Source organism: Paenibacillus sambharensis (assembly GCF_003233845.1).
In the GTDB taxonomy this organism is placed as follows: Bacteria; Bacillota; Bacilli; order Paenibacillales; family Paenibacillaceae; genus Paenibacillus_I; species Paenibacillus_I sambharensis.
On record NZ_QKRB01000038.1, the window covers coordinates 1 to 115,343 of the forward strand.

Genomic DNA, 115,343 nt, shown 5'->3' on the forward strand with positions numbered 1-115,343 from the left:
TAAGACCCCTTGAAGACGACGAGGTTGATAGGTTCGGGGTGGAAGCGCAGCAATGCGTGCAGCTGACGAATACTAATCGGTCGAGGGCTTATCCTATTAAGAACAAACAAACCAGCTAAGGTTCTATAACTTCATTCGCATCCGGTTTTCAGGGTGTAACCCCCTGTAGTAAGTTTCGATGGTAACAAGCATCGAAAGCGTTTGGTGATGATGGCGGAGGGGATCCACGCGTTCCCATCTCGAACACGACCGTTAAGCCCTCCAGCGCCGATGGTACTTGGACCGCAGGGTCCTGGGAGAGTAGGACGTTGCCAAGCTAATAAAGCCCGTTAAGCATATTGCTTAACGGGCTTTTTGCATGCCATAACGCTGTATTCCCTTAATTGGTGCAAACTCCATAGGGCAAGCTGCCAATACGAAGACCATACTAAGCAGACCAAGGTACAAGGGAGGTCATCCATATGGTCACGCGAACAAAATTATGGCCATTGTTGGTCGTCATGCTATGCGTAACGCTGACAGCTTGCGGTCAGGGGGAAGCTGGGACAGAATCCAGAGGTGAGCAATACTCAGGTCAAGCAACCACACAATTAGAGGAAAGCGGTTATCGGAATCCAGTCATAACCGCCCAGCCCAGGCAATTGGGAAAGATCAATTCAGAGCCGAGAATATGGTCACTGAACCAAGGAGCAGAGCATAATCAAGGGACCGTATATCGTCAGCAGAATACTCGGCCGACAAAGACACCGCCAGATACAGAAGCAGTACAGCAAGGAGACAAGCCCCTGCCTCGTACAGATATTAAAGGTATCTACGTATCCCATTCTATAGCAGGCAGTCCACGACATCTGAACCGGCTCGTCCAACTGGTTGACAACACCGATCTGAATGCAATGGTAATCGATGTGAAGGATGATTATGGGCGTATGACTTATGATTCCTCTATAGAGACCGTAGATGCAGTAGGAGCCGATAAGCAGGCTTCCGTTAAAGATATCCGTGAACTGATTCATTCATTGAAGGAAAAGGATATTTATTTAATCGGACGGATTGTAACCTTTAAGGATCCCCTGCTGGCAGAGAAGCGGAAAGATTGGGCTATACATCGTAAAGACGGAACTGTATGGCGTGACCGGAAAGGCATTTCATGGGTGGATCCACACAGGCTTGAAGTGCAGGACTACAACATAGCTATTGCTCAAGAAGCGGCAGAGCTGGGTTTTGATGAAATCCAGTTTGATTATGTGCGTTTCCCGGATAACGGGGCGGAGATGGATAAGGTAGTGCGGTATGCGAATGTTAACCAGCAGAGTAAATCCGCTGCAATCCAATCATTTTTGCATGATGCAACACAGGCGCTGCATGCTGCCGGATCAGTCATATCGGCGGATGTGTTTGGATTGGTTACTTCCTCGAAGGATGATATGGGGATTGGACAGACCTGGAGAGGGGTAGCAAGTGAGGTGGACGTCATCTCGCCCATGACCTATCCTTCTCATTACTCAGCTGGTATATATGGCTCAGCTCATCCTGATCTGGAGCCGGGGAAAATACTCCGCTATGCGATGAGGGATGCACGCCGGCGAAATGAGGTTTTGACCAAGGAAGGTGTGCAAGCGGCGCATATAAGACCCTGGTTGCAGTCTTTCACGGCGAAGTGGGTACATCCGCATCAGAAGTATGGTCCCGACGAAATCAGGGAGCAAATCCGTGCAGCACGGGCCGAGAGGGTCAATCAGTATCTGCTGTGGAGTGCAAGCTGCAGGTATCCTTATCGGCAGGAATCCACTAATTGAGTCCAGCAGTTAACATTCTTGACAGTGCAAAACCCCTCTGATAATATTGCAATAATATACGCGAGAGGAACGTAAAACCGTGACGGATTTTGCCGCTGTTTTGCTTCGCAATAAGATAAGGGAGGAACAAACCTGTGTGGGAAAATAAATTCGCCAAGGAAGGTCTGACGTTTGACGATGTGCTGCTCGTCCCGCGGAAGTCGGAAACATTGCCTCGTGAGGTCGATGTATCGGTGCAGCTCAGCCCGTCGGTCAAACTCAACATTCCGCTCATTAGTGCGGGGATGGATACGGTAACCGAAGCCGCCCTGGCGATTGCCATTGCGCGCGAAGGCGGTATTGGAATCATTCATAAGAATATGTCCGTTGCTCAGCAAGCGGAGGAAGTGGATCGAGTAAAGCGCTCGGAGAGCGGCGTTATTACGAATCCATTCTCGCTAACGCCTGAGCATCATGTTTATGATGCGGAAGAATTGATGGGCAAATACCGGATCTCCGGTGTACCGATTGTTAATGATGAACAGAAGCTGGTCGGCATCCTGACTAACCGCGACCTTCGTTTTGTTCATGATTATTCCATGAAGATCAAAGAAGTGATGACCCATGAGGATCTCGTGACGGCTCCGGTCGGAACGACGCTGGCGGAAGCGGAAGTGCTGCTTCAAAAGCACAAGATTGAGAAGCTGCCGCTCGTCGATGAGTCGAACACGCTTAAGGGTCTGATCACCATTAAGGATATTGAGAAGGCCATTCAGTTCCCGTCTGCTGCCAAGGACAAGCATGGCAGATTGCTGTGCGGTGCGGCAATCGGCATCTCCAAGGATACATTCGAGCGTGCTGAAGCACTGATCAACGCTCATGTGGATGTCCTGGTTGTCGACTCTGCCCATGGCCATCATATCAACATTATCGAGACGGTGCGCAAGCTGCGTGAGAAGTATCCGGAAATCACCATTATCGCTGGTAACGTAGCAACTGGTGAAGCAACACGTGATTTGATAGAAGCTGGCGCATCTGTAGTCAAGGTTGGTATCGGTCCTGGCTCCATTTGTACCACTCGTGTTATCGCTGGTATTGGCGTACCACAAATTACAGCGATTTATGATTGTGCATCGGTTGCCCGTGAATACAATATACCTATTATCGCAGACGGCGGTATCAAGTATTCCGGCGATATTACCAAAGCGATCGCTTCAGGTGCGAGCTGCATTATGATCGGCAGCCTGTTCGCGGGAACGGAAGAGAGCCCGGGCGAGCAGGAGATTTATCAAGGACGCCGCTTCAAGGTCTACCGCGGTATGGGCTCGCTTGGCGCGATGAAGGAAGGCAGTAAAGACCGCTACTTCCAGGAGAATGAGAACAAGCTGGTTCCCGAAGGTATTGAAGGACGCGTTCCTTATAAAGGCCCGCTTGCTGACACGGTTCATCAGCTGATCGGCGGCCTGCGTTCCGGTATGGGCTATTGCGGGACGAAGAATATCGAAGAGCTTCGTAACGACACCTATTTTGTCCGCATTACAGGCGCCGGCCTGCGTGAGAGCCATCCGCATGATGTGCAGATCACGAAGGAAGCACCGAACTATTCCTTATAGTAACTCATCAGATGTAAGACACGTACATCCCGGTCAGGCAGGGAGCAGGTGCGGTTACGTACCGCTGCTCTCTGTCTGTCTTTTTTCATTTCATCATTCTCTTATAATTATAGCGATTATGACAGGAAGAGAAGGTTTTGCTAGTAGTAGTGCTGTGTTACAATGAAGATCGGACTAACTATGATAAAAGGGGAGAACGGGAAGTTGAAACCGAACCGCAGGCCAGTTAAGTGGAAGAAGGCCGTTTCCAGTTTTTTAGCTGTATGGATGATCGCACTGACACTCGGAGGCACAGCAGCACTGGCGGAAGGAGAGCAGGCACAGAAGGATACCACGTCACAAGCTGCATCTGCCGCTAATCTTGGTCTTAATGTTAAGGCCGCGATATTAATAGAAGCTTCTACAGGCCAGGTCCTCACAGAAGTAAAAGCGGATCAGCCTCTCCCCCCTGCCAGCATGACGAAGATGATGGTCGAGTATATCGTGCTCGACAGGATTAACAATAATAAGCTCACTTGGGATACGGAAGTAGCGACCAGCAAGGAAGCGGCTTCAACGCCGCCGGATGGCTCTCAGATCTATCTGGCTGAGGGTGACAAGCATACTGTTAAAGACCTGTACATCGCCATGGCGGTTGGTTCTGCGAATGATGCGACGATCGCCCTTGCTTCCTATATTGGAGGTTCTGAGCAGGGCTTTGTGGAGATTATGAATGAGACAGCCAAGGATTTGGGTCTGGAAACCGCACACTTCACAGGCGCCACGGGCCTGAACGAGGATACGGTTATCTCTGCTCGGGATATGGCCAAGCTGGCCCAAGTTATTGTGCAGAAGTATCCTGAGTTTCTCGACTACTCCAGCATGCCTCGTTATAAGTTCCGCGAGCGGGACACGAACGAAATGGTGAACTGGAACTGGATGCTTGGTTCCAATGCTTCGGTCACGAATTTCAGGAAGTATGCTTATGAAGGCGTAGATGGAATGAAGACCGGCTATATCAGCGCAGCAGGCTACTGCTTTACCGGAACGGCCAAACGCGGAGATCTGCGGCTGATCAGTGTCGTTATGAATACACCGAGCAAGGAAGCCCGATTCTTTGAAACCGCTAAGCTCTTTGATTATGGATTCAACAATTTCGAGAAGAAAACAATAATCGCTCCAAAGTCCGTAGTAGAATCTGTCGAGACGGTCAAAATAAAGAAAGGCAAGGACACCGAAGTTGCAGCCGTAACGGAAACGGATGTAACCCTTATGGTCAGCAAGGGCTCGGAACCGAAGGTAGAACTGGTTAAAACAGATATTCTGCCTGAGAGCGAGCTGGTTGCACCGATCGAGGCGGGCCAGAAGGTCGGAACGCTGACCTATGAGGTGACTGACAGCAATGGACAGAAGGTTGAGAAGCAGGTTAACCTTGTTGCAAGTGAAGAAGTGGAGAAGGCCAGCTGGTGGCGTCTGTTCTTCCGCGCGATTAAGGATTTCTTCGTAGGCTTGTTTAACGGTATAATGGGCTTGTTTTAAGCCGTAACGGAATAATTTTCCGCCTGGATGCTTGTCGCATGAAGCTGCTTCATGTAAAATATTTGGTTAGAACAATTCGGATCCTTTCGAACAAAATAGGAGGCTTTAACGGATATGGAAACGGGAACTTCGCGGGTTAAACGTGGCATGGCAGAAATGCAAAAAGGCGGCGTCATCATGGACGTCATGAATGCCGAGCAGGCAAAAATCGCAGAGGAAGCGGGCGCAACAGCTGTAATGGCTCTTGAGCGTGTCCCTTCTGATATTCGTGCAGCTGGCGGCGTAGCCCGTATGGCTGATCCGACGATTGTAGAAGAGGTTATGAAAGTCGTCTCCATTCCGGTTATGGCAAAAGCCCGGATCGGTCATTATGTAGAAGCGAGAGTGCTTGAATCTCTAGGCGTTGACTACATTGATGAGAGTGAAGTGCTCACGCCGGCAGATGAAGTATTCCATATTGATAAGCATGAGTTCACTGTGCCATTCGTCTGCGGCGCGAAGGACCTTGGCGAGGCTCTCCGCCGGATCCAGGAAGGCGCTTCGATGCTTCGCACGAAGGGCGAGCCGGGAACAGGCAACATCGTGGAGGCTGTGCGCCATCTGCGTCTGATCATGGGCCAGATCCGCAAGATTCAAGGCTTGTCGAAGGACGAGCTATACAATGAAGCGAAGCTGCTGGGCGTGCCTTACGAGCTTCTGCTGGACGTTCATGAGAAGGGCAAGCTGCCAGTCGTTAACTTCGCGGCGGGCGGTGTAGCTACTCCTTCTGATGCGGCTCTGATGATGCATCTTGGTGCAGACGGCGTATTTGTCGGCTCCGGTATCTTCAAATCGGACAGTCCGGAGAAGTTTGCCCGTGCGATCGTGGAAGCAACAACGCATTACCAGGATTACAAGCTGATTGCGGAAGTATCGAAGAACATTGGTACTCCAATGAAAGGTATTGAGATTTCCAAGCTTGTGGGCTCCGACCGGATGCAGGACCGCAGCTTGTAAGGCTATAGAGAAGGAAGGCGTGACCAGCATGAAAATTGGCGTGCTTGCGCTGCAGGGCGCGGTAGCAGAACATCTGCGCAGTTTAGAGCTAGCCGGTGCAGAAACGGTAGCTGTAAAGCGGGTAGAGCAGCTCGAAGAGCTTGATGGACTTGTGATACCCGGTGGTGAAAGTACAACAATCGGTAAGCTGATGCGCAAATACGGCTTCATGGAAGCTGTAAAAGAGTTCTCCGATCAGGGCAAGCCGCTGTTTGGGACTTGTGCCGGGCTGATTGTGCTGGCTGACCGTATTGATGGACAGGACGAGGCACATTTGAGCCTGATGAACATGACGGTAAGCCGGAACGCCTTCGGAAGGCAGCGGGAAAGCTTTGAAGCAGACCTGGATGTAAAAGGGATGAGCGAGCCCTTGCGGGCGGTTTTTATCCGTGCCCCGCTTATCAAAGAGGTGCGTGACGGGGTAGAGGTGCTCTCCGAGTACAAAGGGGAGATCGTAACAGCACGGCAGGGCCACCTGCTTGCCTGCTCCTTCCATCCGGAGCTGACGGATGATTACTCGCTGCATGCTTACTTCCTGGAGATGGTCCGGGAAGCGGCGGCAGCAAAGGCTTCATTTTAACAACACCCTGCAGAGAGGGGGCTATCAACATGCTGGATATCAAATTGCTGCGCAATGATTATGATAAGGTGAAGCAGGCTCTGGCAAACCGCGGCAAGTCGGAGGAGCTGATTGCGGAATTTCCGGTACTGGACGCGAGGCGCCGGGAGCTGCTGCAGGAGACCGAGCAGCTGAAGAACCGCCGCAACACGGTTTCGCAGGAGGTTGCGAAGCTTAAGAAGAGCGGCGGGGATGCGGAAGCGTTGATCGTAGAGATGCGTGAAGTCGGTGACCGGATTAAGGAATTGGATGATCAGGGCAGAGAACTTGAAGCAAAACTCGACGAACTGATGCTGGCCATTCCGAATGTGCCGCATGAGAGCGTCCCGCTCGGGGCCACAGAGGAGGATAACGTAGAGCTGCGCCGTGTTGGCGAGCCGCGTGCCTTTGATTTTGAACCCAAAGCGCATTGGGATATTGCCGATGGTCTCGGTATACTGGATTTTGAATCGGCTGCTAAGGTTACAGGCTCCCGGTTTGTATTCTACCGCGGTCTAGGTGCCCGTCTTGAGCGTGCGCTGATTAACTTCATGATGGACCTGCATAGTGACGAGCACGGCTATACAGAGCTGCTGCCGCCGCAGATCGTCAACCGGGACAGCCTGGTTGGTACAGGACAGCTTCCGAAGTTTGAAGAGGATCTCTTCAAGCTGGAAGGAACCGACTATTATCTGATTCCGACAGCTGAGGTGCCGGTTACGAATATTCACCGGGACGAGATTCTTAGTGATGAGGACCTGCCCAAGTACTACACGGCGTTCTCCGCATGCTTCCGTTCCGAAGCGGGTGCAGCCGGCCGTGATACACGCGGCCTGATCCGCCAGCATCAATTCAACAAGGTTGAGCTGGTCAAATACGTGAAGCCCGAAGAGTCCTATAATGAGCTGGAAAGCTTGACAGCTAATGCGGAGAAGGTACTGCAGCTGCTTGACCTGCCATACCGCGTTCTGGCCTTGTGCACAGGCGATATGGGCTTTGGCTCGGCGAAGACGTACGATCTGGAGGTATGGCTGCCGAGCGGAGGTACCTACCGTGAGATCTCCTCCTGTACGAACTTCGAGGACTTTCAGGCAAGACGGGCTAATATCCGGTTCCGGAGAGATCCGAAGAGCAAGCCGGAATTTGTGCATACGCTGAACGGGTCTGGTCTTGCGCTCGGACGTACCGTTGCTGCGATCATTGAGAATTGCCAGCAGGAAGACGGATCCATACGGATTCCAGATGCGCTGGTCCCTTATATGGGCGGCAAGACGGTCATATCTAAGCTCTAAGTCAATATTTAAACTGCTGTAAGGCAAATATTACTTGTGCCACAGGCTAATTTAAGGTTGCGAATCTTTTTAGGCCTGTGGTACAATATCTTTTGTCACCATTCATGGAGAGATACCGAAGTGGTCATAACGGGGCGGTCTTGAAAACCGTTAGGGTGCAAGCCCACGTGGGTTCGAATCCCACTCTCTCCGCCATACATAATCCATTAACGTCTGATCGAACCCAGTGGTCATTCAGCTCGAATGAGCTTGAAGCCAGGGAGAGATCGGGCGTTTTTTACTATCTCCAAAGCCGCATAAATCGCCTTCGTTCTCCGCATGTTATGAATGGATGGAGGTGCTTAACTAATGGCTAACAAAGATGAGCTGAGGATCAGTCAAGGACGTTTAGAAGACGCCTGGCGGCGCACGCTCCCGATTGTGATGAACAAGACGGACCAGTCCCAGGTTATGTCTGACGGAGCAGATGATAAGGCACTTAGGATTCATATCAAGACGGCTGGTCACCAGATGTATGCCTTTGATTTCAAGGTAACCTATGAAGACAGCCGTGAAATTCGTGTAGAGCTTGTGGATGTGGAACGTGACGGCAAGACCATTGATGAGCGTCCGGATACCGTGCAGCAGTTAATTGAGGATTACACTAGACACCTGCATGAATGCGCTCAGCAGCTCCATGATTTAACCAAGGCCTAGGACTGCTTAACAGTTGCCATACACGAAAGCAATATGCTTGCATGAAAGGTGGCGTAATTCATGAGCAAGGCCAAAAAAGGACTTGATAAGAATTTAAGCAATGTGGTAGAGGACTTAAATGTAACAGCTGTGAATGCCCATAATGCCCAGCAGCTTCAGCAGGATGTGAATGACCGACGTCATCAGGATGCCCTGAATCATGATGATCCAACTGACCTTAACTCGGCAGACCTTACTAACAAGAGGGGGTAACCAGCGATGAGCAAACCTGATACTTATCCCGTAGCAGCGGCCCAGCGGTCGGAAGAACGCCGCTATAAGAATAAGAATAAAGGTGGTCAGATGGAGCCTATGTCCGGTTCCAAACGGGTGAAGCAGGAGAATCATTCGCGCCATAATAACGGTGAAGGTTAATTACCGCGAAAATCCGGTCCTGACAAAAATATAACGCAAACTTTAGCGAAACTTTACTACCCGTTCCCTCCCTCATGAGTTAAAATAGAGTATGTTGTTTGTGTGACATTCATATGGGAGGGAATAAAGTTTTGAAGATGAAACAATGGATGAAGAGTTTACTGTTGATGGGTACCGTTCTGGTCATTCTGGCAGGCTGCAGCAAGCCAGAGGCGCCGAAGGAAGCGATACAGTCTTCGATGACAAAAGCAATGGACATGAATTCGTACACGTTTGCGGCTTCTATGGGAATTAATGAACTGGAGCTTCCAGAATCGATTACCGGTGCGCAGGATCAAGCGATTCTTGATATGATCAAGAATGCATCCCTTAACGTTACAGGAGTTTACCAAGCTGATCCTATGCAGATGGAGTTTACAATGGATGTAGAGCTTAAAGGCGACATGTCCATGAAGATTTCCGTTCCGGTTGTTATGACACAAGATAAGATTTGGGTTAAGATTCCGAATATCCCTGGCTTCCCTCTTGGAGAGCTTGCAGGTCAGTTCGTGGAAATGGACATGAAAGAACTTGCGGCTGAGTCCGGTGTTGAAATGCCAACTATGGATATTGACAAGCAGCGTAAGATGGGCCAGGACATGGCTAATGTATTCTTCAAGCACTTTGAGGAAGACAAGTATTTCACTGAGCTGAAGAAAGAAGACGTTGCAGGCCTTCCAGAAGATATTAAGGCCGATCAAATCGTGAAGTTCTATGTTACCCAAGAGACTTTCGAGCCTATGGTAATGACGGTTGTTGACAAAGTAGCTCCTGAAATCATCGAGCTGCTGCTGAACAATGAAGAATATCGCAACATGCTGCAGGTGACGAAGGAAGATCTGGAAGCTGCGAATCAAGAGCTGAAAGAAGGCGACCGCAGTGAGCTGCGTGAAGCGCTTGATGAGTTCAAGAAGGACGTTACCGTTAATGAAATCAGCTTGACCACTGTACTTGAGAAAGAACTGCCGGTTTACCAAACTGCTAACCTGAACTTCGGTGTTACGCAAGAGGGTGAATCCATGAAGATCGGCATGAACATGAATGTACGTTATGATAACATTAACGAGAAGGTTGAGTTCAAGATCGGTATCCCTACTGATGCCCTCACAGTTGATGAAGTAGAAGAAATGTTCATGACAAGCTACTAAGCAATAGCACTTATACGAATAAAGCAGCCCCTGACAGGGCTGCTTTTTATTTTGGTGTAATGGGTGAGCAGGATTGACGAATAATAAGGGTAGACCCGGCTACTATAGGCTCTCTGGTTATTGTACCGTTCTCGATGGTCTGAATGAGGGTGGTGGTCAGCTGCTGAAGCATAGCAGGGAAATCAACCTTGATCGTTGTCAAGGCCGGCTGATGCATGCTGCTGAGTGCATGATCGTCGAATCCGATAATAGACAGATCACCTGGAACCTGTAAGCCGCGTTCTTTCATGGCTCGAATAGCGCCGAAAGCGATACTGTCATTAGCTGCAACGATAGCCGTTGGAAGCTCACTCTGCTCCAGGAGTCTTGTCATGGCTTGATACCCACTCTCCTTGTGGAAGTCCCCAGGTATTGCCCACTGTTCTCTGACAGCCAGTCCACGCTGCTTCATGGCATGCTGGAACCCCTCATACTTGGTTCTGCCCGATAGCCGCTTCATATCGCCGTTCAGGATGCCTATAGAGGTATGGTGGAGGTCCGCCAAATAGTTAACGGCGAGCTCCATGCCCGTCTGATTATCGTAATTAGCGGTGATGCGGTTGGGTTCATCATGACCAGGGAGTTCTTGGTCCACTACGGCTGCAACGAACCCTTCAGCAATCAAATCTTCAATGAGTGGTTCATGGTTGGCCGCACCAATGAAGACACCGCCATCAATTCTCCGCTGATAGAAGATTTCTTTTACACTTCTGCATGTATCAGAATCGGAGGGATTCCGGATAATGTTCGTTAATACGTAATAGCCAAGGGCTGAGGCATGCTCGATAACGTTGACGATGAGCATATTCGTCAGCATGTCGCTGGAGACATGACCGGCATCGATCAGGAAGAGGCCAATCGTCCGGGTCTTCTTGCCTGCAAGCACTTGGGCGGACAGGTTGGGATAGTAGTTATACGCCTCAATAACCCGCATGACCTTCTCACGGGTTGCCGGAGGTACATTCGTATAATTATTGATTACACGGCTTACAGTGCTTCGTGAGACGCCTGCCAGGCGGGCAATTTCAATACTGTTAATTTCCGTTTTCTTCAAGAGCTTCCTACCCCTCATTTCCCCAGAAATGTACCCAATAACCTGATACTATCAAAAGGTCTGATCGACCGTCAATGCGTACGGAATATGGGGTGGATTCTAGCTAAGTATAATAATAACCGTGATGGTCAGGATAAAGGATGCAATGATAAGCCAGCTGACTGGTCTTGCAAAATTAATGGTCCAGCCCACTCCAACACGCTTCTCCACAATGAGGGCTGGATCAGCCGGGTTGTAATAGAGCATGCCGCCCTTCCAGTGATGGTCTTGTCCATCTGCTCCTTCCTTGCCTCGTTTGCGCTGAATTCGAAACCCAGCTGCTCCTATTACAGCTACCGTGAGCAGCGGGAATAACACGGCCAGGCTTCCGGCAAGCTTCATGTTGCCGCCGTACAGCGTCATAGCCTGGAGCAATGCAAAGTAGACAACTAGTAGAAAACCGAGCGAGATCATGAGAAGGGACATGCTGCGCCGATAGCGGATCTCCTGTTTCCTTGATTCTGCAGGAGCAGAAGGGTCCAGCTTTTGCCGTAATGAGCGAATTGTATAATTAAGGAAAATAAAGACCCCGATAACAGCGAGCTGTACATAATTAAGAAGGAGAACACGGTGTACTGTTTTCTCGGCCGAATGCAGGACTTCACCTTCTATGCTGTACCGCATGCCAATCTCATCCGGGATACGGTCGTATAAAGCCAGGGCAGCCCCTGCACCCAGCAGCGTAACGAGCAGATGCGGAAGAAACCAATAGTTAGAGTATACGATCGAAGAGCTGCGGAACTTAAGGTCGGCGGCTGCCTTTTTCGGCATGGGTGGTGTAGTGCTCCAGCCTTGCTGGCGCTTATAATCAGATACCTGACCGTGAAAGACAATGAAGATGATGCTTGCAATCAGAATATAGCCAATGACGCTTGTGACAATTAACAGCTCACTTATTCCGTTATCAACAGGCAGCTCTTCAAGCAGGCCTGCCAGGGATAGAGCAATAATAAGAATGGCCCATAGGATACCAGCGACGATGACTGACCATATGTAACGGAGCCTAAATCCGTGCATCGCTTGATGATCAGCGTGTTTATCAGGAATGGATATCCCAAATATAATGTTCCTTGGCGAGAAGAAGGGCAGTGTAACGAAGACGATTATCATGATGGCATACAATAGGCTGAAGCTAATCCAGGATCCGGCTGCGGTCATGGTGTGGTTCCCCCTTTGTTGTGGTGGATACTTGAGTATGCAGCCCGGCACGCAGCTATAAAAGCGTCCTCATTCATTCCGCGGCAGATCGCCTCGGCAGCCAAGGGCCGGACCTCAGCCATAAGCTTGTGCTTGAAGGGAGTGTCAGCTTGCGGCATGCTGTGGGGCTGTATCAAAGCCCCCTTCTGCCTGTGAATCTGCAGGAAGCCCTCTTGTTTAAGATGCGTGTATGCCTTGTTGACAGTGTGAAGGTTAATGCCGAGATCCGCGGCTAGACTGCGAACGGAAGGCAGCTGTTCTCCAGGGTTCAACAGCCCAGTGGCAATTCCTTCAATAATCTGATTGACCAGCTGCCTATAGATGGGGATATCCGATTCCAGATCAAGCTGTATAATCAAGTGCTCACCACCTTTAACTATAATATGTATATGTTATATATGTAGCATAACAGTAGGGTGAACGTATGTAAAGTTTCCAAAAAGGTCAATAATAAAAAAAGCGGCCCCTAAGGGCCGCCTGGTCTAGCTATTAGTTGATGAAGTCTGCGTTGTCAAGGAAACGGATAACCATGGTAGCTGCTTCAGCACGGGAAGCTTGAGCCTTACCATTGATCTTCGTAGAAGTTTGACCTAATACGATACCGGACTTAACAGCGGCAGCTACTTCTTCTTTAGCCCAGCCCAGAGTAGCAGCATCTGTGTAACCAGCCAGAGCAGCGTTTACTTCTGCTGTGGACAGGTTAGCACCTTTGCCTGCATATTCCAGAGCGCGAACTACAATCGCAGCAACTTCCTGGCGAGTGATGTTAGCGTTAGGCTTGAATGTGCCATTCGTGTAACCATTGATCAGACCAGCTTCCGCAGCTGCAGCTACAGTACCAGCGTACCAGCTGTTGCTGGAGACGTCGGAGAAGCTGTAAGTGGAGCTTGTTACAGAAGTGTCAAGACCAAGGGAGCGTGCAACCATTGCTGCGAACTCAGCACGAGTAACATTACGCTTAGGCTGGAACAGATTCTTGCCAGTACCTTCAACAACCAGCTTGCTTGCAAGCTTCTCTACGTCTGCTTTAGCCCAGTGGTTCGTCAGATCCGTGAAGGATTTAGGACCTACTTGGATAACAGTGTAGATGGAATTGCTCTTACGCTTCAGCGTTGCAGTTGTTTTACCGTCAGCTGTTGCGAAAGTAGCAGGTACGAAGCTTACGCCTGCACCTTCTTTGTAAACAACACCAGTAACAGTGTTCAGGTTCGTTACTGTTTCGTTAAGTGGAAGACCACGTTCAACGAAAACTGGGAAGTTGTTGATTGCTACTTCCTTCGTGCCGCTCACAGCTTTCACAGTGAAGTCAACGATAGGAGCAACAACTTTACCGCCAGCAGCGTAAACTGCAGTCGTTACACCAGCAGCAGCTGCGCCTTCCAGCTCAGCGATGCTAACTACGATCTCAAGATCAGCAACGTTAACGCCCAGTTGTTGAGCGAGCTTTGCGATTTCAAGAGCAGCGATTGGCAGCTTGTAGGAAACGCCGCTTTCCGTAACGATCGTAATCGACTCGCCTTCAGACAGAGCAGAAGCCGGGATGATTACTTCTTTACCGGAAATCTTGATTGTTACGTTCTTGTTCGCTTTCAGAGCGTCAGCAAGAGCTTGAGCATTTACGCGACCGTTAAGATCAGGAGTCAGTTCGCCGTTGTTAGCGACTGGTCCTACGAACGGAGGAATGTAACCACCGCCACCAGATACTGGGCCAGAGTAGGCGCTGATCGGACCAGACGCATTGTAAGTAGCATACGTCACACCACCTACGGTGGAGTAAGTAGCATAACTAACCGACAGCGGGAAAGTGTACGTGGAACCCGTGACCGTAGTAGCATTGAAATTGACTTCGTAATAGTAATACGAGTCACCATCAACCGGCTTATACGTTGAGTATGTAGCGTAGGTTGTAGTGATCGGGCTACTCCAGTCATTGGAGTTATACACTTGTAAAGCGATACCACGATTAGTAAGAATACCTTTTTCCTTCAGGAGATCGTAGGTTGCTTCGTCAATGTATACACGTCCAGTAACAGTGTTATCCGAATTGTGCTGAAGATTGCTGAAGCCATTAGCATAAGCAAGAGCAGGAAGCAAAAGCGAGAACGTAAGCAGGAATGCAAGCAGACCAGCTGTTTTTTGTTTGAACATTGGTTTCAATTGTTTCACCTCATAAGTTTTATTAAGCTTATTCAACTTGTTTTCACCTCCTTTCAAGTAAACATGACTTTAGTCGGAAATTATCAGCGTACGCTCCATTATATTACACGCACAAATAATTTAAAAGGTAGATTAGAGGTTAATAGCATGGTAAATCTTCGCTGAAATCCTTAGGGTTGAAGTTCTCGAATCAGTTGCTCCTCATTAGGATCTACGACGATTAGACGCTGGTATTGTTCTTCGTCCCACCGGCCCAATGCTTGCAGTGTGGCAATATAAAACCGAAGGTTTATTCTCCAATGATCGACTGCCGGATTGATATTAGGATCCTCAGGCCGCTCTGAATCCCGGTGAATTTCGAACATCGACAGCGCCTTCTCGTATTCGCCACGGTGATAATAGATCTGGCCGATTGCCTGAGCCATTCCGATTGTCGTGCTAAAGCTGCGGCCTTGCAGCTGCCCCTCAGGGAGGTTCTCCAGCTCCTTTTGCCGCTCCAGAACTTCATTGTAGATTTCTAACGCACGATTCCATTTCGCTTCCGAAGCTGCTGGGGCGGTCTGCCGCTCCAGCTTCCCGATTTCGACATATTCTATAATCGCAAGCTCATAACTCTTGATATCCCATTGGAACTTCGCGAGATTGTCCTCTAGATAGGACGGCACCCGGGCGAGTTCGCCGCGGTCCTTCATGTTTCTATATTCTGCTAATATTATTAGACGGTTGTAAGGGTCATAAAGTTGCGCTCGCTCGAGCGACTTTTTTGCATCTTCCAGAAACTTGGGGTCTCCAGTGCTGTGATACACCTGAGACATGAGCTCTGCACGGGTCAAGTTAAAGGCCGGGTTCTTCGGTGAGAGCTCGTTGATATTGTCCAGATAAGGGCTTATCTCCTCAAATGTAGCCTGTTTTTCCCTTAATAAATAGGCCATATGCTCAAAATTTCGATTCGCTTCATATTCCCGCTGAGCAGAGAAGATGGCCGCAATAGCTCCTATGCATAATAAAGCCGGATAAACGTACCGGCTGGCCTCCTGCTTCTTGTGCAGCCAGCTGGCTTTGAAGCTGTGCTCATAAGGAGCCACCATGGCACCCAGTGACAAAAATACGATCGCAGCGATATACATGTAGTTCATATCAAAGTCAATAACGCTGTGAGTAAGCAGTGATGCAGCAATAACATAAAAATACAGCTGACGTTCCTTATTCTCCGGCTGTCTCTGCAGCCTGATAAACCAGTATAGCGTAATGGAGAAGATCGCGAGAAGAACGATTAGTCCGAACCAGCCTATTTCAACCAAGGTTTGAAACAGGTAGCTGTGCGCCTGTTCACTGCTGTAAGGATTGTTCTGGTACATCTGATAGAGAGCTTTCCAGGCACCGCCCCCCGCGCCAATGACCGGGTAATCCTGTGAAATCTCTAGGGCATCGGAGTAAAAGGTTTGCCGCTCCAGCACACTGTGCTGCTGAAAGTTTATGCTTGCCAGCCGCTCAGAGATGCTGTCCGGTAGTATGCCCTTAAATCCGTTAGTCGCCAGAAGCAGCACAAAGCCCAGGATCCCTGCACCAAGAATGGCTGCCGGTACAAAGATGGCTGAGCCTTTACGGCCCTGCAAACGCTGCGTTTTGCCGGTTATCCAGGAACTCAGCTTGCTCTGCAAGAGAACACTCAGGACAGCAGTAACAACAGATGCGCCGATTAACAGGAGCCAGCTTTCAAGCGGCAGTCCGTTCCATGCGGATATAACAGTAGCCGGCTTGCTTGCATTGGGCTGAACCATCTGAGCGATCTGTTCAGTATTCTGAGTGATTTTACCCAGAATAGCGATAGATAAAACACCTGAAATTGCCAGATGCCCCAGCAACAAAAGCTGCCTGGCCATCGTCAAAAATGGAAGGATCAGCAGTACTGCGATCGGCAGCATAACAATGCCGCCGCGCGAGTAGGTCAATATAAAAGAAATAATAATGGGTACAAGCATAAGAGCGTGGAGCCCCTGCCAGTGCCATGTTCTCGAGCGAATCACAAAGTAGGCACAGCCAAGCAGCGCAGCGATCAGGAAGCCCACATAACTGTTCGAGTACTGAAACACCGATGCAAGGCGGTAGCCGTTATGTGCAAGCCAGAGGGCCTCTGGAAAGTAAACCTGACCAAACAGGTTCAGGATGCCAAAGATAACGATCATATAGGCAGCGGTTTGAATGGTAGCCTCAAGAATTGAACTGCTGAGCTTGTCTTTGGCCAGGTAAAGCCCCACAATATAGAACGTAGCGAGCATGAATGTCAGGAGCACCATCAGGCCGGCATTATATTTTGACACAGCTTGCTGGGCGGATATCCAATAGCATAAGGGCATTGCCATGATCATGACAGCAAGCCAGGATCGCAGACTCGTCGGGCGCCAATGCCAGAACAGCAGAATACCCATCATCAGCAGCAGGACATAGGCGAAGATGGATGCCTCATAAAGACTGGCCTCAAAGCTTAAGTCGAAACCGTTGAACAATCCTACATGAAAGGGAAAAATAAACAGGAACACTATGACGCCAAAAAGCGCCGCCCATTGCAGCAGAGAAAAGTCATTTGAGGTCGAACTTTTAGGTTTTGCACCGTTATTAGAACGTGCCATTACAGAATGCTCCTTTTTTTGGGGAATGCTTCATATCATCAAACAAGTTATAATTCTACCAGATGAAGAACTCTTGGTACAGCGCAGCATTTGAATTTACTTTTTTTAATATAATTGGAGTTTATAAGAGGTGTTACGACAGGTTATGCCTTTAAGGAATTCTTGATGTGCATTGTTCCCAGTTGTTTGGTAAGATGGAGGATGTTAGTTGAGATGAAACTATACATACTCCCGGTATTAGAAACATCTTGGAATTGAATAATGTTTTATTGTCTAGATGGTGGCAATGATTTGCTAGAGGTCGACGAGCGTGATAGTTTCTCGTATACTGAATTCGTTATGTAAGACGACCTAATAAGAATTGCGGTTGGTGGTGGTAGCGATAAAGTCTTTAGTTTTTCGTCTGTTATTTAAGTTTGGAAAATACGCCAAGCCAATAGTGACTAAGGTACTTCCGTTTGAGGCAAGGCAAAAGCTGAAAAAAAGAATACTGAAATCTGCATTTCCTATAAAAGGACAAGATGATAAGAAAGAACTGTTATCTTCAGCCAAAGGTATAAATCTAATCGGTTATGCACGAGCAGAAATGGGAATTGGGGAGTCCTGTCGCATAGCAGCAAAAAGTGCAAATGCTGCAAGTGTGCCGTTTGGAATCATAAATTTTACAGGGACAAACAGTGCTAGGAAGATGGATACCACGTGGTCTCACAAAGAGATAAATTCAGCGGTGTATGATATTAACGTCTTCCATATTAATGCGGAGCAAATGACGGAGATTTATGCGAATTACGGTAATTCTTTGTTCCTTAACAGGTATAATATCGGTTACTGGCATTGGGAGTTGCCCGATTTCCCTGATGAATGGTTAGATAGCTTTAGTCTTGTGGATGAGATTTGGGTACCGTCAACCTTTGTTGCTGACTCAATAGCTCTTAAAAGTCCGGTGCCAGTGGTGAAAATACCACACTCTATTGAAGTTCAGATTGAGCAGTCGAGGAATAGAGAACATTATGGACTTCCTATGGACTCTTTTTTGTTTCTGACCATGTATGATATTAAAAGCTATCAAGAACGGAAAAATCCTAAGGCTTCAATTAAGGCTTTTAAAAAGGCTTTCAAACCAGACAATAAGGAAGTTGGCCTTGTGATTAAGGTGAATAGCTATAACAGTGATTTAACGGAACTTAACGTGTTGTATGAGTTAATTGGAGAATACCAAAACATTTACATGGTCAAGGACACTTTATCAAGAAACGATGTTAATGCCTTAATCTCCAATATTGACTGTTATGTCTCTCTCCATAGAAGCGAGGGCTTTGGATTAGGATTAGCAGAGGCTATGTATTTGGGCAAACCGGTTATTGGAACCAACTGGTCCTCTAATACCGATTTCATGAATAATGATAATTCTTGTCCAGTACGGTTTGACCTTGTACAGGTTGGCCAAGACCATGGACCATATAAAGCTTATCAATATTGGGCTGACCCTGATCTTGATCATGCAAGCGAGTATATGGAAAAGCTTGTTTATGACGTGGAGTACTACAATCGTATAGCAAGCAAGGGAGAAGAGGATATAAAAGAGCATTTCTCACCGAAGAGTGTGGGAGCTTTGATTCAAAAAAGACTTGATTACATCTATATGTGGAAATTCGGAGGAACAAAATGACTATTACGTGTGTAATTATGGCCGGCGGTAAAGGGGAGCGTTTCTGGCCGAAAAGTCGGACAAACCTGCCTAAGCAGTTCTTGAATATATCGGGAAACAAGTCGATGATTCAACAATCAATAACCAGACTTGAGAAAATCGTTGACATAAGCCAGATATTTATTGTTACAAATGAGTTATATGCGGAGCTTCTTAAAGCCCAAATTCCTCATTTGCCGACCAGTAATATCATCATTGAGCCAGTTGGGCGGAATACAGCTCCTTGTGTGGGATTGGCGTCCGTCATCATTGAGGAAAAGTTCCCGGATAGCACAATGGTTGTTATTCCGTCAGACCATATCATTGAAAACGACGAAGGTTTTATAAAAATTATTAATACTGCTGTCGAAGTTGCCCAGGATAATTCAAACCTAGTGACACTTGGCATAAAGCCTACTTACCCGGAAACGGGTTATGGTTACATTGAAAGCACTAACGAAACTAAACAGTTAAATGATCTACAAGTTCATAAAGTGAACAAGTTTGTAGAAAAGCCAGATGCGGCTACAGCCCAATCTTATCTTGAGTCAGGCAACTTTTACTGGAACAGCGGGATATTTATCTGGAGGAACAGTGTAATCCGCAATTATATTAAAGAGCTTATGCCTCAAATGCATGATCTTCTTGAAACAATGAAGACAGCTTTTGGAACTCCACAGCGTGACGAAGTAATAAGGACAGAGTTTGCTAAGATGCCTGACCAATCCATAGATTATGGAATTATGGAAAAGGTCAACAACATATATGTGATTCCCTGTGTGTTTGGTTGGGATGATGTGGGGAGTTGGACGGCCCTTGAGCGAATTAATGAACTGGATGAGGATGGTAACGTAATTCGCGGTAACATCTTGAATTTAGATACCAAGCGGTGCATTATTGAAAGCAATGGGAAATTAATTGCAACGTTGGGAATTGAGGACTTGATTGTGGTGGATACTGAGGATGTGACTCTGATCTGTACCAAGGATAAAGCACAAGAAGTGAAGCTGCTTCTTAAAGAGCTCAGAATGCAAAAGAGAGAAGAGTATTTATAACGGTTTTAAGGGTTTTTATATAGATACATTGCATAATAAAGGAGATCGTTTAAACATGGCTAAAAAGGCACTCATTACAGGTATCACTGGACAAGATGGATCGTACTTGGCAGAACTTCTGCTGGAGAAGGGTTATAAAGTTTATGGTCTTCGCAGAAGAACCAGCACCCCTATTATGGTAAATATCGAGCACATTAAGGATGAAATTGAATTTATAGATGGTGACCTGTTGGATCAAGGCTCGCTCGTTCAAGCAATGAAACAATCTAATCCTGATGAGGTGTATAACCTTGCTGCACAATCTTTTGTAGCGACTTCTTGGGCACAACCTGGTATCACTGGACAAGCTACGGGAGTTGGTGTTACCAATATGCTGGAGGCAGTTCGCTACATCAAGCCAGAGGCAAGGTTTTATCAAGCTTCAAGCAGTGAGATGTTCGGTAAGGTTGTTGAAACGCCACAAAAAGAGACGACGCCTTTCTACCCGCGCAGTCCATACGGTGTCGCTAAAGTCTACGGTCATTGGATTACAGTAAACTATCGTGAAAGCTTTGATATGTACGCATGTTCCGGTATATTATTTAACCACGAATCACCACGCAGAGGCGTAGAGTTTGTTACCCGGAAAGTAACAGACGCAGTAGCAAGAATTAAGCTGGGAATGCAAAAAGAGCTTCGCATGGGTAATCTGGATGCCAAGCGTGACTGGGGCTTTGCGGGTGACTATGTCAAAGCTATGTGGCTGATGCTTCAGCAGGATCAACCAGACGACTATGTTATCTCTACAGGCGAAACTCATACGGTGGAAGAACTGGTGCAAATCGCCTTTGATCATGTAGGACTCAACTGGCGAGATTACGTTGTGATTGATCCGAAGTTCGTGAGACCGGCAGAGGTTGATCTGCTTCTCGGTGATTGTACGAAAGCGAAAGAGAAATTGGGTTGGGAATTGGAAGTTGGATTCGAACAATTGGTAAAAATGATGGTGGATAGTGATTTGAAAAGACTTCAATAATTGAGATGGGTGATGCAAATTGAAAAGGGCCTTAATTACTGGTGTCACTGGATTTGCAGGTCGATATCTCGCAAAGAATTTACTGGATCATGGATATGAAGTTTGGGGTGGAGCCAGAAATGGCTCCATTAACTCCGTTAATGGAGTAAAACTCATAGAATTAAATTATACTTCCTATCAAGAAATTCAAAATAAAATGAACGATCTTGAACCCGATGTAGTTTTCCACTTATCGGGCCAAAGCTCAGTTAGAAGGTCTTGGGATATAGTTGAGGAAACTTTTGATGCGAACCTGATGGCCTCAATTAATCTTTTAGATGGCATTAGACATTCTAACATTAAAGAGCATGTTACCTTACTTACAATTGGGTCTTCTGAAGAGTATGGTCCAAGTGCAAAGTCTCCAATTACAGAGGATAGCGTGGCAGCACCCGCAAATCCATACGGTCTTTCCAAATACGCACTTGGCAATCTCTCTATGATGTACAATAAAGTGTACAATATGAAGACGATACACGTCCGTTCCTTTAACCATATCGGACCCGGCCAATCGGAAGGATTTGTGACGAGTGACTTTGCTAAGCAGGTTACCGATATTGCTAAAGGACTATTGGAGCCCATAATGTATGTTGGAGATTTAAGCAGCAGACGAGATTTTACAGACGTGCGAGATATAGTAGAAGCCTATCGTCTTCTCTATGAGCGAGGAGAGGCAGGTCAGATTTATAACGTATGCTCAAGCAATAATGTGGCAGTCAAAGACATATTAGATACACTTGTATCTTTTGCAGAAGTGCAAATTGATATGAAGACAGACCCAGCAAAACTTAGACCTAATAATGTGCTGGAGTATTATGGTTCAAACGGGAAAATTACAGAGGTGACTGGCTGGAAGCCTCAAATTCCTTTAGAACAAAGTCTTCATGATATCTACAAGGATTGGTTGAAGGGAAGTTAGATCACTTAATATTAGGTGGCTCAGTAAATGGTAAATACATTTAAAGAAGTAAAAGCTTATCGGCAGATGTTAATTAGTACAATTAGAAAAGAACTAAGGTCCCGTTACAAGGGATCTTTTCTTGGATTTCTCTGGACATTTGTTAACCCTGTTTTACAACTTACAATTTACTCAATTGTGTTTCCGCTGCTTTTGAGAAATAACCAGGAAAATTATCCGATGTTTCTATTTGTCGCATTGTTACCGTGGATTTACTTTACTACCTCGGTTCAAATTTCGACAACTAGTATAGTAGGCAATGCTAATCTTGTGAAGAAAATTTACTTCCCAAGAATTATACTTCCCTTATCTGTAATCGGCACTAACTTAATGAACTATATATTTGGCTTAATAATCGTGTTTCCCGCACTTTTAATCACAGGGGTTTCACTAACGTGGCATGTTTTATGGCTGCCTCTTGTGCTTTTGGTTGAAACTATATTTATTCTGAGTATTTCTCTTATTTTTTCTGCCTTGTATGTGCGCTTTCGTGATCTTGAGCATATCGTAAGTATTCTTGTGATGGTGTGGTTCTATTTAACACCAATTGTGTTCCCTATTGATATTTTTCCTGCAAAAGTTGAAGAGGCTATGCATTATAATCCGATGGTACCAATTATAAATTCATTCCGCGACGTTCTGTTATATGGGAGGGCACCGGAGTGGTCATCCTTACTTTACTCAGCTGCTGTGGGAATCGTTTTAATCATTGTTGGGCTTATCACATTTAAGCGATGCGAAAAGTCCTTCGCGGAGGAGTTGTAATGGAAGAGTCAATAGCAATTTCAGTGAGGAATGTAAGTAAATCATTTAAGATATATCGCGATAAGCCGTTAACGCTAAAGGAAAAAATCCTTAAGTTAAGAAGTAATGATTACAGTAAATTTCAGGCAGTCAACAATGTTAGTCTTGATATAAAAAAGGGTGAAACAGTTGCCCTGATTGGACATAATGGCTGCGGTAAAAGTACCCTGCTAAAACTGATAACCAAGATTCTATATCCTGACAATGGGCAGATTGAAGTTGACGGGAGAGTGTCGAGCCTGATTGAACTAGGGGCTGGCTTTCACCCGGATTTTACAGGCAGAGAAAATATATACACCAATGCTTCAATCTTTGGATTATCCAAAAAAGAGATTGATGAAAAACTAGATGAAATCATTAGATTTTCTGAACTAGGGCACTTCATAGATAATCCGGTACGTACTTATTCCTCGGGGATGTATATGCGACTGGCATTCTCCGTTGCTATTAATGTTGATCCGGAAGTGCTCCTAATTGATGAGATTTTATCGGTTGGTGACGAGAACTTTCAAAAAAAATGTTTTGAGAAAATAGAAAGTTTCAAGTATGGCGGAGCTACTATTGTAATTGTGACACATGACCTGGGTACGGTAGAGAAAATCTGCGATCGTGTCGTGTGGCTTGATGGTGGAACAATTGTGGAGCAAGGTGAACCTGACCGAGTAGTTAACTTGTACAAGCAACATATGAATGTGAAATATGTTGAGAACAAGCAGCAGGAGTATGCGAGCTCAGAGACAGCTGAACAGGACGTAGCTTTAACAGATACAAATGGTGGAAGTGAAGAGGGCGCAACCGAACTACCTTTCGGTGAAGACATACGCTGGGGAACCAAGGAAGTCGAAATAACTGAAGCTAGAATTGTCAACAAAGCGGGACAAGTTACTAATGCGCTCATTGCGGGTGAACCATTCTCAATTGAAATAGATTATAAAGTGAATGATTCACAGCCTGAGTATATCTTTGGAATGGGCTTTTATACAATGGATAATGTGCTTATATACGGAAATAATACAGAGATAGATAAAATAAAAATTAAAGAGTTGAGCAGGACTGGCACTGTTACGTTTAGTTCAAAAGAATGCAGCTTGCTATCCGGTAAATACAAACTAAATGTAGCGGTTGTCGATAAGCATCATAGAGCCTTAGACTTTATAAAATACTATATGGACTTTTCGGTTGTATCAAGTGATAAATCTGTCGGCGTTACCTCTGTGCCACATAGTTGGGTAATTTCTAAACCAACAAGTTAAAGGTGGATCAATTATGAATGTAAATATGGAAGATAACCGAGATAAAGCACAAGACATCAGGATTGCTGAATTAAAAACTTATATTGAAAAGATGCTCGAGACCTATCATCTTGTAATACCAGGCGATGAAGCAGAACGGAATTTTGTTGAACAAAAAGTTCTAAAAATTCTCAGGGGCCATATTGATTCAGTCTTGACTCAGCAGTCAGGTTTCAACTCCGCTGTTACACCAGCAATAGGGAAAATAACAGAGCTATTAAATATAATCGTTAATAAAACACATGAATTGTCAGCCGAACTCGCTACTTTAAATGGGAATCATACCGATTTTGTATTAAAACAAGAATCAATAGAGCAGCAGCTTGCTGGAGTACGTGAAGAGATCCTCAAAGATTTAGATATAATTAAGGATAAGCATTCTGAGCAAAATTCTGCTCAACATTCCGTTCAGCAACAACTTGCCCATGAGCACCAAGTTATACTTAGAGAACTAGATGATCTAAAAGGTAAGCTAGGGCACTTAGAACAACTCGGGGTCATGGACAATTCCGGCTCTAATTTCTATATGAACTCTTACTCACAGGCTGGGGAAGACACTATTCTTGACTATATAATCCGAGTAAATAGGATTCCTTATCATGAAGTCAGCTATATTGACTTGGGAGCTAACCATGCGAAGAATTTGAGTAACACCTATCACTTTTATGCTAAGGGTGGAAAGGGAGTTATTGTTGAAGCTAATCCTGACCTAATCCCTGACTTAACCTTCTATAGAAACAGAGATATTGTACTAAATAATTGTGTCGACGTCGTGGAAGGTAAAAGTATTGACTTTTACATTATGAATGTTGATGGGTTAAGTACTACCAGTTATGAGAATGCCTTAGAAATGATTGAAATCAATCCAGAGTTGAAAGTGATTGATAAGAAGACAATTACAACGGTGAGTTACAACTATATAGTAGACCATTACCTGGGCAGAGTTCCGACCATATTATCTGTCGATTTAGAAGGCAAAGACATGGAGGTCTTACAATCAATCGACTATGAGAGCAAGAGACCTTTTTTAATTATTGTTGAAGTTATTGATTATGACACTAAGTTGGCTTACTCTACTAAAAATACAGAAGTCAAAGCTTTTATGGAGAGTCAAGGCTATGATGAATATGCCTTTACTGGTATTAACTCGATCTTTATTGATACTATCAAGCTCAATGAACTAACTGAAAATAAGTGATCGAAGAAGGGGGAAGCAAATTGAACATTGAAATCGATGACAATAATATTGATGTTAAGAAAATAATGAAGCAAATTAAAGAAAACCTTAATAAGAGATCTTATGAAGATGATTTAGTCAAAACCAGCTCTTATCATACCAATAACAGGGGTATAAATTTATCGGCTCTAGAAGAATACCAATTACTTCTCAATAGGACTTGGAATAACAGCACTGCATTCCCGATAACCTCACATCGTCGTGGGATAGGCACAATTATTGTATTCGTTAAAAAGGTTATAAGGAAATCTATCAGCTGGTATATGAATCCCATTATGCAAAGACAAACAGAGTTCAATGCGAATGTAGTAAGAGCTTATAATGAGATTGTTACCCAATTGAAGATAATGGAAGAGGTAAGTGCAAAGCAAAACAAAGAGCAGAACGATAAGCGTGCTGGAAATAGTGAGGTTAACAGCTGATGATTAATAGAGTTGCTTTTGTAATCCCATGGTATGGAGTCGATATACCTGGCGGTTCCGAAGCTGCTTGTCGGGATATTGTAGAGCGAATGGTCTCAAGAGGCATGGATGTGGAGGTTTTAACAACTTGTGTTAAACAATTCAACAGCGATTGGAGCGTAAATCATTATAAGCCGGGGATAGAGGTTGTCAATGGAGTAAAGGTTCGTCGCTTCAGCGTTGGAAAAAGAAACACTAAAAAGTTTGACATGATTAATGCTAAACTGATGAATGGTGAGAAAATTACCATAGATGAAGAAAAGATCTTTCTTGATGAAATGGTAAATAGTCCGGATTTAGAGAATTATTTAAGAGATTCGAAAAATGAATATGCCGGGTTTGTTTTTATACCTTATATGTTTGGCACCACTTATCATGGGATTAGAGAAGTATATGATAAGGCCGTACTGATCCCGGCTTTTCACGATGAAAGCTATGCTTACTTTGAAAGCTTTAAACAAATGTATAGTAAAGTGAAGGGGATCATTTTCTTTTCCTCGGCTGAAGCTGAATGGGCTAATGCTAATTATCCATTGGAAAAAGTACAACAAAAAGTGCTTGGACTTGGGGTAAGCGAGTTTAGTTCCTATCCGGAACATTTTAGAGAAAAGTACAACATTTATAAACCTTTTATATTATATGCCGGCAGGAAAGACCATGGGAAGAATGTCCATGTTCTGCTTAACTATTTATCTCACTATAAAGAAGTGAATGGTGAACCCATCGATTTGGTGTTAATTGGTGGGGGCAGTATCGATATCCCTGACAATATAAGTGGACATGTTCATGATTTAGGTTTTGTCCCTCAACAAGATAAATATGATGCGTTCGGAGCAGCACAGCTTCTATGTAACCCTTCTCCTAATGAGAGTTTTTCCATTGTAATCATGGAAAGTTGGTTAAGTGGAAGGCCTGTTCTCGTATATGAAGGTTGTAAAGTTACAACGAATTTCTGCATTGAATCCAACGGTGGACTATATTTCAGCAATTATAGAGAGTTCGAAGCATGTGTTAAGCTTTTGTTCGAACAGTCTGCCGTAAGCGATGCGCTGGGCAATAATGGGTCACGTTTTGTGAAAAATAAGTTTCGGTGGGATGCTGTAATTGATAATTACGGCGAGTTTCTCAAAAAATGTTTTACAGGAGTAACAACATGATAAACCAATTGCTGCCTACACTCAGCTATGGCGATGCTGTTAGTAATTCAGCCGTCAATATGATGAAAGTTCTTAGAAGCATGGGGCTTAAGTCCAACATATATGCGCAAAATATTCATCCTAAGATGACTAAGTATGCTCAACATGCTGATTCGTGTCCGAAAAACTATCCCGTCATCTACCACCACTCTACAGGCAGTGAGCTCAGCTACACAATACCCAATTTTACAAACACAAAGGTATTGGTGTATCACAATGTGACGCCACCTAGTTTCTTCGCTGGGTACAGTGGTACTATGCAAAGACTGTGCCAAGAGGGAAGAGACCAATTAACTTTCTTATCGGAACATATGGATGTCTCAATTGCCGTTTCTGAGTATAATCGTTCTGAACTGTTGGAACTAGGTTATAAAAACACTTTTATAAGCCCTATTATAGTAAATTATGAGGATTATGCTGAAGAGCCGGATCAAAAGCTCTTGAAATCCCTTCAGGATTCACCTGAGAGCAAGAATATATTGTTTGTAGGAAGAATAGCACCGAATAAAAAACAAGAAGATGTTATTAAGTCTTTCTATTATTATCACAAATATATCAATTCGAATTCCAAGCTTACCTTAGTAGGTTCGTATGGTGGGATGGAGCGTTATTACAGTGAGTTAGTACATTTAATTGAGCACCTGCAGTTACAGGACCACGTAGTAATAACCGGGCACATACCATTTACTAAGATCCTTGCTTACTATAAAGGCTCAGATTTATTCTTGTGTATGAGTGAACATGAAGGATTTTGTGTTCCAATTGTGGAGGCCATGTACTTCCAACTCCCAATAATTGCATATAAAAGCAGTGCAATTCCTGATACCCTTGGTAATGGCGGGTTTCTTACAACAAGCAAGGATTATAAATCGAACGCTGAGTTGATGCATATTCTTCTCGCTGAACAAGAACTGCAGGATAAACTGCTTGCGAACCAGCGAGTACAGCTGCAACGATTTTCAAAGGAAGCTGCTATTAACCAGTTCGTCGCTATATTAAAACAGAATTCGATAATAAAATAAGCGGTGGTGCAAATTGAGAAAAAAGATTGCCTTTGTGGTCCAACGGTATGGTTTGGAAGTTAACGGTGGTTCGGAGTTGAGTTGCCGCCTTATTGCCGAGCGTCTTAGCAAGGAATATGATGTTGAAATTTTAACTACTAAAGCTCTCGACTATGTAACATGGGCCAATCATTACGATTCGAATGAGGAATATATTAATAATGTCAATGTTAAGAGATTTCCTACTGACCAGCCTAGAGATACGAAACAGTTTTCTAAAATTAATGAACGTGTTTTGACTAATCCGCGCAATGTTTATGATGAACTTGAATGGATGAAATCTCAAGGTCCGGTGTCATTTGCTCTACTAGAGTATCTGAGAGAACACCATGGAAGGTATCATAAAGTTATATTTTTCACTTACCTTTACTTTACTACTTTTTTTGGGCTTTCACAGGCTGCTGAGAAAAGTATATTTGTACCCACAGCGCATGATGAGCCTTATATATATTTTTCTATTTTTAAGGGGTTATTTCATCTTCCGAGATCAATCGTATATCTAACAGAGGAAGAGAAGAATTTTGTCCATAAAACCTTTGGTAACGAGTACATTCCGTATGAGGTAGCAGGTATCGGTGTAGATGTCCCAGATGTGGATATTAATACCGAGTCAGTTCTGCAAAAATTTAAGCTGCCTGATTCATTTATTCTTTATGCAGGAAGAATAGACGAGTCCAAAGGCTGTGGAGAATTGTTTGATTTTTATTTGAGGTATAAGCAAAAACACAAGAACGCACCGACTCTGGTTATGATTGGGAAGCCTGTGATGGAAATTCCAAAAGATGACGGTATACTTCCTCTTGGATTCGTGACCGATGAAGAGAAGTTTGCCTTAATGCAAGCCTCTAAACTCTTAATCATGCCTTCAAAATATGAAAGTTTATCCATGGTTGTACTAGAAAGCTTATATTTTCAAACCCCAGTATTGGTGAATGGTCATTCAGATGTTTTAGTTGGGCACTGTAATCGTGGAAATGCGGGTCTTTATTATACAGATTTTGAAGAATTCGAATCTTGCCTTGACTTACTTATGAACAATGGAAATCTTTGTAAAGAACTTGGTGTGAATGGGAAAAGATATGTGGATGAAAAATATGACTGGAAGGTTATTCTTAATAAATTTAAGGTCTTAATCGATTAATCTTATTTGTGCAATGAGGGAGTTGAACTATGAAAGGCATCATTCTTGCAGGCGGGACGGGCTCTCGCCTGTTTCCTTTAACTAAGGTGACCAACAAGCATTTGCTACCAGTCGGCAAATATCCTATGATTTTTCACTCCATTTTTAAACTCAAACAAGCGGGCATACAAGATATTCTCGTGGTGACAGGAAAAGACCATATGGGAGATGTGGTTAATCTCTTGGGCAGTGGTAAGGAGATGGGTGTAACATTTACCTACAAGGTCCAAGATGAAGCTGGGGGTATAGCCCAGGCGCTTGGACTGGCTGAACAGTTTGTTGGAATCGATCAAATGGTTGTTATTTTGGGTGATAACGTATTTGAAGATGACATAACGACCTATGTAAGCAAGTTTAAAGAACAGTCGACCGGTGCGAAACTGCTGCTTCAACAAGTACATGATCCGACAAGGTTTGGGGTTGCTGAGCTTAAAGGAGAAAACATAATTGCCATAGAAGAAAAGCCACAAGAACCCAAGAGTGACTATGCTGTTACCGGTATCTATATGTTTGATCACGAAGTATTCCAGATTATTAAGACTCTTCAGCCTTCAAATCGTGGAGAACTTGAAATCACTGACGTGAATAATGCATATATTGCTAAGGGAGCTTTAACTTTTGATGTTCTTAAAGGCTGGTGGACAGATGCTGGAACGCATGCGTCACTCGCTAGAGCCAATGAATTGGCTCGGAACATTGAGTACAGCGATGAATTTGGCAAATTAAAATTGTAGCGGAGGGATCAACACACGATGAAGGTAACTCCCTTGAGGCTTCAAGGTGCGATGCTCCTAGAACCAGTGGTTCATGGCGACCATCGTGGTTTCTTCGTAGAAAGTTATAATGAGCAAACGATGAACAAAGTTGGTCTGCAATTTGACTTCGTGCAAGACAATCAGTCATTATCTGCCGAACCAGGGGTTATTAGGGGACTTCATTATCAGCTGAATCCTAAAGCTCAAACCAAGTTAATTAGAGTGTTGAGCGGAGCAATTTATGACGTAATTGTTGATATAAGAAAAAACTCTCCGACATTTGGCCGTTGGGAGGGTGTTATTCTTAGCGAGTACAATCATCGTCAGCTTTTAGTTCCCAAAGGATTTGCTCATGGCTTTTGTACGTTGGTACCCCATACGCAAGTTATGTATAAGGTCGATGAATATTACTCGCCCGAGCATGACAGGGGTATCCTATGGAACGATCTTGACTTAAGTATTGACTGGCCAGTATCGGAGGCCATTCTGTCTGATAAAGATAGCAGACTGCCTGCTTTACGGGATGCAGATATCAATTTCGATTAATAGGTCGAATACAATGGAATACGTATATCCAAGTACAGTACAAGTGTATTCCTGAGGAGGCCGTTATGAAACTTCTTGTCACCGGCGGAGCCGGTTTTATCGGCAGTAACTTTGTGATGTATATGCTGGAGAAGCATCCGGATTATCAGATTATCAATGTTGATGCGCTTACGTATGCGGGCAACCTGGAGAATCTGAAGTCCATTGAAGGCAATGCGAATCATACGTTCGTCAAAGCGGATATCACTGATGCGAAGGCGATGAGCGAGCTGGTGCAGCAGGGTGTGGATGTCATTGTGAACTTTGCGGCTGAATCCCACGTGGATCGCAGCATCTTGGAGCCCGACGTGTTCGTAAAGACGAATGTACTGGGTACGCAGGTACTGCTGGATGCGGCGAAGCGGCACGGAGTGACGAAGTTTGTCCAGGTGTCTACAGATGAAGTATATGGTACGCTCGGCGAAACGGGATTATTCACAGAGGAGTCACCTCTGCAGCCAAACAGTCCTTACTCATCCTCCAAGGCAGGCGGAGATCTGCTTGTTCGTGCCTACCACGAGACGTATGGCCTGAACGTGAACATTACGCGCTGTTCGAACAATTACGGCCCGTATCAGTTCCCGGAGAAGCTGATTCCGCTGATGATCCAGAATGCGCTGAATAACAAGCAGCTGCCTGTTTACGGTGACGGTCTGAATGTACGTGACTGGCTGTTCGTGAAGGATCACTGCAGTGCGATTGATCTGGTTATCCATAAAGGCCAGCCGGGCGAGGTTTATAACGTTGGCGGAAATAACGAACGCAATAACCTCCAGGTGGTTCGGGCGATTCTTGAGGAGCTTGGCAAGCCGGAATCACTTATTACGTATGTAAAAGACCGCCCCGGCCACGACAGACGCTATGCGATCGACGCCAGCAAGATTACGCGCGAGCTGGGCTGGCAGCCGGAGTATCAGTATGAATCGGGCATCAAGGAAACAATCCGCTGGTATCTCGCTAATCCGGAGTGGATGGAGCGGGTTACTTCGGGTGCTTATCAGGATTATTTCCAAACCCAGTACAAAGACCGGCTGGGTGATCAGTAATGGCAGGAAGACGGATGAAGCTGCTGGTGACCGGTGCGAACGGACAGCTGGGACGGGAGCTCGTTAATCTGCCTACAGCCGAAGGCGTAGAGATTATCGGCTATGATCGGGATGGGCTGGACATTACCGACCTGGATGCGTGCAGAAGGGTGCTCGCGGAGCAGCGGCCGGATGCGGTCATCCACTGCGCAGCATATACGGCTGTGGACCAGGCGGAGGCCGACCCTGACGGCGCGTTCCGGGTGAATGGTGCGGGAACACGCAATATGGCCGTAGCTGCTGAGGAGATCAAGGCTAAGCTGGTATACATTAGTACCGATTATGTGTTTGACGGGACTGGAACCAGCCCCTACAATGAATATGACAACACGAACCCGATGACGGTATACGGCAAGTCGAAGCTGGCCGGTGAGCGCCTAGCTCAGACGCTTTGCAGCCGTTATTTTATCGTGCGGACATCTTGGGTTTATGGAAAGTACGGCAATAATTTTGTCAAAACGATGCTGAAGCTTGGACCCGAGAAGAAGCAGCTTAAGGTCGTTCATGACCAGATTGGTTCGCCCACGTATACACGCGACCTGGCTGAACTGCTCGTAGAGCTTGCAGGTACAGATTATTACGGAATCTATCATGCTTCGAATTCAGGGGTATGCTCTTGGTACGAGTTTGCCAAGGCAGTATTCGAGGAGAGCAAGCTGGACGTAACCGTCGAACCATGTACGACCAGCGAGTTTCCGCGTCCTGCGCCGCGTCCTGCTTACTCCGTGATGGACGCCAGCAGCCTGCGCGCCAACGGCCTGCAGCGGCTGCGCGACTGGCGGGATGCATTGAAGGATTATCTCAAAGACAGTGAGTGATACAATTGCTGAAACAGGGTAAGGCTCCGACGGTCAGCGTATGCATCGTCACGTATAACAGCAGTGAGGATATTGAGGACTGCCTGCACGCCGTGCTACAGCAGTCCTTTCCTGTTGTGTCCGTTATTGTCGTCGACAATGATTCCAAGGATGACACCTGCGACAGAGTGGCGCGATTCGGCCCCCCGGTTCAGCTGCATCGGAATCAGGTGAACAACGGCTTTGCCGGCGGCCAGAATCAGGCCATCTCTCATACGGACAGCGACTATGTGGTCGTGCTTAATCCGGATGTGCGGCTCCTGCCGGGTTACATTCAGGAGATCGTGTCTTTCATGGAAGCGAACCCGACGGCGGGCAGCGCGGCAGGGCAGCTCGTGTTTGCTGACCGTCCGGATATCATGGACAGTGCGGGTATAGCGATCGCGAGCGATCATAATGCCGTAGAGCTGGCGGCAGGGGAGCCGGCGTCCGAATGGGCGGAGACTAGGGAAGTGTTTGGTGTTTCGGGTGCGGCGGCTGTTTACAGGATGGCCATGATTGGTGATATATCGTATAAGGGCCAGTTTTTCGATGAGGACTACTTTGCTTACAAAGAAGATGTCGACGCAGCTTGGCGCGCCAGACATCTGGGCTGGCAGGCCTGGTACATACCGGCGGCCAAGGCTCTTCACCGCAGAGGCTGGAAAAAGGGCGGAAGGCGCTCGATCCCGCTCTTTATCCGCAGGCATTCATACCAGAACCGGTTCTTCACATTGATTAAGAATGAGCCATTTAGCTGGGGCTTGCTGCAACTTTTTCCCGTTCTGTTCGTCAAAGAATTAGGGAAGCTGGCTTATATCGTGCTTCGGGAGCCTGGGCTGCTGGCATGCTGGCTGACGATCCTTCGTAAATGTCCCGATATGCTCCGCAAACGGAGATGGCTGTTCGACAGAAAAAGGGAACGCAGGTTGTAACTGGGACCATGTGGGGTATCACTTTGCGCATTTTTTTGTTACAATAAGTCTAGTTTTGAGACTAGTGAATCCATTGTTTTCATATAGCTTGTAGAAGAACGCGTGGATCAAGGAGGCTCTATTATATGATCCGGCAGAATCAACGTTTTTTGACGCAAATCTATGTATTGACGGATGCCCTGTGCATGCTGGTTATGTTCCTGGTCTCGTATTGGGTTAAATTTCAGAGCGGCTGGCTCTCCTCTTATGATACGATTCCATTCAACCAGTATTTCATGTGGGGAACCGTGTATGCTTTTGCAGCTGTGCTGATTGGTTTTTATGTAGGATTTTACGCGCCGCGGCGGCGCAAGAGCTTCTCTTCAGACATCTGGAAAATCATACAGGTGCAGTCGCTCAGCTTCCTGGGCCTGCTCAGCATGCTCTTCATCGCGAAGGAAGTGCATATCTCACGTGAGCTGCTGGTAATCTTCTTCTGCGCTAATATTACCGCCATGGCGGCTTACCGCTTCATGGTTAAGCAGGGCTTGTTCCGGCTGCGGCGCAAGGGCTACAACAAGAAATTCGTCCTGATCCTCGGGGCAGGCACGGTTGGCCGGAGCTTCTTCAACAATCTTCAGAGCCATCCGGAGCTGGGATATGAGGTCTACGGATTCCTGGATGACTATCATCAGGAGCATCCGCTGGAATACCGCCACCTGAAGCCCGTTCTGGGCAAGGTGGATGAGCTGGAGGCAATCCTGCAGGATAACCCGATTGATGAGGTTATTATTGCCCTACCGCTGGAGGCTCATCACAAGTATGCCCATATTATCGATGTTTGTGACAATGCGGGGGCGAAGACGCTTATTATTCCCGATTATTTCGATCTGCTCCCGGCCCGCCCGTTCTTTGATAACTTCGCGGGAATTCCGCTTATTAATGTCCGTGATATTCCGCTGGATGAGCTCAGCAACCGCCTGCTTAAGCGTACCTTCGATATCGTGTTCTCGCTTATTGCTATTATTATTGCTTCTCCGGCTATGCTGTTCGCATACCTCGGCATTAAACTTACTTCACCGGGACCGGCCATCTTCAAACAAGAGCGCATGGGCCTTGATAAGAAGACATTTTATATGTATAAATTCCGGTCCATGCATCTCTCCGATGACAAGACGGCGAATACACAGTGGACGGTCGAGAACGATCCGAGGCGGACAAAATTTGGCGCCTTCCTCAGAAGGACCAGTATCGATGAGCTGCCGCAGTTCTTTAATGTGCTGCGCGGTGAGATGAGTGTAGTCGGCCCGCGTCCGGAGCGGCCATATTTCGTCGAGCAGTTCAAGGGAGAGGTGCCGAAGTATATGGTCAAGCACCACATCCGTCCGGGCATCACGGGATGGGCGCAGACCAATGGGCTTCGCGGTGATACCTCGATTCATGACCGGATTGATCATGATTTGTTCTACATTGAGAACTGGTCGTTCCTGTTCGACTTGAAAATTATCATCAAGACCATCGTGAAAGGGCTTGTCAATAAAAATGCCTACTAACGTGCAGGAAATTGTCCATAGGACTCTGCCTACTGTTTCGGTTATCATTCCTACCTATAATGCAGGACCAGGCTTTCGTGCCATGCTTCAGGCCTTATGGAACCAGTCGCTAAGGCCCCATGAGATTATCGTGATTGATTCCACTTCACGTGATGGCACTGCGACGGTTGCAGAGACCGAAGGCGCCCGCGTGTTAACCGTAGATCAGCGGGACTTTGACCATGGCGGCACCCGTAACCTGGCTGCAAGGGCAGCTACAGGTGAGATTCTGGTGTTCATGACACAGGATGCAGAGCCTGCTGATGGCGGTCTTCTGGAGGCGCTTGTGCGGCCGCTGGCGGATGAACGTGTTGCATGCTCGTACGGACGGCAGCTGCCCCGGGCAGATGCGAATGTGCTGGAGCAGCTGTCTCGTTCATTTAATTATCCGGCTGAGCCTTCCCGTAAGGGGAAGGCGGATATCGACCAGCTGGGGATTAAGGCGTTCTTCTGCTCGAATGTATGCTCCGCCATGCGGCGCGAGCTGTTCAAAGACATGGGCGGCTTTGCAGAGCCGGTCATCTTCAATGAAGATCTCTTCTTTGCCGCGCAGTGCGTTCTGGCCGGCTATGAGATCGCCTATGCGGCAGATGCCAGAGTGGTCCATTCGCATAATTACTCGCTAAAGCAGCAGTTCAAGCGTTTCTTCGATAATGGCGTGTCGATGCGGCGGAATGAATGGATCTATCAGTACTCCTCTGTGAACAAAGCGGGCTCCCGTCTCGTTGGGACTCAGCTGAAGGAGCTGCACCGCGGCCGCAAGTGGCACTGGGTTCCGGTGCTGATAGCGGAATCTGGTGCGAAGTATCTCGGTTACCAGCTTGGCAAGCGGTATAACCGCCTGCCGGCCTCCTGGTGTGAACGGTTCAGTATGCACCGCAAGATTTGGGACAAGCTGCAGACGATGGATACAGGTGTGACAGAGCGGGGCTGATAAGGTGCTTATCGTTCATGTAGACCTATTGATCCATAATAGATAACCCCCTTGGGACTTCCAAGGGGGTTATCTATTATGGATCACAGGATTTTCTATTTAAGGCCTTTATAAGTTATTTATAGAACCTAGCCATTTCTGGAGGTATATGATTTCGGAGCAGGAAGTGTTCTGACGGCTCATCCTGCAGAGGTTTTTCATTCTTGAGCAACAGGCGGAGTGCAAATTGGTTTGCTTCGCATTCATAACGACCGGCCACAAAGAAAGATTGCTCATCCAGAAAAAATCGGCTGATACCCCGATGCAGCTGATCATGCCCCAGCTCATGTGCGCATACGACTCGCTGCCACACTTCGGATAGATTTTGGTTGACCGCAATAAAGCGTCTTCTTAAGGTATGTAGATAATAACCTCGACAGTTGGGGGGCAGATCCAGGAACTGTACATGAACGTTCAATAAGCCAGCAATTTTGAAAGGATCGGTGGTATTAAATTTTCGTACTAGCTTGTTCACTACTTTTTCTACTTTCATGATAATCCTCCTGCTCCGCCAATCTGCCTGTGGTTATTGATCGGTTTCAGGCGGTTTCCTGCGTTTGTTCATCCTTTTGGCTTCCCAGAACATACTTTCCATATACCCTAATACCCGTGCTTTCTCCTCATCAGTCAGAGGGACGCCATCAAACATAACTTCTTGCTGCTGCAGAAAGGTTTTGAAATCACGAATGTCTTTACCGTTTGCAAAATCAGGTATGCTCTGTTCTTGTGCTGCGGTCAGGGCCGGATTATCCGTTCTGCCAAGTAAATAATCTACTGTGGTCTCAAGTACATCAGCCAGATCACTAAGCATCTCATTGTTGGGGGTGCTGTAGCCCGTTTCGTAGTTCGAGATGGTGGTCTTCTTGGTATTCACCAAATCAGCTAACTTTTCCTGTGTTAACTTCATAGATTTACGTCTTCGTCTTAATCTCTCCATTAACATAACCTCAACCACCGTTCTTCTAAGTTCAAGTAAATTGTACCACGGCTTAAGAAAAATAGCTATATAGTCCAAGTTCCTCGGTTTTTATTATTGACATCCAAGATTATTGGATATAATATTGAGTTATGAGTCCAAGATACTTGTATAATTGTGAGAAGGAAGCAAGGCAAGTTAGGTTTAGAACGGGAGGGCGTTAGGAATGACAGTATTGGAGCACCTACAGGATGTTAAATTTCCCGACGTAAGCAAAAAGGACATCGTTGCCGTCAAGAAGCTGTTGATTGACTACAAACGAAATAATGCGATGTGCGTGGTTTTAAAGCAGAATGGGGAGCGACTTAGTGTACAGCAGCAGGAGGTCTATAGAAACTGTAGTGAAGCCGTGCGTTATATAGATATGGCACTTCATTTAATTCTAGATGATGAGGTGAGACGAATTATCGAGTTTCGCTTCATTAAGGGGCATCGGCATAAAGAAACGGTCATGTATTTTAGTACAATGGATGAGAGAACGGTTGACCGGAAAATATCAGAGGGAATAAAGGTGGTAGCGGAAGCTCTTATGAGTTGGTCAGCTCCAGTCTTATGAGGTAGATGCGAAATAGCGGGTAGACAGGTTGAAATCGGACAAGCGTCCGATTTTTTTTTGTACTTTTATGTGCCGGTAAACTGCCGGAATAACGGCATAACCGTGCCAGCGCTATGTCTGTCTATCCGCGTTAAAGTAGATTCAACAGGGAATACCGGAGACGGTTTTCCGGGTGAAGTCTACTGAACCCTTATCATCCGTAGGCACTCGGCCATGCTGTGGGTCTTAAAGCCTTAGACGTTAATCGTCAGGGGTGTGGTGATGAGGTAGGGTTAGATGCCCTGTTTAAGATGAAGCCCTTTGGGGTTTCATCAGGTAACGGAGGGAGGTGAAAATAATGCGAATGAATTCGCAGATGCAAGTACGGTGAACAGACAAGTAATTCAATAGAGGGGAGGCTGATGGGCATAAAATGATACCTATTCGGGAAATAGATCAGCTGCTGACAACGAGTCTCTTGAGTTACCTGCATATTCCCGTCGTTCCATATGATAGCATTGACAACTTCCCTGAGGATCGGTTAATAACTTGCAATTATTCAAGACCTGTCGGTGAAGCTTCGGGACGCCCCGTATTAACGGTGGAAAACGGGGAACCCACGCTCAATGAGACGGTTACCCTACAAGCAACCTTCCTAAGCTATGCAGTAGAAGGGCTGCAGCGGATTGAGCAGACATTGCAAGTCAGGGATTGGTTCTTGACCGAGGGATGTACACTGCTTAAGGAAAAACTGGGTGTTGTCGTTGCACGAATTGGCATGATCGAGAACAGAGATATTCAGATTAGTAGCAGATGGGAACGGCGCTATGGGATGGACATTGAATTAAGAGTCCGACACATCTTATCAAGACCACTGGAAGTAGTAGAAGATGTACAACTGAGAGGAGTTGAGCCTTTTGGCCAATAGAGATGTAACAGTAATGATCGAGATGGAGCGTCCTGTTCCAAAGCTTGGATTTGGTAAGCCACTGATTTTGGGAACAAGTGCGGAAGGAAGTTCTTATAAGACATATAGTGACATTGCTTCGATCGCTGCCGATTACGGCAAGCAAACTGAGGAATATAAGGCAGCATTTGCGCTGCTCAACCAAGGTGATGACTCTCCTGGTGAAGTAGCCATTTATTGCAGAAAGCTCGGTACGGAGATGCAGCCGCTGGAAGATTCCTTGAATGAAATCTTCCGAGAAGATTGGTACTTCCTTATTGCCACTACTATGGTTCCAGAGGAAGTCGAAGCCATTGCTGCCGCTGTGGAGATGGATAATTCGAGACAGTATTTTACCCGATCTGATGATATGAAAGTAGTAGAGTCGTTAAAGGCCAAGGGATATACCCGTACAACGGTTCTGTATCATACAAACCCTGCGTCATATCCGGAAGCAGCCTGGGTGGGTCGTGCAGCTTCGTCGGATGTGGGAAGCGTAACGTGGAAGTTCAAGAAACTAGCGGGCATCAATCCATTAGAGATTTCCGGGACTGGGTTGAAGAGCATTCACGATCTTAGTGCTAACACCTATGTTACCAAGGCAGGCGATCCTGTAACGAGTGAGGGAAAGACGCTTTCGGGAGAGTACATTGATATTATTCATGCGAAAGACTATGTGCGGTCTTCCATTGAGCAGGGTATCCAACAGCTGTTGAACAGCTCACAAAAAATTGCATATGACGATACAGGGATTGCCCAGCTTGAAAGTGTGGTAAGGACAGTTCTGCAGCGAGCTTATAAGCAGGGTATTATTGCGGAGGACGAGGACGGATTACCAATGTACGGAACTAATTTTAAAACGCGTGCTGAAGTTGATGCATCAGATCGAGCGGAACGGAATTATAAAGAAGGCCAATTCTGGTTTGATCTCGCTGGAGCCATTCACGAAACGACGATTCGCGGACAGATTCGACTATAAGGGGGAACCGGAAACTATGGTAACAACAACTACTTATGATGCAAAAGGAATTACAGTTGTCGTAGATGGCATCTACTTGACTGGATTCAGTGAATCCATGGTTGCTGTCGAGAAGACAGAAAATAACTATGAGGTTAAAGTAGGGGCGCAAGGAGATACTCTTCGGACAAAGGTGAATAACCCGCTCGGTACAATTACCGTAACGCTGCTGGCAACGAGTCCACAGGCAGCTCATCTGGATAAGCTTGCGGCTACAGGCCGGCTGGTATCTGTCACGGTCATTAACGCCGGCCCGCCGAAGGAGACCGTTACGGCAGCAGAAGCATTTGTAGTAAAGCCTGCCAACCGCTCTTATGGCAATGAAGCAGAGGATCGGGAGTATGAAATTCAATGTATGGACATGACATTTAACTAAGGGGGAACTCATCAATGAGTGCGTTTAAGCAGAAAGTAGTGAAGACTGCCAGTGGCAAGGAATATGTACTCCAGCACCCGGGCGTGAGGGCAGTGACCAAAATATCGGATCGTATCAAAAACAAGCACGGAGTCATTATGGACGAGCGGCTGTGTGATGAGATGCTTCAACATATCGTAGTAGAACCGAAAACAACCTTGGAGAGCTTTGATTCTTATCCGGAAATGATTGATGTTGTACGTCGGGCTTTTGCCTTCATTTCCGGTCAAGAGGATGAACTCGAACATGACGATCAGCAAGCAGGAAGCTGAGCGGCGGGCTAGAACCCGATGGGATCAATGGCGTCTGCTCCTGGCTGGTATGGTGACATACCGGGATCTGCTTGTCATGGATCAGGATGACGTCATGGAAGCCAATGCGGCTCTGGATCTGCATATCCGGCAGCAGGAGAAGAAAAGCAAATAAGGCACCCATTCGGGTGTCTTATTTTATCTCAAGGAGGTGAGACAAGGATGGAAGGAAACCCGACTTCGGAGGCAGTTAAGCAGTTTGATCAATTGTTGAGTCAAGTTGGCAGTTTGGATAAAAAGGCTCGGGAAGCTATAGTCAGCATCGGTAAAGCAGGGATAAAGGCTGCTTCCGAGTTTGAGTCGGCTATGCGCGGTATCCAGGCTGCAACGGGGACAACTACGGATCAAATGGGGGAAGTGCGGGAGATTGCCAAAGGCTTGTATGCCGGCAATCTGGGTGAAAGCTGGGCTGACCTTGGCAGCGTCATGGCAACGGTAAAGCAGGGTACGGATATGGCAGGTGATGCCCTCGCAGAAACCACTCGGAATGCTATACTGCTGCGTGACCAATTTAAGATTGGCATCAGTGACAGTATTAGCACAAGCAACGAGATGATGGACCAGTTTGGTATCACATCTGAAGAATCCATGAACTTACTCGCACAGGGCGTTCAACATGGGCTGAACCAATCAGGCGAGCTTTTTAAGACGATTCGGGATTATGCCGACCCATTCCAGAATCTCGGGTTTTCAGCAGAAGAAATGTTTGAACTGCTTGCTGCAGGTTCAGCGGGAAATGCTCAAAAGTTAAAAGCGCTGGGGGATGCCATGAAAGAATTTGGTGCCCGTTCGATGAGCGGGTCAACTGAGTCCGTCGAGGCATTCCAGCAGCTCGGTTTCCAAGCGGATAACATGGTCAGTATATTTGCAGGCGGTGGGCCTAAGGCCAAGGAAGCTTTTGACCAGGTGATCCAAGCGCTCTCGGAATTGGAGGATCCGGTCACCAGGAATACGGTTGGTACGGCCTTGATGGGTGAACAGTTTAAGGTGATGCAAGCTGAGACTTTGGCAGCGTTTGGGGCAGCCTCTCAGCAATTTGACAGTACCAAGAACAGCATGGATGAACTGAATGCTATGAAATTTGATAGCCCGTCAAAGTTATTTGCAGCCTTCAGCCGCCAGCTGGAGACGGATGTATTAATTCCGATTGGTCAGCAGCTGCTCCCGTATCTGATGAAGTTCGGTCAATGGCTAACTAGTCACGGACCCCAGATAGCGGCGTTTGGAAACGCAGTAAGCGAGGGACTGGGTAAGATAGCTCCGGTGGTGGAAGGTACAATGAATGTGGTGTTGAGTATGGCAAGCGGCATATTACTGTGGGAAGGTCTTGCACCGCTTATTATCGGTTTGGCGGCCGCATTCCAAACCTACAAGGCTGTATTGTTCTTAACAGAACTTCGGGTAAACGCGTTGGCTGTAGCCCAAAGACTGTACAGTGTCATTCTAACTATGAGCCCGTTTGGTTTGATCGTTTCAGCAATAGTAGGCTTGGTAGCCGCTCTTATCACGGCGTATAATACCTCGGAGACCTTCCGCAACGCGGTTCTATCAGTTTGGGAGGCTATTAAGAATGCGTTTGCGGCAACTTTAGATTTTTTCGTGATTACAGTTCCCGCTGTATTTAATCAAATTATAGGTTGGTTAATTTCCTTTGGTCTTCAGATTATTACAACGATATTAGAACCATGGACAGCATTAGGGAGCACTTTACCCGCGGCACTTGCCGCCATTACGACAGTCATTGCTAGTGCCTGGGATGTGGTCTGGCAGAATGTTGCCGATCTTGGGGATGGAATCAAAGGGATTTTCACCGGTGTTTGGGACTGGGTGAAGGATGGCTTTATATCCGCTATTAACTGGGTAATTGACAAACTCAACTGGTTTATCAACAAGGTCAACAATGAATTATCTTTTACATTACCAGATTGGATGGGTGGATATTCGTTTCAAGTCAATGTGCCAACTATATCCCATATAGGAGGTAACTCATCAGGTAACCCACCGGGTATTCCAGCGGGGAAGATAGTCAGTGACCCATGGGCTCCCCCTAAGCTGGCTACTACTCTGAAAAATGGAGAGAAGTTCGACGGTTCCCATAAGGCTGGGCTAAACTATGTTCCGTTTGACGGGTATATTGCCGAGCTGCACAGAGGGGAACGGGTGCTGACAGCAGAGGAAAACCGAAGCTACACACCAGAGGCTGCGCCAGCAAGAGTTTCTAACGGCAAGCAGGAGCTTGCCATTTCTATTGCGTTCTCAGGTAATGGGGGTACATCCGGCAGTGGGGTAGGCGATCAGGAAGAGATGCGCATTCGACAGATCTTTAACAGTGTACTGGAGAGCACATTGCGAAAGATGAATCTGGAGGCGAGTCATTAATGGCAACAATTGACGGACACTATGTCTTGGTAGAAAGTGAAGAACCATCGTACGAAAATCAGGCCACCGAGCAGCCGGTTGAGAAGGGAGTGAACTTGACTGACCATGTTCAGCGGCTGGCACGCAAGCTGTCCATTAAAGGTATTGTAGCTGGACCGGGCGCTTCCAGGAAAAGGGCCTATCTCATTCAGGCTTCGGATTCCGGTAAGGTGGTGTACTACTCCGGCCGCAATACTTTTCGGGGGGTCATAACAGGCTTAACTACCGGTCATACCAGTTCCATTGCAGACGGGTTCACGTTCAGTATGACGCTTCGGGAAATTCGGGTCGCATCATCTTCAACAGTCTCACAGCTGCCCCTAGCCATTCGGTCACAGGTTTCCCCGGTCACAAGTTCGGGAACTAAGCAGACCAAAAGCAAACGTGATGAGTCAACTGAAATGCATTTGAAGAAGTCGAGTGGTGGAAACAGTTTAAGGAAACCGTCGGAAAAGGTGAAGCCGGCTAGGGACAGACGATGGACATGAGGTGAAACGCAGATGGCGTATATAGACATTGAAAAGGAGCTTATCCCCTATCGCTTTGATATGACGATCGCGGATAAGGAGTATACGTTTGAGATCCATTACAATGCAGAGCATGATTTCTTTACGTTAAGCCTGGAGCGGGAAGGAAAGCTACTTGTTAGTGGGGAGAAACTTGTCTACGGGCGGGCACTATTTGCAGATGTTTGGGACAGCCATTTTCCGGAAATAGCCATAATTCCGTATGACGAATCAGGTCAAGCTGCTGAAGTAAACTGGTCGACCTTGTCATCCAGTGTCTTTTTGTACCTTATGGAGGAAGAAACAGATGCAGACTAATTTCGGGCGGATTGTCGAAGTTACGGTATCGGGAATGACGTTTTCCATGGAGCATTATGCTTTGGGGGGGGTTATCCCCTTCGATAATGATATGATGCCAAATGAAAGTGAAATTCGAGTATGGAATTTGGCTCCTGATACGATACAGAAAATCAAAATTAATGATCCCTTGACGGTTAATGCCGGATACCACGGAGACATTGGGCTTATTTTGCATGGATTCGTCTCATCGGTACAGACCCGGCCGGAAGGGGCGGATAAGGTAACGATTATTCATGTTATGGATTCGGAGGACTTGTCCTCTAGAAAGGTGCAGGACACGTCTTTTAAGGCAGGGACTTTGGCCAGTTATATGATTCGAGAGCTTGCATCACGAATAAAAATGCCTATTGCCCAGTTTGACCTGGTACAGGATTACCGTTATATGGATGGATACACGGCTAGCGGGGAAGTAACCGAGGTTATATCCAAGATTGCAGCAGACTGTAAGACTGGCGTATACATTAACAAAGGTAAATTATACGTCCGGAACTTAGGGTGGGGGAAACATGAAGTATTCAAGTTATCATCGCAGACAGGCCTCTTGGGTATACCGGAATGGTCTGCTGGTACGGGGGAGAAGAGCTGCCGCATTACATGCCAATTGCAGTATCGGATTTCAACTGCCTCTGCGGTTGAGCTAAAGAGTCAGTATGTGAGTGGAAGGCTTTATGTAAAGAGTGGTTCTCACAAATTCAGCCGGACCGGTGACTTTACTACGGAAGTGGAGGCGGTGGAAAATGAGAAATCCTGACCCGGCCAGCACATTAGCGCGGCTCGTCCGGCAGTCCTTGAACAAAGACGCGGGTGCTCTTCATGTTGCTCTTCCGTGCAGGGTGGAGAGCTATAATCTAGAGACCTGCAGGGCTACGGTTCAACCGTTAATTCGTACAGGCTCTACCGATCCCGCACCTATTGAGGCTGTTCCAGCACTAGGACAACGGCTGATTGTGGATGGTGCGGAGAAGGTATTCCGCCCCTCCCTTCAACGTGGCGATACTGTGCTAGTTGTCATAGCTGACAGAGAGATCAAGAACACCATGAGCGGCAGGATTTCCACCCCGGACAGCGGCAGGCAGCATGATCTGAATGATGCGATTATTGTGGGGGTGTTTGGATGGTGTCTTTAAAGCTTCAAGATGGGGATTTGGTAATGAATAATGGTGAGCTGGCCATAATCGACGAGCAGGCTGATGTTGCTCAAAGTCTGCGGATCATCCTAGGTACCCGGCGGGGAGAATGGTTCCTGAATCCGGACTTTGGAATTGATTCTTCTATCCTTCATCAGAAAAGCTGGGCAGCAGAAGATGTTGAGGAAGTGATTAGAGCAGGCCTTTATCAAGATGAGCGAATCGTATCGGTGGAGGCAATCGATCAGTCTATCGGCCGGGCTTCCCGGCAGTTGACAATATCGTTTACTGCGCTGATGACAAATGGCGAACAAGTAAGATCGGAGGTGGAAGTGAGTGCTGGATAAGACGGGTTTCAAACGTCAGCGATTTGAGGACATTTATGCAAGTATGGAAGAGAAGGCCCGTGAGGTTTTCGGTGATAATGTAAAGACGAGTGAACGATCTCCGTTAGGTCTTATTCTCCGCATTTTTGCCTGGATTCTGGCAAGACTATGGCAAACGGCGGAATCGGTGTACTACAGCGGTTATATCAATACGGCTGAAGGAACGAGCCTCGACCGGTTGGGTCCTTTTGTAGGCGTGTCACGTCTCATAGAACAGCATGCCGTTGGCATGGTGATATTGACAGGTACACCAGGCTATATTGTTCAAGCTGGCTTCCGGCTGGCAGCTGGTGATATCTACTTTGAGACGGTCGACCAAGTCGTTATACAGACCGATGGCAGGGTGAAAGCTGCAATTAGGGCCGTGACAGCTGGACAGACGGGAAATGTGGCAGCGGGAATCATTACGGAAATTGTTAATCCTAATGCGGATGTATTATCGGTTACTAATCCCGCAGCTACAAACGGCGGACGAGAGAAGGAGACGGATACGGAATTCCGAGAGCGCTTCTCGTTATCTGTATCGGCCGGGGGGGCAGCTACAGTGGACAGTATTCGTGGCGCGCTGCTCTCTGTACCCGGTATCCGGGCGGCAACCGTTATCGAAAATGCATCAAGCGAAGTGATGGATGGGCGCAGTCCCAAGTCATTCGAAGCCTACGTGCTGGGTGGTTCACCGAATGAGATCGGCAGGGCAATTTTCAGCAAGAAGGCAGCAGGTATCGAGTCGGTTGGTGAGCAAGTGGTTACCGTAACGGACCTTGGTGGGAATCCCCATGAGGTCCGTTTTTCTTATGCCCCTACTATACAGCTGGAAGTGAGGGTTGCGGTGGCTGTCACAAGCAGCTTCCCAATTGACGGAGCCGGTCGGATCAAGACGGCCATCATCAGATATATTGGTGGGGAAGATGTGGATGGACAGGTGTATTCAGGATTGTCCATGGGTGAGGACGTCATTTTATCCCGCATGACCGCGGCTGTATTCACTGTCCCGGGAGTGGAAGATGTGTCTACTGAGCTCTCATTAGATGGAGGCGAAACGTGGCTGCAGCACAATATTGCAATTGAGCGGCAGCAGGTAGCACAGGCAGATGCCGAACGAATTCAGGTGAATATGCAATGATGAAGAAAATGCTGGACCTGCTGACGGATGTTTATGACAAATCGCCTGTAAGCAACATCGGCAAACTATTTCAAATCGGAGCACGTGAACTACAGCGATTACAGACGACCCTGGAACGGATTGGGCATTGGCGGGATATAGATCAGGCACAAGGAAAGACCTTGGACCGAATTGGTGAAAATGTTTTACAGCCGCGAGGAAGTGCTGCCGATGAAGTTTTTCGCATCCTGATTAAATCGAAGATTGCCCGCAATTTGTCTAGAGGAACGGTTGATACCATTATCGCAGTGCTGTCAACGGTACTGGATTGCAGGCCATCCGAGATCAGGATCAAAGAACTTTTCCATGATCCATTGCAGCCGCAGCCTGCAGCTATTTCCCTGATTCAGCTGCCTGTCGACCGACTGAACAGGGTAGGGATGAACCCGGAGCAGTTTGCACAGATCATTCAGAAGACGGTCTCCGCAGGTGTAAGCGTAGGTCATATTGAATTGACCGGCACATTTAGTTATGGAGCGGTCGGAGAGGAATCCGACTCTGAAGCTGGTTTTTCGGATCTTGAACAGACGGTGGGCGGTACGCTTGGGGCTGTTTATTCATCATCAACTACAGGCAAGTTGCCTATTTAAGGAGGAGTTTATATGGCAGAACAACTGCCGGAGTGGAACGCACTGGGCACCGAACCACCTCAGTCTAAGAAGGACAGCGGGTGGTCCGCTGGTGAGAAGCCGCCTGCGGACTATTGGAATTGGTTCATGAACCGGACCTTTAGGGTTCTTCAGGAACTGCAGCTGCTGCAAGAGACAGAGAGCGAAGAGACGAATGAGAAAGTTGAAGAACTCCGGGCCCAGTTGAGTGGACTGATGGCCCAGTTGGTTGAAGCGACTACAACAACGTCTGGGCTTATGTCCCCGTCCGACAAAGCAAAAATAGACCAGGCAGCAATCTTAACAGGAGCTGCTTTTACAGGTGACGTATCCATATCAGGAGAACGAAGTCTGACAGTCAATTCATGGGGGATCTTCTCTTCATCCAGCAATGGTTATGTGTTAGTTGGACAAAATTGTTTTCTGGATCGTTCAACAGGAATATTCAGATATCGTAACAATCATTCTACTCTAGGTGCACGTGGTATTGTATTCCGTCATGATGGCATCAACAGGCTTCATCCAGCATTCTTCGATACTGGTAATGTACAGACAATAGCCGGAGCTGTGTTTACACCCACTCTCCACCGAATTTATCATTCAGGACTTGAGCATTATCACAAGCAAATGTTGAATGGATATCAGACCCCACCTGATGGTTCAGGCGATCCGGGGATCTATTCCAATACGAATGAGTGGATGAGATTTGTCACTAATGGTGCTCCGTTTAAGTTTTTTATGGATGGAGGAGCAGGGATTTCAGAAAAGTTTCATATTGGAGCAGATGAAGTCTATGTACCAACCAATATAAATTTACGTGGTGAACGATTGGCGGCAACAAGGCTGAACGGGAGCGATTTTGAGTACTGGAATGGTGGATCCTGGCAGACCATCACAGGCTATGGGATAGGTGGCGCTGCAAGGAGGGTTGTGAATTGGAATGAAGCAACCCAGACAGGTTGGTATATGAGTGATACAACAGTAGGGGCACCGCCAGTCATAGCAGGGGATAATGTGTGGTGGATGGGACAAGTCATCCAACACAATCTGGGATGGATTGTTCAACATTTATACAATTTTAATAATGGCCGTCAGATGGTGAGAGTAAAGAGAGACGGAGTTTGGCAACCATGGGAGGGAGTTGGAGGCGTGAAGAGTATACAGAGGGGAACGGTCTCTGTTAATAATTCTGGAGTAAATATGACGATTTCACCCGTAAATATGTTGAAAACTTCGGTTAATCTCTTAACTAGAAGCGGGGACTATATAACAACAGCCAGATTGACGTCTTCAACTAATCTGCATTTGTTGTATAACAGTCCGGGCTATCTAAATCTGGATTGGGAAGTAATTGAGTACTATTAAGGGGGATTGGATGTGTTTAAATATGCTGTGATTAACGAAGATGGTATCTGTACAGCCGTTTCCTATTTAGCTGAAGAAGTACAGCAAGAGAATATGATTTTGCTTCATGACAATGATGATGTCTCCCTCTGGGATATATATTCTGATGGCGGATGGGCTCCTGGTAAACCTCCGCTTACAAGCGGGGATAGCCTGCAAGATAAGATGGGTCAGCTTGAAGCAGATAACAAGGCTATGATGCTGGCACTTGCTGATATATATGAACAGATGATAGTTCTGCGATCAGGAGGCAATAGCTAATGGCCTACGTATACTACCGGCTTATTATGTTGGGACTTCGAACAATAGAGGATGTACCAGATTCAGAGAAAGACTTGGTGTACGGCTATCTCGAATCAGAAAATAGCAGCAATAATTAATTTTGAACAAGGAGTGAGCGGCATGGGGGGCGGTGATCCGATGGACATGGGCCAGTTTTACAGCACAATTACAGAAATCCGGGTTGAGCTCGGTAAGCTATCTACAAGACTTGAGAAACTGGACGACTTTACCCGTCGTCTGGAGGACATCGCCAAGCGGACGGAGGTTGTCGAGGAGGTTGCGGGCCGCGCTTACGAGAGTACAAAGTCCGCTCACCAGCGGCTGGATCAGATTTATAAAATTGCGGCCTGGTTTTTTACGACCGCTGGCGGCCTGGTACTGGCTGCTGTTGTCAGCTTTGCCCTTAGGGGCGGGTTTGTAAATCCGTAAGAAAAGGAATGATGAATCAATGGATGGTGCTGAGTGGAGCCTCGTATTTAGGCTTTTGGATACAAGACTGTTGATTGTCCTTGTTGCCTGCTGGCTATTTGGCTACATGCTAAAGCGGACCCCTATTATACCCAACTGGGCTATCGTGTATCTCGTCACGCTGGTTTCGGTTATATTTACGATCTGGTTGCTAGGGTTTGGTCCCATTCAGCTGCTGCAGGGCTTCCTGTGTGGAGCGGTCTCTGTCTATGGATACCAAGTAGTCAAGCAGGGAGCAGAAGCAGTCGAATACCGACACAAGGATTTGCGATGATAGCTGTGAAGGGAGGAGAGTCCTAGTGGTGTATACCCGTCAACATTTTATTAACAAGCTAGCGCCTTATGCTGTGGATTGTATGAAGCGAACCTCTATATCAGCAGCACTGACAATAGCTCAGGGGTGTCTGGAATCTGCAAATGGCAATAGCGGCCTTGCCGTCCAGGCGAATAACTTGTTTGGTATTAAAGGGCTGGGGGATAAGGGCAGTATCAAGATGTTGACTAGAGAGCAGAGGAAAGACGGAAGCGAATATGTCATTAATGCATCCTTTGCAGCTTACAGCAGTTGGGGGGCTTGTGTCGAAGCGAAGGCGGCCCTATTTTTAAACGGGGTGAGTTGGAATCGATCTTTGTACCTACCGCTGCTCGGAAGGAAGGGCAAAGAAGCGGCCCGTGCTGTCCAGGCCTGTGGATATGCGACTGACCTTAATTATGCAGATAAGCTGATAGCCATTATGGATGCCTATAACTTATACCCATTTGATGATGTGGAAGTGGAGGAAGCAATGAACCAGGAGGAAAAGGCAGCATTTGAAGAGCTTTGTAAGCAGGTGAAAGATATGAAGGCTTTACTGGATCAGAAGGATCCTCCTGCTTGGGCGCAAATGACGGTAGATAAACTTATACAACTGCCTAACAAAAAAGGGAGCGGTATGGTTTTGTCCGACCGCAAGGGAGATTACAGCTTTATGCGGATTCTCGTTATGCTTGACCGCATGGGACTTTTCGAGCGCTGAAAAACAGTAAGGCTCGGTGACCATTACAGGTCGCTGAGCCTTACCTATACATAATATAGTCGAACAATAATAAACCCCCCTTGGGCTTCCAAGGGGGGGTGCGCTTATGTTAAGTAGTATGGCGCGCCACGCCGGGATTCGAACCCGGGACGCACAGTTTAGGAAACTGTCGCTCTATCCTGCTGAGCTACGGGCGCGCAGTAATTTGAATTATAACACATACGGCTTATAAAATGAACACCCGGCAGGCAATTATCTGGTAAAATAGGAGCCGCTGTCCACTAAATTGGCGATGCTGGAGCTGCTGCCAGGACCCCGGGTTGCTTCTTCCAGTAAACGCCTCCGCTTCTCTTCATAATACGTTTCGATCTGACTCTTGAGCAGGAAGGCGCGCAGCTTACCCGTATGCTCAGCTGACAGCTCCTCAAACCTTAATCCATATACAAGACCGGCTGATTCCTTCGCCTTGCGGACGATTTCGGCCCGACAGCTAAGTGAAAATCCAAGGTCAATATCAAGCTTGACGAATGTATTGATCTGCAGCGGTAGCTCCATATCCACCACAAAGCCGGTCCCGGTCAGGCTGATATTATCGAGCTGAACCTGAAGCGGCTCTGGCAGAACGCGCTCCGTCTTACGCGGTCCTTCATAGATGCTCAGCACCTGGGCGGACGCCTGAACAGGCACACGAGGCTCCTGCCGTTTATCAAGGAAGCGTCTGCGGTTCTCAGGGGGATTTATAATAACGAGCGCAGATTCTGCTTTAGCAAGGACACGGGACTGGAAAACATAAATGCCGGCACCGGTGTACACCATGATGCGGACGGATTCGCCCAGTTCAAAGACACCAAACTGCGGAAGCTCAATCTCAATAATCTCTCCCGCTGCATACGTGAGCACGCCTGTGGCAATGAAGTTCTTCTTCTCAACAACTGCTTTGCAATTAAGCATAACAGTAATGTCGCTGCCTTCTTTACTACCGTAGTAAGGCAGGCTGTTCGTGATGGGTACAGACATGCTCATCCCAATTTCTCCTCCTCTTCCTCATAACCAATCGTAAGTGACGTTGCCGCGCTAGACGTTGAGAACGGCATGCCGAATCGGAAGGGAGCCTATCCACTCGGCAGCCAGGCGATCATAGCTCAGTTTGAGCCGTAGACCCTTAGCTTTGCGTCCCGTCCTTTCGGGCGGTTTGCCTTTGTCGATTTGTGATGATTAGATAGTCTAATAGTCTCACAACAATAGTACTATTATACTTGAGCTCCTTAATAGAAATCAATCCATAATACACCATGGCTGTATAAAAATTTTGATGTGAAAGGGATGGGGATAACCCGTGTCACAATTAAAAAAGTCCCGATCATATGACAAATTGCGACACGTATAATCCCAAAACTAGTGTATAATGGAATTTGGTTACAAAAATGATAGATAGGAGCAAGTGAAGTGGTATGAACAAAAATCTATTAGTCAACCAGCTGCAGACCCTTCGCTTGCAATTGTATGAAGTGGCGGAGACCAGAGGCAGTCTGACTGACCCGGATGTATTAGCCCTCAGTGAACAGGTGGACCAGCTTATTGTGGTTCTGCAAACCATTCATCGCGAGGAGAGGGACAGGGCTTCGCGCAAGCCGGGTCCTGTGTTATAGCTTTCCTCTAAGGCGGCGGAAGAACTGCGTGAGCAGCTGCCCGCAGCTTTCCTGCAGGACACCCTGGGTAACCTCGCACCGATGGTTAAAGCGGCTTTCCTGGAGCAGATTCATCAGCGTGCCGGCACAACCGGCCTTGGGGTCGGGCGCACCGAATACGACCCGCCCAATTCTGGAGTTCACGATAGCCCCGGCGCACATCGGGCAGGGCTCAAGCGTTACATACAAGGTGCAGTCGAGAAGCCGCCAAGCCTGAACTGATCTGCTGGCATCTTTAATGGCGATCATCTCGGCATGTGCAGTCGGATCAAATGCGGTTTCGCGTAGATTATGCCCTCGTCCAATAACAACACCATCCTTGACCACAACGGCCCCTATGGGGACTTCCTTAAGAGCTTCTGCCTTCTTGGCCTCCACAATAGCTTCCTGCATAAAATATTGGTCAACTGCCTCGATATCCACAGGTGAATCTTCCTCTCCAAGTGATAGTTAAGCCCCTGATTATAACAATGTTCTGTCTGGAAAACGCGAATTATGCCGCGAACAAATATTCGTTGTTAACAGTGTGTGGATGATATTGTGCATAACTTTTAGTTATCCACAATACTGTCCACATACTAACGAATTCACTGAGGATAAACAGCAAGTTATTCACATCCCTAAACTGTAAAATCATGTGAAAACCACGACATTAGACCTATAAGCTGGTCCTTTGGTTTGCTTCCTTTTTCCCTCAAGTATGATAAAATCGCCATATACCAACGTTTTTCGTAAAAGGATGTGTCAATCGTTGTCGGTTAAAAGCAAATTGACGCTCGCCATATCGCTGCTTGTCATGCTTTTTTTGACGCTCGATGTCATTTTGAATGATTATTCAACCCGGGTCAACCTGAGAAGCGAAGCAGAGGCGAGCATGACAAGGCTGGCCAAGCAGGTTGCGGAGACCATTGATCAGAACGGACGGCTTCGGGCAGCCTATGAGCAGGAAATGACGGCCCGGCTGCATCTCTCGGCCAGGGCAGCGGCAAGCCTGCTGCCTGAGAATCTGAAGGAAATAGACCGGGCAGCAATCCGGGCGGCTGCAAATGCCGTGAAGACAGATAGTCTCTCAATTTTGGCAGCTTCAGAAGAAGGCTTGGAAGTGATCGGCTCCAGTAATGAACAACTCATTGGGTCGCTTGAGAACGAAGCAGCTGACAAGCTGCAGGTGCCGGTCCGCACCCTGGCCGTTCAAGAGGCTGAGGGAGAGGTGCAGCAGGAATCGGCTTTTGTCGTCATGTGGCCGGCAGGCAGCGGTGAAGAAGACGGGGCTAGACAAGAAATAAGAGCTTACCTGGCAAAGGCTGGCCGGGACTATGTGGTTTCCGTCGGCATTAATAATGATGACACGTTGGAACTGCTGGAAAAATCGGAGCCAAGGCAGCTGATTGATGATCTGCTTGCCGGACAGCGGGACTTGATGGAAATAGCTGTACTTGATCCCGGATCATTCACGGAAGCGGGAGCGATGGAGGTCAATGCCGGGACGGATGCTTTCATGGGGACTGCAGCTATCCAGTATGGACGCTTCACGCCTGGGAACAAGCTCATCGACCAGGCGGATGTCGCAGCGGCTGCGGCAGGAAAGATGGTCTTCCGTTCGGCAGTTATGGATGGGAAATCTATACTGAAGGGCTACATAGGATTCGAAGAGCCGTACCCGCTTGTCGTCAGCCTGGTTATGGATGAAGCTTTCTTGTTCGAAAATCTCAACCAGCAGCGGATGAACCGGATCTTAATATCCGGCGCGCTGCTCGTTCTTGTGGTCATGGCAAGCTATATCATATCCGGTTGGCTGATCCGGCCCGTACATTCCATATTATCGAAGGTGAATGACGTGGCGGACGGACAATTCGATACTGTATTGGAGGTCAGAAGCAGTGATGAGATGGGTCAGCTGGCTCAGCAGGTGAACGCGATGTCGAAGAATCTCGCGGTTTATACCAATAAACTACAAAGCGCATTTGAGGAGAATCGGACAATGAAGGAATACTTGCAGTCCTTCATCAATCATACAAGCGATGCCATTCATGTGGAACAAACGGATGGAACGATTGTACAGGTGAATCAGGCTTTCGAGATGATGTTCGGCTGGACGGCTGAGGAGGCGATCGGCGCCAGGCTGCAGCTTGTTCCCGAGCAGTACAGCAGAGAAGAGCAGCAGGCGCTGGATGAGATCGCCGCAGGCAAGCTTCTGCCTGCAAGAGAGACGGTCAGGCAGAGGAAAGACGGCAACTGGATGAATGTCAGTGTGACCACCTCCCCAATCAGGGACAACAAGGGTATAATCCGGGCTTATGCCAGCATCACCCGCGACATGACCAGCCGGTATAAGATGGACGAGCTGCTGCGGCGGTCCGAGAAGCTGAACACGGTCGGCCAGCTGGCTGCGGGTGTAGCACATGAGATCCGGAACCCGCTGACGACGCTGCGGGGATTCCTGCAGCTGCAGCAGCAGACGCAGAAGCTGAACGTCGGCCATGTGGATTTGATGCTCTCCGAGCTTGACCGGATCAATCTGATTGTCAGCGAGTTTCTCATCCTAGCGAAGCCGCAGGCATCCAAGTTTGAGCTGAAGGATGTGCGCTATGTCCTTGGCGATGTCGTTTCGCTGCTTGACAGCCAGGCTCATCTTTGCAATGTCGTCTTCAACACCGATTTTACCCAGGAAGAATGTGAGATCGCCTGCGAGGAGAACCAGTTGAAGCAGGTCTTTATCAATGTGCTCAAGAATGCAATTGAGGCCATGCCGCGCGGTGGTGAAGTGAACATCGTAGTGGAGAAGAGGAAGCGGGATACAATAGCCGTGTCGATCACCGACCAGGGGGTGGGCATTCCGGAAGAGATGATTCCGAAGCTGGGCGACCCGTTCGTAACGGGCAAGGAAACCGGGACTGGGCTTGGGATCATGGTCAGTCAGCGTATTATTCAGAGCCACCAGGGCACGATGGATATTACAAGCAAGGTGGATGTCGGTACAACGGTAGTCATTACGCTGCCGGCTGTTACCGAATAACCGGGAACCAGCTCAAGGTGATGAAGCGGGACGAAAGCAGAAGGGAGTGTGGCGAATGCGCGTGGCGCTGCATGCTGTTGTGGCTGGGGCCAGCGGCTTGGTTGGCCATGAACTGGTGAAGCTGCTGCTGGATAATAAACAGTATGAGCAGGTTACCGTTCTGGTGCGGAGGAGGTTGAATCTGACTCATCCGAAGCTTGTTCAACGGGAGACCGATTTTGACCGGCTGGAGCAGCTGGATGGTCAGAGAGAGCTGTTGGCAGGGGCAGTGGTCTATTGCACGCTCGGCACGACGATTAAGAAGGCGGGCAGCCAGGAGGCATTTGCCAAGGTGGATTATGAATACCCGCTTGCTCTCGGACGCTTGGCTCATCAGCATGGCGCGGCAAACTTTCTGATCGTTACGGCCATGGGAGCCAATCCCAAGTCTAAGGTTTTCTACAACCGGGTGAAGGGAAAAGTGGAGCGGGATCTGAAGGCGCTTGGTTTGCCTTCGCTCTACATATTCCGGCCTTCTCTGCTGCTTGGCAAACGAAGTGAGTTCCGGCTTGGGGAACGGATAGGTGCGGCTATAGCCGCCGGACTGCCCTTTCTGTGGATTGGCGGCTTGAAGAAATTCAAGCCAATTGAAGCCGGGGTGGTGGCGCTTGCCATGCAGCAGGCTGCGGATCAGGGACCGGGCGGAGAACAAGTTTATGAGTCTTCAGCTATTTCCCAGTTAGCGTCTAAGTAGCACGGCACTAGCTGGGATCTATCTCCCTTCACGGGAATTCTGCAGGCGAAGGCCGCCTGCCCCAGGATTGTCCGCCCTTCTTTCTTCCACGCCGTCCTGGCCATGTGTAAGGAAGCTTTTGGCATGCTATAATAATAACCGTCCAAGACGTGTGAGGTATTGCGCGGGAAATAATGGGGTGAATAACGCATGCGAATCAACAAATTTATTAGTGAGAGCGGCTACTGCTCACGGCGAGAAGCGGACAAGCTGGTCGAGGGCGGGCGGGTCACCATTAACGGCATACAAGCGGGGCTTGGCAGCCAGGCAGAAGCCGGGGACGATGTGCGTGTCGACGGCCAGCCGATCGGCAGCCACCGCAGACATGTCTATATTGCCTTGAACAAGCCGGTCGGCATAACGAGTACAACAGAATCGCATATCAAAGGGAATATTGTCGATTTTGTCGGTCATCCGGAGCGTATCTTCCCAATTGGCCGGCTTGATAAGGATTCGGAAGGCTTAATTCTGCTGACCAATGACGGGGATATAGTGAACCGGGTATTGAGAGCTGAAGGCAAGCATGAGAAGGAATATATCGTGACAGTAGATAAGCCGGTGACGGCCTCTTTCCTGCAGGGCATGAGCAGCGGGGTTAAGGTGCTCGGCAGTATGACACTGCCCTGCCAAGTGAAGCGTGTAGGGGAGCGGGTATTCCGGATCATTCTGACAGAAGGCCGCAACCGGCAGATCCGGCGGATGTGTACGGCTTTCGGCTATCAGGTACGTAAGCTGAAGCGGCTCAGGATCATGAACATTCACCTGGGCGAGCTGCCGACAGGCAAGTGGCGTGATCTGACCCCGGAAGAGAAATCAGAGCTGTTCCGGGAGCTGAATTATAATGGCAGTTAGTCTGCCGGAAGGATAAGATTCGGTAATCATGACCGTCCGGCAAGGCAGCAGAATATACAAGAGGCAGGACGGAGGAGATCCGGCCCTGCCTCTTGCTTTTCCCGTTTATGGGAATCTAGCTTCCCGCCTTGCTGCGGTGGCGGAAGAATGCCACAATTCCAAGAATCAACAGGACGATGGCAACGCCATAGGCCAGTGCGCCCAGTACATTCAGGAATACCTCCATTATAATGACAGCGACCATCAGGATGAAGAAAATAATAGCGAGCATTTGACCCATCGTTATCGCTCCTCTCCGGTCTGTTCCAGACCAATAAAATACCAGCTGCCTTCGCGGATTACAGGCTGACACAGCGACATTCGGAGTCCCTCGCCGCCGGCCATCTGCTCAAGCTCCTCCTTGGTTGGAAACGGGTAAAGATTCTCGTGAGCGGACATGAAGCTGTTGAATGCTGAAGCAAAGGCCTGTCCGCTGCCGGTCTTGTTCACCGGGCTGATCAGCGTGATCGTTCCACCAAGGCTGATCATCTGTTTGGCCTTCCGCAGAAGCTGACAGCGCTTGTCCGGCTCGAAATAATGCAGGATATTGTTCATCATAATGAGATCAACAGGCTCTTCCGGTCCGCCCCACCGGTTAAAATCATCATGCACCAGCTCGAGCTTGCAGCCGCTGCTGTTCGACTCCTCCTGCGCTTGACGCACGACCTCCTCGTTCTGCTCGATTCCGATCAGACGCATGTCCCCGCGCACCTCTGACAGCCTTCGCAGGTAACCGCCATGGCCGCAGCCGATATCCAGTACCGAATGGACATCATGGGCTTTGATCCAGTGCACAAGCTTGGGAAATGCGAGCTTCTCAAGCAGAGCGGATGTCGCGGCAACTGTCGGCCCGAAGCGGTCATTTTCAAAAACCGGCTTTTCCTCGCCCTTCAGCAGGGAAGGGTATTGAAGCAGAGTCGGAATGTGCAGCTCCATCAGCTCCTGCAGCAGAGGCCCAACTGAGTCTGGACTGGAGGGGGAAACATAGGAGAGCATGGCTGGAGTGGCATGAATGCGGTTATCCCGCTCACGAAGATGGCCTACCGCCAGGCCGACATCCACCCAATTTTGAAGCAGCCCCTTGTCCAGATTACATTGCGTTGCAGCCTCTTCTACCGTATTACCCTCTGCGAAGCATTCGAAAAGCTCGGCTGTATAACCTACGTAAGCATGCCATGCCGGCAGGAACGTGGCGTTCTGCTTCATCCATTTGCGCGCCTGATACAGCTTCTTCCATTCATGAATCGTCTCCAGCACAGCTCTCACCTCCATTTATCTTAAATTGTTAGGTCGGATCATTCTGCCAGCGGCTTGTACCCAGTGAGCCAAGGATAATCCTCCTCGCTAGAAAAGCGATGCCGCAGCTTCTCTTGGCTGCTGAGTGTACGCCTCTTCGGCCAAATTCCAAGCTGCGTAAACCGGTCAGCGAGGGTATCCGGCCACATGCCCAGCCCGGAAATATTAAGCATATATTTGTAATGCAGGTAAGGCGACTTTGCAATGGATTGCAGAATACGGGGGCGAATGCTGCTCATTCCCGGGAATGTGTAGGAGTAGGCGAGCGCTGACAGGTGACTGAGGTTCGCTATGAATTCTGCCCTTGGACGGCGGACGCTGTCATACGCATACAGGGCATTGTCCAGCGGCAGCCTCTCCTTGTACAGATAGACCAGCAGCTGTCCCAGTATATCGGCATCTTGGATGGCCATATTCATGCCCTCGCCGGCCATCGGGTGGACATTATGGGCTGCATCGCCGATGATCGCAATATTATGCTGTACGAACTGGCTTGCCTGGTGGCGAAAAGGAATCATCAGCTGGATTTCCTTCCAGCTCTCAATCTCTTCCACACAGCCCTCCATCGGAGGATACAGCTCGCGGTAAGCCTGATAGAAGCTGTCCAAGCCGCCTGAGCGCATCGGCTTATATTCCTCTGGCCGGATGAGATAGACAGTCCGGACGCGGTTATCCGGAAGGGGGAATAGTCCCAGGAACCGGCTGTCGTGAGACAGGATGGTGGCCTCAGTGAGCTCAGCCGGCTTCCGGAAGGAGACAGTCAGGAAGTGATGATTATATTCGGTGCGATTCATCGAGACATTCATCGTCTCCCGTACAGGGGATATGCGCCCTTCAGCCCCTACGAAGAAATCAGCCTCGATACGCAGCTCCTCATCCGGTGTCTTCACGATCGCTGCCTCGGCCCGTCCGCTATCATCGTGCTCCAATCCGGTTACATGTCCGGGCTGCAGCATAGTGAAGCAAGGACACTGGAGCGCTTCTTCCATTAGCAGGCCTTTAAGCTTCTCATGCGGGTGCATAAGAGCAAAGTCATAGGGGGGCTCCAGCACGCCATAGTCCATGACCGCATCCCGGCTGCCTGCTCCGGATAAGGAGTGAAGATCCGTCAGTTCCTTAAGCCGCATTGTGCGTACCTTGAAGCTGGTTTGCTCAAGGGGGCGGAGCGTATCCAGCTGATCCAATATCTGCAGGCTCTTCGGCTGGAGCAGCTCGCCCTTGTACATTAAGCCTTCCCCGCGCTTCTTCTCGGCGACGATGACATTAATCCCGTGTCTGGAAAGCAGAAGACCAAGCGTAAGACCAGCAATGCCGCCACCGGAGATAAATACCTGGCAGCGCATGGCATCCCTCCTCTCGTTCGCCTTGGCTGCTTCTCGTGATAACCCTTAATAACGCAAATGGCTGATTGTGAAACATTGAACGTATAAACTTTGTATAAGGTTGTGCGGCCATAAAGAAGCCCGGCCAGGCAAGCTGGTCGGGCTAGGTTATAACACTCATTATGAGGGCTTGTGAAGAAAGTACGGCCGTTAGGAGCCGGCAGAGACTGATTTACTGTTCTCAAGGTCCACATATTTACGGATAATGGATACCTCGACACGGCGGTTCTTGGCCCGGCCCTGTTCAGTCTTGTTCGAATCAATCGGCCTGTGTTCCCCGTAGCCAGTGGGACTGATCAGTTTCGGATCAAGCTTGCCGGTTGAGATCAGAATCGACATAAAGTTAATGGCCCGTTTGGCGCTGAGCTCATAGTTGGAAGCGAACTCGTAGGTATTGATCGGCTTATTATCCGTATGGCCAGCAACGGTTATCTCGTAGCCCGGATAATCCTTCAGCATCGTGCCGATAGATACGGCCAGTGCCTTGGCATCTGATTTAATCGCGGCGCTGCCTGAATCGAATAAGGCATTGTCGCTGATTGTAATCATTAATTGCGATTGGTTAAGCTTCGTTTCCAGCTGGGTCGTTAGTCCGTTCTGCTTAATATACTGATCCAGCTGCTGCTTCAGCTTCTCCAGCTGCTGCTGCTCCTTCTCCCGGAGCTTCTGCTGCTCCTGCTTCGTCAGATCGCTCGCGCTTTGCTGGCTCTGGTTGTCTTCATTGTCGTCGGCACGCTTGGTGCGATCCTTGCTTGTCACCTGCTCGGGGGTTGAGACAACGGCCGATTGGTCAAGGACGCCGACACCGGAGTTGAAGGCAATACTGAATGCCTGACTCATCTCCTGGAACTTCTTGGCATCCGTTGCGCTCATGGCGTACAATACGATGAACAAAGCCAGCAGGAGGGTCAACAAATCAGCGTAGGGTATCAGCCAGGATTCGTCTACATGCTCTTCATGGTCATCATGCTTATGCTTTTTGCTCAACAGGCTCACCCTCTCCGGAAGACATCACCTTACGCTCGGTTGGCGTAAGGAAGACAGACAGCTTCTGGCTAATGGCGATTGTTGATACACCGGACTGGATGGACAACAGGCCTTCAACCATCATCAGACGGATTTCCGCTTCACGCTTCGACAACCGCTTCAGCTTGTTCGCGATTGGGTGCCACAGTACGTATCCGGTGAAGATACCAAGCAGGGTTGCGATAAAGGCAGCGGCAATCGCGTGTGCCAGAGCATTCATGTCACTCATATCCGCGAGGGCGGCAATCAGACCGATAACGGCGCCAAGTACGCCGAGTGTTGGAGCGTAGGTGCCCGCCTGTGTGAATATAAGCGCCCCCGCCTTATGGCGGTCTTCTGTTGCGGAGATCTCCTCCAGCAGAACGTCACGCACGAAATCTTGGTCGTTACCGTCAATAATCATCCGCATGCCGTTGCGGAGGAAGTCATCTTCAATCTCATCAACCTTTGCTTCCAGAGCGAGCAGGCCTTCACGGCGGGTAACAGAAGCCCAATCCATGAACATGCGGATCAAGTCTTCACGCTTTGGCAGCTTTTGCTCTTTAAATGTGATGCCGACAAGCTTTGGAAACTTCTTAAGCTCGGCTAGTGGAAAACCAATGAACAGCGACGCGGCAGTACCGACGAGTATGATCATAAAAGCCGCCGGGTTAATGAGCTGGTCGACCGGTGCGCCCTTTAGAAACATGCCGACTACAACGGCTACAATGCCGAGTACAATACCAATAACAGTTGACTTCTCCATAAGTACACCCCATATTTCATGAAAATGATTGATTTTGAGCAATAGACGTCAAAAAAACAAGATATTCGACAATGCCACTACTGTATTTATCGTCAAATCTATGGAGAATATTAGAGTAAGCGGAATAGAAAAGAGCGGCAGCGTCAATTTTTTTACTATAATAGTTGTAAGGGAAGGCGTAGAATGGGTAGAAAGCGTTTCATCAAGCTTCAGAGAGAGGGGATAGACAGATGGGTGTCCGACATGCGAGGGAATACAAGGAAATACTGGAGGACCTAACCGAGGCGGTTGGCGGGATAGAAGACAGCTATACGTTCTTTGATATGACAGCAGAGGAGTGGGAAGGCTTGGGCCCTGCTGAGCGTGCGGAGGTGCTGGAGGCTCTTGCCGACGATGTATTCTACGGTCTGGGTGAGGAGTCCACCATCGCAGTAGGCTCGGGGCATGTTACGTATCATCCCAAGCGTCATATTATAGAGGTTTCGGTCGATGGCACGGAAATTCGGCTCGTCCGGCTGATCTGACAGCCGGGTGACAGTCTCATAGCAGCCATTCCATCAGAGGCGCCCCGGCTTCAGGCCGAGGGCGTTTATTGGCTTCTCTTGAGGATAGAAGCGGCGATTTTATAGGAATGGTCTTCGGTAGACCATGCAGTAAAATTCCCCTGGGCCAGTGGGGGTGGGGCGCCAGTACCGGTCTGTAATTTCAAACCCCGCCTTCTGGTAGGCCCTTACAGCCCGCTCGTTCCAGGTGAGGACCTCAAGATCCAGCTCATCATCCGGCGACCGCCTGAATGCTTCCCTAATGAGAAGGGAAACAACAGCCGGGCCAAGGCCTTGACTGCATAAGGAGGGACGCAGCCCAAGGCCGAGACGGGTAACGCCGAGCAGCGGGAAAAACTGTGCATAACCGATTAATTCGTGATGCTCGTCTAAGATAGCCGTGTACTGCCTGTCGCGGATTCCAGGGTCGCCAAACTCAATACCCTGCTGCTGCATCTGTTCCCACCCGGGCCAGTTGAACAGGTCATAAGGCGGCTCATAATGCCAGCTGCACAGCTCCCTGCCGTGCTCTTCTGAGAAGGGGGCAAGGTGAAGTCCGGCTGGAGGGGGGGCAGTATGCCCGTTAGAATGTGCCAAAGCAGCTCCTCCTGAATTGTACTTACTTGAATGAAGTCATTATAACAAAACGGCCGGTGCCATGTTAAAATAAGAGCGGTCTTATAGATAACAAGCGATCGTGCGAGGCCGGTTGTAGAAGCGGCATGATGACATAGCTGGAACAGGAGCAGATATGAATAAATTGATATGGGTAGGATGCCTGTCTTACCTGGTGATCGGGATGGCTCATGTAGTGGGCGGTGCGGTACTCGAGCCGATGATGGACCATTATGGTCTGAATTATCAGGATGGCGGGCAGTGGATCATGAACCAGTTCCTCGGCTTCCTGGCAGGCGTACTGGCAGCGCCTTATCTGACCCGCTGGATCGGGAGAAGGAATACAGTACTGGCTGCAATGGGGAGTCTGACGGCGGCTGAGGCGGCATACAGCCTTCTTCTGCCCTGGGGCTTCATGCTCGGGATAGCGCCGGTTGCAGGGTTTGGCTTCGGTCTGACGGAAGCGGTGCTTGGCGCCATTATTATTGAATTTGTGGTGGACCGTAAGGCCTCTGCCATGACCCGGCTTGAAACCTTCTTCGGGCTTGGGGCGCTCGCCATGCCTTCAGCCGCGGCCCTGCTGATCGGTGCGGGAATATGGCAGATGGCCTTTCCGGTTGTTACGGCGATGGCGGGGATTACAACCTTAATCTGGCTCACCATGTCCTTCGGACAGGCGGATGACCTGCTTGCCTACGCTGCGCCCAAGGAAACAGGGGCTGTTGAGCATAGACCCCGCTACAGCCTTTCGGCCCTGCCTCTGCTTGGCATAGGGATTGCTTACTTCGTCCTCTATGTGGGGATGGAGATGAGCGTGTCCAATTACCTTCCCTCGATTATGAAGGAGAGGACGGGCATGGAGGAAGCGGCGGCGGCCTCTACACTAAGCTTATTCTGGGGGCTCATGGTCATTGGGCGGCTCTTCTCCGGCCGTCTGGCAGACTGGAGCGGGTATATGCGGTACCTGGCTGTCTCCACGGCCGTGGGGGCCGGTTTGCTGGCACTGCTTGCTGTAACGGGCAGCGCCAGCATCAGTCTAATTTGGATCGGATTAAGCGGGCTTGTCTGGTCAGGCGTGTTCGCTATTGGCTTGCTGTATATGAATGAGAAGCTGCCAGGCATGACCGAACGGACGACGAGTTTATTAGTAGCAGCCGGAGGTTTGGGGGGAGCAGCTATGCCGCGCATCACCGGCTGGTTCCTGGACCACTACAGTGCAGGAAGCACGATATGGATGCTTGCGGCGGTATCGGCTGTCATGCTGCTGCTGCTGGTCTGGATAGCGGCGGAAACCCGCCGGCAGGGAAGGGAGATAGGGGGGCGCAGCACTTAGGAACAGCCGCTTCTTAGCCGGTTTGCTGGCTTTGCGGGATGCACCCCGGACCTGCTGTTTCCTTACCTTGATGCTCCAGCTGCGGGACAGGTAGCGTCAGGATGAATGTCTTGCCTTCCTGAAGCGGGCTGTCCACGATATGAATACTGCCTCTGTGGATGGCAACTATCCGCTGTACGATGGACAGGCCCAGGCCGCTGCCCTCCCGGGTCCGGTCTCTGGCCTGGTCCGCCTTATAGAACCGTTCAAAGATGCGCGTCTTGTCTTCCTCAGCAATACGTGCGCCGCTGTCGTAAAAGCGGGTTTCCAGCTGGCTATTCTGAAGCCGGACCGTGATACGGATTGCGCCGCCTGAAGGCGTAAACTTGATGGCATTGGACATCAGGTTGGACCATACCTGGCCCAGCAGTTCCTCATCGGCCTGGATAACCGTCTTGCTTGCCGACATCTCAACATTCAATCCTTTCCGTGCCCATACCGGCTCAAAGGCAAGAACAGTGCGGCGAATCTGCTCCGCGACGTCGAACGGCACAGGGGAGAGCGCCAGTTTATCGGAATCCAGTAGAGCAAGGCGGAGCAGGTTGTCGCTGAGCTTGGATAGGCGGTCGCTTTCCTGCCCGATAATCTGAAGAGCACGCTCTTGCTCGGAGGCATCAAGCGTACCCTCGAGCAGCATCTGCGAGAAGCCCTTCATCGAGGTTAACGGCGACTGGAATTCATGGGAGACATTAGCCACGAACGCTTGGCGCTCCTGATCGAGCTGTCCGAGCTCCGAGGCCATATGGTTAATGGATGCGGACAGCGCGCCCATCTCATCCTGCCGGTCGGTGGGGAGGCGAATGCTGAAATTCCCTCCGGCAATCTCACCCGCGGCGGTGGTAACGGCTTTAACGGGCTTAACCAGATGCCTGCCGGCGGCTAACATGAATCCTCCGCCAACAAGCAGCACGATTGCAAGGATGAAGGCGATCTCGCTGAAGCCTGATACCTCCTCCTGATCTGGAAGCACTTGCAGCTTGTAACGATCCCCGCCTATGTCCCACGGCGTACTGTACGCAGCCCCGCAGTCGCATAACAGACCATATGATTCATCATCTTTCCAGTTAAACCTCTGTTCACTGTCTTCGCGGCCTGGTATCTGGAGAGATACACGCACGGAGGCAAGCTGTGCGGCCGTTTCAAGGAAAGAGGCCGCGTCCTGGGGCCTGGCTTGCTCGTAAAGCTGCATAATAGCCGCTGCCGAGCGCTTAAGGCTCTGCTCCTCCTCTTCGTATCCGGAGTTCCAGAACAGCACGACAGCGGAAGCAAAGCCAATGGCTACGCTGATTAAAACAGCCGCGCAGTAATAGAGGACAATGCGGGTATATAATGACTTAATCATGCTGAACCACCAGCTTGTAGCCCAATCCGCGTACGGTGACGATCTCAGTACGGGAGGAACAGCCGGAGAGGCGTTCCCGCAATCTTTTTACATGTACGTCCACCGTACGCTCATCGCCTTCGTAGTCTACGCCCCATACCTGCTGGATCAGCTGCTCCCGTGTCAGCGTCCGGTTCGGATGGGAAGCAAGCAGAGACAGAAGCTCGAACTCCTTGGGCGGCAGAACTATGTCCGTTCCGTCGAAGCTGACCGTGCGGTCGGTGTTCATATACAATCCCCCAACCTCAATCACACACCTGTGGTCCAGCTGAAATCTCCTCAGCAGCGCTTTCATTCGGTAGCGAAGCTCGGCAGGGTCGAAGGGCTTCACAACATAATCATCTGTACCTGCTTGGAAGCCCATAACCTTATCCGTATTTGTCCCCTTGGCGGTAAGGAGGAGGATGGGAATGTCGTAGTAACGTTTCAGTTCCCGGCAGACCTCCAGTCCATTCATGCCTGGCATCATGACGTCGACAATTGCGATATCGATGCGCTGGGCAGCGGCGATCCGTAAGGCATCGGTTCCGCTTCCTGCCTCTGTGAGCTCATAGCGGTCTGTCCGCAGGGTCATCCGTATCAGCTCCCTGATATGCGGGTCATCGTCGGCTATTAATACACTCGTCATCCTGTCTCCTCCTTCAAGGGGTCACTTACGCACAGCAGAGTCGTCTTTAGAGACAACCTGCAGCCCCCAATCCATTATAACCAGGCCTTAACATAACCGGCTAGTATCAGGAAGGCAGGGCCGGGTTATAGTTCTTCACATGCCGGTCAAAAAACGCCAGCAGCTCGCTGTTAATGGAACGCATCAGCATCTTATCCTTCCGGCCGAGCAAAGGGGTGTACAGCCCCATGTCGGAGAAGGTCATGTGATCTGCCCCGGCGATCGTTCGCTCTATGCCGTTGTTACGCAGCAGACCGGTCTTCCTCCGCTCCATCTCCTTCGCAACCTGCTTATACTGCTCAGCGGATGCAAGGCCGTATTCGGCTGGATCGGTTGCGACCTCATCAGGCAGCTCCCTACTGGTGAACTGTTCCGAGTCGGCGGTCTGCATATACAGGAATGGGCCGGGTAACCCTTCGGTGATTGCCTCGCCAAATGGGAAGCCGTCCATATTGACGCCTGCCAGAATGCCGCTCTCAGGATAGGCATGCATAACCTGCGCGGCAGCTGCACCGCCAAAGGAATGGCCATACATTCCGAGACGCTCTAAATCCAGCTTGCCGGTCAAGAGACCATACGGGTCCTCTTTATTTACTCTCTTTAGCTGATTCATCGCAAAATTAACATCATTCACCCAAGTGCGCATCTCGCTCTCCATGGCTGTCCAGTCAAACCCTGCGTCACCCAGATCCTTCTGTCCTTCAGTTACCTGCCCGTCTGGTGCAAGTGTTGGGAACATCGTGTAATAAGGGTGCTCAATGGCAGCGACGATATAACCATGACTGGCAAGCTGCTCAGTTTGAGCGGCGTACATAAAGTTAGACATCCCGTAACCCGGAGAGAATAGAAGTACAGGATACTTCCCTTCTTCTCTCGAGACCGGGGCCAGCAGATAGGCGTGTGTCTCGGTGCGCGAGATGCTGTCCAGCAGCAGGCGGAGCTCCAGGGGTAGAGATTTGCTAACCTGGTAAATGTGTTCCGGCGGGTATGCGTAAGGAGCTCTCTCTGCATCCTGCTGGCTTTCCGCGGGATACCATATCCGCACGGCAATGCTTCGTTTATCAGCGGGATCCGAGGTGAATGTTTCACTGCGGGTGGGGTCAGTCCAGTAATAGCTAGCTGTGCCAACACCATAGGGGCCTGTCGGTTGTTCTAATATAACAAGCGGCATCAGATACAGAGGGATGAGCAGCGCGACAGCTGCGGCGAGTGCTCCGGCCAGCCCCAGTGTGATCCGCCTCACGAGCGGAGCGTGCACGAAGGGGTGTAAAGTGCTGCCTCGTATCATAGCGACTAAACAACCAAGCGCACTTCCTGCAAACCACGCATAGAGCGGGATCATCTGCAATCGGGCCCCTTCAAACAGCAGATGAAGGACACCCATAATGGTACCGCTTAGCGCAATGGCGGGTATCCATGGCTCCCTTGGCCGCAGCTTGAAGCAGTAACCGAGAAGAATGAGCGCGGCGGCTGCAAACAGACAGATTTCAAACGGCTTCATATTCATGATTCCTCCCCGTTCTCATGTTATAAGTTGAGGCTATCAGGGAAGTATGAACGGAAGATGAACGAAGTGCGGTCAGGAGAAAGTGGTCATAATGGAAAAAGCCCGCCTGCAGCAAAGGCGCTGCAGGCGGGCTTTAAGCCGTTTTTATGGACGGATGGCTGTTTCTACCTTACCATTCTGGGCTAACGATACAGCAAACAGATGAAAAACTTCATAGCCGCCGCTAACCGCTTCGATTTCATCTTCGTCGAAGGAGCTTGGGTAGCTCGTGAACATGTCTTCATAGAAGAGACAGATCATAATCTCGTTGTTCGGGAAGCTCTTGGCTGCTGACCTGCCAAGGCTGTCCATCCACTGCCCGTATGCAGTATTGTTCGAATCGAAATATTTCAGGTAGGTTGCGTAATCATCTGAATCGAGAACATTAAAGACCACAACAGTTCCGTCCTTTACGTAGGAGACCCATTCACCCAGATGAATGGAGCCGCCTGGCGTAGGGAACGAAGTAGCCGAGCTGTTCAAGGTATTCTTTACCGAGCGGGCAACAGTTTCCGGGTTTTCCGAAGAGCCTGTGGAGCCAGCCGGCACAGTAGTTGCCAGGGAGGAGAGAGGCGTCGTAGTCAGCTGGGCATAGCTCTTGCCCTTGATCTGATTAAGCATGTCTGCGGCTTCTGCGATGGAGATAGCAAAGTTCAGACTGGCATTGCTGTCAATGCCGCTTGCTGTAATGCCAACGAGCTGTCCCTGCTGGTTGAAGAGGGCGCCCCCGGAGCTGCCATGATCAATCGGCACGCTGATTTGAATCAGCTTGACGTTATCTGCTGTTGTTCTGAAGCTGCTGACTAAGCCTTCCGATACGGTATTTTGCATCCCCATCGGGCTGCCGATCGCTACGACCTTCTCGCCCTTGGACAATTTAGCAGGATTACCGATGGTCACCGAGGTTGCCTGGAATGTGTTGGATGCTAGCTTAACCAGGGCCAAATCCCTAGTGGCGTCATGCGCGATAACACCGGCAATGTCAAAATATCGGCCGTTAGTATCAACCACGCGTCCGGCCGTACTGCCTTCAATAACATGATGGTTGGTAATAACTACTCCCTCACCGAGATACACGCCGCTGCCCTGAGCTTCTGACATTTCGATCATAACAACCTTACTGTCGTTAAGATTGGTGATCTGCTGGGTACTTAGAATGCCTGCAGCCGCATTCGAAGCAGGGGGGGGAGTAGTTTGCGCTGGCTTTGACGAAGTGTAATCTTCATTGCCCTGGGATTCTACATAGATGGATGCGGCGGCTTTATCCTGCGATACGCTGTAACCGGTAGATTCGCCTACAAATCTTACAGGTATATAGGTCGTATTGTTAATAAGAGCAGGTGCTACAGGCAGCACGGCTGCTGTACCGTTGACATTTGCTTGCTTATTCCCGATCTTGAGTGTAATGACAGTGCCTGACTTCGTGGCTCTGACGGTCTTGGACTTACCATCATATTGGAAGCCGAAGCCCATGGCGGACAGAACAGGCTTGAATGGTACGAGAGTAGTACCATTACGGACAATACCGTTAGAGGTAGCGAGTGCACCGTCCACGTACACTTTGTATTTGGTTGCTGCAGCTTGTACGCTTGCTGCGCTACCGAACAACAGGATGACTGATAGTAGAGCGGCGAAATACTTTTTCAACTTGGATTCCAGCACCTTTCCTTCAACTGATGTATGAAAAATATGTGTTTGTATGACTTGTCTCCCGATGATCTGCGTCCTTCCGACAAGCACAATTCGCCAGTGGTACCGATTTTAGGTACAAGTCTACCAATCCATTATAGTTCATTAGTAGGAGTCTGTGGGAAAAAGTTTCATAAAATTTTGCTTAAGCCTTTGTTTGACAATGAGAATCTTTATCAACTAGAATAAAGATAATCATAGCTATTTATTTAAGGAGGGCATGCTTTGTTCGTTCAAACAAGGTCGATTGTTGTGGAGAAGGGCTTTGCTGATCAGGTCGTGGAGCGATTCAGCTCGGAAGGTGCGATAGATGCAATGGAAGGACTGGTTGACCGCACGGTGATGGTGAACCGCTCAAGCAAGGAGCAGGAGGAAGTGCTCGTTATGATCCGCTGGGAATCGGAGGAGGCCTGGAAGAATTGGGAGAAGAGCGATGCCCATATTCAAGGGCACCGGGATAACAGAGGGAAACCGAAGCCTGAATTCATAATCAGCAGCTCGGTAAATATGTATAATGTAAAGACGGTCCGTCCCGGTAAGGCGGCCGGAACGGTATAGGCAGAAGAGGTTGTCCGGCGAGGGTCATGAGACCCGGCAGGACAACCTCTTTTTATTAAAGAAACCAATTTATCTAAGGGCTGCTCGTATCCTGACCGGAAGGAGGACGTTTGCCCTTCTTCAACTCGCGGATGGAATAACCGAAATCCATCTGAAGATGAGGGTAATCCCGGAAGCTTGCCCAGTCGCCTCCCCAAGTAAACCCCAGGTCCTTGGCGATGCTGACGACCTCCATCCAGTCGGATTCCCCGTTGCCGTTGCCATCGTAGCTCAAGTCCCAGATGACATCTCCGTCATCTGTCCGCAGAGCGAAATCTATGGCGAGGCCATAATTATGGTATGACTCACCGCCTTGGGCATGCGTAACGACAGGCCCTTCATCGCTTCTCCCCTGACGGTAAAGGGCATCCTGTTCTTCCTTGCTTCTGAAGCCGTCCGTTATCAGAATGGTAATCCCGGCTTCCTCTGTGAGGCGGATTAGCTCATTTTGCTTGGCTGCGACAATCGGGTGAAGCCCCGTAACGGGCGGTATGTCACGGACAGAAGCTTCGGGCTCCAGTAAATCCGGGATAGGCAGTTCGTTCCAATATAGGATCAGCCCTAGCGTAAATAGCAGCAGGAGTATAGTGTTTCGCCTAGAACGCCGCTTAACACGCCTAAGGTTTCTTTCATGGTCTGCGGGATAGGGGGCGGGCAGCTCGTGTGCGCTTCGTGTTACCAAGAGATCCTGCCTGTTAGGCTTCATAACTTATGCTCATTCCTTGTTCGTATACTCTATCGTTACAGGTGCCAAACGTCTTCTGCCTATTATAGAACATATTCATGCGAAGGTAACCCGCCGCAGGGCGGTAACAGGCCCGGACTTAAGTCCGGGCCCCGGTCTACTAGTATGCGAGTAGAAGAGTAATATTAATGTACCCTACAGGTCCTGCAGGGAAATGACTTCCCCCGAATGAGCCAGTACGCCATAATCGGAATCCAGCTTGCCGCATAAGCGGTACTTGCGGAGTTCAAAATCATAGACATATACCGGGTCAAGACGAAGCTTATCATGAAGCCTTCTGCATGCTTCTTCAAGACTCAGCGGCTCGTCGTAGTCGGCTGGTTCGTAGTCGTCATAGAGGTCGAGGAAGGAGAGAGTATCCATCCAGTTGACAACCTCCATAGACACACGGTCGATGTGAACAATCATCTTGATGCCGGGAAAGCGCCAGTCATCCGGTACCTTGAGCTTGGCAATAACATAGCCGTGGCGGACAGACAGGGAAACCATGTTCCATCTTCCGGAGTCTTCCGGATACTTGCTTCGCAGCAGGCCGAGTACGGCATGCCTCGCGAGCTCGCGTTCCTCTGGAGTCAGCAGGCGCATATCTGGGTCAGGCTCCCGTTCTAGTACCTGTTCGACCGTAACGGGGTGCCGGGTAAGATTAAGCGGACGGCGTTCATAGGGATGCTCAAGCGGCGACTCCCATTCCATCCGTTCGTTGACGTCACACCGTGCGGCTTCATCAATGTCGGTCCGGATGGGAATCAGTGTTTTCCGGTCTTGGGCAATGTACACTTCTTCCAGGCCGTAAACAGCCAGCCACTTCCTGGTTTTGTTGGCTGGTACAGTGAGCCGCCGGAGCTGCCCTGCCGCAATCTGCTGCACTTCCTCATCGAGCGTGAGCGTGAACGGCTCGGGAGTGATTTCATCGGCTGCTGCAAATCGTCCATGCCGGCTGTACATTACGAGTTTGCCGGTCTGATCCAGCTTAAGGTCAATCCTGGCTTGCGGGGAGATTGGAATGCCCTCATAGCAGGCCGAGAACTGATACTCATTGCCGGTCTGCTTGCTCAGGCAGAACTGTTGACGGTATTGAAGTCCGGTCTCTCGTTCAATCCAGGCGGCAGCGGCTTCCGCACTCCCGGCTTCTATAACAGGCCCGCTGCTGAGTGAAACGCCGCCAACATACAGAATCTTGGTAAACTGCATAGCAGCCAAGTCCAGCTCAATAATAGCTGTACCGGGAGGATTGTAACCATCTTGGGACCGGCCGTCACGGTTAATGGGGAACCACTCCATCTCCAATGTATACAGTGTCTCGGAAAGGAAGTTATGACTGCGTCTGATGGCGCAAGCATGCAGCTTATAAGCGGACAAATCAATTCGGCTTTCAGTATAAGCAATCCATTCCATCATCTTCTTCTCCATGAGTGGACCTCCATTAGTTAGTAACCGGTTACATCGCAGATAGAGTAAATACGGAATCCGTATCAGTCTGTCAGTGACTGTTTCTGTTCCTAACATTATACCATCCCTGTCCAGTCAGGGCTAGAAGCACTCGCTGAATGCCTGAAATACGATGGGACAGAAAAGTCTAAGCAAGGCCGGTATGAACGGCATAAGATAAGGTAAACAGAGGAGACAGGTGGGATGAGTAATGAGCAGCAGGAGACCGGTCAGGTTTCAACGAATGAAGGCAGGCGTCGGTCTGGTGGTCTTTATTATAGTAATCATCAGCTTCCTGGCTGGCATCGGCAGAGGGCCGGAACTGGAGACACCAATTATAATCGGTTAAGAAAAGGGGGCGGATGCAGTGGCGGTTCGCAGAGACAGAGCAGCTGGCAGCCAAACGGCTGGTAACGGGAACCCGATTCCCCGCACGCAGTTAACCCCGCAGCAGATCGCGATAGCTTTTGGCTTGTTATCGAATGCGCTAACGGTAAACTCCGTGCTGATCGATCGGGACCGCAACCTGCAGTTTGTTGTCACAGGTCGTTTAGCCAATTTGGAGCTGCTCTTTAAGGATCTTGGGATTTCCAAGAATGACATGCTGAAGATGTTTGATTAGATATGGGAACAGGAGCGGACATGAAGAAATAGCGGAATGAAGCGGGACTGCTTGTCCGTCTGCTTCATTTTTTTGCTGTCCAAGACAGGCAGGGGAAGTCGTTGCGTATGAATTGCAGATTCGTCTGGCGAGGCAGGACAAGCTTGGCTTGATGAATTCGACAAAATGCGATAAAATTCTTATTTGTATCCTCTTAATATATAGAGGTTGCCATGATAGGGCGGCGTCATGATAACAAGGCGTGCAGCATAAATGTTCAGATAAGGAAGGAGGATAGCAGACAGGAAGACCCATTGGGTCTATGATATTTTCAACAGCATGTAAGGATTTGTGCCTCATAACCAATATCGCTGATTTTGTTTACAAATCTGAAACAAATATCTGTCATATGCCTTGTAATATAACGGTATTCAGTATACAATATAAAATATTTTTCAGTTTACTTTCTTTTACAAAGTCGTATGCGAAAGGGAGGTGTCATGCTACTTAACATATACATGACACGTTTCGAAGAAGGGGTATAATGCCAGCTTCTATAAAGAGATTTACAAATTGACTAATGGAGGGTTTCCATGAACAAGCGCAAAAAAACAGGATCCATTATGCTGGCACTGGTCATCTCGGTCAGCATGCTGCTGTCCGCCTGCTCGAACAACGGCGGCAACAATGCACCTACTAACGGGGGCACGAACACACCTGCTAATCAAGCAGAGAACAACAAGTCCGGTGAAGCAGCACTTGCTGCAGAGCAGATTTTCCGTATGAACCTGCATGCCGAACCGCCGACACTTGACCCGGGCATGACCCAAGACAACACGTCTGGTACCGTTCTGAATGCTGTTATGGAAGGTCTTACTACAGTTGATAAAGACGGTAACGTTCAGCCTGGTATGGCTGAGAAGTGGGAAGTATCCGAAGATAACCTGACGTACACATTCACGATCCTTGACGGTGCGACTTGGAGCACAGGCGAGCCTGTAACCGCTCATGACTTCGAGTTTGCATGGAAACGTGTTCTTGACCCAACCAAAGAAACTCCGTCCCCGTATGCTTACCAGCTGTACTACCTGAAGAACGCTGAAGCATACAACACTGGAGAAATTAAGGATGCGAGCCAAGTAGGCGTTAAAGCGCAGGACGATAAGACACTTGTTGTTGAACTGCATTCGCCGACTGCTTACTTCCTGAACCTGCTCAGCTTCTATACTTACTACCCTGTTAACAAGGCAGTAGTTGAAGCCAATCCTAAGTTTGCAGCAGAAGCGGCTACGCATTCCACGAACGGTCCTTTCCTTCTGACGGAATGGAACCACAACGAATCGCTGCTGCTGACGAAGAATCCAAACTACTATGATGCTGACAAGGTTCATTTCACTGAAGTGCGTTTGGCCATTATTAACGACAGCAACACTGAACTCAGCATGTATGAGACGGGCGATTTGGACTGGGCTGGCCGTCCGACAGGCGAGATCCCAATCGATATGATTCCGAGTCTGAAGGAAGATTCGGAAGCCAATCTGCAGATTCAAGGTATTGCAACAACTTACTACTTTAACTTTAATACCACAAAAGAGCCGTATGATAACGTAAATATCCGTAAAGCTCTGGCAATGGCGATTGACAGAAAGGCGATTGTTGAAAAAGTGACACTGGGTGATCAAATCCCGGCGTTCGGTTTTGTACCTTACGGCATCAAAGGCCAGAATGATACGTTCCGTGATGAAGTGAAAGACAGCTACTTCACAGAAGACGTAGAACAGGCTAAGACACTGCTGGCTAAAGGCCTGGAAGAGAAGGGCCTGACCAAGCTGCCTACTATCGAGCTAATTCACAATGAAGGTGAAGGCCACAAGAAGCTCGCTACAGCTATAGCTGATATGTGGAAGACAAACCTTGGTGTAGATGTAAGTGTTCAATCCCAGGAATGGGGCGTATTCCTGACCAACCGTACGAACCTCAACTATCAAGTTGCTCGCGCTGGCTGGGGTGCTGACTACAATGACCCAATGACATTCCTTGACATGTGGATCACGGGCGGCGGCAACAACGATACAGGCTTCTCGAACGCTGAATATGACGGACTGATCAAGAAAGCACAAACATCTTCTGATCCAGCTGAACGTATGGAAGCAATGGCTGCTGCAGAGAAAATTCTGATGGATGAAATGCCAATCCTGCCGATCTACTATTACACAGGCATCTGGATGCAGAAGCCTTATGTACAAGGTGTATGGATTGACTACTCAGGTGAAATCAGATTCAACTACGGTTACATTGCCGAACATTAATTAAATCAGGTTGTCGTTCTTAAAGCCGTCAGGCCATAGGTAACGGTGAAGTGGGATATTTATGGATTACCATAAGTATCCCATTTTCTCCGTTCATGCGCAGCAGGGGCGAATGGCAGCTTGGCGCAAGTTCAAATTTTATCCGGAGATGATGCAGATGGTCCGTTTTATAGCGACTAAGCTGATGTACGTGCTGCTTACGCTGTTCCTGCTCGCTACTGTGACCTTCTTTATGATGAAGGCCATACCTGGTGATCCCTTCATGGGCGAGAAGAAGCTCCCGCCGGCAATTTATAATAATATCATGGCCAAATATGGCTTTGATCAACCGGTCTGGAAGCAATATTTAACGTATATGAACAATTTGCTGCACTTTGATCTTGGAGAGTCAATGAAGAGTGCTAACCGTACGGTTAACAACATCATTCAAAACGCCTTCCCTAACTCCGCTAAGCTGGGTATCGTAGCCATCATCGTATCCGTCATTGTGGGTATAGCTCTTGGCGTTATCGCAGCACTCTATCACCGCGGACTGATCGATGCTCTCGCAACGATCATCGCCGTGCTCGGTGTTTCGATTCCGAGCTTTGTTCTGGCACCGCTTATGCAGTACTTCTTCGCGGTCAAGCTCGGCTGGTTCCATGTTGCGGGTCTGAAGGAGCCGCTCGATTATGTTATGCCGGTCCTCGCGCTTTCGGCACTGCCGATCGCCTTTATCGCGAGGCTGACACGTTCCAACATGGTCGAGGTCATGAATTCTGACTATATCAAGACCGCTAAGTCGAAGGGTCTGTCGAAGGCTATTATCGTGAACCGGCATGCTCTGAGAAATGCTATTCTGCCGGTTGTCACCTATCTTGGACCGATGACGGCGAACATCGTTACCGGCTCGGTTGTTATTGAGAAGATATTCGGAATCGCGGGTATCGGCAAATATTTCGTAGAGAGTGTTTCGAACCGCGATTATACCTTGATTATGGGTCTTACATTGTTCTATGCGTTTATCTTGATTGTTGCTCGATTCCTGACGGATATCGCATACGCTGCTGTCGACCCTCGCATCAAGCTGAACAGCCGGGGAGGTGGCTCGTAAGATGTCTAATCTGCACTTGACTAAGAACCATGAGGAGCAGCATGCAGCCGCTTCGACTGACCGGCATCAGCATCTTAATCTGAAGCCGGAAGATTTCCGCAAGATTGATACATCTGACTTGAACGCGGAAGTCATTTCCCGTGAGAGCGTCTCGGTATGGCGGGATGCGATGGAGCGGGTGATCAGCAACAAGCTTGCCATGATATGTTTGTTTATATTGATTGCCATTACCGTGATGTCTGTTATTGGTCCGTGGCTGACTCCTTATGATTATCAGACGAATGATCTGTCGAGCACGAACCAGCCTCCGTCCAAGGAGCATTGGTTTGGCACGGATGAGCTCGGGCGGGATATGTTTGAACGTACCTGGATGGGGGCGTCCATCTCCCTGCGTGTCGGTTTGTTTGCTGCACTTATTGACCTTGTGATAGGTATTATCTACGGTGGCATTATGGGATACTTTGGCGGGCGAGTGGACGAAATCATGAACCGCGCTGCGGAAATATTGTATTCCATACCGACACTGCTAATTGTTATTTTGCTGGTTGTTGTCATGCAGCCGAGTTTGTTTACGATCGTACTGGCAATTGGTATTACGGGTTGGGTTAACATGGCCTGGATTGTGCGCGGTCAGGTTATGCAGCTGAAGAATCAGGAATATGTCCTGGCATCCCGTTCGCTTGGCGCGAGCGCGAGCCGTATCATCTTCCGCCACCTGATTCCGAATGCAATGGGCCCAATTATTGTTACGCTAACGCTCACTGTACCGAGCGCAATCTTTGCGGAAGCGTTCCTGAGCTTCCTGGGCCTCGGTGTGCAGTCGCCGGCCGCTTCATGGGGTACCATGATCGAGGACGCGCGGAGTGCCATGAAGGTTTTCCCTTGGCGTATTTTCTTCCCTGCCTTGTTTATCAGCTTGACGATGTTAGCATTTAACATTTTTGGCGACGCGCTTCGTGATGCGTTCGATCCAAAATTGAAGCGGTAGGAGGGAGAGTTCCATGAAATCTGACAATAAACTGCGTAACAGCAGCAAAGGGCAGAATGCCCAGCCTCTGCTGGAAGTAGAGGATCTGCACGTTTCCTTTGATGTTCGGGGAGGAGAAGTGCAGGCTGTTCGCGGTGTAAATATGGTTATTAATAAGGGCGAAGTAGTCGGAATCGTAGGCGAGTCGGGCTGCGGCAAGAGTGTTACCGCACAGACGCTGATGCGCCTTATTCCTTCACCCCCAAGCCGTGTGAAGAAAGGCTCTATCCGCTTCGCCGGTGAGGATGTACTCAAGAAGTCGGAGAAGGAGATGCAGCAGCTTCGCGGCGGCCGCATGGGCATGATCTTCCAGGACCCGATGACTTCTCTTAACCCGACGATGACAGTCGGACGACAAATTACGGAGAACCTGATTCGTCATCGCAATATGTCGATGAAGGAAGCGCACAAGCGTGGAGTAGAAATGCTTAATCTGGTTGGTATTCCACTTGCGGAAACCCGGATGAAGCAGTACCCGCATGAGTTCTCCGGCGGTATGCGTCAGCGTGTTATGATCGCGATCGCGCTTGCCTGTGACCCAGAGCTGCTGATTGCCGACGAACCGACAACAGCACTCGACGTTACGATTCAGGCACAGATCCTGGAAGTCATGAAGGAGCTGCGCAGCCGTCTGAATACGTCCATTATGCTGATTACCCACGACCTTGGTATTGTAGCCGATGTCTGTGACAAGGTTATCGTTATGTATGCCGGCCAGGTTGCTGAGACTGGTACCGTGCATGAGATCTTCACTAATCCGAAGCATCCTTACACGCAGGGTCTTCTGGAATCCATTCCAAGGCTGGACGATGACAAGAGCCAGCCGCTTGTTCCGATCCCGGGCACACCGCCGGATCTGATCAAGCCGCCAACAGGCTGTGCGTTCGCTGCACGGTGCAAATATACGATGGATATCTGCACGCGTGTGGACCCAGGCCTGTTTGAATGCAGCTCGACACAGTCGGCCCGCTGCTGGCTGAACCATGAGATGGCCAAGGAGGTGCACGCATGAGCAGTTCACAGAACAAGACGTTGATTGAGGTCAACAACCTCAGCAAGCTGTTTCGTGTTGGCAAAGGCCGTACGCTGAAAGCCGTCAATGATGTCAGCTTCTTCATCCGTGAAGGTGAAACACTGGGTATGGTGGGCGAATCGGGCTGTGGCAAGTCTACGGTAGGCCGCACACTGCTTCGCTTGTATGAACCATCCGGAGGCGAAGTGAAGTTCGAAGGCAAGGACATCTATAAGCTGTCTGCCTCCGAAATGAAGGCTATACGGCGCGACATGCAGATGATCTTCCAGGATCCTTACGCATCGCTCAACCCGCGGCTGACCGTTAACGATATTATTGGTGAAGCATTGGATATTCATAACCTTGCCAAGAATCGTGCGGAGCGCAAAGCCAGGGTAGCCGAGCTGCTTCAGCTTGTTGGACTAAACGCCGAGCATGCCAACCGTTACCCGCATGAATTCTCAGGCGGCCAGCGCCAGCGGATCGGTATTGCCCGTGCGCTTGCTGTTAACCCGAAGTTCATCGTCTGTGACGAGCCGATCTCAGCACTTGACGTCTCCATTCAAGCACAGGTTGTCAATCTGCTGAAGGAGCTTCAGCGCAAGATGGGTCTGACATATCTGTTTATCGCGCACGACCTGTCGATGGTTAAGTACATCAGCGACCGTGTAGCGGTTATGTATCTGGGTAAGCTGGTAGAGCTTGCGGAGAGTGAAACGCTTTACGAAGAGCCACTGCACCCTTATACCCGTGCTCTTCTGTCAGCTGTTCCCATTCCGGATCCTGACTCCGAGACGCAGAAGCGGAGAATTGTCATCAAGGGTGACCTGCCGAGCGCGATTGACCCGCCTAGCGGTTGTCCGTTCCGTACCCGCTGCCCGCTTGCCAAAGAGGTGTGCGCGCAGGAAATGCCCCCGCTTATCGAGCACCGGCCTGGGCATTATGCGGCCTGCCATTTTGCAGGAGAGCCGCTGCCGAAGCAAGAAGGTATCGTATCTGCGGGATAAGGCGGCTGCACGCTGTCCAAGCTTTTTATGACCGAATGGTTTGAATATACAATTAACTGCCACAGCCCGCTCGTGGAATCTCTTAGAGATTTCACAAGCGGGCTGTGGTCTTTTTGTGCGGTTGGGCGGTTCTCATTGACACATCTAGAACAAGTGTATATATTATATATATACACTAAATACGGTTAGCGTGGTGATGTATGAACATTATTATTTCCAATGCGTCCGGGGAACCGATTTATCTGCAGATCGTGACGCAGCTCAGAAGCGCTATATTGAATGGTACATTAAACCCTGGTCAGGGGCTTCCCTCCATCCGTCAGCTGGCCAAGGATCTGCAGATCAGTGTCATTACATCGAAGAGGGCTTATGAGGAGCTGGAGAAGGAGGGGCTGATTGATTCGGTCGTCGGCAAAGGCTCCTTCGTATCGGGCGCCAGCTCTGCCCAAATCCGCGAGCAGCGGATGAGGCTGCTGGAAGAGAAGATGCGGGAGGTCGTGAGGGAAGCGAAGGGGCTGAATGTAGGGCTGGAACAGATGCTTAACCGTTTCGGTCAGCTGTACAGTGACGAAGGGAGCGAATGAGATGAATCAGGATGAGAATGTGATTGAGCTTGACGGACTGTCCAAATCATACTCGCGTTTTAGGCTGGAGCCGGTCACGATGTCGTTTAAACAGGGTTATATTACGGGCTTGGTAGGGCCTAATGGAGCAGGCAAGAGTACGCTGATTAAGCTGATCATGGGAATGGCTGTGCCCAGCAGCGGCGGGGTGAAGATATTCGGCCGGAGAATGCCGGAGCGTGAGCTGGAGATTAAGGAACGCATCGGCTACGTCTCGGATGAGTGTCACTATTATGAGCATCTATCGATAGGCGCCATGAAGAATGTGCTGGCTCCCTTCTACAGCCGCTGGGATGAGAAGCAGTACAGTCAGCTGCTGGAGCGCTTCGAGCTTCATCCCAAATCCAAAATCCGCAGCCTGTCCAAGGGGATGAAGATGAAGCTGTCTCTGGCCTTTGCGCTGTCTCACCATGCAGACCTGCTTATCATGGATGAACCGACGGCAGGACTCGATCCGGTATTCAGACGGGAGCTGCTGGATATGCTGGCGGATTTCATACAGGACGATACGAGAACAATTATCTTCTCAACCCATGTCACGACGGATCTGGACCGCATAGCGGATTATATCGCCTTCATGAACAAGGGAAGCCTAGTGTTCTGCGACTCCAAGGAAGAGATATTCGAACGTTATGCTCTGGTTAAAGCGGATAACTCTCTGCTCGATCGCGATACACGCGGCGCACTCCTCGGCATTCGGGAGACGTCCGTCGGGTTTGAGGGTCTGTCAGCAGACAGGAAGGAAGCGGAGCGCCTGTTCGGCGGGTTTGCCCACATCGAAACCCCCACGCTGGAGGATATCATGTTCTATACGGCAAAAGGGAGGTCCGGTGCCCATGTTTAACCTGATTCGCAAGGATATGCTGGTCGTCCGGTTTTATTACCTGTTCATTGTCCTGTATGCGGTATTCTTCGGTTTTGTGATGAATAACGAAGCTTCGACCGTACTCGTCGGTGCGCTCTCTGCCATCATGCTGGTTATGTTCTCCGTCAATCTGGAAACGAAGAGCAAGAGTGTTCTGTTTATTGGGAGTTTGCCGGTAAGGCGCAAGCAAATCGTTCAAGCCAAGTATGCCGTTGTGATTGTCTTCCTCATCATCGGCCTGTTCATGAGCCTGCTCGTTCATCTGGTCAGTCTGTATGCGCTCAATAACCCGGTGGAGTGGACCTGGATGCAGGCCTCCCTCACAACAGGAATTGTCCTGCTTTTCTCCTCCCTGTTCTTCCCGGTTTATTATTGGCTGGGGGACCGGGCGGCCCAGGTGATTTCCTTCCTGGCAATCTTCCTTGCTGTATCGGTGGTTGTCGGGATGAGCGGTGTTATTAACAAAATAACCCTTCAGCTTCCCTTTGATATCAGCTCCCCGGCAGCTGTCCTGTCGGTTATTGTTGGAGGAGCACTGCTGCTTTTCCTGGCCTCCTACTGGCTGTCCTTATCGATCTTCCGAAAGAAGGATATGGCGGGGTAGTGCTGCCGCAATACGAAGAGCCGGGCCCCGCAGCCCGGCTTCTCAAGCGCAACATTATTTACAGGCCGCTGCTTTGGAACAGCTCAATAATTTCACCGTCAGGTCCTTTGAAGAAGGCAATACGGACTGGCTCGCTGCCAAGCATGACATCGGTCGGCTCCATCGTGACCGCCATACCGGCATCCCGTACCAGCTTAAGCGCGTCGTCTACATTACTGCTGCGCAGGGCGATGTGCAGGAAGGCTCCTTCCGGCTTCTGTCCTTCTGCCCCGCCTGCGAAGATCTCCAGGTAGTTGCCATCTCCGGTATCCAGCATAACAGCACGGCCAGGACCCTCACCCCAGCGAACACGCTCTTCAAAGCCCAGTATCTCGGTATAAAAATGCACGGATGCATCAAAATCATAGACACGGATCGCCACATGATGAAATCCGCCTCCGCCAATCTTCGAATTATTCCCCAACTCTTACGCCTCGCTTTCAGTTCAAGTATTCTCTACATAACGAGTATAAACCGCCCTTGCACAAATAACAAAGCCACACCTATTTTTCGCACTGCGGTATCTTGGGTTTTGCCTGAATCATGTTTGTCCTTCCTTACAGCGGGTAATAACAACTAGAACACAGCACCAGGCAAAGGAGGGATAAACCATGGCCAATCTGTCTGGAGATGACATCCGGAACCGGGAGGACAAGCGCAACCACTCACCGGAGCAGAACAAGACGATTGAGAAGGGCCGCGATGTTGAACCTCAGGCCCAGAAGTGGAGTGACAAAAAGGGCGATGACTCCAAGTAAACTGAACACGGAATCCCGAAAGCTGAACCGTCCACTTGCAGGTGGGCGGTTTTTTGCTATGGTTCAGCTGTAGTGGGACAACGTACCATACTTAACAAGAAAAAACCGGCCGGTCCACCAGTAGGGCGGATGGCCAGTTTATAGTTTAGTTTAGGATAAGATTGCTTTTTCGCCTTTGCGTTTGGTTGTATTGGCCCCATCGTCCTGCAGCCTGAGCAGGCGAATATGGAAGACATACTCGAACAAACCCAGGAACAATACAATGACCAGAAGCTCGGACAGGTGCAGCGGCCATTCAATCAAGGCGCTGGCTCCCCAGATGACAAGTGCAGCCCATACAGTATCCGCCAAGGTGGCAGTTATATTATTGGTCTTCGGCAGGATGACAAGATCACCAAGCAGATAGGCCGTTACCGTTAAGATAAGAGCAATTGATAAGGCACTCCAGAACGGCATTTCGGTAAATAACATAAGCGTCAAAATAACGATAAAGCCGTTACCAGCCAACTTTAGCAAGAAACTTTTCATTCGTCATCACCTCTCCTTAGCTGTCTATTATTTGTTTAACCATCCCCACACCCTTGGAATCGCAAAATTGGGAAATTCCTCTTACAAAGTCGAAAAAACACTGAATTTTCCAGTTAAATCAGCGACATGTCTTCAAACTCTATTATTTTATATTTTTATTAATAGGTTAATAAAAATGGGTTGACAAAGGTAAAACAATCCAGTAATTTATAAATACAAGAATGCGCTTACATTCTTGTTAATGAATCAAGGAGGTGAACGGGAAAGCCACACAGTTAGAGGGCCTGCGGGGTGCCTTCAAACCCTCACCTATTATAATTTTAAAGGAGCGGATCAGATTGGTGAAACGTAAGAAATGGCTGGTATCAGCCGCGCTTGCCCTGACATTGGTTACTACTTCCGTATTCCCTGCTTATGCAGCTTTCTGGAACTTGTCAGGCGACATAGGTGTGCATGACCCTTCAATCATCAAGGAAGGCAATGCGTGGTACACCTTCTCTACCGGCCCAGGACTGCAAGTATTACGCTCGGACAACGGAACGAATTGGTATCGTACACCACAAATTTTCTTGCAACCGCTTTCCTGGTGGAAAAACTATGTGCCAGGCCACGCCAACAATGATGTTTGGGCACCGGATGTCGAATACTTCAACGGGCGATACTGGCTCTATTACTCCATCTCGACCTTTGGCTCCAATACATCCTTGATTGGTTTGACATCAACCCACAGCATTGGTGCGGGACAGTGGCGGGATGACGGTCTGGTCATTCGTTCCACGAGTGCAAACGATTATAACGCAATTGACCCTAACCTGACGATTGATGCCAACGGCGAGCCTTGGCTGTCCTTCGGATCGTTCTGGAGCGGCCTCAAGATCGTGAAGCTTGACAAGAATACCATGAAGCCTACAGGCTCGGTAATGTCGATCGCCCGCCGTACAGCCAATAGCGGCGCAATCGAAGCGCCGACCATTGTTTACCGCAACGGCTACTATTACCTGTTCGCTTCGTTTGACAACTGCTGCAGGGGTGTAGACAGCACGTACAAGATTGTATACGGCCGTTCCAAGAGCATTACCGGACCATACGTGGATAAGAACGGCGTCAGCATGATGAACGGCGGCGGTACGGTCCTTGATGCAGGCAATAATAAGTGGCGCGGTCCAGGCCACCAGGACGTTTATAACAACATTATTGTCCGCCATGCCTACGATGCAGAGGATAACGGCGCACCGAAGCTGCTGATCAATGACCTGTACTTTGATTCGAACGGCTGGCCAAGATACTAAGCTGATTTGGAAACCGGATTGGCCGCATGAATATGCGAGCCGGTCCGGTTTTTTTAATGAAATAAGGGCACAGTTTATCACCTTTTATACCCGGACAGCGTTTGATATAGAAATACTGTCATAAGAGGTGATGCTGATGCTGTTTCGGCACATATTGGCGGCGTATGACGGATCTGTACAGGCGAAGAGGGCTTTGGAAAAGTCAGTACAGATGGTGGATAGCTGCAGCGGAACGAAGCTGACGGTCATCCACGCCGTTAACTTATATCCGCTTGCTGCAGGAGATATCATGATTGCACCAACGGACGCTATGAGTGAAAGCGCTTTGAAGCGGGGAGAGGAATTGTTGGAAGAAGCCAGGCTTTACACCGAGGGCCTTTGCAGGGTGAATACCGAGATGATTCACGGCAGTCCGTCCAAGGTGATCATTCAGCAGGCGGCAGAGCGGGGATGCGATCTGATTGTAGTGGGGAGCCGGGGGCTTGGGCCAATTCAGGGAGCCATGCTAGGAAGTGTAAGCCGTTATGTGGTGCAGTATGCTAAAGTGCCTGTGCTTGTCATTAAGTAGCTGCTCCAAGCAGCAGCAGATTACTGATACATCAACTCAGCTTCGTACTCGCTCCGATTTACGCACACGAGGAACCGAGGTAGCTGGCTGCTTGCGAATCCACTTCAGATAACGCGCGATCTCCGGATCAGCCTGCAGGGCTGGTACTGAAGTTAGACCAAGGGTAATGAGGTCCTGGTTCGTATATAAGGCATGGATCTGCTTATGACAGCTGCGGCATAAACGGGCAGTAGGCAGATGAGTGCCTCCCTTTGCTTTGGGTGTCAGATGATGACGAGTGGTCTGAACGCCTTCACGTCCGCATAACTCGCAGATCTGATGGAGTTCCTGTTCCAAGGTGCTCTCCTCCTTCATCGGCGGCTCGGTTTCCGTCCCAGTGTGCCCGCGGTTAGGGTATTGCCATTCATGCTCCTGCTCATAAGCAGCGCAAAATCCCCTTAAGGCATAGGCCTTAAGGGGATTTTGGCACGATGTCGGTGGAAACGGAAACTTTAGCGGTTGTCGTTCGAACGGGCGCTGCCGCCTTTGCTGCCGATTTCTTTATAGAAATCTTTATCATGCGAGTTCGATGTAGATTCGCCGCCTTTACGGCCGATCTCCTGATAAAATTCTTTATCATGGGATTTGGAAGTTGCTTCGCCGCCCTTACGGCCGATTTCTTGATAGAACTCTTTGTCATGGTTACGGGATGTTGCTTCGCCACCCATACGTCCAGCTTCTTCACGGCTCATACGATCGTCATTGCGTGCCATATCCAAATCACTCCTTATGTTGGTTTAGTTGTTGACTTGTTAACTGTGTTGCGCGCGCACTCTCTATTACCACAAGGACATGGCCATAAACAGGGTTAAGCTGTCGTTTAAAAATTTCTCATTTTTTCCCTTTTGAAACGGTAAAGCGCTTACGAATTTGGATTTCTATCTATAGTCTGGTCTGGCAGGGGTCCGTGGACAAGCCTGTCGAAAAAAGTGGAAGTTTCCTGTCGGACTTTAAACCAGCCGCGGGTTTCCTTCGTCTATATGATCAATGAAGCAAGCCGAGGGGAACGGGTGATCAATGGGGAGAATGGTTCGTACAGCAGCTGGTTTACGCAAGGAAATGGTGGTAGCGATTGTTGGTGTGATGGTGGTTAGTATGGTTTATGGACTTATCGGATTAGTGGAAAGGTTAGGCGGAGTGGGCCCTGGCTTGGGCGGACAGGTAATAGCAGCGTCTGAAGGTGCGGTAGGGCAATCTGGTGAGGAGACAGACCAGGCGGTAATGACCGCTGACGGCCTGACTGCGGCGGCAGAAGAGCATGCCGTAAAAGGGCCAGCTGCTGAAGCAGCGGCAGACAGCGCAGGAACGGAAGTGCCAGCTGCGGGGGGGCCATCAATCCCCGCTGCTCCGTCTGAGCAGCGCGCGAAGCAGCAGCCGGTGGATAATAATAAGCGGATGGCCCTCACCTTCGATGACGGACCGGATGCCAAGTATACAACCCAGGTACTCGATGTATTGAAGGAATACAATATTAAAGCTACCTTCTTCGTAGTTGGGCAGCAGGTAGAACGGTATCCTGAGGTCCTGAGGCGGATACGGGATGAAGGGCATGAGATCGGCAATCACAGCTTTGGCCATGCCAACCTGCGCAAGCTGAGCAAGAAGGGGGTAGAGCGGGAGATTAACCGGGGTGATGAAGCTATCCAGGGGGTGCTGGGCGAGAAGCCTGCTCTGTTCCGGGCGCCTTATGGCATCACGCCCGATACATTAACCGATGTCCTCAAGAAGAAGGGTAAAGAGCTGGTTGGCTGGACGATCGACACCCGGGACTGGGCGGGAACACCGGAAGATGAAATCCTTGGGACGGTCGTCGATCGTGTACAGCCAGGCGGAATCGTCCTGATGCACAGCTTCGGCGGCAAGAACTCCAACCTGGACAATACCATTGCTGCACTTCCGGCTGTTATTGAAGCGGTTCAGGAGCTGGGCTACAGCTGGACGACTGTCTCAGGGTTAAGTGGAGAGTAGTTCAACGGTTGGACAGCACCTGAATAAATTAATGAAGCTTTATGTAATATTTAATGGAAATCCGCTGGCAGTTGCCGGATAATAGAGGGTGAGGTTCAACAGCCGCAGGCCGGCATTCATCCGCGAACCGGGGTTCTTGATAGGGAACCGCGGTTTTTACTTTTTAAGGATAGATACCCGTCGACTGAACCGATCCGTGACTGCGGTCGTCCAATAGATTAGAGGTGGCAAATTTGCACTCGGACACACAATATGAATATTTAAGATACATAGGCGAGGATGCGGCGGAGAGGAAGGATGCTCTGAACGAGCTGATGACCGCTTATGGCAAGGATGTATGGAACTTTGCCTTCAGCATGACCCGCAAATGGGACCAGGCAGACGACATCAGCCAGGAGGTGTTCCTGAAGGCATACCGCAATCTTCACACCTTTCGTTCGGAGTCTTCCATTAAGACCTGGCTGCTGGCCATAACCCGCAATATGGTGCTCGACTACCGTAAATCAGCCTTCCTCCGCAAGGTAACACTGGTGGATGCCTTTACGGAGCAGGCAAGCGAGAGGTCTGCCGAAGGTGAGGTAATTGAGGCGCTGGCGGTTAATAATATGTGGAAGCAGGTACTGGAGCTGCCTTACAAGTATAGAGAAGCTATGATTTTATACGCCCACCATCAAATGTCGATGAAAGAAATTTCCCAGCTGCTGGGGGTTAGTGAAGGAACGGTTAAATCCCGGCTGTTTCACGCCCGCAAGAAGCTGGCAGACCGGAAGGGGGAAGACCAGCATGGACCCGATGGACTCAATGGATAAGAAGCTGAAACGCGATCTGTCTGGCGGACCGCTGACCCGGAATGGATTTGATGAACGGCTTGAGCAGCGGATTAGGGAAAGGCTGGATCATAGATCGGCTCCTGCACGCAGGAGCTGGCTGCTGCGCTTTGGAGGGTGGTCTACTGGAGCTGTTGCGATGATCATCTTGATTCTGGCAGTTATTCAGCTTGGCGGGGGGCAGCCTGCCGGGAACACGGAGCAGGTGATTGCAGATTATGACCAGGCTGAAGGGAATAAGGAGAATGCCGGTACGCTGTCTTACAGCGCCGAAAGCCCGCCGCAGACAGCTCTGCTGATTGCCCTGCGCAAAGACACAGCGGAGAGGGAAGGGGAGGAGAGCAGCACTTACCGGACCCTTCTTGTTACCGCAGGAGAGAATCTGCCGGAGAAGGTGGCGGAGGACAGCGGCATCCTTATGCCCTACAGGACGAACTTCTGGCGTGTGGATGTTGGCCGTGTAGACCTGGGCAAGATTGAGTATCAGGTTGCAGGAGCCTACAACGCGCAGACTAATAAGAAGACGGATAACCCTGTAAAGCTGTACAGCAAATCGGGGGCCCCGGGAGAGATTGTGCGCGAGAGGATCGATTATGTCGGCAACCGCTATATTGCCCTCACTCGTGAGATCGCCTCGCCAGGCGCAGAAGGGGAACATGACAAGCAGCAGGAGAAACAGGAAACGGTATGGGTGATGGAGGTATCTCAGCTGGGCCAAGCCCGGGAGCTTGGCAGCTTGGCAGCGGGAACCGAGCAGCATGCCGTTGCGTCGGCCAGTCCCGACCAGCCGCTGGCAGCGTTCCTCTCAAGCAGAGAGGACATGCCGATGGGCACCGAGCTCATACACAACTGGACGCTGACTAGAAAGCCAGGCCGCTGGATCGCGGAGAGAGCGCTTATGCCGGGTACCGCAGCGGCGGAACCGCTGCTGCAGGAGATCGGGCAGGAGCTGGATACGACGATCGTGCAGCACAATCAGCTGGATATCCCATGGCATGATATCCGGGCTGTCGAGCCTGCGGCTGTTGACGCCTACACTTCTCCCGCAGGCAACCTCGCGGTTATCCTGACGGACCGCAGGCTGCTGTTCTACGGAATGGAAGATCAGACGCTGACGAGCGTGGGATTTGAAGAAGCAGTCGGGCCGGATGAGACGATCATCATGGTTCAGTGGGCGATTGTCCCGCGGTACGTTGAGATGTGGAAGGAACAGGCGGGATCATTATTGAGGGAATAGGCATGAACAGCCGGCAAGAATAATGTCAGCTAGATTTAAGAGGTTGACGGCAACGCATCCACTGCGCGCCGTCAGCCTCTTTTTTTCTCCCCTGGCTGTGATTCATTCTTTACCGTTCATCCGTCCCTAAGCAGCTGCTTCATCCAGGCATAAAACTCATCTGCCGGCATGGGCTTGCCATAATAATACCCCTGCATGACACTGCAGCCGCGTGACTGCAGGAACCGGATCTGCTCCTCAGTCTCTACTCCTTCGGCTACAACATCAAGCTGGAGATGTCCAGCCATAGCAATGATGGTGCTGATAATGGCCTGCTTGGCAGGCAGGGCGCTCTGCCGGATAAAGGCCTGATCAATCTTCAGTGTGTCAATGGGGATTCGGTCAATGGTACCGAGCGATGAGTAGCCTGTACCAAAGTCATCCATCGATATTTTGACGCCGATCGCTCTGACGGCATTCAGCTGATTGATCGTCTCCTCAATATCCTGCATCGCGATAGATTCAGTAATTTCAAGTTCCAGATCATCCGGGTTCAGGCCGGATGACTGAAGGGCCTCTCTTACCATCTCTTCGAGCTTGCCGCTCTCGAATACACGAATCGACATATTGACAGATATCCTGAGCCTCGGCAGGCCGCTCATCTGCCAAGAACGATTCTGTTCACAGACCTTGCGCAGAACCCACCTGGTGATGCCAACGATCATGCCGGTTTCTTCCGTGATGGGTATGAATTCCGCGGGGGAGACCGGGCCAAGCATGTCGTGACGCCACCGCAGAAGAGCCTCAAGACCAATAACCTTGCCGGCATCCGCATCCCATTTGGGCTGGTAATGGATGTCAAATTCCTGCATCTGCAGCGCCTTGCGCAGACCCTTCTCCAGCTCCAGCTTACGGAGTGTATGGAGATTGGTCTCTTCATCATAAATGCAGTACCGGTTCTTGCCGGCAGTCTTGGCGTGATACATGGCTATATCGGCCGCCCGCAGCAGAGATAACCGATTGGTCCCATGCTGGGGCGTGAGGCTGATGCCAATGCTCGCGGTCATGTAAAACTCCGTGTCCAGCAGCAGGAACGGCTGCTTTAAGTGGAGAATCAGCCTGTCTGCCAAGTGCTCAGCATCCCGCCTTGCACCTGATGAGATAATCAGGAATTCGTCTCCGCCGAAACGGAAGAGCGTCTGCCTCTTATCCAGCACTTCCTGCAGTCTTCCTGCCATCTGTTGAATAAACCTGTCACCCGTATCATGTCCCATCGTGTCATTAATCATCTTGAACCGGTCAAAGTCGATATACAGCATGAATCCTTCTTCATAAATCATGGAGAAGTCATTATACTGTTGGCTCAGCTTATGCCGGTTAGGCAAGCCGGTCAGCGCGTCACTGTATGCCATTTTCTCCAGCACCTTCTTGTCATACAGCAGGGAGGTCCATGAAATGCCTATCAGCAGGAATGCGCCTCCGATAACGACGGCAAGCAGCAGGATAGACGAATGCTCTCCAGTGCCTGTAAGAGCGGCGTGGGCTGAGCCGAACGGCTCCCGGGAGACGGCAGCCATGCTGGCATAATGCATACCGCTTGTCGCAAGACCGATAAGCACAGCACAGAGGAGCTTCCAGCTCCGGTGTGCGCGATGTGCATGGAACCGGTGGAACAAGAGCAGGGCTGAACAGATGGCGATAAAGACAATAAAGGTGAACAACCCGAGCAGCGTGAAGTTGTAATGCACCTCACGAGGACTCTTCATCGCGGCTGATCCGGTAAAATGCATGGCAGTTATACCGAAGGAGAGAAGCACGCTTGAGCCGCAGAGGCGGATGAAAGACTGCTTGCCGCCCGTGTAAATCATGAACGCCCCGAAGCAGGCGGCAGCCGTTGCCACGAAGGATAAGCCGGCCAGCCCGGGAGTAAAGTCAATCCGCTCATCAAGCCAGGTTGTGAGCATCCCGATGACATGCATGGCCCAGATGCCAGTCCCCATAACCAATGAGGCGGCTAGAAGCCGCGGCCGGCGCAGCGTGGTGCCAAGGAAAAGTCTGCCCGCCAGCGTCAAGGCGAAGTAGGAAGCGGCCGTCGCTGCTGCAAAAGCGATGAAGACGGTTAAGGGATCGTAAAACCCATGAGTATGGTTCATCCTTTGACCTACTTTACAATGAAATCTGAATAGAACGGCGGTATCTACCTATATATCGGCCGAATGTTCAAAAAAAGATAGAGTTATGTCGAATTTTTAGCAGCCTTTTACAGAAAATGATAGCTCGCAATCTTGCCGCTGTGCTACACTTTTAACAGATACCTTGGAAGGTTGAGGAAGTGACAGATAAAGGTGGGGGCTTGTTTGCATCAACGAGGAAAATTCATCATGACTCTCTTGCTTATTATGGTAGGGTTCTCCTACATGCCGGAGGCGCTATTGGCTGCGGGGGGTACCCAGCCTAAGCTGGTTGGAGCAGAGAGTAAGGAGCCGTATACAATTACCTTATATTACGATCAGAATATTCGTCCTTATGAAGACGGGGAAATCGCGGCTGGCAAGGGTTTATTCGCCATTGACCAGCCGGGTATTCGGCCCTCCGATCTGGCTGCCAGGGGCAGCACAGTTACTCTGAGGTTTAACCAGCCGCTCCCAAATGTAGAGAGCATCGGTCTGCAGGCGGCAGCTGGAGCCGCAGTGGGAACTAACGGTCTGGGCAGCGAACCGGCAGCCGATTACCAGGTTATTACGCTGGGGGGCAAGCTGGCGCTTCAAGCCCGGCTTGACCCGGCTGGAGGAGGGGTTACCTTCAGGCAGGTAATGGCTTATTTGACGGGTGCTTCGCCTGCTAATATTGTAGGCCCGGAAGGTATCGGTCAAGATGACGTGCGTTATCTGCTTGCGTTGACCAGACCCGAGGAGGGGCTTGCAGCTGCTGTAGAGCTCACCCGGCTGGTTCAGGAGGTTCAGGGCCTTCTGGCGTCACGGGAGACTAGAGGGCTCTATACGCCTGCCTCCGTTGAGGCGCTGCAGGCAGAGCTGGCTCAGGCGGAGCAGGCACTGCAGCAGGCATCAGCTACCTCGCGGCAGTTAACGTCCGCATGGCTGGAGCTGTTTTATACGAACCGGGCGCTTCAGGCGTTACCGGTGCAGGAGCCGGAGGGGCCTGCTGATCCTGCGGAACCTACTGATCCTACTGATCCTGCTATGCCAACGGACCCATCAGGCCCGCCTGAAGTTGGTACCGGTCTGTGGACAGACGGAATTAATGAGCACCTGGAACTGGTGGAGGGCACGCTGCTCTATGTACCGGCAGGTATGCGTGTAGCTGAGCTGAAGGAGCATCTTCAGGCACCAGCGGGCAGCAGTATTGAGGTGTTGAATAGCGTTACGGGAACAGCCGTATCGGACGGTATTGCGGGGACGGATATAATAGTCCGTGTCCAGGACGCGGCATTGAATCGGGCGGATTACCCTATCCGTGTCCAGCAGCCGGTCTCGACTTTTGAGGAGCTGCAGGCTGCTGCGGCACGAATAGATTTGCAGGCTATCAAGCTGATGAACGCCAGCCTGTCCAGCAGCTGGGAAGCTCTGAGGTTTGACAGTCGTGTCGAACTGCGAGGCGCAGTGGACCAAGTTACAATTACAGCGCTGCGCTACGAGGGCATTATTCCGGTCACGCCTCCGGGAGTGACGTTAACTGCGAATGCTTCAACAGATACTCAGCTGAGGAGCGCGATGAATGGCTTTGCCGACCACATTATTGTGCGGGGGCTGAGCGGTTACCAGGAGGGGACCATTACACGCCTTCCTGGCGGGTTTTACGCTTACTATGATAAGGATATCGGCCAAGCCTTCGCCCATACGCCAGAAGCACTGATGGAGGCGGTACAAGATCCTGCTGTTACCAGCGTATATGTTGCGAATGATATTTCACTGTCAGCAGCCTACGATATTGGCACCAAGAGTATTACCTTGGCAGGGGACGGGCGTAACGTATACGGGTTAACCGGCACTGCCATCAAGCTTGAGGGGGTGGCGCTGCCTGATGGCAGTACAAGCCAAGGCCCAGGGGTGCTGATGGCCGGAGGTCCTTATCTGGCTCCATCCATGACGATTACCTTCACGGAAACCTTAAGTGATGCGGCCAAGGCACGAGTTCAGCAGGCAGTGGAGTCGGCTGCTCCGGAGCTTGCTTTTGTACCCGAGAACTTCACTTGGACAGATGCCACACTCGACATTTACCATCCGGCCGAGGGTAACTATTATTTCCAGCGGGATATCCGTATTCAGCTTGCGGAAGGTGCCCATGCGCCGTTCGTCACCATTATGAACGTGGGACTTCAAGCCGCTATTGAGCCGGTTCCACGGTATGTACCGGTTCAGGAGCTGACCATCACCTTTAACCAAGAGCTGACAGCGGATGCCACGAACATATTCTACTGGCCGGAGGTTATCGCGGACTTATACATGATGCAGAATGGTTCGCTGGTCTCACTGCCGATTGAATCTATCAGGTGGGATGAGATGGCGGTGCCCGGACAATCACTGCGTATCAAGCTTGCGGCCCCCTATATCGTGGAAGGAGCTGATTCGATCCATATTCAGCTGAACCCGAGCCGCCTGACCAGCGGAGAGGGAGACAAGCTGGAGCGGGAGTGGCTGGAAGACCGGCTGGTGCGGTACACGGATATGCTGCTGCTGTAAAAATAAGAACCTCCGCCAACACCTTCGCAGGTAGGCAGGAGGTTCTTCTTCATGCCAGCCCTTCATGCAGCTGGGACTGGGCATGGTATCGGTTAAGGCGCCATAGGGCCGATTGTCTTCTCTTCTAAGGCGCAAGCTGGCTGCGCCACAGCACGAGGGAGTCTTTATCCCTTTCGGCCCCCAGTGTGCGCAGGACAGGCTCGCCTTCCGAGTGGGTGACGGGTGCACCGTTCCAGGAGCTTACCTTGATTTTGCTTACGGCCTGAAGGCGCATCATCGCCTGGAAAACAGTGCGCAGGATGTCTGCCGGGTCACCCGCAGCTTCAACGGGATCAATGAGCCAGTGAACCTTCCGTCCGCCGCCTTCAATCCACAGCAGCCATTGGCCGCTATTGTCCAGCACAATATAATTGCCCGGCTTGCGTGCAAAGGCTGGCCCGCGGCTCTCCGGCCAGGGTGTTACGAGACCGAACAGATTGGCGGGATCGACAGCCGATAGAATGGTAACAGATCCTGTCCCCGAAGCTTCCGGAACGGGATGGAGCTTGGGTGCCAGTTCACGGGAGATGAACTGCATGGCGGGTACACCGCGGATGAACAGGCCGCGTGTCATGACGCCCCATTCCTCGAGCTGCTTCATGACCGGGAGGAGCGCGTCCCAGCTGAATGGACAGGCATGAGAGACGAGCTCATGGGTGATAATGCCGTGGCTGTCCAGCAGATGTCTCGTCCAGGCCATAGCCGAGGGCTCCGGCAAGGTCAAGTTCCGAGGAGAATGGTCCCCGGTGTGATGAGTGTCTGCCGGTAACGCTGCGTCCTCAATTAGATTGCCGGGCTCTAGGGGAAGCGCCTTGGGCGGATCGGCAGTGAAAGTCTCCTCGAGCGTGCTGACCGGGTACCAGCGTCCCTGCCCCGAGCCGGTCTTGGCCAGCAGCTTGCCCTTCGTCTTGACTTGTATCCGCAACGGAGCGAACTGGTCATTGGACACATGGCCCTCCCAAACGAGGTCAAGCAGCTGCTCCAGCAGCTCAGAAGGCAGCTGGCCGGCTTCTCTTGACAGCCGGGTCAGGAAGCTGGCGCCCGTGCGGCGGACCAAGGTGAGCAGCTCTGGATGCTTCGTTCCGGCCCCGGCAGCCTGTTTGAGGAACGGCGCATACAAGGGCTTCGATTCCGTCAGGAAGAAGGCGACCTTGCCCTCCTTGCTGCCATCCTCCCTGCGTCCGATCCAGATGACCTCTCCGGATGCGCATAGCAGGTCAAGGTCATCCTTCCGGTAGTCCGGGATGCGGGCCGGGAAGATAACACTTTCCCACAATCCGACCGGGAGGAAGAAGCCTTGCAGCTTCGCGATAACGCTGCGCAGGCCCTCGCTTCCCCGTACCTGGGCAGCGGGCAGTACATGCTGAAGGGAGGCGGCCCTTATCAGCCATTCCGCAGCGTCCGCAGGCTCGGCCTCCTGCCTCGCTTCACGGATGGACAGGCGGATCATACGTGAAGCGGTCCTGCTGCTCATCCACAGCCTTTCATCCGGCGAGCTGGCAAAGGGAGCCTGTTCAATCCGTTCCTGCCGCAGCAGTTCTTCAATGACACCGCTCGCCTGCCCGGCATCCAGCATAGGATAGCTCATCTGCAGATCCTCCTCAGTAAAGGACAATACACGATCGGCATAACGGCCGGCAATGAAGGCAATCGAAGCTTGGGAATGAGGGAACTTCCGGTAGAGGTCCGCTTCATCCGCACAGATCCAGCGGGTGCTGGAGCCGAAGGGCATCTGCATGATCCGCCCCCTGCCCTCGAGTACAGCAAGCCAGGCATGAACGGGCTCTCCGCCAAGCCGGATGAGCTCCTCCGTACTGCTGTCTCCCCGCTGCTTCAGCAGCTGATAGCAGTCGGCTTCATCCTTCAGCTGGTGCGGAAGCATGGATAGCCGTTCTTGTTCCTGCTGCAGAACGGACTCTGATATGGCCCGCCGGACAGCATCCTGGCCGAACATCTCTGCCGTGAGCTCCTTGCTGATATGCAGCAGCTGAAGCTGGATTGCATCATTCAGGCTGTCCCCTTCATACAGCTGCATGTTGACATAGTCGGCAATAAACTGGGCGGCGAGCGGGGACGGATGCCTGGTCTCCCGTACGGTGATCTCCATTCTCCCCTGCTGGATATCCCGTAGGGCTTCCTTTAGCTGATTCAGGTCGAGATAGTGATGGAGGCACTCCCGCACCGCTTCATGCAGATATGGGAACTCGGCGGCAAAAGGCAGTGAGTCCTTCAGAAGCTCTTCGCTCCTCATCCGTTTCTGCCACATCGGTGTCCGGGTGAAGCTACGGGAGAGCAGCAGGGAGGTTTCGGCCAGACGGCGGAAAGCGATGGCGAGCAGCGGAGAGCCGGTTACGGCTTCACTAAGCAAGGGCTCAAGTGCATCAGGCGTTACCTTCCAGATCGCTTGAAGCCACGAAGGGTCCCAATCTGGCAGGACGAATTCAATGCCGCTGTCCTTGGCATTACCGTACAGGCGGTAGGGGAGAATCTCCTGAAACTGTTTCTCAATAGCAAGCAGCCACGTACGGTTAACCCGGCGTCCCCAGTGATTATGAAGAATGACATGGGTCCGGTTGGTCAGATCCTGATAGTACTCGACCACAAGCCGCTTGTGGGAGGGAATTTCGCTGACCGCCATCTGCGCCCTGACATAGCTGATCAGGGCGTCTGCGGCATGCCCGTCAAAATGGCAAAAGCGGCGGAGCCACTCTGCTGTGCTTAAATCTGCTTCCGCAGATGCTGGTCCGGCCTCGAGGCGGTCCGCTATCTCTTCCCACAGCTGGCCAATCAGCTGCCCGTTCTCATAGGATCTTCCGGAACCTTCCCCCCGCCAGAAGGGAATCTCACTATACCGGTTGCCTGCTTCGGTCACATACACGCGGTCCTTGCGGATCTCCTGAATCATCCAGGAGCTGGTGCCAAGCTGGAATACATCGCCGACCCGGCTCTCGTGGATGAACTCTTCATCCAGCTCACCGAGATGCGAGCGGCTTCCCGCATGGTGAACCGGGAAAGCTGAGCTTGAGGGTATCGTCCCGGCCCCTGTGAACGCGGCCATGGATGAGTTCGCCCGCTTACTGATCTGCCCTGTGGCTGCATCATAGTAAAGCAGCGGTTTGACAAACGGGTAGCGGCCTCCGAGCACTTGCAGCATAGCAGCGAGCCGTTCATGCGGGAACGTGCGGAAGCTGTCGCTTCGGCAGACCAGGCGGTACAGCCCGTCTAGGGTATGCTCCTCAGCGGCTGCCATGGCAACCGTATGCTGAGACAAGACATCAAGCGGATTGCGGGGAAGGTTGATTGGCTCAATATCCCGGCTGCCAATCCGCCGGGCGAGTACAGCGATTTCGGGCAGCATGCCTCGGCTGCGGGCGAGTATGACGCCGCGGCTGACATCGCCGACCGCATGGCCGGCCCGGCCAATCCGCTGAATGCCGCTGGCTGAATCCAGCGGTGAATCAACTTGCAGGACAAGATCAATATGTCCCACATCAATGCCAAGCTCGAGTGAAGAGGTGGCAATCAGAACCCTCAGCTCCCCGCTCTTAAGTTGTGCTTCCACTTCCAATCGCCGCTCGCGGGAGAGGCTGCCGTGATGGGCCTTCGCTATCTCGTGCCCCGTATAGTCATTCAGCCGCAGACAGAGCCGCTCGCACAGCCGGCGGCTGTTGGTGAAGATCAGGACGGAGCGGCTGTCACCCATCAGCTGGATCAACCGGTCGAGCAGCGGAAACCAGACGGTCTCCTTGCTGTGCCCCTGCCCCCGCTTCTCTGCATCAGGCATTGTAACCTGGAGTTCGAACTGCTTCACCATGCGGCTCTGCACGATCGTTACAGGCCGCGGCTTATAGCCAAGCGGATGCTCCGCCAGATCCTGGGCATATGGATCAGCCGGGCTGGCCAGCGGCTGCAGGCTGAAGGCATCCCCGGCTGGTTCCTCCCAGCCGGCGAGATAATGGGCAATCCGCTCGATCGGCTTCTGGGTGGCGGATACGCCGATACGCTGGACCGGTCTGCCGCATAGGGCTGCCAGGCGTTCAAGGGAGAGCGACAAATGCGCGCCTCGCTTGTCAGCGGCCAAGTCGTGGATCTCATCCACAATGACTTGCTCCACTCCCCGCAGCATATGCCGGCCTTTCGCAGAGGTCAGCAGGATAAAGAGCGATTCCGGCGTCGTGATCAGAATGTCAGGCGGGCGGCGCAGCATGGCTGCCCGCTGGGCGGATGTCGTGTCGCCGGTCCGCACGGCAGCGCGAAGCCCGGGCCAATCGGCGTACCCGCCTTCATCAGCAGCTTGTCCGATGGCTTCGGCGAACCGGATGACATGATGGTGAACGTCATTATTGAGGGCCTTAAGCGGCGTAACATAGAGGGTTTGCACGCCTGCCTCCGGCCTTCGGCCGGACATGGCGGATCGTATCGCGCGATCCATGCAGGGCAGCAGGGCAGCGAGTGTTTTTCCTGAACCCGTAGGGGCGGCAATCAGAGTATGCTGACCGGGAGCGATGGCTTCCCAAGCCTGCTTCTGCACATCGGTAGGCTCACCGAAGGAAGCAGCGAACCAGCTGGCAAGTATGGTATGAAAGGCGGAGAGGGGAGAAGAGACAGGCATCACAGGATCAGCCCCTTTTTATCAGATCGTTAATTGTAATGCAGCACACATTAACGGGGCAGCCAGCCTCCCATGGCCAGCCCCCAACTAATACCAGTATAACCCGGATGTTGGCGGCAGCAAGCATGGAAACTCAGTTCGGAAGGTTAACTGCACCGCGCTAGCGCACAATCGTCCGGTAGACCTCAATCGCTCTAGCCCGTGAAGCCTTAAGGTCCACAATCGCCTCCGGGCGGGGAGCATGCAGGTCACGGCTGCTCAGATGGCTTAGCTCGGGCAGCCACTGGCGAATATAGTGCCCTTCGGGATCATGGTTTATGGACTGGGTGACCGGGTTCATAACCCGGAAATAAGGAGCAGGGTCGTAGCCAAGCGATGAGCTCCAGAGCCAGCCGCCGCGGTTGAGTGTATTGTCGTAATCGGCCAGGTGCGTGCGGAAATACTGCTCGCCAAGCGGGAACGGGCAGAGCAGATTTTTCGTAAGGAACATGGCGGTGATCATGCGCAGCCGGTTAGGGAGCTCGCCTGTCTCGCGGAGCTGAGTCATTGCTGCATCAATGATGGGGATACCGGTTCTCGCGGAAGCCCAGACCTCGAAATAACGGTCAGACAGCTGTCCAAGATCATAGAGCTGCTCATAGCGGAAGAAGTCCTCGTGATAGACGGCTTGGTACAGGTAAAAGTCACGCCAGGCCAGCTGCCGCAGCCAGCTCTCCGAGCCTTCCTCTCCAACAGCGGCCTGGTAGATTTGTCTGGCTGACAGGGCGCCCGTGTTCAGAAACCGGGACAACCCGCTTGTGCTGTCAATATCTGCATAGCTGTCCCGCCGGCTGCTGTAAGCCGCTAGTGCCCCGCTCGTAACAAAGCGCTCCAGCTGGGCTTCAGGAGCAGACAGGCTGCTTTCGGCTTCTTCCCGCAGAGACTGAAGAGCGTCTATGACGAGCGGCGGCAGCGCGAAGCGTTCAGTCACTGTTCTGTCCAGCTCGGCACTCTCGGGGAGATCTGTCAGGCTGACTTCAGTTGAAGGCCGGAAGAATTGTCTCATATAGCTGTTCCACTTGCGGTAAAACGGGGTAAAGACTTTATAGGGACCGTCTCTCTCTGTAAAAGCCTGAAAGTCGGCAAGATCAGCCAGCGGCCGATCATCTTCCGACAGCCATACCACTCCTGCAGTCTCAGCGGCATGCCGCATCCTGGCATCACGCTTAAGGGCATAGGGCGTATAGTCGGCATGAACAGCAGTCAGGCGTAGCGGATGAACGTCAGCAATGGCTGAAACCACCTCGGCGGGGTCCCCGTATAAGAGGTAGAGCTTGCGGTTTTGCTGCCGGTACAGTGCGACCAAGCGGATAACTTGCAGGAGGAAATTCCTGCAGCTGTGGATGGTAAGCCGGCCGTCGATTAACCGTGGATCTAGTATGACAGTATGGAGCCCTTGCATATTGGCACTGCGCAGCACGTCGAACAGGCGCAGGTCGTTGGTTCGCAGATCCTTGCGGTGTATGAACAGATACATAGACATAGACATGTGCCTCCTGATATACAGGTTGTATACGATATAAAAAAGGAACCGCAGGCTCCGTCCGGGCAGGGACAGGGCTGCGGTTCAATCAAGCAAGCGTAAAGCTTCTGCGGCGAATCAATCCTGATCGCCATCTCCTTCAGGAAGATCCGAAGGCTCTGCGGCAATGGCCTCATAGGTATCGGCATTCATGACACGACGTGCGCCCATGTAACGCTTCACGTAGTACGAGTCGCTGAGCTTGCTGATCGTTACGCCCTTGCTGGAGGACGAATGAGCAAACTTGCCGTCGCCTACGAAGATGCCTACGTGGGAGACACCTTTGCCGCTAGTGTTGAAAAATACGAGATCTCCAGCTTGAAGATTCTCTTTGGTCACCTTCTTGCCGACCTTTGACTGTGCGGCCGATGTACGCGGAAGCTCAAGCTTGAACTGGCGGAATACATAGGAGGTGAAGCCGGAGCAGTCAAAGCCGCTCGTGGTGGAGCCACCCGATTTGTACTTGATGCCGATCAAGTCACTGATTACATTGTCGAGCTTGGAATCCGCGAAGACGCTTCCAGCCGTGAAGGTCATCATACATACGAAGAAAACCATTGATGCCAAAACCTTCTTCAAAGCGTAAAGCCCCTTCCAATGCCTACGAGGTTAGCTGTGGGGTTCGGTAGAAGGCTCCCTATGATCTCTCCGGCGCTCCTGTAAGCAGAAGACGCGAGATCAATTCACCCAAAGTGGTTCCCCCGTTTTCCATGCGGAAATTCGGCAGTTTTTTATGTACTCGCTTACTATTCGAGTACATACCACCATTTCCTGCTTTTGTCACAGAATGTTCACAATTACAGTGCAACAAAAACAAAGAAACTGACAAAGCCGAGGGATTATCCCGGCTTTGTCAGTTTTTGGATTGCGGCGTTTTTTGCTGCTGTCTTGTTCACTCAGACTTCCTTGGATTTCCATGCTTTGTGCTGTGCGGCTAAGGTCCAGACCTTCAGCCAGGTACGTATGAAGTGATGCGCCTGGTGAAGCATAACAGCGAGGAGTCCGGCCCAGAAGAGTGAGGCGGCTGAAGAAGCCGCGCCGATCAGGATGCCGATCCCCCACATGGCGAGTGATACGCCTGCCAGGGGCAGGAAGGTCCGCGACGCCTGCATCAGGGAATTGGCGAAGCTCTGGCCTGCCGCTGCGCCAAACTGCAGGGATAGCGACAGCAGCCGGATTGCCGCACACCACAGAATCCAGCACAGCAAGTACGGAACGAGAGCAGCTGTCATATCTGCAAGACTGAGGCTCTCTGCCGCCGTTCGTTTGCAGAGCGGGATTAACCACAGCAGAGGCCCGAAGGCCAGCAGCTGTTCAGCATAGTATATGATGGCGACCGGCTTCCAGGAGCGGCGGATGCCGATGAAGAAGGTCGTGCCTCCCTTGTCCGAGATGTGCTGCAGGGAATGAAACAACCCGGCGTTGATCAGGGGGGTTATCACCATCCTGATGCCGAATAGTCCGGCCAGCGCCCAGAGATAGGGATAGATAATATCAGTCTTCAACAGTTGAAACTGGGCTTCGACCAGGAACAGCTGAGCCGCGCTGTCGGTACCCATAACATCCGGGTAGCGCTTGAGGAGAGGAACAATGATGGCCCCGATGAACCGGTACAGGAAGAACCCCCACAGCAGCTGGTACAGGAATAGAATGGATATAATCGGAAAATGCTTGGCTGTCACCTGCCAGCCGTCTTTAATATACGCTTTCATTGTGTACGAACCCCCCTTTTTACCAGCCGATACGGCTCAGCATCAATTCCACCAGCTTGACAAGACCCATATTCCAGCGGTTGCGTTCCTTGGCTGGAAGCTCGGCCTTCATAAAGTTGTTGATGCGCTTGTTGTCGAGCATGTTAGTCAGATTCGGATCAGCAATCACCCACGACAGCGGTGTGTCGTGATTCAAGCGGTATTCAATCTCCGTTCCGTTGCCATCCCAGACCCTCGGCATGGTGGTTCCGTCGGCGAACTGCAGGATGACGGCCACCGGTCCCAGGCTTCCGCCCTCACGCCGGATACGGACCACTGATTCGTACTGCTTTTTGCCGTCCTTCTTAACCGGCTTGATATGAATAGAATCGACAGCAACATCCGACATCTCACTGCCATATACGAAGGCTTTGAAGTAATCCCCCCACGGTCTGTCCGTCACCTTTTCCAGAATAGCCTGGAAGTCCTCCGTTGAAGGATGCCGGAATTTAAACGATTTAAAGTAAGCGCGGAGGATGGCCTGCATCTTGGCCTCGCCGACCTGCTGTTCGATGCCGAGCAGTACCAGCTTGGCGCGCATGTACACATTTTCCGCATAGTGGTCGTTGTTCTCGTAATGCCACGAATGCTGCTTAAGCGGAGCGGGGCTTGTCATATAGCTGGATTCGATGGGCAGATTGGATTCGACGCCGTATACGGCTTCCATCACCTTATCCTCAGCATAAGAGGTGAAGCCCTCATCCAGCCAGGCCTCCTCAAACTCATTGCTTGCCACCATGCCATACCAGAATTGATGGCCGATCTCATGGACAACGGTCCGCTCCAGACTGTATCCGGGGCTCTCGCTCTCTGCCGCAAACGCAGTCACGAGGGTCGGGTATTCCATTCCGCCTGCGCCGTTGCCGCCCTTGGGTGGAACAATGACAGACAGCGTGGAGTATGGGTAGTCCCCGTACCAATGGGCATACTTGGCCAACGAGGACTTGGCCGCATGCATGTAGCGTTCCTTCAAATGGGCATGCAGCGGGTCCAGGTACAGCTTGATGCGTACACCGGGCACGCCGGGAGCGGAGAAGGCTTCCTCTACATAGACAAAATCGGGCGACGCCGCCCAGGCGAAGTCATGAACGTCATCTGCATAGAAATGATAGATCTTATTGCCGCCTGAAATGACGGGTGATTTGGTTGGAAATCCGGTGGCTGCTACTTTATAGCGGGAAGGAACCTGGATTCGTACATTATAGATGCCAAAATCACTGTAGAACTCCGAGTTGCCATGGTACTGGTGAAGGTTCCAGCCGTCCTTGGTGCTGCCGCGGGTACCCGCGGTCTCATAGGCCGCCAGCTTGGGGAACCATTGGCCCGCCATGATGAAATCACCGGAGTAGCCCATCCGGGCGAATACCTCGGGCAGCTTAACCTCGAAGGCAGTCTTCAGCGTAACCTTGCCTCCAGGGGCAACCGGTTCAGGCAGCCTGATCCTGGCCAGCGTCATATCGTTGGGATTGTTGTCATCCGGGCGGACATACTGCAGAGCGGGCAGGAGGCTTGTGCCATTCTCGAGCGTAAGGGCGTTCAATTTCATGTAACCGACACTGTCTGCTGTGGCCCGGTCTTCTCGCAGCTTGCCGCCCGATTCCCTCATGAAGGTTGTATTCTTATTCATAAAGGCGTTCGGGTACAGGTGGAAGTACAGCTCCGAGACCGTTGTCTGTCCGGGATTCTTCCAGGTCACGGATTGCGTGCCGTGAAGCTTCTTGTCCTTGTCATGAAGATGGACATCCATATGGTATTCTGCGATCCGGTTGCTGAGGGCGACAGGCTTAGGTTTCGGTTTGGGGACTGTCTCCGGCTCGGAGGCCGGCTGCTGCAGGGTCTCAGGAGTCTTCACGGAAGGCTGGGGAGCAGCAGTGGGGTTGTAGGCATACGTATACCCGGATAACCAGGCATCGCCGAAGCTCTGCCGCAGCGACAGAACCAGTACGGCAGTGGTTGCCAGAATGGTAGCAATGCGTAACATCTTACGTGGATACATGGACCGATTACCTCCCGTTGACAAGCATCTACAGCATGTATATGTTTGCTTTTCACAGATTATTAGCTAAAATGGAATTAATCTTGAAAGCTGTGGAACAAGCCGCAGGACGGCTGGTAATCGACGCATGCAGACACCCGGCAAGGGTGAATACAATAGAAGGAAGGTGTTCGGAAGGCGTGGAACAGCAGGGGAATAATCCGGAGAAGAAAGAGAAGAAGGCACTCGCATTCAATGTTGTCAGCAACAAGGAACACAAGGGTTTTGGAGCGGGAACGATTAACCTCAACGATATGTCTTCGGTGATCATCGACGGAGATCAGGCTTACATCGATATCGGCGCCATGCATGCGAAGAGCAAGGTGGAGCGCGGCATCAAGTTCAGTCCGAACAAGGAGGATGTGCCGAACGGCCGGACATGCTGGATCGTATGGGTCGCGGTTGACCGCGGCGAGAACGGCCAGTATTATGCGGGGGCGACAGCCTGCGAGATGCTGATTGATACGGAGGCGCGCCGCGGGTGGAAGATTCTTGCGGATCACGTAAACAAGATGGACTATGCGCTCAAGCGCCGCTATATTCTGGAAGGGCTCAGCGATACCGAGCGCACAGCGCTGCGGAACCTGCTGATCTCACATAACGAGCAGTGGTGGGCTAACTCGCCGGATAATCTGAAGGAGCTGCTGGCGTAAGCGGGGATCAGGCAGAGCGGGTATATAGGTATTAAATAATGAAGGGAGTCCGCACCGGCGTAACAGCCGCTGCAGACTCCCTTATTGCTGTCTTATTGATCATCATCCTCAATAGTGATGCTGGTCAGACGCTTGTCACCGAGAACAGCGCTGCCCTGCACATTCTGGAGCTTGATCCGAAACAGCTCGTCCGGCTCATGCTGCGTATCATTCAGCACGGGGATTGTAATTGTCTTGCGGGTCTCGCCTTCTTGAAAGACCAAGGTGCCTGTCTTGGACGTGAAGTCCTTGCCGCTCTTCGCTGTCACGCTGCAGGTGCAGTAATCGACTGAAACCATGCCGCTGCTGCCGCCGGACCGCTCAACGGTTACCGTAATTGCGCCGATGCTTTCGCTGATGAAGTAGGCGTCACGGAGGAACTGGATCTTCTGTCCGGCGGGTATTTCGGGCTGCGGATCATCATCCAGTATGGTCACGGTAGCCGTACTCGGACTGCCAAGGACAGCATTGCCGCCGGTTGGAACGCTTAGCTGCATGTTGAACTGTTCCGCGTATTCCGGTACCGAATCATCTGTGATGGGTATAAGAATGGTCTTCTGATATTCGTAGGGACCGAATTGAAGCGTACCCGAAGTGGAAGTGAAGTCAGATCCAGCAGCAGCCGAGCCTCCGACAGTGGTATAGGAAACGGAGGCCGCCCCCTGATTTCCGGTGGAACGGATAACTGTAACGGTTACGTGCCCGCTGTTCTCGATTCCTTGATAGTCGATGTTATTGAATTGAAACACCGCCGGGCTGTTGGTGTCATTATCTTGTATTGTAATCGTTAATATCTTCGGGTCCTGTATAATAACAGAAGGATCATCCGATACCCAGGCAAGCTCAATGGTTTCCTCCCCCTCGACTTCCTCATCATCAATTATGTAGAGGCTGGGATATCGGTACTCACTGTCTTCGTAGTCATCATTAAGAGCACCCATGGTCAGCTTGTCGTTCCGGATTAGGAAATCCGTGCCTTCCTCGGCTGTTCCTCCGACAACTTCGATTCTGGCTTCGAATTGGGTCACACGCTTGTAAGCGGCAGACACTTCGATGAATTCACCCTCTGTCACGCTCTCGGCAGCCCGGCTGAAGGATAGAGAAGCTTCGGGATCGTAAACTCTTAAATTAGCAGACGGATTGGCCGGTATGGAAGAGCCGCCTGTCGGGTTCGATAACTGAATCGTTGCTGTCTTGTAGCCAGGCTCATAAACACCTGGCTGAACATTGTACACAGGTATTCTGAGTTCCTTCATATATTCACGCGGCCCAAAGGTAAGTGTTCCGGATGTGTGCTCGTAATCTACGCCAGCCTTGGCTGTTCCGTCAATAGTTGTATAATCAACGGTTACGCTCTTATCAGATGCCGAGCTGCGGCCAATCTCCACTAGAATGTAATCCCCGCCATAATTGAGATACTCGCCAATCCATCCATCATGCGTTGCCGTAAAGTAGAATCGGTCAGTACTGTTAGCGGTTACATCATTGGCTGCGGCAAACGAGGCGGCGGGCATGGCCAAGGCAAGCAGGCAGGCCAGTACCAACGCAGTCATGGGGCGTGCTTGTCTGCGTCTAATCATAAGCATTCCCTCCCTTTGTAATGATACATTATGTATCATACAATCATCATATAAGGAGAGGGGTTTATCAGTCAATCCTAGAATTGTAAATATTTTGTGGGGAGTTTGGCAAGTCAGACTTTGGCTCAAAATTCAAACAGCAAGCCCCCGGTCCGGGAGCCTGCTGTACCACCTGTACCTAGCTGCTGCAGGCAGACGGCGTTTCTTATCCGTTCCACCACCGCTTCAGATCTGACCACCAGGAATGATGCTTCTCCTTGGCCGGTACTTCTGCTGCGGACTCCTCGCTTCCAGCCTCATCCGTATGTTCGCCGCAGAGCTCGGTTGGTTCGGTTCCGGCGACGAACGTTTCCAGCCGTTTGTCCGGGCAGGATTCGCCAGCCAGCTTGCCGGTCGAAGGATCAACATAGACGGTGACAACCCCTTCCGGTACGGGGAACATCTTGGGCGGAACAGTCTCCAGCGCCTTCTCGGTGAAGGCGGCGAAGATGGGGGCCGCTCTGTGGGCCTCAGCCGTCGTGATGGTGCGTCCCTTGTCATAGCCAACCCAGACGGCGGTCACCAGCTCCGGTGTGTAGCCGACAAGCCAGGCATCGGAAGCCGTCGTTCCGGTCTTGCCGGCCACTGGCCGCTTAATGGCAGCGGAGACACGCGCAGCTGTGCCGCCAGGCTTGAAGACGCTCTCCATCAGGCTTGTCAGGACATAGGCATGTGCCGGCTCCATAACGGGAGTTTCTTCAGGGGCAGCATCATACAAGATGCGGCCGTTCTTATCTTCGATCCGAGTTATCGCAATAGGCTCGATATGCTTGCCGCTGTTCGCGAAGGCGCCGAATGCCGAGGCCATCTCGAACGGGCTGACCGGGAAAGTGCCCAGCGCAAGCGAAGGGACGGGGTCCATCGGACTGTCGATTCCAAGCCGCCGGGCAGTCTCGATCACCTTATCCGGCCCGACGGCCATAATGGTATGGACCGCATAGATATTATCTGAGCTGGCGAGCGCCCGGCGCATGTCGATATCTTCCCCGGCATATTTGTCGTTATGGTTGCTCGGCTCATATGTCTGTCTTCCTTCATCATAGGTGAACGCAGTCGGCTCGCTGCGGAACATATGGAGCGGCGTCATGCCACTCTCCAGCGCGGTCAAATAGACGAAGGGCTTGAAGGACGAGCCGGGCTGCCTGGTCTTGGCGAATACACGATTGTACTGATTGGTCTTGTAGTCGCGTCCGCCAACCATGGCCTTGATATAGCCGGTACGCGGATCAATCGCAATCAGAGCGGCCTGCTGCTCGGAATCGGCAGGGAAGCCTGCTGCAACGGCTTCTTCAGCGGCCTTCTGCGCATGAGGGTCTAGTGTCGTGTGAATCCGTATGCCGCCCTCATTGAGCAGGTGCTCGTCAATGCCGAGCTTGTCTACGGCTACAGTGCGGATATAATCGCGGAAATAAGGCGCGAACCCCTCCTGATTGCCGGCAGACAGCGGCTGGAAGGACAGCATTTCATTGTAAGCCTTATCAGCCTCCGCGCGTGTAATCATGCCCTCCTCCACCATCACATCCAGAATGGTCAGCTGCCGGTCCTTGGCACTCTTCATATTCATGTAAGGCGAATAATATTTTGGTCCTTTGGGAACCCCGGCCAGCATGGCGCTCTCGGCGAGCGTTAACTGTGAGGCAGGCTTGCCAAAATAAGTGACAGCTGCGGCCTCAATACCATAAGCACCGTGCCCGTAGTAGATCTGGTTCATATACATCGTCAGTATCTCGTCTTTGCTGTAGCTCATCTCTAGCTGGGCGGTGTAAGCCGCTTCCTTGAGTTTGCGTGACCATGTCCTCTCATGCGTCAGGTACAGGTTGCGGGCAAGCTGCTGGGTCAATGTGCTGGCGCCCTGCTTCTTGGACAGGTTCTGCACATTGATGAGCATGGCACGTGCCATCCCTTTGAAATCGAATCCGAGATGGTCATAGAACCGGCGGTCCTCGATGGCAAGGGTAGCCTGCACGGCATAGGGCGAGATCTCCTTCAGCTTGATCGAGCGCCGGTTCTCCCCGGCGTGGAAGGTATCGATTACATTCCCGTGGATGTCGAGCATCTGGGAGGTTTGGCTGACGGCGGCAGCGGGCAGCGATTGCGCACGCAGGTAGAGCAGCGAGCCGATCAGCAGCAGAAGCATGAGCACCGTCCCTGCAGCGCCCAGCTTCAGGACCAGTACGAGACGAGCGAGCAGGACGCGGCGCTTCTCCTTGCGAAGCGACCTTCTGCGCTGTTTGGCTTTGTGTGCTCCCTTAGTGCTGCTTGTGCTTGTCACGGCCCATCACTCCTTATCCGGGACTTCCTTTTTTCCTTAGTATGGAAAAGAGATGGGAGAGCTATTCACTTCAAGTTAGAGAATTCGCCTTGGAGAGCAGTCTATACCTAATTACCTGAATAGCTGAACAACCCTCACAGTTACATTGAGTAACAGAGCCTAGCGATTTAGTTAGCATTTTGTTACAATATGTATAATTTATGGAATGCATTGGGCTGTGCAGGACGTTGTGAAGGGGTTATGTGATGAAACGCAAGATAATGATCGTAATACTAGTCTGCCTGATAACGATTTCAGCGCTTGGATGCAGTAATGTGCAGGAACCAGAAGAGAAACTGGAACTAACAATTCTCTATAGCTCGCATTCCGATTTCAAGAGAGATTTTGGGGGACAGCTTGCGACGAAATTCAAGAATGTAAGCTTTAAGGTTGTTGAGTATTCATCTTACCTGGGTACCGGGATGTGGAACAATCTGAAGTATGTCCCTCAGTCAGGCGGAGATTGGGATACGGAGGCGTTATTGAGCTTAATCGAAAAAGAACAGCCGGACATTATTTATTTTCCCGCCTCAGTTTCCTCAACGTTACTTAAATCAAACCTCCTATTGGATAGTACTGAGTTTCTAGGATCAAGCCCGGAGCTGTCTGGAATTGACTCTTCCTATATAGAAGCTATGGAGACGATGGGAGACGGCAGAATCAATGTCCTTCCTGATTCCATTGCATCGCAAGCCATTTACTATAACAAAGCCATCTTCGACGGGTATGGATTTCAGGAACCTGAAGATTTTATGGATTGGGATCGTGTGCTTGAACTGTCTAACATGATTTCCGAAAGAGGAGCAGGAGAAGGAGTGGCAGGGCTGCTTACTCCTAATCACAGCATTGTGGATTTATTTCTTCAGATTGGGAAGGCACAAAGGCTCACCTGGTATAGTCCTGGCCAGGACAAGGTTTATTTTGCAGAGGATTCCTGGAAATCCATACTTGAATCCATCATTCAGAAATACAGGCTGGATAGCAGCCTGCCGGATGCAAGCCAACAGGCCTCCGAGGCATTTATCAATGGGAAAGCCGCCATGGTTCTGGATACCTTTCACTTGCGGGATAAGCTCATGAACCATAGGGATGTTCAGTGGGGGGTCATAACAGAACCGGTCGGCCAGCCGACTTCAGTCTTCAGCAGCACGCTTGCTTTCGAAAGCCTGAGCGGTATAAACAAGAACACGCCGAACATCGACCAAGCCCGCGAAGTATGGGCGTATTTGAACGGGCAGCAGGTTGCGAGGAATAAGCATAATGCAAATGTGCATAGGATCACACTGCCTGTTCGATCGAATCTCATCAAGGACAATGAGGCGAGAAACTTGAACGCATTTTATAAATTAAAGCCTATGGTCAACTCTAGTATGCAGCCTGATTCCTTATCCATATCAGCAGAGTCAGCCGTAAAATCCTATCTGGCAGATCAGATTCCACTTATCGCAAAAGAAGAATTGACGATTGATGAAGCGGTTGCTGTCTGGGAAACAGAGGTCCCCAAGATTCTAATGAACAATCAATAGCAGGAGGGTTTATGTTTAAAGTCGCTCAAATCATTACAGCCGCCACGTTAGTCTTGACCTTGCTTGGATGCGCCAACACTCCAGAAGTGGAGGACCGTGATTATTCAGGTCAAATCATACGTATTTATACACCAGACGTGGAGCAGTTTTTTTATCGCAATTACGGTAATTTCATTCTAGATCAGTTCCCGGGTTTGGAAATCGATCTCATCGTTGCCAATGATCAGCTAAAGGGCGAGGAACGAATGAAGGAAATACTAGATGCCTCTCCTGATCTGGTTGTGTCTTATTTACCTGATTTTGACGATATGGCAAGAGAATCGCACTTAACCGATCTCCGCACGCTGCTGGGTGAAGACGAGTTTGATCCGAGCTTATATGCAGATGATATGATTCGGCTTATGAGCCGAGAGGGTTCTCTATATGGTTTGTCCCCCCGTGTTAATGTATTTGGAATATTTTATAACAAGGACTTGCTTGATCGTAAAAGTGTCAGTTATCCAACTGCGGGCATGACTTGGCATGAATTTTTGCAGACCTTGGCTTACCTGGATGACGGTGAACTTGTTGCATTTGAGACAAATTCAAGTCCAAGCCACTTACTAATGGGTATCGCAAGCACAAACCAATGGACAATTATAGATTACAGGAACCAGGAAGTCGTCCTAAATAAGTCGGATTGGCTTGAAGCAATAGACAGAATAGTATCCTTATACCAATCAAAGGCGATAGTCTCACTCGGGGGTAACGCCGGGAAGCTCTTCCTGGAGGGCAAATCGCTGTTTACTGATGCGCCCCTCTCATTGGTTGATAAATTAAATGAAGCTCAAGAGCCTATTGAATGGGGTTTTATCCCAGAACCGGTAGGTGAAGAGAATCGATCGGAGAGCCGCAGCGTTTATGCCGACCGGGTATTCTCGATCCCTGTCCAATCTGAGAATAAAGAACTGTCAAGTGAGATCATTGAGGCGGTCATGAGCGAAGATGGCGCTATCTATATAGACGGTTCGCATACAGTCCCCAATGTCTCCACCTTGGAAACCCACAATAATGACTATCACGGAGCGAATCTGGAATTGTTTTGGCAGCAATCCATGTCTGTGCCCCAAAGCATATTATCGAAGACCACTTTTTCAGAGAAGTTTATTGAAGAGTTTTATGTTGGGCTTGAAGGGTACTTGCAAGCTGCAATCCGTAATGAAATAACACCGGAAGAGTGTTACACGAGCATTGAAGAACTGGTCCGAACAGCTTATGAAAAAGAGATTCAAGGCAGAAATTGACTCTATTCCTCATGATTCACTATAATACAGGGTGAAACAATGGACACAAGCGGCTGCAAGACGAAAGCACCTGCTTAGTTTAACAAGGAAGAGGGGATCGACCCATGACGGATATCTGGTTTACCGAGAAGCAGACCGAGACCTACGGGATTACGATGAAATTGAAAGAAACTTATGTGAGAGAACAAACGGAGTTTCAGGATCTTGCGATGGTGGAGACCGAGGAATGGGGCACGATGCTGCTGCTGGACGGTATGGTCATGACAACGGACAAGGATGAGTTTGTTTACCACGAGATGGTGGCCCATCCGGTACTGTTCACCCACCCGAATCCGGAGCATGTGCTTGTCGTAGGCGGCGGTGACGGCGGCGTGATCCGTGAAATTATGAAGCATCCGAAAGTGAAGAAGGCCGTTCTGGTCGATATTGACGGCAAGGTTATCGAGTACTCGAAGAAATACCTGCCGCAGATTGCCTCCGAGCTGGACAACCCGCGCGTTGAGGTTATCGTGAACGACGGCTTCATGCATATTCATGACCATAAGAATGCGTATGACGTCATCATGGTCGATTCCACGGAGCCTGTAGGTCCTGCTGCGAACCTGTTCACACGCGGATTCTATCAAGGCATCTACGAATCCCTGAAGGAAGATGGCATCTTCGTTGCCCAGACGGACAACCCGTGGTTCAAGGCCGATCTGATTCAGAGCGTTAACCGCGATGTGAAGGAAGTGTTCCCGATTGTCCGCACATACGGTGCCAACGTGCCGACTTACCCAAGCGGACTGTGGACCTTCACGCTCGGCAGCAAGAAGTACGATCCGCTGGAAGTGGATGAAGCTTCGATTCCTGAGATTGATACGAAGTACTATTCCCCGCGCCTTCATAAGGCGGCCTTTGCGCTGCCGAAGTTCGTGGAAGATCTGATCAAATAAATCATTCGCCGGGACAGCCGCCTAGTGCGGCTTTTCCGCAGAATGTGAATGTCGAGCTTGGCCGTCCAAGGGCGGACAGGCTCTTTTTGCGGGCTGCGCTATAGATAAGTTGACCATATGGAAGGTGGAGACGAACAATGAGACTGGATCAGCGTTATTCCGGTAATGTATTTATTTTGAGCTCTGATGACTACGAGGCGTCCAAAGCGGTTATCTACGGCATGCCGATGGACTACACGGTATCCTTCCGTCCAGGCTCCCGCTTCGGCCCTGCACGGGTACGCGAGGTTTCGATCGGACTCGAGGAGTACAGCCCTTATCTGGACAAGAGCCTGGAGGATATCACCTACTTTGATTCGGGCGATCTGCTGCTGCCATTCGGCAACGCGGCGCGCAGCCTGGACATCATTGGGGAATATGTAAGAGGCGTGCTGAATGACGGCAAGATGCCGGTTGGTCTTGGCGGCGAGCATCTGGTATCCTGGCCGGTCATCCGGGAGGTATATGCCAAGTACCCGGATCTAGCTATAATCCACTTCGATGCGCATGCTGATCTGCGGGAGAGCTATGAGGGCGAGCCGCTGTCCCATTCGACACCACTGCGCAAAGCAGCTGAGCTGATGGGCGGTAAGAACATTTACCAATTCGGCATCCGTTCCGGCTCCCGTGAGGAGTGGGCATACGCACGCGAGAACATTAACTTCCATCCGTTCGAGGTGCTGGAGCCGCTGAAGAAGGTGCTGCCGGAGCTGGCGGGCCGTCCGGTATATTTGACGATTGATATTGACGTGCTGGACCCGTCGTGTGCGCCGGGAACAGGTACAACCGAGGCTGGCGGCATTACATCGAAGGAGCTGCTGGAGGCTGTTCATGCCATCGCCCGTTCCGAAGTGAATGTGGTTGGCTGTGACCTTGTTGAAGTGGCACCGGTCTATGACAACTCCGAAATGACACAGATCGTGGCTTCGAAGGTCATCCGCGAAATGCTGCTTGGCTTTATTAAGTAACTTGGCACGACTCGGATAAACAGACAAAAATATAAGGCTGGATCAGGGAAACCTGACCAGCCTTTTTTTTGCATGGAAAGGACATCTGGTCCGGCCATTATTAGAAAATTTTATGGAAAATAAGCCGCTGGACGTGTTTACCAATTTGGGGAGTGGTGTAAGAAAGGATGTCATTTGATAATTATTCTAAAGGGAGTGTGATCGTATTGTTCACTCATGTCAAGAAGCTTCAGTACACAGCCAAGCCTGACCGTCCGGATCCCGTGTTCGCGAAACGTCTTCAGGAGATTGTGGGCGGACAGTTTGGTGAAATGACGGTTGCGTTCCAATACCTATTCCAAGGCTGGAACTGCCGGGCGGACCAGAAGTACCGTGATATGCTGCTCGATATCGGTACAGAGGAGATCGGTCACGTTGAGATTCTGGCAACGATGATTGCCCAGCTTCTTGACGATGCGCCTGTTACAGCACAGGAGGAGGCAGCGAAGGATCCAATCATCGCAGCGGCGATGGGCGGCATGAATCCGCAGCATGCAATTGTAGCAGGTCTTGGCGCAGCGCCAACCAACAGTGTAGGCGTCCCATGGAATGCCGGCTATATGGTGGCTAGCGGCAACCTGCTGGCAGACTTCCGTCACAACCTGGCGGCGGAATCGATGGGCCGTCTTCAGGTTGCGCGTCTGTATGAGATGACCGACGACCGCGGCGTTCGGGACATGCTGTCATTCCTGCTGGCCCGTGATACGATGCACCAGAATCAGTGGGCAGCAGCGGCAGCAGAGCTTGAGGAGCGGGAAGGGTTTGTCGTTCCGGCCACCTTCGATCCATCCCAGGAAGCCCGGGAATACTCCCATAAATTTATCAACTTCTCCGAAGGAGAGGAAAGCCGTGAAGGCAGCTGGGCACAGGGCCCGACGCCGGACAAGCGCGGCACCTTCGAATATATGGCGGCACCGGTTGCAGAAGGACAGGAGCCAATCCTGAAGCCTGCACCGCTGTATACGCACAACACACTCCCCAAAAAATAAAGCTTTACCGTTCATACGGGCAAGCCTCCCGCAGCATGGAGAATGATTTCCGTGCAGCGGGAGGCTTTTTGGTGCCGACTGGTCAAAGCCTGACCAATTAATGTAATTTATTTACCATTTCAGGTTTCAGAATCAGGCAGACAGGGGTAATGAAAATTACATAATGATACGGAATATAGAACAGGAGGAATCCCGGGATGAAGCTGAGAAATTATTTATCAAGCCTCGTAGTAGCGATTTCCTCACTGCCTTCGGAAGAAGCAGGTCGGGGACTTCACCGCGTACCTAGAACTGGCGAAATGGACAAGGATGGCCGGATGCCGGTATTGGCCAGCTCCCAACATAGATAAGGATGCACAACGGAGCAGTTATTTTGCGGACAGTGGCGAGCCCTCTGGGGGAGGCATTGTCCGTTTTCGTTTTGCCGCTCAAGGGTGAAGCTGGCTGCTCCGGCTTGATTTTCGAGGAGATTGTTGACTATAATAGATAGCAAATACGCCGCTGCCCGCAGGCAGCGGCCCATGGAACGATGAGAACGACAATGATCGGGAGAGTACTCTTCACGTAAGCCGGGTGCAGCGAGCCGGGATGGTGCAAGCCGGAGCGGCAGTGAGGAGGAAGCGGACCCGTGAGTCGGCTTTCCGAACGCTTGTAAGGGCTTGTAGGACAGTCCGGGACCGGTCCGTTATCCGGCTTTGAGCGGAATGCTGGCTGCTTGCAGCCGGCGTTTCAGAAGAGTGGCACCACGGATAAGCCTCCGTCTCTTTACGAGACGGGGGTTTTATTTTCATCAAGTACAGAGTCTACAGGAGGGGAATGCGATGCTGATTCAGGGAGCAGCCGAATATCTGGCGCCTTATGTACCGCTTGACTTGGAGGAGATAGCAGCGCGGCTGAAACGGCCTGATAAGCCGGAGCAGGGAGAGGCGGTGTTCCCGTGCTATGAGCTGGCACAGCGGCTTGGACAGTCACCAGAGCAGACGGCGTCAGACCTTGCCATGCAGATGAGACAGTTATCGGGTGAGGTAAGAGCCGAGGCAATGGGACCCAACCTGCATCTCCATCTCAACCCGCATGTCTGGTCTATACGGATTCTTGAGAGGGCCTTGCAGCCGGAATTTGGCTCCAGCCGCCGCGGCGAGGGAACCCGGGTGGTGATCGATCTGTCTTCGCCCAATATCGCCAAGCCTTTCGGTGTCGGCCATCTGCGCTCGACCCTGATCGGCGGTGCGCTTGCCCAGCTGTACCGTTTCAGCGGTTATGAGGTCATTACGGTCAATCATCTGGGTGACTGGGGGACTCACTTTGGCAAGCTGATTGCGGCTTTCAAGCGCTGGGGCGTCATGGAGCAGCTGCAGCGCGACCCGGTACGGGAGAGCCTCCGGCTGTATGTGAATTTCCATGAGGCCGTGGATGAGGAGCCGGAGCTGGCAGAGGAAGCCAGGGAATGGTATCGCAAGCTGGAGAAGGGGGATGCCGAGGCGGAATCGCTCCGTACCTACTTCGTGGAGGCCAGCCTTCATGAGTTCGACCGGGTATACGAGCGGCTCGGCGTCACCTTCGACCATGTCATGGGGGAGAGCTTCTACCAGGACCGGATTGCTGATGTTGTCAACCGGCTGAAGAGCAAAGGGCTGCTGGAAGAGATGGGCGGACGGACGGTTGTCCGGCTTGACCACCTGGAGCTGCCGCCCTGCCCGATCCTGAAGGCGGACGGCACAACCGAGTATTCGCTTCGTGACATTGCCGCCGCGCTGTACCGCAAGGAGGAGCTGAAGGCAGATCGCCTGCTCTATGTGGTGGGTATCGAGCAGTCCACCCATTTCCGCCAGGTATTTGCGGTACTGTCTGAGCTGGACCCTGAGCTTGCGGCGAGGTGTGAGCACGTGGCCTTCGGCCAAATGAAGTTTCAGGGCAGGCAGACATCGATCCGCAAGGGACAGGTGATCTTCCTGAGCGATGTTCTGGACGAAGCGGTCGCCAAGGCAGAGGGCGTTGTGGCAGGCAGCAATCCGGATTCACCTGTACATAAGCAGTCGGCCGAAGCGCTCGGTATTGGCTCCATAGTCTTCAGTGACTTGAAGCGGGAGCGTACGGAGGAGATTGAGTTCTCCCTGGATGACGTGCTTCGCATTGACGGGGAGACCGGTCTGCATATGCAGTTTACCTATGCCAAGGCGATGGGACTGCTGGAGACGGGAACGCGGACGCGAAGTCAGTCCGAGCTCGCCGCACAGCCCGACCCTTCTGCCTTGTCAGGCCGGCTGGCCTGGGAATGCCTGAAGCGGCTGAACGGGTTCCCGGATGCGGTTCAAGCGGCCCTGCAGGCAAACGAGCCGTCGCAGCTGGCAGCCTACCTGCTGAGATTGGCCAGACAGTTCAACCGCTTCTACCAGCATGAACAAATTATCGGCACCGACCCGGAGCAGACGCAGGCCCGTCTGCTGCTGACGGCGGGAGTGGCTTCCGTCCTTAAGCAGGGTCTTGAGCTGCTGGGCATCCGGGCGGTTGCAAAGCTGTAAGAACCGCTGGGACCGTTAGTGGACAGTGGCCGCATACGGCTGAT

At 50.4% G+C, this 115,343-nt stretch carries 113 protein-coding genes, 2 tRNA genes, 2 rRNA genes and 2 riboswitches; of the genes, 83 read left to right on the plus strand and 34 right to left on the minus strand.

Translation table 11 applies throughout. The annotated features are described in order from the left end of the window. From DNH61_RS07555 to DNH61_RS07615, 13 genes are all read left to right on the plus strand, one after another. Window positions 1–96: ribosomal RNA gene (locus tag DNH61_RS07555) — 23S ribosomal RNA — on the plus strand; the annotation flags it as partial. A gap of 104 nt (window positions 97–200) precedes the next feature. After that, a 5S ribosomal RNA gene (gene rrf / locus DNH61_RS07560) occupies window positions 201–317 on the plus strand. 492 nt (window positions 318–809) lie between these two features. Then, window positions 810–1,796 carry a putative glycoside hydrolase gene (locus DNH61_RS07565; RefSeq protein ID WP_245948030.1) on the plus strand — a complete coding sequence of 329 codons (987 nt, stop codon included), beginning with the start codon at window positions 810–812 and terminating at the stop codon, window positions 1,794–1,796. Between the two features lie 134 nt (window positions 1,797–1,930). Beyond that, complete coding sequence (guaB, locus tag DNH61_RS07570; protein WP_111146059.1) at window positions 1,931–3,388, plus strand: IMP dehydrogenase; 1,458 nt, start codon at window positions 1,931–1,933, stop codon at window positions 3,386–3,388. A gap of 204 nt (window positions 3,389–3,592) precedes the next feature. Then, complete coding sequence (locus DNH61_RS07575; RefSeq protein ID WP_245948010.1) at window positions 3,593–4,906, plus strand: D-alanyl-D-alanine carboxypeptidase family protein; 1,314 nt, start codon at window positions 3,593–3,595, stop codon at window positions 4,904–4,906. 114 nt (window positions 4,907–5,020) lie between these two features. Then, a complete protein-coding gene (gene pdxS, locus DNH61_RS07580; RefSeq protein ID WP_111146060.1) occupies window positions 5,021–5,902 on the plus strand; it encodes a pyridoxal 5'-phosphate synthase lyase subunit PdxS in 882 nt (293 codons plus the stop codon). 28 nt (window positions 5,903–5,930) lie between these two features. Next, window positions 5,931–6,521: a pyridoxal 5'-phosphate synthase glutaminase subunit PdxT gene (gene pdxT, locus DNH61_RS07585; RefSeq protein ID WP_111146061.1), complete on the plus strand. Its 591-nt coding sequence runs from the start codon at window positions 5,931–5,933 to the stop codon at window positions 6,519–6,521. Between the two features lie 29 nt (window positions 6,522–6,550). Continuing rightward, a complete protein-coding gene (gene serS / locus DNH61_RS07590) occupies window positions 6,551–7,831 on the plus strand; it encodes a serine--tRNA ligase (RefSeq protein WP_111146062.1) in 1,281 nt (426 codons plus the stop codon). A gap of 106 nt (window positions 7,832–7,937) precedes the next feature. Beyond that, window positions 7,938–8,026: transfer RNA gene (locus DNH61_RS07595), tRNA-Ser, on the plus strand. Window positions 8,027–8,179: 153 nt separating this feature from the next. Then, on the plus strand, window positions 8,180–8,527 hold the full coding sequence (locus DNH61_RS07600) for a hypothetical protein (RefSeq protein ID WP_111146063.1): 348 nt from the start codon (window positions 8,180–8,182) through the stop codon (window positions 8,525–8,527). Between the two features lie 60 nt (window positions 8,528–8,587). After that, entirely contained in the window at window positions 8,588–8,779 is a 192-nt protein-coding gene (locus DNH61_RS07605) for a hypothetical protein (protein WP_111146064.1), read from the plus strand. A gap of 6 nt (window positions 8,780–8,785) precedes the next feature. Further along, entirely contained in the window at window positions 8,786–8,941 is a 156-nt protein-coding gene (locus DNH61_RS07610) for a small acid-soluble spore protein P (RefSeq protein WP_111146065.1), read from the plus strand. A 137-nt stretch (window positions 8,942–9,078) separates the two neighbouring features. Further along, window positions 9,079–10,128, plus strand: coding sequence for a DUF6612 family protein (locus DNH61_RS07615; protein ID WP_342771379.1), 1,050 nt, complete (start codon window positions 9,079–9,081; stop codon window positions 10,126–10,128). 46 nt (window positions 10,129–10,174) lie between these two features. Here DNH61_RS07615 and DNH61_RS07620 read toward each other — a convergent pair whose 3' ends face one another. The 5 genes from DNH61_RS07620 to DNH61_RS07640 all read right to left on the minus strand — a co-directional run bounded on the left by DNH61_RS07620 (window position 10,175) and on the right by DNH61_RS07640 (window position 17,244). Continuing rightward, the gene (locus DNH61_RS07620) at window positions 10,175–11,221 is read right to left on the minus strand and encodes a LacI family DNA-binding transcriptional regulator (protein ID WP_111146067.1); all 1,047 of its coding nucleotides are present in this window, start codon (window positions 11,219–11,221) and stop codon (window positions 10,175–10,177) included. A 99-nt stretch (window positions 11,222–11,320) separates the two neighbouring features. Further along, window positions 11,321–12,418, minus strand: a complete 1,098-nt coding sequence (locus DNH61_RS07625; RefSeq protein ID WP_111146068.1) for a DUF1648 domain-containing protein — start codon at window positions 12,416–12,418, stop codon at window positions 11,321–11,323. Further along, window positions 12,415–12,816 (minus strand): GntR family transcriptional regulator, encoded by a 402-nt coding sequence (locus tag DNH61_RS07630; protein WP_111146069.1) that lies wholly within the window; start codon window positions 12,814–12,816, stop codon window positions 12,415–12,417. The genes DNH61_RS07625 and DNH61_RS07630 overlap by 4 nt, the downstream gene beginning before the upstream one ends. 130 nt (window positions 12,817–12,946) lie before the next feature. Further along, window positions 12,947–14,650, minus strand: a complete 1,704-nt coding sequence (locus tag DNH61_RS07635; protein WP_111146070.1) for an S-layer homology domain-containing protein — start codon at window positions 14,648–14,650, stop codon at window positions 12,947–12,949. Between the two features lie 134 nt (window positions 14,651–14,784). Beyond that, window positions 14,785–17,244 carry an O-antigen ligase family protein gene (locus DNH61_RS07640; protein ID WP_111146071.1) on the minus strand — a complete coding sequence of 820 codons (2,460 nt, stop codon included), beginning with the start codon at window positions 17,242–17,244 and terminating at the stop codon, window positions 14,785–14,787. 370 nt (window positions 17,245–17,614) lie between these two features. Here DNH61_RS07640 and DNH61_RS07645 point away from each other — a divergent pair, with 370 nt between their 5' ends. The 18 genes from DNH61_RS07645 to DNH61_RS07730 all read left to right on the plus strand — a co-directional run bounded on the left by DNH61_RS07645 (window position 17,615) and on the right by DNH61_RS07730 (window position 35,930). Beyond that, window positions 17,615–18,913, plus strand: coding sequence for a glycosyltransferase family 4 protein (locus DNH61_RS07645; protein WP_111146171.1), 1,299 nt, complete (start codon window positions 17,615–17,617; stop codon window positions 18,911–18,913). Then, on the plus strand, window positions 18,910–19,986 hold the full coding sequence (locus tag DNH61_RS07650) for a mannose-1-phosphate guanylyltransferase (RefSeq protein WP_111146072.1): 1,077 nt from the start codon (window positions 18,910–18,912) through the stop codon (window positions 19,984–19,986). Before DNH61_RS07645 ends, DNH61_RS07650 begins: the two co-directional genes overlap by 4 nt. Before the next feature lie 55 nt (window positions 19,987–20,041). Beyond that, window positions 20,042–21,001 (plus strand): GDP-mannose 4,6-dehydratase, encoded by a 960-nt coding sequence (gene gmd, locus DNH61_RS07655; protein ID WP_111146073.1) that lies wholly within the window; start codon window positions 20,042–20,044, stop codon window positions 20,999–21,001. Between the two features lie 19 nt (window positions 21,002–21,020). Next, window positions 21,021–21,959 carry a GDP-mannose 4,6-dehydratase gene (locus tag DNH61_RS07660; RefSeq protein WP_111146074.1) on the plus strand — a complete coding sequence of 313 codons (939 nt, stop codon included), beginning with the start codon at window positions 21,021–21,023 and terminating at the stop codon, window positions 21,957–21,959. Between the two features lie 27 nt (window positions 21,960–21,986). Continuing rightward, the gene (locus DNH61_RS07665; protein ID WP_111146075.1) at window positions 21,987–22,763 is read left to right on the plus strand and encodes an ABC transporter permease; all 777 of its coding nucleotides are present in this window, start codon (window positions 21,987–21,989) and stop codon (window positions 22,761–22,763) included. Further along, window positions 22,763–24,055, plus strand: a complete 1,293-nt coding sequence (locus DNH61_RS07670; RefSeq protein WP_111146076.1) for an ABC transporter ATP-binding protein — start codon at window positions 22,763–22,765, stop codon at window positions 24,053–24,055. Before DNH61_RS07665 ends, DNH61_RS07670 begins: the two co-directional genes overlap by 1 nt. Window positions 24,056–24,068: 13 nt before the next feature. Next, entirely contained in the window at window positions 24,069–25,292 is a 1,224-nt protein-coding gene (locus DNH61_RS07675) for an FkbM family methyltransferase (protein ID WP_111146077.1), read from the plus strand. A 20-nt stretch (window positions 25,293–25,312) separates the two neighbouring features. Further along, window positions 25,313–25,753: a hypothetical protein gene (locus DNH61_RS07680; protein WP_111146078.1), complete on the plus strand. Its 441-nt coding sequence runs from the start codon at window positions 25,313–25,315 to the stop codon at window positions 25,751–25,753. Beyond that, entirely contained in the window at window positions 25,753–26,949 is a 1,197-nt protein-coding gene (locus DNH61_RS07685) for a glycosyltransferase family 4 protein (RefSeq protein WP_220036926.1), read from the plus strand. The genes DNH61_RS07680 and DNH61_RS07685 overlap by 1 nt, the downstream gene beginning before the upstream one ends. Continuing rightward, the gene (locus DNH61_RS07690) at window positions 26,946–28,010 is read left to right on the plus strand and encodes a glycosyltransferase (protein ID WP_181438615.1); all 1,065 of its coding nucleotides are present in this window, start codon (window positions 26,946–26,948) and stop codon (window positions 28,008–28,010) included. Before DNH61_RS07685 ends, DNH61_RS07690 begins: the two co-directional genes overlap by 4 nt. Before the next feature lie 13 nt (window positions 28,011–28,023). Further along, window positions 28,024–29,190 carry a glycosyltransferase family 4 protein gene (locus DNH61_RS07695; RefSeq protein ID WP_111146080.1) on the plus strand — a complete coding sequence of 389 codons (1,167 nt, stop codon included), beginning with the start codon at window positions 28,024–28,026 and terminating at the stop codon, window positions 29,188–29,190. Window positions 29,191–29,219: 29 nt separating this feature from the next. Further along, on the plus strand, window positions 29,220–29,963 hold the full coding sequence (locus DNH61_RS07700) for a sugar phosphate nucleotidyltransferase (protein WP_111146081.1): 744 nt from the start codon (window positions 29,220–29,222) through the stop codon (window positions 29,961–29,963). An 18-nt stretch (window positions 29,964–29,981) separates the two neighbouring features. Beyond that, window positions 29,982–30,530 carry a dTDP-4-dehydrorhamnose 3,5-epimerase gene (gene rfbC / locus DNH61_RS07705; protein ID WP_111146082.1) on the plus strand — a complete coding sequence of 183 codons (549 nt, stop codon included), beginning with the start codon at window positions 29,982–29,984 and terminating at the stop codon, window positions 30,528–30,530. A 65-nt stretch (window positions 30,531–30,595) separates the two neighbouring features. After that, window positions 30,596–31,615: a dTDP-glucose 4,6-dehydratase gene (gene rfbB / locus DNH61_RS07710; RefSeq protein WP_111146083.1), complete on the plus strand. Its 1,020-nt coding sequence runs from the start codon at window positions 30,596–30,598 to the stop codon at window positions 31,613–31,615. Between the two features lie 14 nt (window positions 31,616–31,629). After that, a complete protein-coding gene (gene rfbD / locus DNH61_RS07715) occupies window positions 31,630–32,472 on the plus strand; it encodes a dTDP-4-dehydrorhamnose reductase (protein WP_111146173.1) in 843 nt (280 codons plus the stop codon). A 5-nt stretch (window positions 32,473–32,477) separates the two neighbouring features. Continuing rightward, a complete protein-coding gene (locus DNH61_RS07720) occupies window positions 32,478–33,425 on the plus strand; it encodes a glycosyltransferase family 2 protein (RefSeq protein ID WP_111146084.1) in 948 nt (315 codons plus the stop codon). 125 nt (window positions 33,426–33,550) lie between these two features. Then, window positions 33,551–34,957 (plus strand): undecaprenyl-phosphate glucose phosphotransferase, encoded by a 1,407-nt coding sequence (locus DNH61_RS07725; RefSeq protein ID WP_111146085.1) that lies wholly within the window; start codon window positions 33,551–33,553, stop codon window positions 34,955–34,957. Then, window positions 34,947–35,930, plus strand: coding sequence for a glycosyltransferase family 2 protein (locus DNH61_RS07730; protein ID WP_111146086.1), 984 nt, complete (start codon window positions 34,947–34,949; stop codon window positions 35,928–35,930). The genes DNH61_RS07725 and DNH61_RS07730 overlap by 11 nt, the downstream gene beginning before the upstream one ends. A gap of 115 nt (window positions 35,931–36,045) precedes the next feature. On the opposite strand, the gene DNH61_RS07735 is transcribed toward DNH61_RS07730, so the two are convergent. Both DNH61_RS07735 and DNH61_RS07740 read right to left on the minus strand, forming a co-directional pair. Next, window positions 36,046–36,462 (minus strand): ImmA/IrrE family metallo-endopeptidase, encoded by a 417-nt coding sequence (locus DNH61_RS07735; protein ID WP_111146087.1) that lies wholly within the window; start codon window positions 36,460–36,462, stop codon window positions 36,046–36,048. A gap of 33 nt (window positions 36,463–36,495) precedes the next feature. Then, window positions 36,496–36,906, minus strand: a complete 411-nt coding sequence (locus DNH61_RS07740; RefSeq protein ID WP_245948012.1) for a helix-turn-helix domain-containing protein — start codon at window positions 36,904–36,906, stop codon at window positions 36,496–36,498. A gap of 205 nt (window positions 36,907–37,111) precedes the next feature. Between DNH61_RS07740 and DNH61_RS07745 the strand changes: the two genes are divergently transcribed. The 20 genes from DNH61_RS07745 to DNH61_RS07835 all read left to right on the plus strand — a co-directional run bounded on the left by DNH61_RS07745 (window position 37,112) and on the right by DNH61_RS07835 (window position 49,907). Beyond that, entirely contained in the window at window positions 37,112–37,501 is a 390-nt protein-coding gene (locus DNH61_RS07745) for a hypothetical protein (RefSeq protein WP_111146089.1), read from the plus strand. A 412-nt stretch (window positions 37,502–37,913) separates the two neighbouring features. Further along, window positions 37,914–38,408, plus strand: coding sequence for a phage neck terminator protein (locus tag DNH61_RS07750; protein ID WP_111146090.1), 495 nt, complete (start codon window positions 37,914–37,916; stop codon window positions 38,406–38,408). Further along, window positions 38,398–39,405: a DUF3383 family protein gene (locus tag DNH61_RS07755; protein ID WP_245948014.1), complete on the plus strand. Its 1,008-nt coding sequence runs from the start codon at window positions 38,398–38,400 to the stop codon at window positions 39,403–39,405. Before DNH61_RS07750 ends, DNH61_RS07755 begins: the two co-directional genes overlap by 11 nt. 16 nt (window positions 39,406–39,421) lie before the next feature. Continuing rightward, window positions 39,422–39,820, plus strand: a complete 399-nt coding sequence (locus tag DNH61_RS07760) for a phage structural protein (protein WP_111146091.1) — start codon at window positions 39,422–39,424, stop codon at window positions 39,818–39,820. A 14-nt stretch (window positions 39,821–39,834) separates the two neighbouring features. After that, window positions 39,835–40,131, plus strand: coding sequence for a hypothetical protein (locus tag DNH61_RS07765; protein WP_111146092.1), 297 nt, complete (start codon window positions 39,835–39,837; stop codon window positions 40,129–40,131). After that, the gene (locus tag DNH61_RS07770; protein WP_111146093.1) at window positions 40,106–40,285 is read left to right on the plus strand and encodes a hypothetical protein; all 180 of its coding nucleotides are present in this window, start codon (window positions 40,106–40,108) and stop codon (window positions 40,283–40,285) included. The genes DNH61_RS07765 and DNH61_RS07770 overlap by 26 nt, the downstream gene beginning before the upstream one ends. A gap of 47 nt (window positions 40,286–40,332) precedes the next feature. Beyond that, window positions 40,333–42,549: a phage tail tape measure protein gene (locus tag DNH61_RS07775; protein WP_111146094.1), complete on the plus strand. Its 2,217-nt coding sequence runs from the start codon at window positions 40,333–40,335 to the stop codon at window positions 42,547–42,549. After that, the gene (locus DNH61_RS07780; protein WP_111146095.1) at window positions 42,549–43,076 is read left to right on the plus strand and encodes a phage baseplate protein; all 528 of its coding nucleotides are present in this window, start codon (window positions 42,549–42,551) and stop codon (window positions 43,074–43,076) included. The genes DNH61_RS07775 and DNH61_RS07780 overlap by 1 nt, the downstream gene beginning before the upstream one ends. A 12-nt stretch (window positions 43,077–43,088) precedes the next feature. Beyond that, complete coding sequence (locus DNH61_RS07785; protein ID WP_111146096.1) at window positions 43,089–43,412, plus strand: phage baseplate plug family protein; 324 nt, start codon at window positions 43,089–43,091, stop codon at window positions 43,410–43,412. Further along, window positions 43,402–44,205, plus strand: coding sequence for a phage protein (locus DNH61_RS07790; RefSeq protein WP_111146097.1), 804 nt, complete (start codon window positions 43,402–43,404; stop codon window positions 44,203–44,205). Before DNH61_RS07785 ends, DNH61_RS07790 begins: the two co-directional genes overlap by 11 nt. After that, complete coding sequence (locus DNH61_RS07795; protein WP_111146098.1) at window positions 44,192–44,581, plus strand: Gp138 family membrane-puncturing spike protein; 390 nt, start codon at window positions 44,192–44,194, stop codon at window positions 44,579–44,581. The genes DNH61_RS07790 and DNH61_RS07795 overlap by 14 nt, the downstream gene beginning before the upstream one ends. Next, window positions 44,569–44,928, plus strand: coding sequence for a contractile injection system sheath initiator (locus tag DNH61_RS07800; protein WP_111146099.1), 360 nt, complete (start codon window positions 44,569–44,571; stop codon window positions 44,926–44,928). The genes DNH61_RS07795 and DNH61_RS07800 overlap by 13 nt, the downstream gene beginning before the upstream one ends. Next, the gene (locus DNH61_RS07805) at window positions 44,918–46,090 is read left to right on the plus strand and encodes a baseplate J/gp47 family protein (protein WP_111146100.1); all 1,173 of its coding nucleotides are present in this window, start codon (window positions 44,918–44,920) and stop codon (window positions 46,088–46,090) included. Before DNH61_RS07800 ends, DNH61_RS07805 begins: the two co-directional genes overlap by 11 nt. Continuing rightward, the gene (locus DNH61_RS07810) at window positions 46,087–46,719 is read left to right on the plus strand and encodes a DUF2612 domain-containing protein (protein WP_245948016.1); all 633 of its coding nucleotides are present in this window, start codon (window positions 46,087–46,089) and stop codon (window positions 46,717–46,719) included. Before DNH61_RS07805 ends, DNH61_RS07810 begins: the two co-directional genes overlap by 4 nt. Before the next feature lie 12 nt (window positions 46,720–46,731). Further along, the gene (locus tag DNH61_RS07815; RefSeq protein WP_111146101.1) at window positions 46,732–48,102 is read left to right on the plus strand and encodes a pyocin knob domain-containing protein; all 1,371 of its coding nucleotides are present in this window, start codon (window positions 46,732–46,734) and stop codon (window positions 48,100–48,102) included. A gap of 12 nt (window positions 48,103–48,114) precedes the next feature. Further along, window positions 48,115–48,402 carry a hypothetical protein gene (locus DNH61_RS07820; protein WP_111146102.1) on the plus strand — a complete coding sequence of 96 codons (288 nt, stop codon included), beginning with the start codon at window positions 48,115–48,117 and terminating at the stop codon, window positions 48,400–48,402. Beyond that, window positions 48,402–48,521, plus strand: a complete 120-nt coding sequence (locus DNH61_RS27230; RefSeq protein WP_425452227.1) for a CD1375 family protein — start codon at window positions 48,402–48,404, stop codon at window positions 48,519–48,521. Before DNH61_RS07820 ends, DNH61_RS27230 begins: the two co-directional genes overlap by 1 nt. 22 nt (window positions 48,522–48,543) lie before the next feature. Continuing rightward, entirely contained in the window at window positions 48,544–48,852 is a 309-nt protein-coding gene (locus DNH61_RS07825) for a hemolysin XhlA family protein (protein WP_111146103.1), read from the plus strand. 19 nt (window positions 48,853–48,871) lie between these two features. Continuing rightward, on the plus strand, window positions 48,872–49,165 hold the full coding sequence (locus DNH61_RS07830) for a phage holin family protein (protein ID WP_111146104.1): 294 nt from the start codon (window positions 48,872–48,874) through the stop codon (window positions 49,163–49,165). 25 nt (window positions 49,166–49,190) lie between these two features. After that, the gene (locus DNH61_RS07835; protein WP_111146105.1) at window positions 49,191–49,907 is read left to right on the plus strand and encodes a glycoside hydrolase family 73 protein; all 717 of its coding nucleotides are present in this window, start codon (window positions 49,191–49,193) and stop codon (window positions 49,905–49,907) included. A gap of 119 nt (window positions 49,908–50,026) precedes the next feature. Here DNH61_RS07835 and DNH61_RS07840 read toward each other — a convergent pair. Together DNH61_RS07840 and DNH61_RS07845 are read right to left on the minus strand one after the other, a co-directional pair. After that, window positions 50,027–50,104, minus strand: a tRNA-Arg gene (locus DNH61_RS07840). A 55-nt stretch (window positions 50,105–50,159) separates the two neighbouring features. Further along, window positions 50,160–50,930, minus strand: a complete 771-nt coding sequence (locus tag DNH61_RS07845; protein ID WP_111146106.1) for a PilZ domain-containing protein — start codon at window positions 50,928–50,930, stop codon at window positions 50,160–50,162. A 96-nt stretch (window positions 50,931–51,026) separates the two neighbouring features. After that, a riboswitch (cyclic di-GMP riboswitch) is annotated at window positions 51,027–51,114 on the minus strand. A gap of 244 nt (window positions 51,115–51,358) precedes the next feature. On the opposite strand from DNH61_RS07845, the gene DNH61_RS07850 reads away from it, so the two are divergent. Further along, a complete protein-coding gene (locus tag DNH61_RS07850) occupies window positions 51,359–51,556 on the plus strand; it encodes an aspartyl-phosphate phosphatase Spo0E family protein (protein ID WP_111146107.1) in 198 nt (65 codons plus the stop codon). On the opposite strand, the gene tadA is transcribed toward DNH61_RS07850, so the two are convergent. After that, window positions 51,551–52,018 carry a tRNA adenosine(34) deaminase TadA gene (gene tadA / locus DNH61_RS07855; protein ID WP_111146108.1) on the minus strand — a complete coding sequence of 156 codons (468 nt, stop codon included), beginning with the start codon at window positions 52,016–52,018 and terminating at the stop codon, window positions 51,551–51,553. The genes DNH61_RS07850 and tadA overlap by 6 nt on opposite strands. A 328-nt stretch (window positions 52,019–52,346) precedes the next feature. Between tadA and DNH61_RS07860 the strand changes: the two genes are divergently transcribed. The 3 genes from DNH61_RS07860 (at window position 52,347) to rluF (ending at window position 56,235) form a co-directional block, all read left to right on the plus strand. Then, complete coding sequence (locus DNH61_RS07860) at window positions 52,347–54,611, plus strand: sensor histidine kinase (RefSeq protein WP_245948019.1); 2,265 nt, start codon at window positions 52,347–52,349, stop codon at window positions 54,609–54,611. Between the two features lie 55 nt (window positions 54,612–54,666). Next, window positions 54,667–55,344: an NAD(P)H-binding protein gene (locus tag DNH61_RS07865; RefSeq protein WP_111146109.1), complete on the plus strand. Its 678-nt coding sequence runs from the start codon at window positions 54,667–54,669 to the stop codon at window positions 55,342–55,344. A 189-nt stretch (window positions 55,345–55,533) separates the two neighbouring features. Further along, window positions 55,534–56,235, plus strand: a complete 702-nt coding sequence (rluF, locus tag DNH61_RS07870; protein ID WP_111146110.1) for a 23S rRNA pseudouridine(2604) synthase RluF — start codon at window positions 55,534–55,536, stop codon at window positions 56,233–56,235. A gap of 115 nt (window positions 56,236–56,350) precedes the next feature. On the opposite strand, the gene DNH61_RS26260 is transcribed toward rluF, so the two are convergent. The 5 genes from DNH61_RS26260 to motA all read right to left on the minus strand — a co-directional run bounded on the left by DNH61_RS26260 (window position 56,351) and on the right by motA (window position 60,723). Beyond that, window positions 56,351–56,515 (minus strand): hypothetical protein, encoded by a 165-nt coding sequence (locus DNH61_RS26260; RefSeq protein WP_181438616.1) that lies wholly within the window; start codon window positions 56,513–56,515, stop codon window positions 56,351–56,353. A gap of 2 nt (window positions 56,516–56,517) precedes the next feature. Beyond that, window positions 56,518–57,531: a class I SAM-dependent methyltransferase gene (locus tag DNH61_RS07875; RefSeq protein ID WP_245948020.1), complete on the minus strand. Its 1,014-nt coding sequence runs from the start codon at window positions 57,529–57,531 to the stop codon at window positions 56,518–56,520. A 38-nt stretch (window positions 57,532–57,569) separates the two neighbouring features. After that, window positions 57,570–58,913, minus strand: coding sequence for an FAD-dependent oxidoreductase (locus DNH61_RS07880; RefSeq protein WP_111146112.1), 1,344 nt, complete (start codon window positions 58,911–58,913; stop codon window positions 57,570–57,572). A 189-nt stretch (window positions 58,914–59,102) separates the two neighbouring features. Then, window positions 59,103–59,939 (minus strand): flagellar motor protein MotB, encoded by an 837-nt coding sequence (locus DNH61_RS07885; RefSeq protein ID WP_111146113.1) that lies wholly within the window; start codon window positions 59,937–59,939, stop codon window positions 59,103–59,105. Beyond that, window positions 59,923–60,723, minus strand: a complete 801-nt coding sequence (gene motA, locus DNH61_RS07890; RefSeq protein WP_111146114.1) for a flagellar motor stator protein MotA — start codon at window positions 60,721–60,723, stop codon at window positions 59,923–59,925. Before motA ends, DNH61_RS07885 begins: the two co-directional genes overlap by 17 nt. Window positions 60,724–60,953: 230 nt before the next feature. Here motA and DNH61_RS07895 point away from each other — a divergent pair, with 230 nt between their 5' ends. After that, window positions 60,954–61,247: a hypothetical protein gene (locus tag DNH61_RS07895; RefSeq protein WP_111146115.1), complete on the plus strand. Its 294-nt coding sequence runs from the start codon at window positions 60,954–60,956 to the stop codon at window positions 61,245–61,247. A gap of 99 nt (window positions 61,248–61,346) precedes the next feature. Here DNH61_RS07895 and DNH61_RS07900 read toward each other — a convergent pair whose 3' ends face one another. Continuing rightward, the gene (locus DNH61_RS07900; protein ID WP_111146116.1) at window positions 61,347–61,862 is read right to left on the minus strand and encodes a GNAT family N-acetyltransferase; all 516 of its coding nucleotides are present in this window, start codon (window positions 61,860–61,862) and stop codon (window positions 61,347–61,349) included. Between the two features lie 154 nt (window positions 61,863–62,016). Here DNH61_RS07900 and DNH61_RS07905 point away from each other — a divergent pair, with 154 nt between their 5' ends. Next, window positions 62,017–63,213, plus strand: coding sequence for an MFS transporter (locus tag DNH61_RS07905; RefSeq protein WP_111146117.1), 1,197 nt, complete (start codon window positions 62,017–62,019; stop codon window positions 63,211–63,213). A 13-nt stretch (window positions 63,214–63,226) separates the two neighbouring features. On the opposite strand, the gene DNH61_RS07910 is transcribed toward DNH61_RS07905, so the two are convergent. From DNH61_RS07910 to DNH61_RS07925, 4 genes are all read right to left on the minus strand, one after another. Continuing rightward, window positions 63,227–64,594 (minus strand): sensor histidine kinase, encoded by a 1,368-nt coding sequence (locus DNH61_RS07910; protein WP_111146118.1) that lies wholly within the window; start codon window positions 64,592–64,594, stop codon window positions 63,227–63,229. Continuing rightward, complete coding sequence (locus DNH61_RS07915) at window positions 64,587–65,261, minus strand: response regulator transcription factor (protein WP_111146119.1); 675 nt, start codon at window positions 65,259–65,261, stop codon at window positions 64,587–64,589. Before DNH61_RS07915 ends, DNH61_RS07910 begins: the two co-directional genes overlap by 8 nt. A gap of 106 nt (window positions 65,262–65,367) precedes the next feature. Further along, a complete protein-coding gene (locus DNH61_RS07920) occupies window positions 65,368–66,801 on the minus strand; it encodes an alpha/beta hydrolase family protein (protein ID WP_181438617.1) in 1,434 nt (477 codons plus the stop codon). A 150-nt stretch (window positions 66,802–66,951) separates the two neighbouring features. Then, window positions 66,952–68,493, minus strand: a complete 1,542-nt coding sequence (locus DNH61_RS07925) for a trypsin-like peptidase domain-containing protein (RefSeq protein WP_146240964.1) — start codon at window positions 68,491–68,493, stop codon at window positions 66,952–66,954. Between the two features lie 267 nt (window positions 68,494–68,760). On the opposite strand from DNH61_RS07925, the gene DNH61_RS07930 reads away from it, so the two are divergent. Further along, window positions 68,761–69,093: an antibiotic biosynthesis monooxygenase gene (locus DNH61_RS07930; protein WP_111146122.1), complete on the plus strand. Its 333-nt coding sequence runs from the start codon at window positions 68,761–68,763 to the stop codon at window positions 69,091–69,093. Between the two features lie 73 nt (window positions 69,094–69,166). Here DNH61_RS07930 and DNH61_RS07935 read toward each other — a convergent pair whose 3' ends face one another. After that, complete coding sequence (locus DNH61_RS07935) at window positions 69,167–69,838, minus strand: M15 family metallopeptidase (RefSeq protein WP_111146123.1); 672 nt, start codon at window positions 69,836–69,838, stop codon at window positions 69,167–69,169. A 174-nt stretch (window positions 69,839–70,012) separates the two neighbouring features. Beyond that, window positions 70,013–71,287, minus strand: coding sequence for a hypothetical protein (locus DNH61_RS07940; RefSeq protein ID WP_111146124.1), 1,275 nt, complete (start codon window positions 71,285–71,287; stop codon window positions 70,013–70,015). A 229-nt stretch (window positions 71,288–71,516) separates the two neighbouring features. Here DNH61_RS07940 and DNH61_RS26265 point away from each other — a divergent pair, with 229 nt between their 5' ends. From DNH61_RS26265 to DNH61_RS07985, 10 genes are all read left to right on the plus strand, one after another. Beyond that, on the plus strand, window positions 71,517–71,654 hold the full coding sequence (locus DNH61_RS26265; RefSeq protein ID WP_181438618.1) for a hypothetical protein: 138 nt from the start codon (window positions 71,517–71,519) through the stop codon (window positions 71,652–71,654). A gap of 18 nt (window positions 71,655–71,672) precedes the next feature. Beyond that, window positions 71,673–71,927, plus strand: coding sequence for a hypothetical protein (locus DNH61_RS07945; protein ID WP_111146125.1), 255 nt, complete (start codon window positions 71,673–71,675; stop codon window positions 71,925–71,927). Between the two features lie 572 nt (window positions 71,928–72,499). Next, complete coding sequence (locus tag DNH61_RS07950) at window positions 72,500–74,215, plus strand: peptide ABC transporter substrate-binding protein (RefSeq protein WP_111146126.1); 1,716 nt, start codon at window positions 72,500–72,502, stop codon at window positions 74,213–74,215. A gap of 157 nt (window positions 74,216–74,372) precedes the next feature. Beyond that, the gene (locus DNH61_RS07955; protein WP_111146177.1) at window positions 74,373–75,308 is read left to right on the plus strand and encodes an ABC transporter permease; all 936 of its coding nucleotides are present in this window, start codon (window positions 74,373–74,375) and stop codon (window positions 75,306–75,308) included. Window position 75,309: 1 nt separating this feature from the next. Then, the gene (locus tag DNH61_RS07960; protein ID WP_111146127.1) at window positions 75,310–76,296 is read left to right on the plus strand and encodes an ABC transporter permease; all 987 of its coding nucleotides are present in this window, start codon (window positions 75,310–75,312) and stop codon (window positions 76,294–76,296) included. 13 nt (window positions 76,297–76,309) lie between these two features. Next, window positions 76,310–77,347 carry an ABC transporter ATP-binding protein gene (locus DNH61_RS07965; protein ID WP_111146128.1) on the plus strand — a complete coding sequence of 346 codons (1,038 nt, stop codon included), beginning with the start codon at window positions 76,310–76,312 and terminating at the stop codon, window positions 77,345–77,347. Further along, on the plus strand, window positions 77,344–78,354 hold the full coding sequence (locus DNH61_RS07970; protein ID WP_111146129.1) for an ABC transporter ATP-binding protein: 1,011 nt from the start codon (window positions 77,344–77,346) through the stop codon (window positions 78,352–78,354). The genes DNH61_RS07965 and DNH61_RS07970 overlap by 4 nt, the downstream gene beginning before the upstream one ends. 200 nt (window positions 78,355–78,554) lie before the next feature. After that, window positions 78,555–78,938, plus strand: coding sequence for a GntR family transcriptional regulator (locus DNH61_RS07975; protein ID WP_111146130.1), 384 nt, complete (start codon window positions 78,555–78,557; stop codon window positions 78,936–78,938). Window position 78,939: 1 nt separating this feature from the next. Beyond that, the gene (locus DNH61_RS07980; RefSeq protein ID WP_111146131.1) at window positions 78,940–79,821 is read left to right on the plus strand and encodes an ABC transporter ATP-binding protein; all 882 of its coding nucleotides are present in this window, start codon (window positions 78,940–78,942) and stop codon (window positions 79,819–79,821) included. Further along, on the plus strand, window positions 79,814–80,446 hold the full coding sequence (locus DNH61_RS07985; protein ID WP_111146132.1) for an ABC-2 transporter permease: 633 nt from the start codon (window positions 79,814–79,816) through the stop codon (window positions 80,444–80,446). Before DNH61_RS07980 ends, DNH61_RS07985 begins: the two co-directional genes overlap by 8 nt. A gap of 58 nt (window positions 80,447–80,504) precedes the next feature. Here DNH61_RS07985 and DNH61_RS07990 read toward each other — a convergent pair whose 3' ends face one another. Then, a complete protein-coding gene (locus DNH61_RS07990; protein ID WP_111146133.1) occupies window positions 80,505–80,909 on the minus strand; it encodes a VOC family protein in 405 nt (134 codons plus the stop codon). Window positions 80,910–81,096: 187 nt separating this feature from the next. On the opposite strand from DNH61_RS07990, the gene DNH61_RS26270 reads away from it, so the two are divergent. Then, window positions 81,097–81,243, plus strand: a complete 147-nt coding sequence (locus DNH61_RS26270; protein ID WP_181438619.1) for a hypothetical protein — start codon at window positions 81,097–81,099, stop codon at window positions 81,241–81,243. A gap of 150 nt (window positions 81,244–81,393) precedes the next feature. On the opposite strand, the gene DNH61_RS07995 is transcribed toward DNH61_RS26270, so the two are convergent. Then, the gene (locus DNH61_RS07995; RefSeq protein WP_111146134.1) at window positions 81,394–81,771 is read right to left on the minus strand and encodes a DUF2512 family protein; all 378 of its coding nucleotides are present in this window, start codon (window positions 81,769–81,771) and stop codon (window positions 81,394–81,396) included. A 338-nt stretch (window positions 81,772–82,109) separates the two neighbouring features. Here DNH61_RS07995 and abnA point away from each other — a divergent pair, with 338 nt between their 5' ends. Continuing rightward, window positions 82,110–83,060, plus strand: a complete 951-nt coding sequence (gene abnA, locus DNH61_RS08000; protein WP_425452228.1) for an arabinan endo-1,5-alpha-L-arabinosidase AbnA — start codon at window positions 82,110–82,112, stop codon at window positions 83,058–83,060. Between the two features lie 136 nt (window positions 83,061–83,196). Beyond that, window positions 83,197–83,628 (plus strand): universal stress protein, encoded by a 432-nt coding sequence (locus tag DNH61_RS08005; protein ID WP_181438620.1) that lies wholly within the window; start codon window positions 83,197–83,199, stop codon window positions 83,626–83,628. A 36-nt stretch (window positions 83,629–83,664) separates the two neighbouring features. Here DNH61_RS08005 and DNH61_RS08010 read toward each other — a convergent pair whose 3' ends face one another. Both DNH61_RS08010 and DNH61_RS08015 read right to left on the minus strand, forming a co-directional pair. Further along, a complete protein-coding gene (locus DNH61_RS08010; RefSeq protein ID WP_181438621.1) occupies window positions 83,665–83,964 on the minus strand; it encodes an HNH endonuclease in 300 nt (99 codons plus the stop codon). Window positions 83,965–84,119: 155 nt separating this feature from the next. Then, window positions 84,120–84,380 carry a KGG domain-containing protein gene (locus DNH61_RS08015; RefSeq protein ID WP_111146137.1) on the minus strand — a complete coding sequence of 87 codons (261 nt, stop codon included), beginning with the start codon at window positions 84,378–84,380 and terminating at the stop codon, window positions 84,120–84,122. Between the two features lie 304 nt (window positions 84,381–84,684). Between DNH61_RS08015 and DNH61_RS08020 the strand changes: the two genes are divergently transcribed. The 3 genes from DNH61_RS08020 (at window position 84,685) to DNH61_RS08030 (ending at window position 87,699) form a co-directional block, all read left to right on the plus strand. After that, window positions 84,685–85,635 (plus strand): polysaccharide deacetylase family protein, encoded by a 951-nt coding sequence (locus DNH61_RS08020; protein ID WP_111146138.1) that lies wholly within the window; start codon window positions 84,685–84,687, stop codon window positions 85,633–85,635. 233 nt (window positions 85,636–85,868) lie between these two features. Further along, window positions 85,869–86,444: an RNA polymerase sigma factor gene (locus DNH61_RS08025; protein ID WP_111146139.1), complete on the plus strand. Its 576-nt coding sequence runs from the start codon at window positions 85,869–85,871 to the stop codon at window positions 86,442–86,444. Then, window positions 86,419–87,699 carry a hypothetical protein gene (locus DNH61_RS08030; protein ID WP_111146140.1) on the plus strand — a complete coding sequence of 427 codons (1,281 nt, stop codon included), beginning with the start codon at window positions 86,419–86,421 and terminating at the stop codon, window positions 87,697–87,699. Before DNH61_RS08025 ends, DNH61_RS08030 begins: the two co-directional genes overlap by 26 nt. Window positions 87,700–87,815: 116 nt before the next feature. Here the strand turns inward: DNH61_RS08030 and DNH61_RS08035 are convergent, their stop codons facing one another. Continuing rightward, complete coding sequence (locus DNH61_RS08035) at window positions 87,816–89,831, minus strand: putative bifunctional diguanylate cyclase/phosphodiesterase (protein WP_111146141.1); 2,016 nt, start codon at window positions 89,829–89,831, stop codon at window positions 87,816–87,818. Between the two features lie 228 nt (window positions 89,832–90,059). Between DNH61_RS08035 and DNH61_RS26275 the strand changes: the two genes are divergently transcribed. Further along, complete coding sequence (locus DNH61_RS26275; RefSeq protein WP_181438622.1) at window positions 90,060–92,378, plus strand: hypothetical protein; 2,319 nt, start codon at window positions 90,060–90,062, stop codon at window positions 92,376–92,378. A 124-nt stretch (window positions 92,379–92,502) separates the two neighbouring features. Here DNH61_RS26275 and DNH61_RS08055 read toward each other — a convergent pair whose 3' ends face one another. From DNH61_RS08055 to DNH61_RS08075, 5 genes are all read right to left on the minus strand, one after another. Beyond that, window positions 92,503–97,029: a DEAD/DEAH box helicase gene (locus tag DNH61_RS08055; protein ID WP_111146144.1), complete on the minus strand. Its 4,527-nt coding sequence runs from the start codon at window positions 97,027–97,029 to the stop codon at window positions 92,503–92,505. A 160-nt stretch (window positions 97,030–97,189) separates the two neighbouring features. Beyond that, window positions 97,190–98,551 carry a cryptochrome/photolyase family protein gene (locus DNH61_RS08060; protein WP_245948022.1) on the minus strand — a complete coding sequence of 454 codons (1,362 nt, stop codon included), beginning with the start codon at window positions 98,549–98,551 and terminating at the stop codon, window positions 97,190–97,192. Window positions 98,552–98,668: 117 nt separating this feature from the next. Continuing rightward, the gene (locus DNH61_RS08065) at window positions 98,669–99,169 is read right to left on the minus strand and encodes a C40 family peptidase (RefSeq protein ID WP_425452229.1); all 501 of its coding nucleotides are present in this window, start codon (window positions 99,167–99,169) and stop codon (window positions 98,669–98,671) included. Window positions 99,170–99,173: 4 nt separating this feature from the next. After that, window positions 99,174–99,326, minus strand: a riboswitch (cyclic di-AMP (ydaO/yuaA leader). 160 nt (window positions 99,327–99,486) lie between these two features. Next, complete coding sequence (locus DNH61_RS08070; protein ID WP_111146146.1) at window positions 99,487–100,302, minus strand: hypothetical protein; 816 nt, start codon at window positions 100,300–100,302, stop codon at window positions 99,487–99,489. Between the two features lie 19 nt (window positions 100,303–100,321). Continuing rightward, window positions 100,322–102,337 carry a M1 family metallopeptidase gene (locus DNH61_RS08075; RefSeq protein WP_111146147.1) on the minus strand — a complete coding sequence of 672 codons (2,016 nt, stop codon included), beginning with the start codon at window positions 102,335–102,337 and terminating at the stop codon, window positions 100,322–100,324. A 179-nt stretch (window positions 102,338–102,516) separates the two neighbouring features. Between DNH61_RS08075 and DNH61_RS08080 the strand changes: the two genes are divergently transcribed. Beyond that, complete coding sequence (locus tag DNH61_RS08080; RefSeq protein ID WP_245948033.1) at window positions 102,517–103,029, plus strand: YwhD family protein; 513 nt, start codon at window positions 102,517–102,519, stop codon at window positions 103,027–103,029. Between the two features lie 92 nt (window positions 103,030–103,121). Here DNH61_RS08080 and DNH61_RS08085 read toward each other — a convergent pair whose 3' ends face one another. Next, window positions 103,122–104,648, minus strand: coding sequence for a Calx-beta domain-containing protein (locus DNH61_RS08085; RefSeq protein ID WP_181438623.1), 1,527 nt, complete (start codon window positions 104,646–104,648; stop codon window positions 103,122–103,124). A gap of 205 nt (window positions 104,649–104,853) precedes the next feature. Beyond that, complete coding sequence (locus DNH61_RS08090; RefSeq protein WP_245948023.1) at window positions 104,854–106,959, minus strand: transglycosylase domain-containing protein; 2,106 nt, start codon at window positions 106,957–106,959, stop codon at window positions 104,854–104,856. A 245-nt stretch (window positions 106,960–107,204) separates the two neighbouring features. Here DNH61_RS08090 and DNH61_RS08095 point away from each other — a divergent pair, with 245 nt between their 5' ends. From DNH61_RS08095 to argS, 7 genes are all read left to right on the plus strand, one after another. After that, complete coding sequence (locus DNH61_RS08095; RefSeq protein ID WP_111146150.1) at window positions 107,205–108,524, plus strand: ABC transporter substrate-binding protein; 1,320 nt, start codon at window positions 107,205–107,207, stop codon at window positions 108,522–108,524. Between the two features lie 11 nt (window positions 108,525–108,535). Then, the gene (locus DNH61_RS08100; protein ID WP_111146151.1) at window positions 108,536–109,807 is read left to right on the plus strand and encodes an ABC transporter substrate-binding protein; all 1,272 of its coding nucleotides are present in this window, start codon (window positions 108,536–108,538) and stop codon (window positions 109,805–109,807) included. 104 nt (window positions 109,808–109,911) lie between these two features. Continuing rightward, window positions 109,912–110,742, plus strand: coding sequence for a polyamine aminopropyltransferase (speE, locus tag DNH61_RS08105; protein WP_111146152.1), 831 nt, complete (start codon window positions 109,912–109,914; stop codon window positions 110,740–110,742). A gap of 137 nt (window positions 110,743–110,879) precedes the next feature. Further along, window positions 110,880–111,749, plus strand: coding sequence for an agmatinase (gene speB, locus DNH61_RS08110; protein WP_111146153.1), 870 nt, complete (start codon window positions 110,880–110,882; stop codon window positions 111,747–111,749). A 206-nt stretch (window positions 111,750–111,955) separates the two neighbouring features. Next, a complete protein-coding gene (locus DNH61_RS08115) occupies window positions 111,956–112,777 on the plus strand; it encodes a manganese catalase (RefSeq protein ID WP_111146181.1) in 822 nt (273 codons plus the stop codon). 197 nt (window positions 112,778–112,974) lie between these two features. Continuing rightward, window positions 112,975–113,127 (plus strand): hypothetical protein, encoded by a 153-nt coding sequence (locus DNH61_RS26280; protein WP_181438624.1) that lies wholly within the window; start codon window positions 112,975–112,977, stop codon window positions 113,125–113,127. A 471-nt stretch (window positions 113,128–113,598) separates the two neighbouring features. Next, window positions 113,599–115,299 carry an arginine--tRNA ligase gene (gene argS / locus DNH61_RS08120; RefSeq protein ID WP_111146154.1) on the plus strand — a complete coding sequence of 567 codons (1,701 nt, stop codon included), beginning with the start codon at window positions 113,599–113,601 and terminating at the stop codon, window positions 115,297–115,299. The last annotated feature ends 44 nt before the right edge of the window (window positions 115,300–115,343 follow it).

Excerpts from the sequence above, each read along its gene's own strand:
- pdxS (WP_111146060.1), top strand. The coding sequence starts at position 5,021 with ATGGAAACGGGAACTTCGCGGGTTAAACGTGGCATGGCAGAAATGCAA.
- pdxT (WP_111146061.1), top strand. The coding sequence starts at position 5,931 with ATGAAAATTGGCGTGCTTGCGCTGCAGGGCGCGGTAGCAGAACATCTG.
- serS (WP_111146062.1), top strand. The coding sequence starts at position 6,551 with ATGCTGGATATCAAATTGCTGCGCAATGATTATGATAAGGTGAAGCAG.
- DNH61_RS07600 (WP_111146063.1), top strand. The coding sequence starts at position 8,180 with ATGGCTAACAAAGATGAGCTGAGGATCAGTCAAGGACGTTTAGAAGAC.
- DNH61_RS07605 (WP_111146064.1), top strand. The coding sequence starts at position 8,588 with ATGAGCAAGGCCAAAAAAGGACTTGATAAGAATTTAAGCAATGTGGTA.
- DNH61_RS07610 (WP_111146065.1), top strand. The coding sequence starts at position 8,786 with ATGAGCAAACCTGATACTTATCCCGTAGCAGCGGCCCAGCGGTCGGAA.
- DNH61_RS07615 (WP_342771379.1), top strand. The coding sequence starts at position 9,079 with ATGAAACAATGGATGAAGAGTTTACTGTTGATGGGTACCGTTCTGGTC.
- DNH61_RS07625 (WP_111146068.1), bottom strand. The coding sequence starts at position 12,418 with ATGACCGCAGCCGGATCCTGGATTAGCTTCAGCCTATTGTATGCCATC.
- DNH61_RS07640 (WP_111146071.1), bottom strand. The coding sequence starts at position 17,244 with ATGGCACGTTCTAATAACGGTGCAAAACCTAAAAGTTCGACCTCAAAT.
- DNH61_RS07650 (WP_111146072.1), top strand. The coding sequence starts at position 18,910 with ATGACTATTACGTGTGTAATTATGGCCGGCGGTAAAGGGGAGCGTTTC.
- gmd (WP_111146073.1), top strand. The coding sequence starts at position 20,042 with ATGGCTAAAAAGGCACTCATTACAGGTATCACTGGACAAGATGGATCG.
- DNH61_RS07665 (WP_111146075.1), top strand. The coding sequence starts at position 21,987 with ATGGTAAATACATTTAAAGAAGTAAAAGCTTATCGGCAGATGTTAATT.
- DNH61_RS07670 (WP_111146076.1), top strand. The coding sequence starts at position 22,763 with ATGGAAGAGTCAATAGCAATTTCAGTGAGGAATGTAAGTAAATCATTT.
- DNH61_RS07675 (WP_111146077.1), top strand. The coding sequence starts at position 24,069 with ATGAATGTAAATATGGAAGATAACCGAGATAAAGCACAAGACATCAGG.
- DNH61_RS07685 (WP_220036926.1), top strand. The coding sequence starts at position 25,753 with ATGATTAATAGAGTTGCTTTTGTAATCCCATGGTATGGAGTCGATATA.
- DNH61_RS07690 (WP_181438615.1), top strand. The coding sequence starts at position 26,946 with ATGATAAACCAATTGCTGCCTACACTCAGCTATGGCGATGCTGTTAGT.
- DNH61_RS07700 (WP_111146081.1), top strand. The coding sequence starts at position 29,220 with ATGAAAGGCATCATTCTTGCAGGCGGGACGGGCTCTCGCCTGTTTCCT.
- rfbC (WP_111146082.1), top strand. The coding sequence starts at position 29,982 with ATGAAGGTAACTCCCTTGAGGCTTCAAGGTGCGATGCTCCTAGAACCA.
- rfbB (WP_111146083.1), top strand. The coding sequence starts at position 30,596 with ATGAAACTTCTTGTCACCGGCGGAGCCGGTTTTATCGGCAGTAACTTT.
- rfbD (WP_111146173.1), top strand. The coding sequence starts at position 31,630 with ATGAAGCTGCTGGTGACCGGTGCGAACGGACAGCTGGGACGGGAGCTC.
- DNH61_RS07725 (WP_111146085.1), top strand. The coding sequence starts at position 33,551 with ATGATCCGGCAGAATCAACGTTTTTTGACGCAAATCTATGTATTGACG.
- DNH61_RS07730 (WP_111146086.1), top strand. The coding sequence starts at position 34,947 with ATGCCTACTAACGTGCAGGAAATTGTCCATAGGACTCTGCCTACTGTT.
- DNH61_RS07735 (WP_111146087.1), bottom strand. The coding sequence starts at position 36,462 with ATGAAAGTAGAAAAAGTAGTGAACAAGCTAGTACGAAAATTTAATACC.
- DNH61_RS07740 (WP_245948012.1), bottom strand. The coding sequence starts at position 36,906 with ATGGAGAGATTAAGACGAAGACGTAAATCTATGAAGTTAACACAGGAA.
- DNH61_RS07745 (WP_111146089.1), top strand. The coding sequence starts at position 37,112 with ATGACAGTATTGGAGCACCTACAGGATGTTAAATTTCCCGACGTAAGC.
- DNH61_RS07750 (WP_111146090.1), top strand. The coding sequence starts at position 37,914 with ATGATACCTATTCGGGAAATAGATCAGCTGCTGACAACGAGTCTCTTG.
- DNH61_RS07760 (WP_111146091.1), top strand. The coding sequence starts at position 39,422 with ATGGTAACAACAACTACTTATGATGCAAAAGGAATTACAGTTGTCGTA.
- DNH61_RS07765 (WP_111146092.1), top strand. The coding sequence starts at position 39,835 with ATGAGTGCGTTTAAGCAGAAAGTAGTGAAGACTGCCAGTGGCAAGGAA.
- DNH61_RS07770 (WP_111146093.1), top strand. The coding sequence starts at position 40,106 with ATGACGATCAGCAAGCAGGAAGCTGAGCGGCGGGCTAGAACCCGATGG.
- DNH61_RS07775 (WP_111146094.1), top strand. The coding sequence starts at position 40,333 with ATGGAAGGAAACCCGACTTCGGAGGCAGTTAAGCAGTTTGATCAATTG.
- DNH61_RS07780 (WP_111146095.1), top strand. The coding sequence starts at position 42,549 with ATGGCAACAATTGACGGACACTATGTCTTGGTAGAAAGTGAAGAACCA.
- DNH61_RS07785 (WP_111146096.1), top strand. The coding sequence starts at position 43,089 with ATGGCGTATATAGACATTGAAAAGGAGCTTATCCCCTATCGCTTTGAT.
- DNH61_RS07790 (WP_111146097.1), top strand. The coding sequence starts at position 43,402 with ATGCAGACTAATTTCGGGCGGATTGTCGAAGTTACGGTATCGGGAATG.
- DNH61_RS07795 (WP_111146098.1), top strand. The coding sequence starts at position 44,192 with ATGAGAAATCCTGACCCGGCCAGCACATTAGCGCGGCTCGTCCGGCAG.
- DNH61_RS07800 (WP_111146099.1), top strand. The coding sequence starts at position 44,569 with ATGGTGTCTTTAAAGCTTCAAGATGGGGATTTGGTAATGAATAATGGT.
- DNH61_RS07810 (WP_245948016.1), top strand. The coding sequence starts at position 46,087 with ATGATGAAGAAAATGCTGGACCTGCTGACGGATGTTTATGACAAATCG.
- DNH61_RS07815 (WP_111146101.1), top strand. The coding sequence starts at position 46,732 with ATGGCAGAACAACTGCCGGAGTGGAACGCACTGGGCACCGAACCACCT.
- DNH61_RS27230 (WP_425452227.1), top strand. The coding sequence starts at position 48,402 with ATGGCCTACGTATACTACCGGCTTATTATGTTGGGACTTCGAACAATA.
- DNH61_RS07825 (WP_111146103.1), top strand. The coding sequence starts at position 48,544 with ATGGGGGGCGGTGATCCGATGGACATGGGCCAGTTTTACAGCACAATT.
- DNH61_RS07830 (WP_111146104.1), top strand. The coding sequence starts at position 48,872 with ATGGATGGTGCTGAGTGGAGCCTCGTATTTAGGCTTTTGGATACAAGA.
- DNH61_RS07845 (WP_111146106.1), bottom strand. The coding sequence starts at position 50,930 with ATGAGCATGTCTGTACCCATCACGAACAGCCTGCCTTACTACGGTAGT.
- DNH61_RS07850 (WP_111146107.1), top strand. The coding sequence starts at position 51,359 with ATGAACAAAAATCTATTAGTCAACCAGCTGCAGACCCTTCGCTTGCAA.
- DNH61_RS07865 (WP_111146109.1), top strand. The coding sequence starts at position 54,667 with ATGCGCGTGGCGCTGCATGCTGTTGTGGCTGGGGCCAGCGGCTTGGTT.
- rluF (WP_111146110.1), top strand. The coding sequence starts at position 55,534 with ATGCGAATCAACAAATTTATTAGTGAGAGCGGCTACTGCTCACGGCGA.
- DNH61_RS26260 (WP_181438616.1), bottom strand. The coding sequence starts at position 56,515 with ATGGGTCAAATGCTCGCTATTATTTTCTTCATCCTGATGGTCGCTGTC.
- DNH61_RS07880 (WP_111146112.1), bottom strand. The coding sequence starts at position 58,913 with ATGCGCTGCCAGGTATTTATCTCCGGTGGCGGCATTGCTGGTCTTACG.
- motA (WP_111146114.1), bottom strand. The coding sequence starts at position 60,723 with ATGGAGAAGTCAACTGTTATTGGTATTGTACTCGGCATTGTAGCCGTT.
- DNH61_RS07895 (WP_111146115.1), top strand. The coding sequence starts at position 60,954 with ATGGGTGTCCGACATGCGAGGGAATACAAGGAAATACTGGAGGACCTA.
- DNH61_RS07905 (WP_111146117.1), top strand. The coding sequence starts at position 62,017 with ATGAATAAATTGATATGGGTAGGATGCCTGTCTTACCTGGTGATCGGG.
- DNH61_RS07910 (WP_111146118.1), bottom strand. The coding sequence starts at position 64,594 with ATGATTAAGTCATTATATACCCGCATTGTCCTCTATTACTGCGCGGCT.
- DNH61_RS07915 (WP_111146119.1), bottom strand. The coding sequence starts at position 65,261 with ATGACGAGTGTATTAATAGCCGACGATGACCCGCATATCAGGGAGCTG.
- DNH61_RS07920 (WP_181438617.1), bottom strand. The coding sequence starts at position 66,801 with ATGAAGCCGTTTGAAATCTGTCTGTTTGCAGCCGCCGCGCTCATTCTT.
- DNH61_RS07935 (WP_111146123.1), bottom strand. The coding sequence starts at position 69,838 with ATGAAGCCTAACAGGCAGGATCTCTTGGTAACACGAAGCGCACACGAG.
- DNH61_RS07940 (WP_111146124.1), bottom strand. The coding sequence starts at position 71,287 with ATGGAGAAGAAGATGATGGAATGGATTGCTTATACTGAAAGCCGAATT.
- DNH61_RS26265 (WP_181438618.1), top strand. The coding sequence starts at position 71,517 with ATGAGCAGCAGGAGACCGGTCAGGTTTCAACGAATGAAGGCAGGCGTC.
- DNH61_RS07950 (WP_111146126.1), top strand. The coding sequence starts at position 72,500 with ATGAACAAGCGCAAAAAAACAGGATCCATTATGCTGGCACTGGTCATC.
- DNH61_RS07955 (WP_111146177.1), top strand. The coding sequence starts at position 74,373 with ATGGTCCGTTTTATAGCGACTAAGCTGATGTACGTGCTGCTTACGCTG.
- DNH61_RS07960 (WP_111146127.1), top strand. The coding sequence starts at position 75,310 with ATGTCTAATCTGCACTTGACTAAGAACCATGAGGAGCAGCATGCAGCC.
- DNH61_RS07965 (WP_111146128.1), top strand. The coding sequence starts at position 76,310 with ATGAAATCTGACAATAAACTGCGTAACAGCAGCAAAGGGCAGAATGCC.
- DNH61_RS07970 (WP_111146129.1), top strand. The coding sequence starts at position 77,344 with ATGAGCAGTTCACAGAACAAGACGTTGATTGAGGTCAACAACCTCAGC.
- DNH61_RS07975 (WP_111146130.1), top strand. The coding sequence starts at position 78,555 with ATGAACATTATTATTTCCAATGCGTCCGGGGAACCGATTTATCTGCAG.
- DNH61_RS07980 (WP_111146131.1), top strand. The coding sequence starts at position 78,940 with ATGAATCAGGATGAGAATGTGATTGAGCTTGACGGACTGTCCAAATCA.
- DNH61_RS07985 (WP_111146132.1), top strand. The coding sequence starts at position 79,814 with ATGTTTAACCTGATTCGCAAGGATATGCTGGTCGTCCGGTTTTATTAC.
- DNH61_RS26270 (WP_181438619.1), top strand. The coding sequence starts at position 81,097 with ATGGCCAATCTGTCTGGAGATGACATCCGGAACCGGGAGGACAAGCGC.
- DNH61_RS07995 (WP_111146134.1), bottom strand. The coding sequence starts at position 81,771 with ATGAAAAGTTTCTTGCTAAAGTTGGCTGGTAACGGCTTTATCGTTATT.
- DNH61_RS08005 (WP_181438620.1), top strand. The coding sequence starts at position 83,197 with ATGCTGTTTCGGCACATATTGGCGGCGTATGACGGATCTGTACAGGCG.
- DNH61_RS08015 (WP_111146137.1), bottom strand. The coding sequence starts at position 84,380 with ATGGCACGCAATGACGATCGTATGAGCCGTGAAGAAGCTGGACGTATG.
- DNH61_RS08020 (WP_111146138.1), top strand. The coding sequence starts at position 84,685 with ATGGGGAGAATGGTTCGTACAGCAGCTGGTTTACGCAAGGAAATGGTG.
- DNH61_RS08030 (WP_111146140.1), top strand. The coding sequence starts at position 86,419 with ATGGACCCGATGGACTCAATGGATAAGAAGCTGAAACGCGATCTGTCT.
- DNH61_RS08035 (WP_111146141.1), bottom strand. The coding sequence starts at position 89,831 with ATGAACCATACTCATGGGTTTTACGATCCCTTAACCGTCTTCATCGCT.
- DNH61_RS26275 (WP_181438622.1), top strand. The coding sequence starts at position 90,060 with ATGACTCTCTTGCTTATTATGGTAGGGTTCTCCTACATGCCGGAGGCG.
- DNH61_RS08055 (WP_111146144.1), bottom strand. The coding sequence starts at position 97,029 with ATGCCTGTCTCTTCTCCCCTCTCCGCCTTTCATACCATACTTGCCAGC.
- DNH61_RS08060 (WP_245948022.1), bottom strand. The coding sequence starts at position 98,551 with ATGTCTATGTATCTGTTCATACACCGCAAGGATCTGCGAACCAACGAC.
- DNH61_RS08070 (WP_111146146.1), bottom strand. The coding sequence starts at position 100,302 with ATGAAAGCGTATATTAAAGACGGCTGGCAGGTGACAGCCAAGCATTTT.
- DNH61_RS08075 (WP_111146147.1), bottom strand. The coding sequence starts at position 102,337 with ATGTATCCACGTAAGATGTTACGCATTGCTACCATTCTGGCAACCACT.
- DNH61_RS08085 (WP_181438623.1), bottom strand. The coding sequence starts at position 104,648 with ATGATTAGACGCAGACAAGCACGCCCCATGACTGCGTTGGTACTGGCC.
- DNH61_RS08095 (WP_111146150.1), top strand. The coding sequence starts at position 107,205 with ATGAAACGCAAGATAATGATCGTAATACTAGTCTGCCTGATAACGATT.
- DNH61_RS08100 (WP_111146151.1), top strand. The coding sequence starts at position 108,536 with ATGTTTAAAGTCGCTCAAATCATTACAGCCGCCACGTTAGTCTTGACC.
- speE (WP_111146152.1), top strand. The coding sequence starts at position 109,912 with ATGACGGATATCTGGTTTACCGAGAAGCAGACCGAGACCTACGGGATT.
- speB (WP_111146153.1), top strand. The coding sequence starts at position 110,880 with ATGAGACTGGATCAGCGTTATTCCGGTAATGTATTTATTTTGAGCTCT.
- DNH61_RS26280 (WP_181438624.1), top strand. The coding sequence starts at position 112,975 with ATGAAGCTGAGAAATTATTTATCAAGCCTCGTAGTAGCGATTTCCTCA.
- argS (WP_111146154.1), top strand. The coding sequence starts at position 113,599 with ATGCTGATTCAGGGAGCAGCCGAATATCTGGCGCCTTATGTACCGCTT.